Annotated in this window: 101 protein-coding genes and 4 pseudogenes (1 of these 105 only partly in view); 35 read left to right on the top strand and 70 right to left on the bottom strand. The window is 68.0% G+C overall.

The window, feature by feature from the left end:
• The 18 genes from AC0Z36_RS00525 to AC0Z36_RS00440 all read right to left on the bottom strand — a co-directional run.
• Window positions 1-780, bottom strand: the 5' portion of a protein-coding gene (locus tag AC0Z36_RS00525; RefSeq protein ID WP_485460575.1) for a LolA family protein. It extends 372 nt beyond the left edge of the window; the window shows 780 of its 1,152 coding nt (coding positions 1-780); its start codon is at window positions 778-780; its stop codon lies off the left edge, out of view.
• 274 nt (window positions 781-1,054) lie between these two features.
• Complete coding sequence (locus tag AC0Z36_RS00520; protein WP_485460574.1) at window positions 1,055-2,062, bottom strand: polyprenyl synthetase family protein; 1,008 nt, start codon at window positions 2,060-2,062, stop codon at window positions 1,055-1,057.
• Window positions 2,063-2,111: 49 nt separating this feature from the next.
• Complete coding sequence (gene nuoN / locus AC0Z36_RS00515) at window positions 2,112-3,665, bottom strand: NADH-quinone oxidoreductase subunit NuoN (protein WP_485460573.1); 1,554 nt, start codon at window positions 3,663-3,665, stop codon at window positions 2,112-2,114.
• Window positions 3,662-5,281, bottom strand: a complete 1,620-nt coding sequence (locus AC0Z36_RS00510) for an NADH-quinone oxidoreductase subunit M (protein WP_485460572.1) — start codon at window positions 5,279-5,281, stop codon at window positions 3,662-3,664. Before AC0Z36_RS00510 ends, nuoN begins: the two co-directional genes overlap by 4 nt.
• Before the next feature lie 2 nt (window positions 5,282-5,283).
• Window positions 5,284-7,209: an NADH-quinone oxidoreductase subunit L gene (nuoL, locus tag AC0Z36_RS00505; protein ID WP_485460667.1), complete on the bottom strand. Its 1,926-nt coding sequence runs from the start codon at window positions 7,207-7,209 to the stop codon at window positions 5,284-5,286.
• A 61-nt stretch (window positions 7,210-7,270) separates the two neighbouring features.
• Entirely contained in the window at window positions 7,271-7,570 is a 300-nt protein-coding gene (nuoK, locus tag AC0Z36_RS00500) for an NADH-quinone oxidoreductase subunit NuoK (RefSeq protein ID WP_485460571.1), read from the bottom strand.
• Window positions 7,567-8,496: an NADH-quinone oxidoreductase subunit J gene (locus tag AC0Z36_RS00495; protein ID WP_485460570.1), complete on the bottom strand. Its 930-nt coding sequence runs from the start codon at window positions 8,494-8,496 to the stop codon at window positions 7,567-7,569. The genes nuoK and AC0Z36_RS00495 overlap by 4 nt, the downstream gene beginning before the upstream one ends.
• The gene (nuoI, locus tag AC0Z36_RS00490; RefSeq protein ID WP_485460666.1) at window positions 8,493-9,083 is read right to left on the bottom strand and encodes an NADH-quinone oxidoreductase subunit NuoI; all 591 of its coding nucleotides are present in this window, start codon (window positions 9,081-9,083) and stop codon (window positions 8,493-8,495) included. Before nuoI ends, AC0Z36_RS00495 begins: the two co-directional genes overlap by 4 nt.
• 53 nt (window positions 9,084-9,136) lie before the next feature.
• Window positions 9,137-10,468, bottom strand: coding sequence for an NADH-quinone oxidoreductase subunit NuoH (nuoH, locus tag AC0Z36_RS00485; RefSeq protein ID WP_485460569.1), 1,332 nt, complete (start codon window positions 10,466-10,468; stop codon window positions 9,137-9,139).
• On the bottom strand, window positions 10,465-13,140 hold the full coding sequence (locus AC0Z36_RS00480) for an NADH-quinone oxidoreductase subunit G (RefSeq protein ID WP_485460568.1): 2,676 nt from the start codon (window positions 13,138-13,140) through the stop codon (window positions 10,465-10,467). The genes nuoH and AC0Z36_RS00480 overlap by 4 nt, the downstream gene beginning before the upstream one ends.
• Window positions 13,137-14,450 carry an NADH-quinone oxidoreductase subunit NuoF gene (nuoF, locus tag AC0Z36_RS00475; RefSeq protein WP_485460567.1) on the bottom strand — a complete coding sequence of 438 codons (1,314 nt, stop codon included), beginning with the start codon at window positions 14,448-14,450 and terminating at the stop codon, window positions 13,137-13,139. Before nuoF ends, AC0Z36_RS00480 begins: the two co-directional genes overlap by 4 nt.
• Window positions 14,447-15,154 carry an NADH-quinone oxidoreductase subunit NuoE gene (nuoE, locus tag AC0Z36_RS00470; RefSeq protein ID WP_485460566.1) on the bottom strand — a complete coding sequence of 236 codons (708 nt, stop codon included), beginning with the start codon at window positions 15,152-15,154 and terminating at the stop codon, window positions 14,447-14,449. The genes nuoF and nuoE overlap by 4 nt, the downstream gene beginning before the upstream one ends.
• A 23-nt stretch (window positions 15,155-15,177) precedes the next feature.
• On the bottom strand, window positions 15,178-16,500 hold the full coding sequence (locus AC0Z36_RS00465; protein ID WP_485460565.1) for an NADH-quinone oxidoreductase subunit D: 1,323 nt from the start codon (window positions 16,498-16,500) through the stop codon (window positions 15,178-15,180).
• Window positions 16,500-17,219: an NADH-quinone oxidoreductase subunit C gene (locus tag AC0Z36_RS00460; protein ID WP_485460665.1), complete on the bottom strand. Its 720-nt coding sequence runs from the start codon at window positions 17,217-17,219 to the stop codon at window positions 16,500-16,502. The genes AC0Z36_RS00465 and AC0Z36_RS00460 overlap by 1 nt, the downstream gene beginning before the upstream one ends.
• Window positions 17,220-17,233: 14 nt before the next feature.
• The gene (locus AC0Z36_RS00455; protein ID WP_485460564.1) at window positions 17,234-17,812 is read right to left on the bottom strand and encodes a NuoB/complex I 20 kDa subunit family protein; all 579 of its coding nucleotides are present in this window, start codon (window positions 17,810-17,812) and stop codon (window positions 17,234-17,236) included.
• Between the two features lie 55 nt (window positions 17,813-17,867).
• Entirely contained in the window at window positions 17,868-18,227 is a 360-nt protein-coding gene (locus AC0Z36_RS00450) for an NADH-quinone oxidoreductase subunit A (RefSeq protein WP_485460563.1), read from the bottom strand.
• A gap of 500 nt (window positions 18,228-18,727) precedes the next feature.
• Window positions 18,728-20,095, bottom strand: coding sequence for an HAAS signaling domain-containing protein (locus tag AC0Z36_RS00445; protein ID WP_485460562.1), 1,368 nt, complete (start codon window positions 20,093-20,095; stop codon window positions 18,728-18,730).
• Window positions 20,092-20,415 carry a PadR family transcriptional regulator gene (locus AC0Z36_RS00440; RefSeq protein ID WP_485460561.1) on the bottom strand — a complete coding sequence of 108 codons (324 nt, stop codon included), beginning with the start codon at window positions 20,413-20,415 and terminating at the stop codon, window positions 20,092-20,094. The genes AC0Z36_RS00445 and AC0Z36_RS00440 overlap by 4 nt, the downstream gene beginning before the upstream one ends.
• Before the next feature lie 140 nt (window positions 20,416-20,555).
• Between AC0Z36_RS00440 and AC0Z36_RS00435 the strand changes: the two genes are divergently transcribed.
• A complete protein-coding gene (locus AC0Z36_RS00435) occupies window positions 20,556-21,959 on the top strand; it encodes a TerD family protein (protein ID WP_485460560.1) in 1,404 nt (467 codons plus the stop codon).
• 58 nt (window positions 21,960-22,017) lie between these two features.
• Here the strand turns inward: AC0Z36_RS00435 and AC0Z36_RS00430 are convergent, their stop codons facing one another.
• The 7 genes and pseudogenes from AC0Z36_RS00430 to AC0Z36_RS00400 form a co-directional block, all read right to left on the bottom strand.
• The gene (locus AC0Z36_RS00430) at window positions 22,018-22,308 is read right to left on the bottom strand and encodes a hypothetical protein (RefSeq protein WP_485460559.1); all 291 of its coding nucleotides are present in this window, start codon (window positions 22,306-22,308) and stop codon (window positions 22,018-22,020) included.
• A gap of 9 nt (window positions 22,309-22,317) precedes the next feature.
• A complete protein-coding gene (locus AC0Z36_RS00425) occupies window positions 22,318-22,914 on the bottom strand; it encodes an adenosine deaminase family protein (protein WP_485460558.1) in 597 nt (198 codons plus the stop codon).
• Window positions 22,911-23,279: pseudogene (locus AC0Z36_RS00420) on the bottom strand (macro domain-containing protein); the annotation flags it as partial. The pseudogene AC0Z36_RS00420 and the gene AC0Z36_RS00425, both read right to left, overlap by 4 nt.
• A 74-nt stretch (window positions 23,280-23,353) precedes the next feature.
• Window positions 23,354-23,767: a DUF4143 domain-containing protein gene (locus tag AC0Z36_RS00415; protein WP_485460557.1), complete on the bottom strand. Its 414-nt coding sequence runs from the start codon at window positions 23,765-23,767 to the stop codon at window positions 23,354-23,356.
• A 211-nt stretch (window positions 23,768-23,978) separates the two neighbouring features.
• Window positions 23,979-25,277 carry a geranylgeranyl reductase family protein gene (locus tag AC0Z36_RS00410; protein WP_485460556.1) on the bottom strand — a complete coding sequence of 433 codons (1,299 nt, stop codon included), beginning with the start codon at window positions 25,275-25,277 and terminating at the stop codon, window positions 23,979-23,981.
• A 146-nt stretch (window positions 25,278-25,423) separates the two neighbouring features.
• Window positions 25,424-26,098 (bottom strand): MOSC domain-containing protein, encoded by a 675-nt coding sequence (locus AC0Z36_RS00405; RefSeq protein WP_485460555.1) that lies wholly within the window; start codon window positions 26,096-26,098, stop codon window positions 25,424-25,426.
• Window positions 26,099-26,209: 111 nt separating this feature from the next.
• Window positions 26,210-26,905, bottom strand: coding sequence for a demethylmenaquinone methyltransferase (locus tag AC0Z36_RS00400; RefSeq protein ID WP_485460554.1), 696 nt, complete (start codon window positions 26,903-26,905; stop codon window positions 26,210-26,212).
• A gap of 201 nt (window positions 26,906-27,106) precedes the next feature.
• On the opposite strand from AC0Z36_RS00400, the gene AC0Z36_RS00395 reads away from it, so the two are divergent.
• Window positions 27,107-27,682 (top strand): hypothetical protein, encoded by a 576-nt coding sequence (locus tag AC0Z36_RS00395; protein ID WP_485460553.1) that lies wholly within the window; start codon window positions 27,107-27,109, stop codon window positions 27,680-27,682.
• A gap of 262 nt (window positions 27,683-27,944) precedes the next feature.
• Here the strand turns inward: AC0Z36_RS00395 and AC0Z36_RS00390 are convergent, their stop codons facing one another.
• From AC0Z36_RS00390 to AC0Z36_RS00380, 3 genes are all read right to left on the bottom strand, one after another.
• Complete coding sequence (locus AC0Z36_RS00390) at window positions 27,945-29,186, bottom strand: amidohydrolase family protein (RefSeq protein WP_485460552.1); 1,242 nt, start codon at window positions 29,184-29,186, stop codon at window positions 27,945-27,947.
• 378 nt (window positions 29,187-29,564) lie between these two features.
• Entirely contained in the window at window positions 29,565-30,770 is a 1,206-nt protein-coding gene (mqnC, locus tag AC0Z36_RS00385) for a cyclic dehypoxanthinyl futalosine synthase (RefSeq protein WP_485460551.1), read from the bottom strand.
• 54 nt (window positions 30,771-30,824) lie between these two features.
• Complete coding sequence (locus AC0Z36_RS00380) at window positions 30,825-31,643, bottom strand: menaquinone biosynthetic enzyme MqnA/MqnD family protein (RefSeq protein WP_485460664.1); 819 nt, start codon at window positions 31,641-31,643, stop codon at window positions 30,825-30,827.
• 349 nt (window positions 31,644-31,992) lie between these two features.
• On the opposite strand from AC0Z36_RS00380, the gene AC0Z36_RS00375 reads away from it, so the two are divergent.
• Window positions 31,993-33,057, top strand: a complete 1,065-nt coding sequence (locus AC0Z36_RS00375; RefSeq protein ID WP_485460550.1) for a hypothetical protein — start codon at window positions 31,993-31,995, stop codon at window positions 33,055-33,057.
• A 148-nt stretch (window positions 33,058-33,205) separates the two neighbouring features.
• Here the strand turns inward: AC0Z36_RS00375 and AC0Z36_RS00370 are convergent, their stop codons facing one another.
• The 6 genes from AC0Z36_RS00370 to AC0Z36_RS00345 form a co-directional block, all read right to left on the bottom strand.
• A complete protein-coding gene (locus AC0Z36_RS00370) occupies window positions 33,206-34,555 on the bottom strand; it encodes a dicarboxylate/amino acid:cation symporter (protein ID WP_485460663.1) in 1,350 nt (449 codons plus the stop codon).
• A 230-nt stretch (window positions 34,556-34,785) separates the two neighbouring features.
• On the bottom strand, window positions 34,786-34,914 hold the full coding sequence (locus tag AC0Z36_RS00365; RefSeq protein WP_485460549.1) for a hypothetical protein: 129 nt from the start codon (window positions 34,912-34,914) through the stop codon (window positions 34,786-34,788).
• Window positions 34,915-35,092: 178 nt separating this feature from the next.
• Window positions 35,093-35,482, bottom strand: a complete 390-nt coding sequence (locus AC0Z36_RS00360) for a DUF4229 domain-containing protein (RefSeq protein WP_485460548.1) — start codon at window positions 35,480-35,482, stop codon at window positions 35,093-35,095.
• A gap of 258 nt (window positions 35,483-35,740) precedes the next feature.
• Entirely contained in the window at window positions 35,741-36,904 is a 1,164-nt protein-coding gene (mqnE, locus tag AC0Z36_RS00355; protein ID WP_485460547.1) for an aminofutalosine synthase MqnE, read from the bottom strand.
• 103 nt (window positions 36,905-37,007) lie between these two features.
• Window positions 37,008-37,469, bottom strand: a complete 462-nt coding sequence (locus AC0Z36_RS00350; RefSeq protein WP_485460546.1) for an Lrp/AsnC family transcriptional regulator — start codon at window positions 37,467-37,469, stop codon at window positions 37,008-37,010.
• A gap of 95 nt (window positions 37,470-37,564) precedes the next feature.
• Window positions 37,565-38,296, bottom strand: a complete 732-nt coding sequence (locus AC0Z36_RS00345; protein WP_485460545.1) for a UbiX family flavin prenyltransferase — start codon at window positions 38,294-38,296, stop codon at window positions 37,565-37,567.
• A gap of 160 nt (window positions 38,297-38,456) precedes the next feature.
• Between AC0Z36_RS00345 and AC0Z36_RS00340 the strand changes: the two genes are divergently transcribed.
• Together AC0Z36_RS00340 and AC0Z36_RS00335 are read left to right on the top strand one after the other, a co-directional pair.
• Window positions 38,457-38,906: a hypothetical protein gene (locus AC0Z36_RS00340; protein WP_485460544.1), complete on the top strand. Its 450-nt coding sequence runs from the start codon at window positions 38,457-38,459 to the stop codon at window positions 38,904-38,906.
• Between the two features lie 87 nt (window positions 38,907-38,993).
• Window positions 38,994-39,875, top strand: coding sequence for a hypothetical protein (locus AC0Z36_RS00335; RefSeq protein WP_485460543.1), 882 nt, complete (start codon window positions 38,994-38,996; stop codon window positions 39,873-39,875).
• Between the two features lie 121 nt (window positions 39,876-39,996).
• On the opposite strand, the gene mqnP is transcribed toward AC0Z36_RS00335, so the two are convergent.
• Both mqnP and AC0Z36_RS00325 read right to left on the bottom strand, forming a co-directional pair.
• Window positions 39,997-40,914, bottom strand: coding sequence for a menaquinone biosynthesis prenyltransferase MqnP (gene mqnP / locus AC0Z36_RS00330; RefSeq protein ID WP_485460662.1), 918 nt, complete (start codon window positions 40,912-40,914; stop codon window positions 39,997-39,999).
• A 14-nt stretch (window positions 40,915-40,928) separates the two neighbouring features.
• Window positions 40,929-42,380: a menaquinone biosynthesis decarboxylase gene (locus AC0Z36_RS00325; protein WP_485460542.1), complete on the bottom strand. Its 1,452-nt coding sequence runs from the start codon at window positions 42,378-42,380 to the stop codon at window positions 40,929-40,931.
• 141 nt (window positions 42,381-42,521) lie between these two features.
• Between AC0Z36_RS00325 and AC0Z36_RS00320 the strand changes: the two genes are divergently transcribed.
• Window positions 42,522-44,537, top strand: coding sequence for a DUF4139 domain-containing protein (locus AC0Z36_RS00320; protein WP_485460541.1), 2,016 nt, complete (start codon window positions 42,522-42,524; stop codon window positions 44,535-44,537).
• A 63-nt stretch (window positions 44,538-44,600) separates the two neighbouring features.
• Window positions 44,601-46,130: a mucoidy inhibitor MuiA family protein gene (locus AC0Z36_RS00315; protein WP_485460540.1), complete on the top strand. Its 1,530-nt coding sequence runs from the start codon at window positions 44,601-44,603 to the stop codon at window positions 46,128-46,130.
• Window positions 46,131-46,282: 152 nt separating this feature from the next.
• Here the strand turns inward: AC0Z36_RS00315 and AC0Z36_RS00310 are convergent, their stop codons facing one another.
• Both AC0Z36_RS00310 and AC0Z36_RS00305 read right to left on the bottom strand, forming a co-directional pair.
• Window positions 46,283-46,699, bottom strand: coding sequence for a DNA-binding protein (locus tag AC0Z36_RS00310; protein ID WP_485460539.1), 417 nt, complete (start codon window positions 46,697-46,699; stop codon window positions 46,283-46,285).
• Entirely contained in the window at window positions 46,675-46,914 is a 240-nt protein-coding gene (locus tag AC0Z36_RS00305) for a CopG family transcriptional regulator (RefSeq protein ID WP_485460538.1), read from the bottom strand. Before AC0Z36_RS00305 ends, AC0Z36_RS00310 begins: the two co-directional genes overlap by 25 nt.
• A 267-nt stretch (window positions 46,915-47,181) precedes the next feature.
• Between AC0Z36_RS00305 and AC0Z36_RS00300 the strand changes: the two genes are divergently transcribed.
• Together AC0Z36_RS00300 and AC0Z36_RS00295 are read left to right on the top strand one after the other, a co-directional pair.
• Complete coding sequence (locus AC0Z36_RS00300; RefSeq protein WP_485460537.1) at window positions 47,182-47,574, top strand: PLDc N-terminal domain-containing protein; 393 nt, start codon at window positions 47,182-47,184, stop codon at window positions 47,572-47,574.
• 171 nt (window positions 47,575-47,745) lie between these two features.
• Window positions 47,746-47,949 (top strand): annotated as a pseudogene (locus AC0Z36_RS00295) (MerR family transcriptional regulator); the annotation flags it as partial.
• Here AC0Z36_RS00295 and AC0Z36_RS00290 read toward each other — a convergent pair.
• On the bottom strand, window positions 47,948-48,835 hold the full coding sequence (locus AC0Z36_RS00290) for an IclR family transcriptional regulator (RefSeq protein WP_485460536.1): 888 nt from the start codon (window positions 48,833-48,835) through the stop codon (window positions 47,948-47,950). The pseudogene AC0Z36_RS00295 and the gene AC0Z36_RS00290 overlap by 2 nt on opposite strands.
• Window positions 48,836-49,090: 255 nt before the next feature.
• On the opposite strand from AC0Z36_RS00290, the gene AC0Z36_RS00285 reads away from it, so the two are divergent.
• Window positions 49,091-50,854 carry an N-acyl-D-amino-acid deacylase family protein gene (locus AC0Z36_RS00285; RefSeq protein ID WP_485460535.1) on the top strand — a complete coding sequence of 588 codons (1,764 nt, stop codon included), beginning with the start codon at window positions 49,091-49,093 and terminating at the stop codon, window positions 50,852-50,854.
• Window positions 50,855-50,952: 98 nt separating this feature from the next.
• Here AC0Z36_RS00285 and ccsB read toward each other — a convergent pair whose 3' ends face one another.
• The 6 genes from ccsB to hemL form a co-directional block, all read right to left on the bottom strand.
• On the bottom strand, window positions 50,953-52,005 hold the full coding sequence (gene ccsB / locus AC0Z36_RS00280) for a c-type cytochrome biogenesis protein CcsB (protein WP_485460534.1): 1,053 nt from the start codon (window positions 52,003-52,005) through the stop codon (window positions 50,953-50,955).
• Between the two features lie 3 nt (window positions 52,006-52,008).
• On the bottom strand, window positions 52,009-53,691 hold the full coding sequence (gene resB / locus AC0Z36_RS00275; RefSeq protein WP_485460533.1) for a cytochrome c biogenesis protein ResB: 1,683 nt from the start codon (window positions 53,689-53,691) through the stop codon (window positions 52,009-52,011).
• Window positions 53,692-53,696: 5 nt separating this feature from the next.
• Entirely contained in the window at window positions 53,697-54,458 is a 762-nt protein-coding gene (locus AC0Z36_RS00270) for a cytochrome c biogenesis CcdA family protein (protein ID WP_485460532.1), read from the bottom strand.
• The gene (locus AC0Z36_RS00265) at window positions 54,458-55,054 is read right to left on the bottom strand and encodes a TlpA family protein disulfide reductase (RefSeq protein ID WP_485460531.1); all 597 of its coding nucleotides are present in this window, start codon (window positions 55,052-55,054) and stop codon (window positions 54,458-54,460) included. Before AC0Z36_RS00265 ends, AC0Z36_RS00270 begins: the two co-directional genes overlap by 1 nt.
• 76 nt (window positions 55,055-55,130) lie before the next feature.
• Window positions 55,131-55,775: a histidine phosphatase family protein gene (locus AC0Z36_RS00260; protein ID WP_485460530.1), complete on the bottom strand. Its 645-nt coding sequence runs from the start codon at window positions 55,773-55,775 to the stop codon at window positions 55,131-55,133.
• Window positions 55,776-55,778: 3 nt separating this feature from the next.
• Window positions 55,779-57,116 (bottom strand): glutamate-1-semialdehyde 2,1-aminomutase, encoded by a 1,338-nt coding sequence (gene hemL / locus AC0Z36_RS00255; protein ID WP_485460529.1) that lies wholly within the window; start codon window positions 57,114-57,116, stop codon window positions 55,779-55,781.
• Window positions 57,117-57,730: 614 nt separating this feature from the next.
• Between hemL and AC0Z36_RS00250 the strand changes: the two genes are divergently transcribed.
• From AC0Z36_RS00250 to AC0Z36_RS00240, 3 genes are all read left to right on the top strand, one after another.
• The gene (locus AC0Z36_RS00250; RefSeq protein ID WP_485460528.1) at window positions 57,731-58,228 is read left to right on the top strand and encodes a hypothetical protein; all 498 of its coding nucleotides are present in this window, start codon (window positions 57,731-57,733) and stop codon (window positions 58,226-58,228) included.
• A 135-nt stretch (window positions 58,229-58,363) separates the two neighbouring features.
• The gene (locus tag AC0Z36_RS00245) at window positions 58,364-59,005 is read left to right on the top strand and encodes a TetR/AcrR family transcriptional regulator (RefSeq protein WP_485460527.1); all 642 of its coding nucleotides are present in this window, start codon (window positions 58,364-58,366) and stop codon (window positions 59,003-59,005) included.
• Between the two features lie 80 nt (window positions 59,006-59,085).
• On the top strand, window positions 59,086-60,009 hold the full coding sequence (locus AC0Z36_RS00240; RefSeq protein WP_485460526.1) for a TauD/TfdA dioxygenase family protein: 924 nt from the start codon (window positions 59,086-59,088) through the stop codon (window positions 60,007-60,009).
• Window positions 60,010-60,271: 262 nt separating this feature from the next.
• Here AC0Z36_RS00240 and AC0Z36_RS00235 read toward each other — a convergent pair whose 3' ends face one another.
• The 3 genes from AC0Z36_RS00235 to AC0Z36_RS00225 are packed head-to-tail and all read right to left on the bottom strand — an operon-like array spanning window position 60,272 to window position 63,027.
• A complete protein-coding gene (locus tag AC0Z36_RS00235; protein WP_485460525.1) occupies window positions 60,272-61,123 on the bottom strand; it encodes an SDR family oxidoreductase in 852 nt (283 codons plus the stop codon).
• The gene (locus AC0Z36_RS00230; protein WP_485460524.1) at window positions 61,120-61,815 is read right to left on the bottom strand and encodes a nitroreductase family protein; all 696 of its coding nucleotides are present in this window, start codon (window positions 61,813-61,815) and stop codon (window positions 61,120-61,122) included. Before AC0Z36_RS00230 ends, AC0Z36_RS00235 begins: the two co-directional genes overlap by 4 nt.
• Before the next feature lie 45 nt (window positions 61,816-61,860).
• Entirely contained in the window at window positions 61,861-63,027 is a 1,167-nt protein-coding gene (locus tag AC0Z36_RS00225) for a CaiB/BaiF CoA transferase family protein (protein WP_485460523.1), read from the bottom strand.
• 78 nt (window positions 63,028-63,105) lie between these two features.
• On the opposite strand from AC0Z36_RS00225, the gene AC0Z36_RS00220 reads away from it, so the two are divergent.
• From AC0Z36_RS00220 to AC0Z36_RS00200, 5 genes are all read left to right on the top strand, one after another.
• Entirely contained in the window at window positions 63,106-63,708 is a 603-nt protein-coding gene (locus AC0Z36_RS00220; protein ID WP_485460522.1) for a TetR/AcrR family transcriptional regulator, read from the top strand.
• Window positions 63,709-63,822: 114 nt separating this feature from the next.
• Entirely contained in the window at window positions 63,823-64,995 is a 1,173-nt protein-coding gene (locus AC0Z36_RS00215) for a cytochrome P450 (RefSeq protein ID WP_485460521.1), read from the top strand.
• Window positions 64,996-65,136: 141 nt separating this feature from the next.
• The gene (locus tag AC0Z36_RS00210; RefSeq protein ID WP_485460520.1) at window positions 65,137-66,825 is read left to right on the top strand and encodes a serine/threonine-protein kinase; all 1,689 of its coding nucleotides are present in this window, start codon (window positions 65,137-65,139) and stop codon (window positions 66,823-66,825) included.
• Between the two features lie 148 nt (window positions 66,826-66,973).
• Window positions 66,974-67,294, top strand: a complete 321-nt coding sequence (locus AC0Z36_RS00205) for a hypothetical protein (RefSeq protein WP_485460519.1) — start codon at window positions 66,974-66,976, stop codon at window positions 67,292-67,294.
• Window positions 67,291-67,440 (top strand): hypothetical protein, encoded by a 150-nt coding sequence (locus AC0Z36_RS00200; protein ID WP_485460518.1) that lies wholly within the window; start codon window positions 67,291-67,293, stop codon window positions 67,438-67,440. Before AC0Z36_RS00205 ends, AC0Z36_RS00200 begins: the two co-directional genes overlap by 4 nt.
• 301 nt (window positions 67,441-67,741) lie before the next feature.
• Here AC0Z36_RS00200 and AC0Z36_RS00195 read toward each other — a convergent pair whose 3' ends face one another.
• The 6 genes and pseudogenes from AC0Z36_RS00195 to AC0Z36_RS00170 form a co-directional block, all read right to left on the bottom strand.
• Complete coding sequence (locus tag AC0Z36_RS00195) at window positions 67,742-68,935, bottom strand: RtcB family protein (protein WP_485460517.1); 1,194 nt, start codon at window positions 68,933-68,935, stop codon at window positions 67,742-67,744.
• 723 nt (window positions 68,936-69,658) lie between these two features.
• On the bottom strand, window positions 69,659-70,546 hold the full coding sequence (gene purU, locus AC0Z36_RS00190; protein WP_485460516.1) for a formyltetrahydrofolate deformylase: 888 nt from the start codon (window positions 70,544-70,546) through the stop codon (window positions 69,659-69,661).
• A 62-nt stretch (window positions 70,547-70,608) separates the two neighbouring features.
• On the bottom strand, window positions 70,609-71,055 hold the full coding sequence (locus tag AC0Z36_RS00185) for an SCO4402 family protein (RefSeq protein WP_485460515.1): 447 nt from the start codon (window positions 71,053-71,055) through the stop codon (window positions 70,609-70,611).
• A gap of 157 nt (window positions 71,056-71,212) precedes the next feature.
• Window positions 71,213-71,602 (bottom strand): annotated as a pseudogene (locus AC0Z36_RS00180) (winged helix-turn-helix domain-containing protein); the annotation flags it as partial.
• Window positions 71,603-71,786: 184 nt separating this feature from the next.
• Complete coding sequence (locus tag AC0Z36_RS00175) at window positions 71,787-73,442, bottom strand: hypothetical protein (protein ID WP_485460514.1); 1,656 nt, start codon at window positions 73,440-73,442, stop codon at window positions 71,787-71,789.
• Window positions 73,443-73,681: 239 nt separating this feature from the next.
• Entirely contained in the window at window positions 73,682-75,088 is a 1,407-nt protein-coding gene (locus AC0Z36_RS00170; protein ID WP_485460513.1) for an NsdA family TPR-like regulatory protein, read from the bottom strand.
• Window positions 75,089-75,388: 300 nt separating this feature from the next.
• Here AC0Z36_RS00170 and AC0Z36_RS00165 point away from each other — a divergent pair, with 300 nt between their 5' ends.
• On the top strand, window positions 75,389-76,033 hold the full coding sequence (locus AC0Z36_RS00165) for a bifunctional DNA primase/polymerase (RefSeq protein WP_485460512.1): 645 nt from the start codon (window positions 75,389-75,391) through the stop codon (window positions 76,031-76,033).
• A 102-nt stretch (window positions 76,034-76,135) separates the two neighbouring features.
• Here AC0Z36_RS00165 and AC0Z36_RS00160 read toward each other — a convergent pair whose 3' ends face one another.
• Window positions 76,136-76,825, bottom strand: a complete 690-nt coding sequence (locus tag AC0Z36_RS00160) for an iron-dependent transcriptional repressor DtxR (protein ID WP_485460511.1) — start codon at window positions 76,823-76,825, stop codon at window positions 76,136-76,138.
• Between the two features lie 278 nt (window positions 76,826-77,103).
• Between AC0Z36_RS00160 and AC0Z36_RS00155 the strand changes: the two genes are divergently transcribed.
• The 5 genes from AC0Z36_RS00155 (at window position 77,104) to AC0Z36_RS00135 (ending at window position 81,305) form a co-directional block, all read left to right on the top strand.
• Window positions 77,104-78,474 (top strand): cryptochrome/photolyase family protein, encoded by a 1,371-nt coding sequence (locus AC0Z36_RS00155; RefSeq protein WP_485460510.1) that lies wholly within the window; start codon window positions 77,104-77,106, stop codon window positions 78,472-78,474.
• A 192-nt stretch (window positions 78,475-78,666) separates the two neighbouring features.
• Window positions 78,667-79,416, top strand: coding sequence for a sugar isomerase domain-containing protein (locus AC0Z36_RS00150; RefSeq protein WP_485460509.1), 750 nt, complete (start codon window positions 78,667-78,669; stop codon window positions 79,414-79,416).
• A gap of 121 nt (window positions 79,417-79,537) precedes the next feature.
• Window positions 79,538-79,867 (top strand): putative quinol monooxygenase, encoded by a 330-nt coding sequence (locus AC0Z36_RS00145; protein WP_485460508.1) that lies wholly within the window; start codon window positions 79,538-79,540, stop codon window positions 79,865-79,867.
• A 19-nt stretch (window positions 79,868-79,886) separates the two neighbouring features.
• The gene (locus tag AC0Z36_RS00140) at window positions 79,887-80,543 is read left to right on the top strand and encodes a UdgX family uracil-DNA binding protein (protein ID WP_485460507.1); all 657 of its coding nucleotides are present in this window, start codon (window positions 79,887-79,889) and stop codon (window positions 80,541-80,543) included.
• Between the two features lie 24 nt (window positions 80,544-80,567).
• Complete coding sequence (locus AC0Z36_RS00135; protein ID WP_485460506.1) at window positions 80,568-81,305, top strand: hypothetical protein; 738 nt, start codon at window positions 80,568-80,570, stop codon at window positions 81,303-81,305.
• Between the two features lie 105 nt (window positions 81,306-81,410).
• On the opposite strand, the gene AC0Z36_RS00130 is transcribed toward AC0Z36_RS00135, so the two are convergent.
• Complete coding sequence (locus tag AC0Z36_RS00130; RefSeq protein ID WP_485460661.1) at window positions 81,411-82,658, bottom strand: MFS transporter; 1,248 nt, start codon at window positions 82,656-82,658, stop codon at window positions 81,411-81,413.
• A 479-nt stretch (window positions 82,659-83,137) separates the two neighbouring features.
• On the bottom strand, window positions 83,138-83,764 hold the full coding sequence (gene pdxH, locus AC0Z36_RS00125) for a pyridoxamine 5'-phosphate oxidase (RefSeq protein ID WP_485460660.1): 627 nt from the start codon (window positions 83,762-83,764) through the stop codon (window positions 83,138-83,140).
• 270 nt (window positions 83,765-84,034) lie between these two features.
• Here pdxH and AC0Z36_RS00120 point away from each other — a divergent pair, with 270 nt between their 5' ends.
• Complete coding sequence (locus AC0Z36_RS00120; protein ID WP_485460505.1) at window positions 84,035-85,144, top strand: citrate synthase 2; 1,110 nt, start codon at window positions 84,035-84,037, stop codon at window positions 85,142-85,144.
• 90 nt (window positions 85,145-85,234) lie between these two features.
• On the opposite strand, the gene AC0Z36_RS00115 is transcribed toward AC0Z36_RS00120, so the two are convergent.
• The 6 genes and pseudogenes from AC0Z36_RS00115 to AC0Z36_RS00090 form a co-directional block, all read right to left on the bottom strand.
• Entirely contained in the window at window positions 85,235-86,212 is a 978-nt protein-coding gene (locus AC0Z36_RS00115; protein WP_485460504.1) for a flavin monoamine oxidase family protein, read from the bottom strand.
• Between the two features lie 371 nt (window positions 86,213-86,583).
• Window positions 86,584-88,275, bottom strand: coding sequence for a flavin monoamine oxidase family protein (locus AC0Z36_RS00110; RefSeq protein ID WP_485460503.1), 1,692 nt, complete (start codon window positions 88,273-88,275; stop codon window positions 86,584-86,586).
• A gap of 161 nt (window positions 88,276-88,436) precedes the next feature.
• On the bottom strand, window positions 88,437-90,002 hold the full coding sequence (locus AC0Z36_RS00105) for an APC family permease (protein WP_485460502.1): 1,566 nt from the start codon (window positions 90,000-90,002) through the stop codon (window positions 88,437-88,439).
• Window positions 90,003-90,385: 383 nt separating this feature from the next.
• A complete protein-coding gene (locus tag AC0Z36_RS00100) occupies window positions 90,386-90,790 on the bottom strand; it encodes a PIN domain-containing protein (RefSeq protein ID WP_485460501.1) in 405 nt (134 codons plus the stop codon).
• Window positions 90,787-91,065, bottom strand: coding sequence for a type II toxin-antitoxin system Phd/YefM family antitoxin (locus tag AC0Z36_RS00095; protein ID WP_485460500.1), 279 nt, complete (start codon window positions 91,063-91,065; stop codon window positions 90,787-90,789). Before AC0Z36_RS00095 ends, AC0Z36_RS00100 begins: the two co-directional genes overlap by 4 nt.
• Window positions 91,013-91,369, bottom strand: a pseudogene (locus tag AC0Z36_RS00090) (hypothetical protein); the annotation flags it as partial. The gene AC0Z36_RS00095 and the pseudogene AC0Z36_RS00090, both read right to left, overlap by 53 nt.
• A 260-nt stretch (window positions 91,370-91,629) precedes the next feature.
• Between AC0Z36_RS00090 and AC0Z36_RS00085 the strand changes: the two are divergent.
• The 5 genes from AC0Z36_RS00085 to AC0Z36_RS00065 are packed head-to-tail and all read left to right on the top strand — an operon-like array spanning window position 91,630 to window position 96,959.
• Window positions 91,630-92,292 (top strand): WXG100-like domain-containing protein, encoded by a 663-nt coding sequence (locus AC0Z36_RS00085; RefSeq protein ID WP_485460499.1) that lies wholly within the window; start codon window positions 91,630-91,632, stop codon window positions 92,290-92,292.
• Entirely contained in the window at window positions 92,292-93,668 is a 1,377-nt protein-coding gene (locus AC0Z36_RS00080; protein ID WP_485460498.1) for a nucleic acid/nucleotide deaminase domain-containing protein, read from the top strand. The genes AC0Z36_RS00085 and AC0Z36_RS00080 overlap by 1 nt, the downstream gene beginning before the upstream one ends.
• Before the next feature lie 27 nt (window positions 93,669-93,695).
• Window positions 93,696-94,328 (top strand): SUKH-4 family immunity protein, encoded by a 633-nt coding sequence (locus AC0Z36_RS00075; RefSeq protein WP_485460497.1) that lies wholly within the window; start codon window positions 93,696-93,698, stop codon window positions 94,326-94,328.
• A 12-nt stretch (window positions 94,329-94,340) separates the two neighbouring features.
• Complete coding sequence (locus AC0Z36_RS00070) at window positions 94,341-95,186, top strand: nucleic acid/nucleotide deaminase domain-containing protein (protein ID WP_485460496.1); 846 nt, start codon at window positions 94,341-94,343, stop codon at window positions 95,184-95,186.
• A gap of 18 nt (window positions 95,187-95,204) precedes the next feature.
• Window positions 95,205-96,959 (top strand): hypothetical protein, encoded by a 1,755-nt coding sequence (locus AC0Z36_RS00065; RefSeq protein WP_485460495.1) that lies wholly within the window; start codon window positions 95,205-95,207, stop codon window positions 96,957-96,959.
• Here AC0Z36_RS00065 and AC0Z36_RS00060 read toward each other — a convergent pair.
• Window positions 96,926-99,658, bottom strand: coding sequence for an FAD-binding and (Fe-S)-binding domain-containing protein (locus tag AC0Z36_RS00060; RefSeq protein ID WP_485460659.1), 2,733 nt, complete (start codon window positions 99,656-99,658; stop codon window positions 96,926-96,928). The two genes, AC0Z36_RS00065 and AC0Z36_RS00060, sit on opposite strands and share 34 nt — an antisense overlap.
• A 360-nt stretch (window positions 99,659-100,018) precedes the next feature.
• Here AC0Z36_RS00060 and AC0Z36_RS00055 point away from each other — a divergent pair, with 360 nt between their 5' ends.
• Window positions 100,019-100,408 (top strand): hypothetical protein, encoded by a 390-nt coding sequence (locus AC0Z36_RS00055; RefSeq protein WP_485460494.1) that lies wholly within the window; start codon window positions 100,019-100,021, stop codon window positions 100,406-100,408.
• 213 nt (window positions 100,409-100,621) lie between these two features.
• Window positions 100,622-101,749: a phosphoserine transaminase gene (serC, locus tag AC0Z36_RS00050; RefSeq protein WP_485460658.1), complete on the top strand. Its 1,128-nt coding sequence runs from the start codon at window positions 100,622-100,624 to the stop codon at window positions 101,747-101,749.
• 181 nt (window positions 101,750-101,930) lie between these two features.
• Here serC and AC0Z36_RS00045 read toward each other — a convergent pair whose 3' ends face one another.
• Window positions 101,931-102,824 (bottom strand): NAD(P)H-binding protein, encoded by an 894-nt coding sequence (locus AC0Z36_RS00045; protein ID WP_485460493.1) that lies wholly within the window; start codon window positions 102,822-102,824, stop codon window positions 101,931-101,933.
• 140 nt (window positions 102,825-102,964) lie between these two features.
• Complete coding sequence (locus tag AC0Z36_RS00040; protein ID WP_485460492.1) at window positions 102,965-104,008, bottom strand: hypothetical protein; 1,044 nt, start codon at window positions 104,006-104,008, stop codon at window positions 102,965-102,967.
• Between the two features lie 165 nt (window positions 104,009-104,173).
• Between AC0Z36_RS00040 and AC0Z36_RS00035 the strand changes: the two genes are divergently transcribed.
• Window positions 104,174-104,905 (top strand): 3-keto-5-aminohexanoate cleavage protein, encoded by a 732-nt coding sequence (locus AC0Z36_RS00035; RefSeq protein ID WP_485460491.1) that lies wholly within the window; start codon window positions 104,174-104,176, stop codon window positions 104,903-104,905.
• Between the two features lie 331 nt (window positions 104,906-105,236).
• On the opposite strand, the gene AC0Z36_RS00030 is transcribed toward AC0Z36_RS00035, so the two are convergent.
• From AC0Z36_RS00030 to AC0Z36_RS00020, 3 genes are all read right to left on the bottom strand, one after another.
• Window positions 105,237-105,968: a maleylpyruvate isomerase family mycothiol-dependent enzyme gene (locus AC0Z36_RS00030; RefSeq protein WP_485460490.1), complete on the bottom strand. Its 732-nt coding sequence runs from the start codon at window positions 105,966-105,968 to the stop codon at window positions 105,237-105,239.
• A 210-nt stretch (window positions 105,969-106,178) separates the two neighbouring features.
• Entirely contained in the window at window positions 106,179-106,625 is a 447-nt protein-coding gene (locus tag AC0Z36_RS00025; RefSeq protein ID WP_485460489.1) for a MarR family winged helix-turn-helix transcriptional regulator, read from the bottom strand.
• A gap of 58 nt (window positions 106,626-106,683) precedes the next feature.
• Window positions 106,684-108,162, bottom strand: a complete 1,479-nt coding sequence (locus tag AC0Z36_RS00020) for an NCS2 family permease (protein ID WP_485460488.1) — start codon at window positions 108,160-108,162, stop codon at window positions 106,684-106,686.
• 177 nt (window positions 108,163-108,339) lie between these two features.
• Here AC0Z36_RS00020 and AC0Z36_RS00015 point away from each other — a divergent pair, with 177 nt between their 5' ends.
• Both AC0Z36_RS00015 and AC0Z36_RS00010 read left to right on the top strand, forming a co-directional pair.
• The gene (locus AC0Z36_RS00015) at window positions 108,340-108,777 is read left to right on the top strand and encodes a hypothetical protein (protein ID WP_485460487.1); all 438 of its coding nucleotides are present in this window, start codon (window positions 108,340-108,342) and stop codon (window positions 108,775-108,777) included.
• Window positions 108,778-108,867: 90 nt separating this feature from the next.
• Window positions 108,868-111,231, top strand: a complete 2,364-nt coding sequence (locus AC0Z36_RS00010) for a cation-translocating P-type ATPase (RefSeq protein ID WP_485460486.1) — start codon at window positions 108,868-108,870, stop codon at window positions 111,229-111,231.
• 193 nt (window positions 111,232-111,424) lie between these two features.
• On the opposite strand, the gene AC0Z36_RS00005 is transcribed toward AC0Z36_RS00010, so the two are convergent.
• Window positions 111,425-114,415: a sacsin N-terminal ATP-binding-like domain-containing protein gene (locus AC0Z36_RS00005; protein ID WP_485460485.1), complete on the bottom strand. Its 2,991-nt coding sequence runs from the start codon at window positions 114,413-114,415 to the stop codon at window positions 111,425-111,427.
• Window positions 114,416-114,747 lie beyond the last annotated feature (332 nt).

Here is a 114,747-nt window from a genome sequence, read left to right as displayed (position 1 = left end):
CTTCGCGCCCGGCGGCGGGGTGAAGGTGAACCGGTCGGCGGCCGGCTTGTCGAAGGACACCTTGGTGAAACCGATGTCCACAGCGGGCTTTCCGCCCTTTGCAGTGTTGACCGTGACCTTGAGCGGCACGCCCGTCGTCGCGTCGACGTTGATCGTCGCGCTGCCGATCAGCGAACCGGCCTGCTTGGGCTTGACCGTCAGGTTGTACGTGTCACGCCCGGCGACCTTGGACGTTCCGGACACCGACACGTCGCTGCTCGGTCCGGCCAGGTCGAGGAGCTTCTTCGCGGCGTCCTGGGGAACCTTCGGGATCTCCGGCAGGACACCGGCCTTCTCCGCGACCCCGGTCGTACTCCTGTGGGAGTACGTGTGGTTCCTGCTGTCGTACGTCCACACCTCGTTGCCGTTGTGGATGAGGGTGAACTCGGCGAGGTCGCCGGTGATTCCGACACGCTGCCGGTCGGGCCCGTCGACCGCGACGTGCAGCTCGTGGGTGCCGCTGATCAGCGCGGACGGGTCGACCCCGCCACGGCCGGGCATGGCGGGCAGGCCCAGATCAGTGCTGACCTGCACATCACCGCTCAGCGCCTGCGTGTTCGAACCCACCACCTTGGCGATGACCTGCTCCGCGGTGAGCTGGGGAAGCGCCGGATCGGCGCCGTTGTCGTCGGCGAAGGCGCTCGGCCCGTACGCGATCCCCGCGACGCACACCGCGGCGACCCCGACGGGCACCGCGAGCCGCCAGGCGGTTCGGCGGTGTCGTACCTGCTGCTCGGACATGGGATTGGTCCCTCCCTGGCTACTCCTGCGCGGAGACCGTCCTGCGGGGTTCGTCCGGTTCTCACGAACCCTTCGGCCGTCGCCTCCGCCCGGGTGTGATCCGTCACGACCCGGTCGGGCCGTGTGTGACCAGCAGATCACCAGGAGCAGGGGCAGCACGTCCCCCAGTCGGAGTCACCGGGGGTAAGCCTGCGGGAGTACCTCCGGCCCCGGACCGGGCCTTGATGACGACGCGGGAAGTACTTCGTACAACGTCACGCGCACACGAACGCGCTCACGCGCTGCGCTCGACCACCAGTTCGCACAGCATCGACAGCGCGGACTTCGCCGGGCCGTCGGGCAGCGGGGCGAGCAGGTCGCGGGCCTCTTCGGCGTAACGGCGGGTGTCCTGCCTGGCCCTGGCCAGCGCGGGGTGGGCGCGCAGCAGCCTGAGTGCCTCGGCGTGCAGGGCGTCGTCGGTGATGGGGCCGCCGCACAGTTCGAGGAGCCGCTGGTCGGCCGCGTCGGCGGGGTCCGCGGTCGCCATCAGGTAGAGGAGCGGCAGCGTGGGCACGCCTTCACGCAGGTCCGTGCCAGCTGTCTTGCCCGACTCGGTGGAGTCGCTGGCGATGTCGAGCACGTCGTCGGCCAACTGGAAGGCCACGCCGATCCGCTCGCCGTAGTGGGTGAGGATGTCGACCGTGGCCTCGTCGGCGCCGGCGAACATCGCGCCGAACTGGACCGAGGTGCCGATCAGCGAGCCGGTCTTGTCGGCGATCACCGACAGGTAGTGCTGCACCGGATCCTCGCCGTCCTGCGGGCCGACCGTCTCCCGGATCTGACCGGTGACAAGGCGGGAGAAGGCGCGGGCCTGGATGCGTACGGCCTCGGCGCCGAGGTCGGAGACGATCTCGGAGGCCTTGGCGAAGAGGAAGTCGCCGGTGAGGATGGCCACCGAGTTGTCCCAGCGGGAGTTCGCGCTGGGTGCGCCGCGCCGCAGCGGGGCCTCGTCCATCACGTCGTCGTGGTAGAGCGTCGCCAGGTGGGTCAGTTCGCACACCACCGCGGAGGGGACCACGCCGGGCGCCTGCGGGTCGCCGAACTGTGCGGCGAGCAGGGTCAGCAGTGGGCGGAAGCGCTTGCCACCGGCCTCGGCGAGGTGCCGCGAGGTCTGGGTGAGGAAGGGGAACTCGCTCTTCATGGACGCGAGGAGCTCCTGCTCCACATCGGCCATCCCCACCCGGACCTCGGCATCGAGGGCCTCGTCGGCGACGTTCAGCCCGAAGGGCCCGACGATCGTCATGACGAGTGTCTCCTGTCGACTACGCAGATCTTGTCTGCGTCTGAAGTGCCTAGTAAGCGAACACGGCCGCCTTGTCCGCAAGGTCGAGGACCGGCTGCGGCATGACGCCCAGGACCACAGTAACGGCCACACCCAGGGCGATGGCTGCGGTGGTCATCACAGACGGCACGACAACACTCGGGCCGTCTGCCCGCGGCTCGGAGAAGAACATCAGAACGATGACCCGGACGTAGAAGAACGCGGCCACCGCCGAGCACAGCACACCCACCACCACCAAGGGTCCCGCACCACCTTCGGCCGCCGCCTGGAACACGGCGAACTTTCCGGCGAAACCACTGGTCAGCGGGATTCCGGCAAAGGCGAGCAGGAAGATGGCGAACACTCCTGCGACAAGAGGCGAGCGACGCCCGAGACCGGCCCAGCTGGACAGGTGGGTGGCTTCGCCGTCGGCGTCCCGCACCAGGGTGACCACGGCGAACGCGCCGAGCGTCACAAATCCGTACGACACCAGATAGAACAACGTGGACGACACACCGGCCCGGTCAGCCGCGACCACGCCGGTGAGCAGGAAGCCCGCGTGGGCGATCGACGAGTAGGCCAGGAGCCGCTTCACGTCGGTCTGGGTGATCGCGATGACCGCGCCGGCGACCATGGTGAGGATCGCGATGCCCCACATCACCGGCCGCCAGTCCCACTTCATGCCGGGCATGGCCACGTAGAAGAACCGCAGGATCGCGCCGAAGGCCGAGACCTTCGTCGCGGCGGCCATGAACGCGGTGATCGGGGTGGGCGCGCCCTGGTAGACGTCCGGGGTCCAGGAGTGGAACGGCACCGCGCCGACCTTGAACAGCAGGCCGACCGCGACCATAGCCATGCCGATGAGCAGCAGTGCGTCGTCGTCCATCGCGCCGCCGCTGGCTACAGCGATCTTCGCCAGGTCCACGCTTCCCGAGTAGCCGTACAGCAGGGCTGTGCCGAACAGGAAGAACGCCGAGGAGAACGCGCCGAGCAGGAAGTACTTGAGCGCGGCTTCCTGGGACAGCAGGCGCTTGCGCCGGGCCAGGCCGCACAGCAGGTACAGCGGGAGGGACAACACCTCAAGGGCGATGAACATCGTCAGCAGGTCGTTGGCCGCCGGGAAGAGCAGCAGGCCGCCGAGCGCGAACATCGTCAGCGGGTAGACCTCGGTCAGCTGCCAGCCGGCCGCGGCCGCCTGCCTCTCCTGCTCACTGCCGGGGGCCGCGGCTGCCTGCGGCGCAAAAGCATCGCCACCGCCTTCCAGCTTGCGTTCGGCGATCAACAGCACCGACGCGATCCCGATCAGCAGGATCGTGCCCTGGAGGAACAGCGTCGGGCCGTCGATGGCGACCGCGCCGACGGCGGCGATCTCATGTTTGCCCGCCAGGAGGCAGACGGCGACAAAGGCCGCCGCCATGCCGAGCAGGGCGGTGCCGAGTTGGGCCCAGTAGCGGGCCTTGCGCGGCAGGAACGCCTCGATGAGTACGCCGATGACGGCCACCCCGAAGATGATGAGCATCGGCGAGAGTTCGCCGTACTCGATCTTCGGCGCGTCGATCACCGTGACGGCGAGCACGGAACTCACTTGTGGCCTCCAACAGGAGCTTCGGGCTCAGCGATCGGCTTGGTGGGCGGCGGGTCCTTCTGGTCGACCTGCACCAGCGTCCGGTCCACCGACGGGTTGACGATGTCGAGCACCGGCTTGGGGTAGACGCCCAGGACCAGGAGCAGGGCGATCAGCGGTGTGACGACGACCAGCTCACGGATGTTCAGGTCGGGGAGCTTCTCGTTGCCGGGCTTGACCGGGCCGGTCATCGTGCGTTGGTAGAGCACCAGCACGTACAGCGCGGCGAGCACGATGCCAGTGGTGGCGAACACTGCCGCCACCTTGTACTTGGCGAACGCGCCGACGAGGACCAGGAACTCGCTGACGAACGGTGCGAGTCCGGGCATCGACAAGGTGGCCAGTCCGGCCACCAGGAAGGTTCCGGCCAGGACCGGGGCGACCTTCTGGACACCGCCGAAGTCGGCGATCATCTTCGAGCCGCGCCGGGTGATCAGGAATCCGGCGATGAGCAGCAGCGCGGCGGTGGAGAAGCCGTGGTTGACCATGTACAGCGTCGCGCCGCTCTGGCCCTGACTGGTCATCACGAAGATGCCCAGGATGATGAACCCGAAGTGCGAGATCGAGGTGTACGCGATCAGCCGCTTGATGTCGGTCTGGCCGACGGCGAGCAGCGCTCCGTAGATGATCCCGATGACCGCCAGCGTGATGATCACCGGCGCGAAGGTCTTGGACGCGTCGGGGAACAGTTCGAGGCAGAACCGCAGCATCGCGAAAGTGCCGACCTTGTCGACCACCGCGGTGATGAGTACGGCCGTACCCGGGGTGGCCTCGGTCATCGCGTCCGGCAGCCAGGTGTGGAACGGGAACAGCGGGGCCTTGACCGCGAACGCGAACATGAAGCCGAGGAAGATCGCGTTCTGGGTGTTGGACGACATGCTGAGGCTGCCGTTGTGGACCGCCTCGGTCACGACCGCGAGGTCGAAGGTGCCCCGGCCGTCCGCGCCGATGCTGTCCCGCGCGGTGGCCACGTAGAGCGCCACCACGGCGGCCAGCATGACCAGCCCGCCCAGGAGGTTGTAGAGCAGGAACTTGACCGCAGCGTACGACCGTTGCTTCTCCCCCTCGGGCTGCGATGGCCCGTAGCCGCCGATGAGGAAGTACATCGGGATGAGCATGGCTTCGAAGAAGATGTAGAAGAGGAAGATGTCGGTGGCCGCGAAGGACACGATCACCATCGACTCGACCATCAGCATCAGGGCGAAGAACGCGTGGGTCTTGCGGAGCGAAGCCTTCGAGCCCTCGGGCTCATCCGCGTCGTTCCACGAGGCGAGCACCAGGATCGGCATGAGCGCCGCGGTCAGCAGGATCAGCACGACCCCGATGCCGTCGACGCCGAGCGACCAGTGCACCCCGAAGTTCTTGATCCAGGTGTACGACTCGGTGAGCTGGTACTTCTCACCGCTGTTCTTGTCGAACTTCGCGATGACCGCGATGGCCAGGGCCAGTTCGAGCAGCGAGACCACCAGCGCGATGGACTTCGCGAGTTGCCGCTTGGTGCCCGGGGTCAACGCGACCGCAACACCGCCGGCGAACGGCAGCACCGCCAGGGTGGTCAGCCAGGGATAGCCACTCATTCTCAAACCGCCCTTGCCATCAGCGTCGCCAGGACCACCACTGCCGTGCCACCGAACATCGACAGGGCGTAGGACCGGGCGAAGCCGGTCTGGACCTTGCGCACCCGCGCCGACGTTCCGCCGACCGCGGCGGCGAGCCCGCCGACGAACCCGTCGATGCCGCGACTGTCAGCCCAGACGAGCAGTCGGGTCAGGTACTGGCCCGGCCGCATGACCAGGCCTTCGTTGATCGTGTCCTGGTAGAGGTCCTTGCGGGCCGCCACCGTGGCCAGCGAACCGGCCGGTGCGATCACCGGCACGTCGCGGCGTGCGTACTGGAAGTACGCGACGAGCACACCGGCCAGGACCATCACCATCGCCGCGCCGGTGATCGACCAGACGGGAACCGGCAGGTCGCCCTCCGCGTGCCCGGTGACCGGGGTCAGCCAGTGCACGAAGTTGCTGTTGAGCGCGAACAGGCCACCGGCGAAGACCGATCCGAAGGCCAGCACGATCATCGGGATCGTCATGACCGCCGGCGACTCGTGCGGGTGCGGCGAGTGCCAGTCGGAGGAGGCCCCGACCGGGGCGTCCTTCCAGCGTTCCTTGCCGAAGAAGGTCATGAGCATCACGCGCGTCATGTAGAACGCGGTCAGTCCGGCCGCGAGCAGAGTCACACCGCCCAGCACCCAGCCGCCCGTACCGCCCTTGGCGAAGGCCGCCTCGATGATCTTGTCCTTGGAGAAGAACCCGGAGAGCAGCGGGAAGCCGATGATCGCCAGGTAGCCGAGGCCGAAGGTGACGAAGGTGATCGGCATGTACTTGCGCAGTCCGCCGTACCGCCGCATGTCTACTTCATCGTCCATCGCGTGCATGACACTGCCCGCGCCGAGGAACAGCCCGGCTTTGAAGAAGCCGTGCGTCACCAGGTGCATGATCGCGAACGCGTAGCCGACCGGGCCGAGGCCCGCCGCCAGGATCATGTAGCCGATCTGCGACATCGTCGACGCCGCGAGCGCCTTCTTGATGTCGTCCTTCGCGCAGCCGACGATCGCGCCGAAGAGCACCGTGATCGCCCCGACGACCAGGACGACCGTCTGCGCGTCGGGCGCCGCGTTGAAGATGTACGCGGAACGCGTGATCAGGTACACGCCGGCGGTGACCATGGTCGCCGCGTGGATCAGGGCCGAGACCGGGGTCGGGCCCTCCATCGCGTCGCCCAGCCAGGCCTGCAGCGGGAACTGCGCCGACTTTCCGCAGGCCGCGAGCAGCAGCATCAGGCCGATGACAGTGAACGTCTTCTCCGACGCCTGCGCGTTGCCGCCCAGGACCGCGTCGAAGGAGAACGTCCCGAAGGTGGTGAACATCAGGAAGATCGCGACGGCCAGACCGAAGTCGCCGACGCGGTTCATGATGAACGCCTTCTTGGCCGCGGTGGCCGCCGAGGGCTTGTGCTGCCAGAAGCCGATGAGCAGGTACGAGGCCAGGCCCACACCCTCCCAGCCGACGTAGAGCAGCAGGTAGTTGTTCGCCAGGACCAGCAGCAGCATGGCCGCCAGGAAGAGGTTGAGGTAGGCGAAGAACTTCCGCTTGTTCGGGTCTTCCTTCATGTACCCGAGCGAGTACGTGTGGATCAGCGACCCGACGCCGGTGATCAGCAGGACGAACACGATGGACAGCTGGTCCAGGTGCATGCCGATGTCGGCCTGGAAGCCGTCCACCGGAGCCCACGTCCACAGGTGCTGGTTGACCGACCGCTCAGCGCCGGACTTGTCGAGCATCGCGCTGAACAGTGCGACCCCGACGCCGAAGGACGCCCAGGCCAGACCGAGGCCGAGGCCGGCGCCGTACTTGTTCGTGCGTTTCCCGCCGAGCAGCAGTACCGCCGCGCCGAGCAGTGGGAGCGCGACTACCAGCCAGATCAGGTCGAAGGTGCCGGTGGCGTTCACCGCGTGCAGCCCGCCTCCTCCTTCGGAGGCCAGGAAAGATGGTTCGATCACCGTACGTCCCCTACCACTTCATCAGGTTGGCGTCGTCGACCGAGGCCGTACGGCGGCTGCGGAACATGGCGATGATGATCGACAGGCCGACCACGACCTCCGCGGCGGCGACGACCATCGTGAAGAACGCGATGATCTGGCCGTCGAGGTTGCCGTGCAGCCGGGCGAAGGTGACGAACGCCAGGTTGCAGGCGTTCAGCATCAACTCCACGCACATGAAGACCACGATCGCGTTACGCCTCAGGAGCACCCCGGACGCGCCAATGGTGAACAGGAGCGCCGACAGGTACAGGTAGTTGGCTGGATTCACCTGGCATCTCCTACTGGCGAGGCACCGACGTGGTCGTCGCCGTTGTCCGGCTCGTCGTCAGGCCCAGGTGTGGGCGCCCCGCCGGACTGCTGCCGGGCCGGCGGCACCTCGGGGCGGACGTCCGACCACTCTTCGGCGTCGCCGCCGATCTGGCCGACCGGACGGATCCGTTCGGCGCTGATGTCCCGGACCTGACCGCGGGCCCGCAGCGTCGCGTTGACCGAAAGCTCGGCCGGTGTGCCGTCGGGCAGCAGCGCGGGGGTGTCCACCGAGTTGTGCCGGGCGAACACACCGGGCGCGGGGAGCGGCGCGACGTACTTGTTGTCCTTGATGCGCTCTTCGGACTGCTCCCGCTGCGACTTGCGCGGGATGAGGCGCTCGCGGTGGGCGAGCACCATCGTGCCGACCGCCGCGGTGATCAGCAGTGCGCTGGTGACCTCGAACGCCCAGACGTAGCGGGTGAAGATGAGGTGGGCGAGCGACTGGACGTTGCCGCCGTACTGCGCGTCGGCCGTCCCCGTGCCGACGAACGTCTTCAGGGACGCGTTGCCGATCCCGGCGATGAGCAGCAGGCCGAAACCGACACCGATGCCGGCCGCCGCCCAGCGCTGGCCGCGCAGTTGCTCCTTGAGTGAATCGGCCGAGGAGACGCCGACCAGCATCAGGACGAACAGGAAGAGCATCATGATCGCGCCGGTGTAGACGACGATCTGTACGACGCCGAGGAAAACCGCGCCCTGCGCCATGTAGAACAGCGCGAGGCAGATCATGGTGGACGCGAGGGCGAGTGCGCTGTGCACCGCTTTCTTCATCAGCACCGTGCCCAGTGCCCCGGCGGTCGCGATGATCGCGAGCACCCAGAACTGGAAGGCTTCACCGGTTGACGTTCTGGTGACCTCGGCTGCGAGGTCGACGTACGGACTCACTGTCGGCCTCCCGCCGCCTGTGCGCGGGCCGCGTCAGCGTCGGCACCTTCGGGAACGGTCTCCTCGGGGAAGTCTCCGAACTCGTCTTCCTTGAGCCCGGCGCCCACCGTCTGCCGCTCCGTCCCCGGAGCCGCCGTGGTGATCTTCCCGAGGTAGTAGTCGCGTTCGTCCGTACCGGGGTACATGTCGTGCGGCGCCTCGACCATGCCCTCGTGCAGCGGCGCGAGCAGCTGCTCCTTGGTGAAGATCAGGCTGGCCCGCGACGTGTCGGCCAACTCGTACTCGTTGGTCATCGTCAGCGCCCGGGTCGGGCAGGCTTCGATGCACAGGCCGCAGAAGATGCAGCGCAGATAGTTGATCTGGTAGACGGCGCCGAACCGTTCACCGGGCGAGTAGCGCTCGGTGTCGGTGTTGGTGCCGCCCTCCACGTAGATCGCGTCAGCCGGGCAGGCCCACGCGCACAGTTCACAGCCGATGCACTTCTCCAGCCCGTCCGGATACCGGTTGAGCTGGTGGCGTCCGTGGAACCGGGGTGCGGTCGGCTTCTTCTCAAACGGGTAGAACTCGGTGTTCGCCTTCTTGAACATGGTCGCGAAGGTGACGCCGAACCCTGCGGCCGGTCCGAGGATGTTGGCCACGGTCAGGCCTCCGTATCGGTGGTTGAAGCAGGTGCGCCGACCGTCTCGGCCTGACGCCGCACGTTCCTGCGCGGCACCGGCGGCGCTTGCTGCCCGGGCAGCGGAGGCACCGGGAAGGACCCGCCCATGGGATCGAACTCCCTTGTCTTCTCGTCGGGTTCGTCTTCCTTGTCCGGCGTTCCGCGCATCAGGTCCCAGGCGAAGGACAGGAGTACGAGGACCAGGACGGGGCCGGCGATCCACATGACCGTCGTCCGGTAGTCGTAGCCTTCGTTCTTCATGGCCCGGACTGTGGCGACGAGCATCAGCCAGACCAGCGAGGTCGGGATGAGCACCTTCCAGCCGAACTTCATGAACTGGTCGTAGCGCAGACGTGGGAGCGTGCCACGCAACCAGATGAACATGAAGAGGAAGATCTGCACCTTGGCGAAGTACCAAAGGAGCGGCCACCAGCCGGAGTTCGCGCCCTCCCACACTGCCGTGACCGGCCACGGCGCGCGGTAGCCGCCGAGGAACAGGGTGGTCGCCAGCGAGGAGACGACCACCATGTTCACGTACTCGGCGAGGAAGAACAGGGCGAACTTCAGCGACGAGTACTCGGTGTGGAACCCACCGACCAGTTCGCCTTCGGCCTCGGGGAGGTCGAAGGGGGCGCGGTTGGTCTCGCCGATCATCGCGATGACGTAGATGATGAACGAGACCGGGAGCAGTACGGCGTACCAGGTGTCCTGCTGGGCGCCGACGATCTCACTCGTGGACATCGAGCCCGAGTAGAGGAACACCGCCGCGAAGCTCAGTCCCATCGCGACCTCGTACGAGATCATCTGAGCGGTGGACCGCAGGGCGCCGAGCAGCGGGTAGGTCGATCCCGACGACCAGCCGGCGAGCACGATGCCGTAGATGCCCACCGACGCGGTGGCCAGGACGTACAGCACGGCGACCGGCAGGTCGGTCATCTGCAGGTGCGTCCGGTGCCCGAAGATCGAGACCTCGGGGCCGAACGGGATCACCGCGAAGGCCATGAACGCCGGGACCATCGCCACCAGCGGCGCGAGGATGAACACCGCCTTGTCGGCGGCTGTGACGGTGATGTCCTCCTTGAACGCCAGCTTCACACCGTCCGCGAGGGACTGGAGCAGACCCTGCGGTCCGGTGTGCTTGGGCCCGACGCGCATCTGCATCCACGCGACGACCTTGCGCTCCCAGTAGATCGCGAAGAGCGTCATGACCACGCAGAAGGCGAAGACGATGACAGCCTTGGCGAGCACCAGCCACCACGGGTCGTTGCCGAACCCGACGGGGTTCCCAGCCAAGTAGGTCGGAGAAGCGTTCATCGGGCCTCCTCCTGCGCGTCAGCGGACTGTGTTCCGGCAGCCTGCACTCCGGCAGCCTGCACTCCAACAGGCCGTGCTCCAACAGGCCGTGCTCCAACAGGCCGTGCTCCAGCTGGCTGTGCTTCAACAGGAGTGTGCGCGCCGGTGCCGTTCAATCCGTGGCCGTCCGCGTCGGGTTCGTCCACCCTGGCCGCGACCTTGATCTTCACGACTGTGCCCGAAGCGACGCCGAGATCGGTCCCGAGGTGTGAGCCGGGCGAGTTGCCCGGCAGCCAGACCACCCGGTCGACCATGTCCGTGACTTTGAGCAAAAGCGTCACTTCGCCGCCGTCGGCGGTCACCGTGACGTCTCCGCCGTCGACCGCGCCGATCTCCGCCGCGGTGGCGGCGGCGAGCCGGACGACGGGGAGCCGACGGGTTCCGGCCAGCGCCGGTTCACCGTCCTGGGCCCGGCCGTCGTCGAGCAGCATCCGCCAGGAGGCGAGCACTGCCTCGCCGCTTGCGGGGCGCGGCAGTTCGACTGCCTGGCTGGTCGGCCTGGCGGCTCGCTCGCCGTCCCAGCTCCCCAGTCGGCGGATCTCCCGGCGGGCCGCCGAAACGTCCGGCAGCCCCAGCGGCACACCCATCGCGTCCGCGATCGAGTGCAGAACCCGCAGGTCCGGCATCCGCGCCGTGGTGTCCGGGGTCAGCTGGTCACGGTCGAGGACCGCCTGGAACGGCCGTTCGCGACCCTCCCAGTTGAGGAACGTCCCGGCTTTCTCCACGGGCGCGGCCACCGGCAGGACCACATCGGCCCGTTCAGTGACCTCACTGTGCCGCAGCTCCAGGCTGACGGTGAACCGGCAGGCCTCCAGGGCCGCCCGCGCACCGGCCGGGTCCGGCAGGTCGGCGAGTTCGACGCCGCCGACCACCAGTGCGCCCAGCTTGCCCTCGCGGGCTGCCTCCAGGATCGACCCGGTGTCCAGGCCGAAGCCGGACGGCACCTCGGCGACGCCCCAGGCCGCAGCCATCGCGTCGCGTGCGTCGGGGTCACTGACCGGTCGGCCGCCGGGCAGCAGCCCGGCCACCGCACCGGCCTCGACAGCCCCGCGCTCACCGGCCCGCCGCGGCACCCAGGCCAGTCGCGCGCCTGTCTCAGCCGCCAGCCGGACGGCCGCCGAGAGTGCGCCGGGGACGCCCGCCAGCCGCTCCCCGACCAGCACCACCGCTCCCGGCTCCCGCAGTCCCTCGGCGGCCGTCCGGCCGGTCAGGTCGAACTCTGTTCGCCTAGGCGCAGTCAGACCCGCGGGCGCTCCGAGCGCGTCCAGCCACTCGGTTTCAGTGCCAGGAGCGGACTTCAGCAGTACGCCGGACATCCGGCGCAGCGCGCCGGTGGCGAAGGGCGCCAGCGAGAAGACCTTCACGCCCTTCGTCTTGGCCGCTTTGCGGAGGCGCAGGAAAATAATCGGCGACTCCTCCTCCGGCTCGAAGCCGACGAGCAGCACCACGGGCGCTTTTTCGAGCTGGGCGTACGTGACGCCCAGTCCCGTACCGGCGACGGCGGCGGCCAGGAACCCGGCCTCCTCCGCGGAGTGCGCCCGCGCCCGGAAGTCGATGTCGTTGGTCGCGAGCACGATCCGCGCGAACTTCGCGTACGCGTAGGCGTCTTCGTACGTCGACCGGCCGCCGACCAGGACCCCGGCCCGGCCGCGCGCCGCGCTCAACCCCTTGGCCGCGACCGCCAGGGCCTCCGGCCAGGAGGTCTCTTCCAGCTCACCGGTCTCAGTGTTCCGGACCAGCGGCTGGGTGATGCGGTCGCCGCGCGTTGCGTACCGGAACGCGAAGCGGCCCTTGTCGCAGTTCCACTCCTCGTTCACCTCCGGGTCGTCTCCGGCCAGTCGGCGCATGACCTTGCCGCGCCGGTGGTCGGTCCGGATCGCGCAGCCCGACGCGCAGTGCTCGCACGCCGTGGGCGAGGAGACCAGGTCGAACGGCCGGGACCGGAACCGGTAGGCGGCCGAAGTCAGCGCGCCCACGGGGCAGATCTGGATGGTGTTGCCGGAGAAGTACGACTCGAAGGGCTGGTTCTCGTAGATGCCGACCTGCTGGAGCGCGCCGCGTTCGATCATCTCGATGAACGGGTCGCCCGCGATCTGCTCGGAGAACCGGGTGCACCGCGCGCACAGCACGCAGCGCTCGCGGTCGAGCAGTACCTGCGTCGAGATCGGCAGTGGCTTCGCGTACGTCCGCTTGACCTCGCCGAACCGGGAGACCGACCGCTTCGAACCCATCGCCTGGTTCTGCAGGGGGCATTCGCCGCCCTTGTCGCAGACCGGGCAGTCCAGCGGGTGGTTGATCAGCAGCAACTCCATGACCCCGTCCTGCGCCTTGCGGGCGACCGGGGAGGTGAGCTGCGTCTTGACGACCATGCCGTCGGTGACCGTGGTCGTGCACGAGGCGAGCGGCTTGCGCTGCCCTTCGACGTCCACCAGGCACTGCCGGCAGGCGCCGACCGGGTCGAGCAGCGGGTGGTCGCAGAACCGCGGGATCTGCACACCGATCATTTCGGCGGCCCGGATCACCAGCGTGCCCTTGGGCACGGTGATCTCAACGCCGTCGACGGTGATGGTGACGAGGTCCACGGGCTTCTCGGCCGGCGGTCCGCCTGTTGGCGCGTTGGTTGTAACGGTCACTGGACACCCACCAGCTCAGAGGCCCACACGGTCGAAGCCGCCGGGTCGAAGGGACAGCCACCGTGTTCGAAGTGCGCGAGGTATTCCGCGCGGAAGTACTTCAGCGAGGACTGGATCGGGCTCGCCGCGCCGTCGCCCAGCGCGCAGAAGGACTTGCCGAGGATGTTGTCGGCGACGTCGAGCAACGTCTCCAGGTCCTCCTCGGTGCCGTCGCCCTGCTCCAGACGTTCGAGCAACTGCACCATCCAGTACGTGCCTTCGCGGCACGGTGTGCACTTGCCGCACGACTCGTGCGCGTAGAACTCGGTCCACCGCAGGACGGCCCGGACGACGCACACCGTCTCGTCGAAGATCTGGAGCGCCTTGGTGCCGAGCATCGAACCCGCCGCGCCCACGCCTTCGTAGTCCAGCGGGACGTCGAGGTGCTCGTCGGTGAACATCGGTGTCGAGGACCCGCCGGGGGTCCAGAACTTGAGCCGGTGCCCGTCCCGTACGCCGCCGGAAAGGTCGAGAAGCTGACGCAGCGTCACACCGAGTGGCGCTTCGTACTGCCCCGGGTTATTCACATGCCCGCTGAGCGAATACAGGGTGAAACCGGGGGACTTCTCGCTTCCCATGGTCCGGAACCACTCGACGCCCTTGTGCAGGATCGCGGGCACCGAGGCGATCGACTCAACGTTGTTGACCACCGTCGGCGAGGCGTACAGACCGGCGATGGCGGGGAACGGTGGCCGCAGCCGGGGCTGACCCCGCCGCCCCTCCAGGGAGTCGAGCAGCGCGGTCTCCTCACCGCAGATGTAAGCGCCGGCACCCGCGTGGACGATCAGGTCCAGGCTGAATCCGGAACCGAGGATGTCCGCGCCGAGGAACCCGGCTTCGTACGCCTCGGCGACCGCTGCGTTGAGCCTCCGCAGCACCGGGACGACCTCGCCGCGCAGATAGATGAACGCGTGCTTGGACCGGATCGCGTACGCCGCGATGATCACGCCCTCGATGAGGGAGTGCGGATTGGCGTACATCAACGGAATGTCTTTGCAGGTGCCCGGCTCGGACTCGTCCGCGTTGACCACCAGGTAGTGCGGCTTGCCGTCGCCCTGCGGGATGAAGCCCCACTTCATGCCGGTGGGGAACCCCGCGCCGCCGCGGCCGCGCAGACCCGAGTCCTTCACGGTCTGGATGACCGCGTCCGGCTCGACCTGCAGGGCCTTGCGCAGGCCCAGGTAACCGCCGTAGCGCTTGTACACGTCCAGCGTGTACGACTTCGGGTCGTCCCAGAACTCGGAGAGGACCGGGGTGAGGATCTCAGTCACGCCTCGTCACCTTCCTTGCGCTGTGCGACGACCTGAGGTGCGGTAACGCCCGTCTTCAGCCCCTTGGCGATCCGCAGACCCACCAGGGTCGGCGCGCCACCCGTGCCACCCGCGTCGTTGGCGCCGGGGCGCTCGTCCGGGAACCCGGCGAGGATCCGCGAGGTGTCCTGGAACGGCATCAACGGCGCACCCCGGGTCGGCGAAACCGTCTTGCCCGCCCGGAGTTCGTCCACCAGGCGCTTCGCGCTCTCCGGCGTCACATCGTCGAAGAACTCCCAGTTGACCATCATCACCGGCGCGTAGTCGCAGGCCGCGTTGCACTCGATGTGTTCCAGGGTGACCGCGCCGTCCGGCGTCGTCTCCCCGTGGCCGACGCCGAGGTGCTCCTTCAGCTCGGCGAAGATCTGGTCGCCGCCCAGCACCGCGCACAGCGTGTTGGTGCACACGCCGACCTGGTAGGTGCCGCCCGGCTTGCGCCGGTACATCGAGTAGAAGGTCGCGACCCCGGTCACGTCGGCGGCGCTGAGTTCCAGGATCTCCGCGCAGAACTCGATGCCGGTCCCGCTGACATACCCTTCCTCCGCCTGCACGAGGTGGAGGAGCGGCAGAAGTGCCGAACGCGAGCCGGGATAACGGGAGATGATCTCCTTCGCGTCCCGTTCGAGCCGGATTTTAACGTCAGGGTCGTACGGTTTGGCCGGCATCCTCGGCATTCCCATCAAGGCGCTCACCGGTCCACACCCCCCATCACCGGGTCGATGCTCGCCACGGCCACGATCACGTCCGCCACCTGTCCGCCTTCGCACATTGCGGCCATCGACTGCAGGTTGGTGAAGGACGGGTCCCGGAAGTGCACCCGGTACGGCCGCGTCCCACCGTCGCTCACGATGTGCACGCCCAGTTCGCCCTTAGGCGATTCGATCGCTGAGTACACCTGGCCCGGCGGGACCCGGAAGCCCTCGGTCACCAGCTTGAAGTGGTGGATCAGGGACTCCATCGAGGTGCCCATGATGTTCCGGATGTGGTCGAGCGACTGGCCCAACCCGTCCGGCCCCAGGGCCAGTTGCGCCGGCCAGGCGATCTTCTTGTCCTCCACCATCACCGGGCCCGGCTTCAACCGGTCCAGGCACTGCTCGACGATCTTCAGGGATTCCTTCATCTCCGCGATGCGGATCAGGTAACGCCCGTACGCGTCACAGGTGTCGACCGTCGGAACGTCGAACTCGTAGTTCTCGTAACCGCTGTACGGCTGCGTCTTGCGCAGGTCGTGCGGCAGACCGGCGCTGCGCAGGACCGGCCCGGTGACGCCGAGTGCCATGCACCCGGCCAGGTCCAGGTAGCCGATGCCGACCGTACGGCCCTTGAAGATCGGGTTGTCGTTGAGCAGCAGTTCGTACTCGCGGATCCGGCCCGGCAGGATCTCCACCAGCTCGCGGATCTTGTCCACCGTCCCCGGCGGGAAGTCCTGGGCGAGGCCGCCGGGCCTGATGTACGCGTGGTTCATCCGCAGCCCGGTGACCATCTCGAAGACGTCCAGGATCAGTTCGCGGTCCCGGAAGCCGAAGGTCATGACCGTCAGCGCGCCGATCTCCATGCCGCCCGTGGCCAGGCAGACCATGTGCGAGGAGATGCGGTTGAGCTCCATCAGCAGCACCCGGATGACCTGCGCCCGGTCGGGGATCTGCTCGGTGATCCCGAGCATCTTCTCCACCCCCAGGCAGTAGGCCGCCTCGTTGTAGAGGGGGGTCAGGTAGTCCATGCGCGTGACGAACGTGACCCCTTGGGTCCACGTACGGAATTCGAGGTTCTTCTCAATGCCGGTGTGCAGGTAACCGATGCCGCACCGGGATTCGGTGACCGTCTCGCCGTCGAGCTCCAGGATCAGTCGGAGCACGCCGTGCGTCGACGGGTGCTGCGGACCCATGTTGACGACGATGCGTTCTTCGGCGTCCGCGGCGGCCTGGACCACCTCGTCCCAGTCGGAACCGGTGACGGTGTAGACGCGGCCCTCGGTCGTGTCGCGTGCGTTCGCGGTTGTCTGATCAGTCATCAGGAGTACGACCTCCGCTGGTCCGGCGGCGGGATCTGGGCGCCCTTGTACTCGACGGGGATGCCGCCGAGCGGATAGTCCTTGCGCTGCGGGTGGCCGGGCCAGTCGTCCGGCATGAGGATCCGGGTCAGCGCCGGGTGGCCGTCGAAGATGAGACCGAAGAAGTCGTACGTCTCACGCTCGTGCCAGTCGAGCGTCGGGTAGACGCTCACCAGCGACGGCAGGTGCCGGTCCGCGTCGGGGACACAAACCTCAACCCTGACCAGCCTGTTGTGGGTGATCGACCGCAGGTGGTAGACGGCCCGCAGTTCGCGGCCGGCTTCCTCCGGGTAGTGCACCCCGCTGACACCCGTGCACAGTTCGAAGCGCAGGGCGGGGTCGTTGCGCATCGTCAGCGCGACCCGCTCCAGCGCGTCCCGCCTTACATGGAAAGTGATTTCGCCGTGGTCGACGACAACCTTCTCGACTGCTTCACCGAACTGGAGCCCGCCCTCTTCGAGCGCCCCCTGGAGTTCGTCCGCGACGAGGTCGAACTCGCCTTCACCGTCGGCCGTGCCGTTCGGTCCGCCGTACGGCCTGACCGCCGCGCCGGGCAACGACACCGTACGGACGAGGTTTCCGTATCCCGAGGTGTCTCCGGTGCCACGGGCGCCGAACATGCCCTGGCGGGTCTCGATGACCTCGCGTTCGGCGGCGCCCCGCTGGGTGGGCAGGCCCATGCTCTGTTCTTCGCTCACAGCAGGACACCGCCCCGGGACTGCGTCGCGGTGAGGGACATCTCGATGGTCGGCTTCGCGTTCAGCGCGGCGAGTTCCGCGGCCTTGACCGCCTTCTCGCGGTTCACGCCCAAGGGCATGGCCTGGATCTCCTCGCGGAGTTTGAGGATCGCGTCCATCAGCATCTCCGGACGGGGCGGACAGCCGGGCAGGTAGATGTCCACCGGCACGATGTGGTCCACGCCCTGCACGATCGCGTAGTTGTTGAACATGCCGCCCGACGAGGCGCACACGCCCATCGCCAGGACCCACTTCGGTCCGGCCATCTGGTCGTAGATCTGGCGGAGGACCGGCGCCATCTTCTGGCTGACCCGGCCCGCGACGATCATGAGGTCGGCCTGCCGCGGCGAGGCCCGGAACACTTCCATACCGAAGCGGGCGAGGTCGTAGCGACCGGCGCCCGTCGACATCATCTCGATCGCGCAGCAGGCGAGCCCGAAGGTCGCCGGCCAGAACGAGCTCTTGCGGAAGTAGCCCGCGAGCCCCTCCACCGTGGTCAGCAGGAAGCCGCTGGGCAGCTTCTCCTCGATACCCATCGGAATACCTCTCAGCTCGTCGGTAGTGACGTGTGCGCGGTGGACCGACGGCGGGTCAGTCCCACTCCAGGCCCCCACGCCGCCACAGGTACGCGTAGGCGACGAAGACGGAGAGGACAAAAAGCAGCATTTCGACGAGCCCGAAAATCCCCAGGGAGTCGAAGTAGACCGCCCACGGGTAGAGGAAGACGATCTCGATGTCGAAGATGATGAAGAGCATCGCCGTCAGGTAGTACTTGACCGGGAACCGGCCGCCGCCCGTCGCCTGCGGGGTCGGTTCGATACCGCATTCGTACGCTTCGAGCTTGGCGCGGTTGTAGCGCTTGGGCCCGGTCAGCGTGCCCGCGACCAGCGAGACGATCCCGAACGCGAGGGCCACGCCCGCGAGCACGAGGATCGGCGCGTAAAGGTTCACCGCTCTCCCCTTTTCTCCCATCGGTGCGGTCTGCGCTGAGGCACGGCCACCGGAACACGATCAGTCCATGTGACCCGCTTCACAAGCGCCCTGTGCGGTGGCGATCCTACGCCTCAAGCGATGTGATCTGCGACACGACCCCATAGTGATCTTGATGTGATCTTCGCCACCTAACGATCGATCAGAACCGGTTGCAGGTGCGCAAAAGTCGACTACGGGCTATTAGATGATCACCGAACGCCCGAGGTCCGCAGTCCCCAGGAGACGGATCGAGCGCATGTCTATAACACCTGACCTGGCGGTTCATCAAATTTGATGATCGTTCGATCAACTGGTAGCCGCTGCGGGGTTTATGGCTGGAAACGCAGCAGGCCCGGAGCGCCGCTGGGGCGGCCCGGGCCTGTTCGTCAAAGATCGTTATGCGGAACACCGTGAACAACAGCCGACGTACGGAGGGCAGGGGCGCGGAGATCAACTCCGCAGCCTCCGGAAGATCCCCTTCAGGGGGAGGGCACTGTGCCCGGCGACGCGGGCGAAACGGACGAAGGGGTCGACGGCTGCGGGGCGGGGCCACCGGACTGCGGGCCCTGGCTGAAATTCGGGCCCGGGGTCACGCCCGCTCCGGGGGCCGTGCTGGAGGCCGGCCCGGGGACGGTCCCCGGCGTCGTTCCAGGATTGGGCCCGGGAACCGTCCCGGGAGTACTCCCGCCCTTCGGGATCGCCACCGCGAACGGTGCTCCAGTCACCTCGTGGCACTGGCCGTCCGCAGCCACTTCGCCCCGCGGCTGCGGGAACCGGGTGCCGAACTCGCTGCCGCCACCGGGCCCCTGCGGCCCATAGCCGGAGGCGGGGTAGTAGCCGGGCGTTGAAGACATCGGCACTCGACCGACCCGGCAGTCGTCCACATTTCCGGTCCGGACACCCAGCGGCTGACCCGTCTCATCGAACAGGTAGATGTCCGTTAGCGGCTTGCCGTCGGCGGTGAACGGATACACGTTCTGTACGGGCAGGACGCTCTGCCCGGACGAGCTGTACACCGGAGCTCGGTTCCCGGTGGGGGAACTGACCGAGCTGTAGTCGTCCGACCCCGACGAGGTCTCGATACTGAACAACGCGGCGAACGCCAGGCCGGCCGCCATCGCGCTGACGGGCAGTCCGATCCAAAGCCACCGCCGGTCCTGGTGCGCCAGGCGGCCGAGGAGCACCGACGGGACGGCCGCCACCAGCGTGACCAGCACACCCGCCACGACACTGTCCGTCAGGAGCCCCACCGCCAGACCCACCGCCCCGGCCCGGATCAGCCACCAGGCCGGTTGCAAAGTCCGGCCGTACTCGAACACCGGCTGCGCCGGGCCGACGGCCGCCGAGTCCCACAGGTCGCGCGCCCGGCCCGCCAGTCCCAGCTGGGCGATCTCCGTCAGCGCCGGATCGCGCTGTCGTAGGCATGCCCGCGAAGCAAGCCCGAACAGGACTGCGGCGACAGCCGGAACCGCCCACACCGGCCCGTCAGCCCTGATCATCCAGAACCCGCTGAGCAAGGAGAACAGCACAGTCGTCCCCAGACCCAGGGCCGCCAGCGCGGGCAGGAACCGGGCCGGGACGCCGCCGCTCTTCGCCGGGGCCGGCGGATAGCCCGCGGCGCCGCGCAACTCCGCTGCGTACTCGCCCGGTTCCCCCAGGCGGGCCCGGAGCGTCTCCGCCGAGGTCTCCAGACCCAGTTCCCCCACCACGTCGGCGAGGTTGAGGGTGACGTCGTCGAGGATCTCCTCGACCTCCGGATCCGGGAGGTCGGAAAGCGCGCGGCGCACCGCGTTCCTGTACGACTCCGCTGCCGGGTGCAGGCCCGCGGACCCACCGTTGTCGTTCATGCTGTCTCCCCGATGAGTTCGCTCATGGTCCCGGCGAAGGACCGCCAGACCCCGGCCGATTCACGCAGCCGCTGACGTCCTGGTTCGTTGAGCGAGTAGTACTTGCGGTTCGGACCCGCGTCGCTCGCCACGACGTACGAAGTAAGTAGCCCCGCGTTGTAAAGCCGCCGCAGTGTGCCGTAGACCGATGCGTCGCCGACGTCGTCTATGCCTGCCTTGCGCAGGCGCCGCAGCACGTCGTACCCGTACCCGTCCTCGTCGCGGAGCACCGCGAGCACGGCCAGGTCGAGCACGCCTTTGAGCAGTTGACTGGTGTCCATTGAGACCCTTCCACTCTTCCGCTTCGGACAGTACTACACAATGCGTAGTAGTGGATCGAAGAAACGTTTTGCTGCGTTGTGGCGCATCATCAGCGATGCTTGGGCGCACACCCGTACAGCAGGAGGAAGGGCCAACCCGCATGAACCTGAGTCCCGGACAGAACAGCGCGCTCCCCGACGGCCCCGTCTCCCTGGAGGTGCACTGCGGCCCAGGCGTCGGCGTCGATGTGACCGCGCTGCTCCTCGACTCAGCGGGCAAGGTGCGCCGGGATGAGGACATGGTCTTCTTCAACAACCCGGAGACGGAAGCCGGAGCCGTGCGCTTCAGCGCCGACGGCGGCGCCGGCCGGGTCGACGTACTGCCCGCGCGACTCCCCGCCGACGTCGAGCGCGTAGCGGTCATCGCCAGCGTTGATGTGGACCACCCCGACTCGACCTTCGCCCACGTGACAGGCCTCCGTACGGACATCTCCGCGGGCGCGTTCGCCGCCGACTGCGTGCTCCCGGACCTGATGCAGGGTGAGACCGCCGTCGTGCTGGCCGAGTTGTACCGCCGCGGCGACGCCTGGAAGGTACGCGCGGTCGGGCAGGGCTACGCCTCGGGGCTCATCGGCGTGGCGACGGACTTCGGCGTGGACGTGGGCGAGCCTGAACCTGAAACCGTCGCTGAGCCTGTGACAGTGCCGGTAGCCGTGCCCAAGCCGTCAGCTGAGCCCGCGCCCGCCCTCGTGCTTTCAGTGACCAAACCGGACGCGTCCCCCGCACCCCCGGAAGCGCCACGCATCTCCATGGCCAAGGAGCCGCTGGGCAAGGTCAACCTCGCCAAGGGCGGCCGGGCCACCATCTCGATGGAGAAGGGCGGTTCGGACATCACCGTCACCGCCACCCTCGAATGGGACGGCGGCGATCCGCAACGCCAGAAGCGCGGCGCGGACCTCGACCTGTACGCCATATTCATCCCCGCCGCCCAGGCGAAGGTCGCCGACCGCGCGCAGATCGGCATCAACCGGAACCCGGCCCCGCCCGCACCCGCGAAGATGGGGGCGCTCAAAGCCATCAAAGCGGCGATCAAAGAGGCGAAGGAAGCCCAGAAGCGCAACGTCGGCGTGGACCCGAAGACCGGCGCGGTGTACTGGAACAGCCTCGGCACGCTGAAGGCGGACCCGCACATCCAGCTCATGGGTGACGCCCGGGTGCCCGGCATCGAGACCATCAAGATCAGTCGGCCGCAGGACCAGGGTTTCGTGCTGATCTGCGCGTACAGCGCGGTGGCCAACGGCGCGGGCAGCTTCAAGAGTTACGGCGCGAAGGCTGTGGTGACCGACGGCCGGGGCAGTACGGTCACCGCGCCGCTGTTCGACGACAACAACACGTCGTACTGGGTCGCCATCGCACTGATCGACTTCACCGACCCGGACGGCGTGGCCATCCAGCACATCGAGGCGTACAGCCGGGCGATGAGCGAATCGCGCCCGGCGCTGAATCCGGACGGGAGTTTCGGGATGGACTTGGGTCCGGTGGAGTTCAAGAAGACGGCGGGCTGACGGGCCGTTCTCCAACCGGTTAGTCTGATAGTGCGGCAGGCTGCCGCACTATTCAGACTCATCCCGTCGGAGAGCCGCTCTGCTGTGCGTCCCGGACAGCTTCAGCCAGAGCATGAGTCAACTGCTCTGCGCTCGGCAAGGCGTCCCGAACGTCCGGCGGCAGTGAGCCGTAGCTCAGATCAGCGACGGCCAGCGGACTGTTCATCACCTGCAACGTCCGCTCGACGACCTTCGTCCCCCAACGCTCTTTCCCCATGCGCTCGATGATCGTCTTGCCGATCCGCCAGTACATCGCGACCATCTTTCCAGCAGGCTGCTGGAACATCAGCCACTCGCCAGTCACGGCCACCGAGCCGGACTACGAAGCGGCGTAGGCCTCCAGCTCCGCCAAGAACCCGTCCTTCACCGCGCACGGCAGCCAGGTGATCTCGAAGGCGTTGCGCTGGAGCTGGACGACCTCTTCCTTCGTCAGATCGAGGTCCGCCTGCGTGCGCTCGACGTTCTCCTGCACATAGCCGCCGAAGTAGGCCGGGTCGTCCGAGTTGAGCGTGACCCGCAGGCCCAGATCCAGCATCGCGCGGATCTCAGGAGCCCCGTTGTCGCCGCGCACAAAGCCGTTCGAGATCGGGCAGACGGTGAAGCCGATCCCCTTGGCCCGGCACTCCTCGGCCAGTTCCGGGTCCGCAAGCACCCGGATGCCGTGGTCGATCCGGTCCACGCCGATGTCGCGGACGGCAGCCGCGATGTTCGGTGCCCAGGCCGAGTTTTCGACGTCGCAGTGCATCGTGAGGCGGTAGCCCTCCGCGCGGGCCCGGGCGAACACGGCGGCGAACTTGGCCGGCGGGTTGCCTTCCTCGTTCGAGTCGAGACCGACGCCGACGATCCACTTCTTGTACGGCAGCGACTCCAGGAGCGTCGCCATCGCGTACTCGGCCTGGTCTCTGCGGCGACTCACCGTGTCCAGGTGGCCAGTTCACCCTCGAATACGTCGTACGCCTTCTGCTCAAAGAGGACAAATACGGCGTCAGTGACCTGGCTCGGAGTGTCGAGCACCGTCCGGATCGCGATCCGCGCGCCGTCGTCCATCGGCCAGCCGTAGATCCCGGTGGAGATCGCCGGGAACGCCACGGACCGCGCGTCGAGTTCGTCGGCCACCCGCAGGGACTCGCGGTAGCACGAGACGAGCAACTCGGACCGGTCCTCATCTTTCAACCAGACCGGACCGACGGTGTGGATCACATGCCGGGCCGGCAGGTTCCCCGCAGTCGTCGCCACCGCCCGCCCCGGCTCAGCACAGCGCCTTTTCTTCCGTCCGCGAAGATCGAGATCCCCAAAGTGGTGATCATCCGGCAGCGGATGACCACCACTTTGGGGATCTCGATCTTCAACAGCGGTTATGCCCACAAAGCGCTGAGCGGTAGCGCCGTCAGCCTGTCCCCGAAGGGAAGTACCCGGTCCTCCAGCACGATGTCGACCGCTGCGCCGTTACGGTCCCGGAAGTGGTAGAGCTTCGGGTCGGTCTCCGACCAGGTCGCCAGCTTGGCGATCTCGGTGAAGATGAACGTCTCGACCAGTCGCCCGCGTTCAGGTGCCACCGGTCTGGCCAACAGCCGCGGCGTCACCCCGAGAAGATGCGCGGCCAGACCGGTGTCGACCAAGTGCATCTTGGGGTTCTTCACCATCCGGGTGGTGAGATTGCGGGACCAGACCGGGAGCCGGTGAACGAGGAACACCGCTTCCAACATTGCCAGATATCGGTTGACGGTCTGCCGTGAGAGATCAGTCTTGAGCTGGATGTCCTGGGCCACAACCGCGTGGACCCGGCCAGGACGTAACGTCCCGGCCGGGGATCCTCATCGACAGCTGCCTTGATCTCCAGAAGACGGCGCTGGTCGCGGCTCTCCTCTGAAGCCTCGACACACCGTCAATACAGGGCGCGGTTAGGCTCGACTTTCGGTTTCGCTGTAACCATGCTTTCGGTTTCGCTGAGCTTCGGCTTTCGGTTTCGCTGAGCTTGGCTCAGGCCGCCGGAGCGATCTTCGCCATCCCGTTGATGATCCGGTCCATCGCGTCGCCGTCGCGCGGGTCGGTGAGGTTGGCGAGCATCTTCATCACGAACTTCATCAGCATCGGGTGCGGCAGTCCGTGCTTGGTCGCGAAGTTCATGACACGGGGCTCGCCGATGAGCTTCACGAACATCCGGCCGAGCGTGTAGTAGCCGCCGTACGTCTGCTTCAGAATCCGCGCGTAGTCGTGCAGCGCGCGCTCGCGGCCTTCCGCGGTCGTCCGGCCGAGCGCCTGCACGATCGTCTGTGCGGCGATCTCCCCGGACTCCATCGCGTACGCGATGCCCTCGCCGTTGAACGGGTTGACCATGCCGCCCGCGTCGCCGACGAGCAGCATGCCCCGGGTGTAGTGCGGCTGCCGGTTGAAGCCCATCGGCAGGGCCGCGCCGCGGATCGGGCCCGTCATCGTCTCTTCGGTGAAGTTGTAGTCGCCGGGCATGCTCGACGTCCACGCCTTCAGCAGCTCGCGGTAGTCGATGTCCTTGAACGCCTTGGTGGTGTTCAGCAGGCCCAGGCCGACGTTGGCGGTGCCGTCGCCCATGCCGAAGATCCAGCCGTAGCCGGGCAGCAGGTCTGCACGGCCGTCGCGGCGGTCCCACAGCTCCAGGTGCGATTCGAGGTACTCGTCCTTGTCGTTCGAGCTCTCGAAGTAGGTCCGGACGGCGACGCCCATCGGGCGGTCCTCACGGCGGTGCAGGCCCATGGCCAGGGACAGTCGGGTGGAGTTGCCGTCGGCGGCGACCACGATCGGCGCGCGGAAGGACGTCTCCTGCTTGGAGCCGCCGACGCGGGCCCGGACGCCGATGATGCGGCCCGTACGGTCGTCCAGGATCGGTCCTGTGACGTTGGTGCGTTCGTGGAGCTTGGCCCCGGCCACGACCGCGCGCTGGGCCAGGATCTCGTCGAAGTCGTCACGCTTGCGGACTAGACCGTTGGCCGGGAACGCGGCCAGGTCCGGCCAGTCGACCTCCAGGCGCAGTCCGCCGCCGATGATCCGCAGGCCCTTGTTGTGCAGCCAGCCGGCGTCCTCCGAGACGTCGACGCCCATGGCGATCAGTTGCTTGGTCGCGCGGGGGGTCAGGCCGTCGCCGCACACCTTCTCGCGCGGGAACGCCGTCTTCTCCAGGAGCAGCACGTCGATGCCGGACTTGGCCAGGTGGTAGGCCGTAGCCGAGCCGGCGGGGCCGGCCCCGACGATGATCACCTGGGCCTGCTGGGCTGAGTCCACGGCGCTCGGTGCAGTGTCGGTCACGGGTCGACTCCCCTGGTGTTGTCTCCGGTGCCGGTAGGCGTGCGGAAGCCCAGTCTAGGAGTTCGCAGTTGACCTTCGGGACGAGGTACGCCCGAACCGGGACCGGTTTCCACCGGGCCGGGGAAGCGTCCGCCGGGAGCGCACAGTCAGTCGGAGTCAGCCGGGTGTCCGTCCTGGGCGGCAGCTGTGCACTTGTGGGCCTTGGCGCGGACCTCCTTCGGCAACGCCTCGATGTCGACCAGGCGCGGGAGCAGGTCCGGCTGGACGGTCAGTGCCTTGAACACGGTGGCGATGTCCACACCGTGTGCCGGCCGGTGGACGACCTCCACGGTGTCCCCCGCCCGCACCTCGCCGGGTTCGATGACCCGGAGGTAAGCGCCGGGTTCGGCCTGCTGGGTGAAGCGCTTGATCCAGCCCTGCTCCGCCAGCCACCCGGCGAAGGTCCGGCACGGGATGCGTGGCACGGAGACTTCGAGCAGCGCCGTGCCGATCCGCCAGTGTTCGCCGATCAGCGCGCCGTTGACGTCGACGCCCTCGGTTGTGAGGTTCTCGCCGAAGACCCCCGGGTGGAAGTCGTCCCGGCCGAGCCGCTCGGCCCAGCCTGCGAGGTCCTCCCAGGCGTACGCGTACACCGCCTTGTCGACGCCGCCGTGGAACCGGTGGTCGCAGATTTCGTCGCCGGCGACGCCGCTGCCGGTCTCCGGTGCCGAGAGCACCACCGGGCCGTCCACGGAACGCTTGTCGATCGCTGTGGTCGGAACGCTGGAGTGTTCCGTCGGGGCGGCCTTGCCGATGTTCACCGAGCGCAGGAATGAGGTCATGCCACCACGGTAAAGCGGCGGAATGGCCTTGCCCAACGGGTTCTTCTCCAAGTCAAAATCGATCAAAGTCGGTCAAAATTAGTCGAGGGCGGTCGAAGTCGGCTGCCCCGGTCAGGCGGCCTTGTACGCGCGGTGCAGCGCCACGATGCCGCCGGTCAGGTTTCGCCACGCGGGGCGGTCCCAGCCGGCCTTGCGGACCAGTTCGGCCAGTCCGGCCTGGTCGGGCCACGCGCGGATGGAGTCGGCGAGGTAGACGTACGCGTCGGGGTTGCTGCTCACAGCCGTCGCCACCGGGGGAAGCGCCCGCATCAGGTACTCCACGTACACGGTCCGGAACGGCGACCAGACCGGGTGGCTGAACTCGCACACCAGCAGACGCCCCCCGGGTTTGGTCACCCGGAGCAACTCGCTGAGACCCCGTACAGGATCTTCGATGTTCCGCAGGCCGAAGGAGATCGTCACCGCGTCGAACGAGTTGTCGACGAACGGGAGGTTCATCCCGTCGCCCGCGGTGAACGGCAGGTGCGGGAGCCGCTTTTTGCCTTCGCTCAGCATGCCGAGCGAGAAGTCGCAGGGGATGACGAACGCCCCGGCTTCCCGGTAGGGCAGCGATGAGGTGCCGGTGCCGGCCGCCAGGTCGAGGATCGTCTCCCCGGGTTTCGGGTCGATCTCCCGGGTGACGGCTTTGCGCCACAGTCGGGTCTGGCCCAGGGAGAGCACATCGTTGGTCAGGTCGTAGCGCGCTGCGACGTCGTCGAACATGGCGGCGACTTCGTGCGGCTGCTTGTCCAGGGAAGCTCGGGTCACCCTCCCATCTTGCCCTCTGCCGTCCGTGGCGCCGCGCACGCCCCCGCCCGTCGTGTGGTGGAGTTGACCTGTCTCAGCATTCCGGACCGTGTCCACGACCGATTCCACGTCCGATTCCACGTCCGATTCCACGTCCGATTCCACAACCGTTTTTACGACTGTTTCTACGACAGACAAACCAGACAAGCACAGGGGAACTCGGTGAAGGCCCTCGCGACAGGTGTAGCCGCCACGCTGCTGGCGGTGGCGGCCCTGGCCGGCTGCGGTGACAGTGCGTCCGACAGCTCGCGGATGTCCCGGCAGAAGCCCGCCAAGGACGGCGCGACCATCCCGCCGGAGAGGCGCGGGTGGGACGTCACGATCACCGATGTCCAGGAGCCGTATTCGCCGCAGAGTCCGCTCGGTGCCGTCCCCGACGGCGGGTCGGGGGACGAGGAGGCGCCGCTGCCGTCCAGCCTCAGGCGGGACATCCTGGTGGAGTTCACGGCGGTCAACCGTTCGGACCACGCGCGGGCGTTCTCGCCGGTCGACAACGTGGTGCTCGCCAACCGGAAGCGCATCATCTACGGCCCGCACGCGCCAGGTTCCGCCTCCGGGATCTCCTTCCCGGTGGACGGGGCTGTGCCCGCGCAGGGTTCGGTCAAGGGTGGTGTCGTGTTCACCGTGCCGAACGAAGTGCCGACTCCGGAGCTGGTCCTGGCCGTCGGCACGGAGATGACACTGCGTGCGCAGCAGAGCCTGCCGGTGCGGACGGAGTACATCCTGAAGTTGGAGTGACGACGAGTCCGGCGGCACGGCGAGTTCGGAATCACGGCAAGTCCGGATTGGCGGCAAATGCTGGCAAATGACGAAACAGAAAGGCCGACGTCCCGGGCTGGGGACTTAAGTCTCCGGCCCGGGACGTCGGTGCTGAGCGCGGCCGTCGGCGGGTACCGCTGGTGCGGAGCGGTGTCCGTCGGCGTCAGCTTCGGCACCGGCTTCGGCTTCGGCTTCGGCTTCGGCTTCGGCTTCAGCTTCAGCTTCAGCTTCGGCTTCAGCTTCAGCGCCGGTGTACCATGCGCCCGCCGAGCACGGTCGCCACGCAGCTCCCGCCGCCGTGTTCGATAAGGGCGTCGTACGGGTCACCCCCGGTCGGTACCGCGAATACGGCCAGGTCCGCACGGGCCCCGGCGACCAGGGAACCGGCGTGGAGGTCCAGCGCCCGGGCGCCGCCGACAGTCGCGGCCTCCACCAGGCGGCGGTTGAGGTCGGGGGCACTGTATCCCTGACGCACCGCCAACTCCCGTGCCGCCGCCGCCTCTTCCCAGAGGTCGAGAGAGGGGGACGAGGCCAGCGAGTCGGTGCCGAGGGCGATCTGCGAGCCCTCCCGCAGGTAGGCGGCGATCGGTGGTTCCCCGGCCTGCAGGATCCGGTTGGACCGTACACACAGCGCGACCGCCGTACGGCGCTCGCGCAGCAGCGCGCGGTCCTCGTCGTCGCAGTGCACCCCGTGGGCGACGTGCACGTCCGGGCCCAGGCCCGCGAAGGAGTCGAGGTAGGCGGCGGGCCCGACTCCGCTGCCGTTGTCGAGCAGTTCCATCGCGAAGCCGAAGTTCCGGTTCAGTTCGGCGAACCTGCCCGTTCCGGTACGGATGAACTCGATTTCATGGTCCGTCTCGGCCAGGTGCGGGTGGAGCCGGAGCCCGCGGTCCCGGGCGATGGCGACACATTCCTTGAAGACCGCCGTGCCCACTGTGAACGGAGTGTGCGGCGACACTCCGACGGTCCTTCCCGCGGGCGCGGCGGCCAGCGCGTCGAGCAGCCGGGCGCGGCGCTCCTTGTCCCACAGTTTGTCGTCCGCGATGACTTCGAGGTAGGAGACACCGCCGATGCCGGAGCGGGCCGTCGGGGTGAGCACACATTCGTCGGTGACGATGTCGGCGACGGACGTCGTGCCGGAACGCAGCAGGTAGTGCACGCCGCGCCGGGCCGACTCCTGCCAGCGGGCCTCGGTGTAGTCGGCGCGTTGCGCGGTGAGAGTACGGATCCACTCGGGGAACGGCAGACCCGAGGAGGCCAGGTCGGCGAAGTCTGTGTACTGCAGGTGCGCGTGCGCGTTCACCAGACCCGGGGTGAGCACACCCGGCCACTGGCGGACCCGCGCCCGCGGGTGGGCGACGGTCAGGTCCTTGCGGGTCCCCACGGCCACGATCCGGTCCCCGTCGACGGCGACGGCGCCGTCCTGGATGGGGACGCTGGTGATCGGAAGGACGACATCAGCTGCGTGAACGGTCAACGACATGCGGCCCATCATCGCCGGTGCCAGAGTCTCCGACCTGCTGAGGGCCCTTGGTCGGCGTCGGCGTCACGACTGCGGGGGCCGTCGTCGATGGTGGGAGCGGCGATGCGGGTTGTGGATCGCCTAGTGCGGACAGAACGCATGGGTAACTTCCCCACGATTCAGCGGGAGAGAGCGGTGGATCGCGCACAAAAAAGTGGGCGCCGCCGGAGCGACGCCCACTCTGCAAAGAATTCCCTGCCACTGAGCGATCTTCAGCTCACCGCTCCACTACTCACCGCTCCACTACTCGACGGTCCGTGACTCAAGCGGTCCGTGACTCAAGCGGTCCGTGACTCAGCGGTCCGTGACTCGACGGTCCGTGACCCAGCGAACCGTGACTCAGCGAGCCTCGACGATCTTCAGTTCGACCCGCGGCTTCGGCGCGTCGAGCGCGGTCGAGGACAGGTGCGAGACCACACCGTCGTCCACCGGGTCGTCCGCCGGGTCGTCGTGCACGACGATGTGCTCGTACGTCGTCGCCCGCTGCGCCGGGGTACGGCCCGACGCGCGGATCAGCTCGATCAGCTCGATCCGGTTGGACCGGTGCCGCGCGCCCGCCGAGGAGACGACGTTCTCCTCCAGCATCACCGAACCGAGGTCGTCCGCGCCGTAGTGCAGCGTCAGCTGGCCGACCTCCTTGCCGACGGTCAACCAGGAACCCTGCAGGTGCGTCACGTTGTCGAAGAACAGCCGGCCGACCGCGATGATCCGCAGGTACTCCAGGAGCGTGGCCTGCGTCTGGCCGCGCAGTTTGTTGTTCAGCGGCTGGTAGGTGTACGGGATGAAGGCCCGGAAGCCGCCCGTGCGGTCCTGCACGTCGCGGATCATCCGCAGGTGCTCGATCCGCTCGGCGTTGGTCTCGCCGGTGCCCATCAGCATGGTGGACGTCGACTCCAGGCCGAGGCCGTGCGCCGTCTCCATGATCTCCAGCCAGCGCTCGCCGCTCTCTTTGAGCGGGGCGATGACCGTCCGCGGCCGTTCCGGGAGCATTTCCGCCCCGGCACCCGCGAAGGAGTCCAGGCCCGCCTGCTTGATCCGGACGATCGCGTCTTCGATCGTCGTGCCGGACACCTTAGCCATGTGCTCGACCTCGGACGCGCCCAGCGAGTGGATCACCAGCTGCGGGAAACGCTCCTTGATCGCGGAGAACGCCGTCTCGTAGTACTCGACGCCGTAGTCCGGGTGGTGCCCGCCCTGGAACATGATCTGCGTGCCGCCGAGGGTGACGGTCTCCTCGCAGCGGCGCAGGATGTCGTCGAGCTCCCGCGACCAGCCCTTCTCGGACTTCGGCGGGGCGTAGAACGCACAGAACTTGCACGCCGTGACACACACGTTCGTGTAGTTGATGTTGCGCTCGATGATGTACGTCGCGATGTGCTCGATCCCCGCGAACCGCCTGCGCCGGACCGCGTCCGCGGCCTGGCCCAACGCGTGCAGGGGCGCGTGGACGTACAGCGCCAGGGCTTCCTCGGGGGTGATCCGTTCCCCGGCGGCAGCCCGGTCCAGGATCGGCTGCAGTTCGTTACGTACGGCCGTCTCGCTCACAGGGCCCTCCACCAGGCTTGTTGTTGAATCCTCTACGAGGTTAGCCGTCACTGCTCACACCTCCGGCAGCAGCCGCACCCGGACGTCCGGGGCGTAGCCGGTGTCGTGTGCGGTGCGTCGGGCGAACTCGGCCATTCCGGCCAGGTGCCGCTCGCCGAGGGAGTAGTCCAGCGCCTCGGTGTAGTACTTCTCCAGCGTGGCCGCGTCGAAGGCCTCCCACCGGGCGACCTGGTCGCAGACCTTGGTGATGTTCTCCATGCAGAGGTCCCTGGACTCCAGGAACGCCCGGTGCACGTCCCGGACCTGCCCGGGGTGCGCAGCGAGGAAGTCCTTCCTGACCGCCCACACCGCGAAGACGAACGGCAGGCCGGTCCACTCCTTCCACTCCTGCGCCAGGTCGTAGACGTACAGACCCAGCCGGGGTGCGTCGTACAGCGTCGCGCGCAGCGCCACATCGCCGATGATCACGGCGGCGTCGGCGTCCTGCATCATCAGCGCGAGGTCCGGCAGGCTGGTGACATAGGTCGGCCGTACGCCGTAACGCTCTTCGAGGAGGAGCCGGCCGAGGCGGACCCCTGTCCGGCTGGTCGAGCCGAGCGCCACCCTGGCCCCGTCGAGTTCCTCGATCGGGACCTGCGAGATCAGCATCACCGACATCACCGGGCCGTCGGCGGCCACCGCGATGTCGGGCAGGACCACCAGGTCGTCGGCGTTGCGCAGGAACTCCACAACGCTGATCGGCCCTATGTCCAGGTCGCCGCGGACCAGGGCGTTGTTGAGGTTGTCCGGGTTGTCGCGGGTCAGCTCGACGTCCAGGAGCGCGCCGGTTCTGGCCAGGCCCCAGTAGATCGGCAGGCAGTTCAGAAACTGGATGTGCCCGACCCGCGGGCGCCGGAACGGGGTCTCCGCCCCCGCCGTGGTCGTGGCCGGATGTGTGGTCCCAGAGGTGTCGGTTGTGTCCACTGGTGAAGGCTACGCCTGCGCACTGTGGCCACTGGGTAGCGGTCTCCCGCGGAGCCGGGCACGCCGGCCGCCCCGAGCGTCACAGGCCCGCTACAGACCGGGTACAGACCGTCGGGAACGGCCGGATCCGAGCGAGGTTTCGAACAAGCTGGCATTCTCATCCCACAAATGCCGGGCGTCACACCCCGGCATCCAGGCTGTTTTTTCCCCCGCCCCGGGGGCCGACCCTCATATTCCGAGCCGTCAGAAAGGTACCGGTATGCATTCCGGCTCCCCCTCGTATCCGGCCGGCCCCGGTGGTGGTCCGTACGATGCCCAGCCCTATGTCCAGCCGCCCGCGACGCCCGAGTACGCGCCCGCGCCCACCCCTGGCTACGAACCGCCGCCCCCGCGCCGGGACGTCCCCGGCGCTCCCCGGCCCAGCCACCACCGGTCCGGACGCCCCACCCCCAAGCCGCCGCTCGCGGGTCTGCGCGGCTTCGTCGCGTTCGTGTGCCTGCTGTTCGCCGTACTGCTCACGGTCCCGGCGATGTCCTCCGTCTGGCTGCGCGGCGAAATCCTCGACGCCCAGGGCTTCAGCTCCAACGCGGACACCCTGATCGACGAACCGGAGATCCGCGCGGAGATTGCCAAGAGCATCACCGCCGTCGTGGGCGACCGGATCGAGAAGCAAGCCCCCGGCGTCGAGGGCAAAGCCATGGTCAACGGCGCGGTCCAGGTCATGATGGCCACTCCTGAATTCCACAAGGTGTGGAATGACGGCGTACGGACGGCTCACAGCGCCGTGACCGGCTCGCTTCTCGGCAAGGACAACGAAGCCGTGCAGGCCAGCGGCTCGCAGATCAAGGTGAACCTCAAGACGCCACTGACACCGCTGGTGAACGAGCTGAAGAGCCGTGGCCTCACGGTGTCACCGGACATGCTGCCGACGAGCATCCCGATCGATCTCGCCCAGGTGCCGCAGTCGAAGTCCGCGCAGGACGCCGCCCGTACGCTCGACGACCTCGGTTGGCAACTGCCCCTGGGCGCGGCCGTGCTCCTGCTCATCGGCCTCCTGGTGGCCGTCAACCGGGCCCGCGCGCTCGCGGTCACCTCGCTGGGTGTGCTGTTGATGAGCGCCCTCGTGCTGTTCATCGTCTCCGTCGCGCGCAGCCAGGTGGTCGACGAACTGGCCACCAAGACGACGATGAGCAGCGGTGCCACCGGTGTGGTCTACGACGTGTTCACCGACTCGCTGACCTCGATGTCGTGGATCGTGATCACGGTCTCCGGCGTGCTGGCGCTGGCCGGCACCGCGCTGGCAGGGATGCGGATGCGGCGGTAGGACTGGTTTCCCGGCTTGCCGGCGGCGGTCGCCTGACCACGGCGGCAGTCGTACCGTCTGATGAAAAAAATGGCTGTGACCCCGCACTCGGTGCGGGGCCACGGCCTCTGCCGGAACCTCAGCGCTTCAAGGCATCAGCAAAGCAGCGTCAGACAGTCGCCGGCTCGCGCAGTTCCTGCTTCTTCCGCAGCGGGACGACCGGCGCGTCCTGCGGCTCGTCCAGGTCACCGCTCGGGTTGTTGTACTTCTCCAGGTCGAGTGTGCCCTCGCGGGCCGCCACCAGGATCGGTACGGCGACTTGCCCGGCCACATTGGTAGCCGTCCTCACCATGTCCAGAATCGCGTCGATCGCGATCAGCAGGCCGACGCCCTCAAGCGGCAGACCCAGCGTGCTCAGGGTCAGGGTGAGCATCACGATCGCGCCGGTCAGACCGGCTGTGGCGGCCGAACCGACCACCGAGACGAAGGCGATCAGCAGGTAGTCGCCGATGCTCAGCGGGATGTCGAAGACCTGCGCCACGAAGATCGCGGAGATCGCCGGGTAGATCGAGGCGCAACCGTCCATCTTGGTCGTCGCGCCGAACGGCACCGCGAAGGACGCGTAGTCCTTCGGGACACCCAGACGCTCGGTGACGCGCAGGGTGACCGGCATGGTGCCGACCGAGGAGCGCGAGACGAACGCCAGCTGGATGGCCGGCCAGGCGCCCTTGAAGTAGTTGAGCGGGTTGACCTTGGCGACCGTGTAGAGCAGCACCGGGTAGACCACGAACATCACCAGGGCGCAACCGACGTAGATGTCGATGGTGAAGGTCGCGAGGGGCTTGAGCAGGTCCCAGCCGTACTGCGAGACGGACTTGCCGATCAGGCCGAGGGTGCCCAGCGGTGCGAGGCGGATGATCCACCACAGCGCCTTCTGCACGATCTCAAGGATCAGCTCGGCACCGCGGGCGACCGGCAGGGCCTTCTCGCCGATGGCGAGGATGGCCGCGCCGAGGACCACACCGAGGAACACGATCTGCAGGACGTTGCCCTCAGTGAACGCCGCGAAGACGTTCTTGGGGACGATGCCGGTGATGAAGTCCAGCCACGAGCCGCTGTCCTTCGGGGCCTTGGCCTGCGACAGGTCGAGCTTGACGCCCTTGCCCGGGTCGGTGAGCAGGCCGATGACCAGGCCGATCGTCACCGCGATCAGCGACGTGGCGAGGAACCAGAGCAGCGTACGGGTCGCCAGTCGCGCAGCGTTGTTCACGTTGCGGAGGTTGACGACACTGACCAGGATCGCGGTGAAGACGAGCGGCGGGACGGCCAACTTGAGCAGCTGGACGAACATGCTGCCGACGCGGGTCAGGGTCTCGTCGAGCCAGGCGACGTCCCACTGACGGGCGACAAAGCCGAGCACGACACCGAGTATCAGGCCGGAGATGACCTGAACCCAGAATGGGATCTTCTTGAATGAAGCAAGCACGAGGGGACTCCTGGGGCGGCCGGGCACGGCCAGGCGGGTTTGCTGCGGGGAGGGGCGCGCTTCGGGAGACGGCTCCGAAAAGCGCGGGCAAGCCGGGACGGCCGCAGGATCCTGTGTACGGGTGCGACTGGACGTGTCGGATCCGTAGAGCTGAAACAGGAGAGAGGTGGGGAAGCATTCCCACCGGCGCGGCCGCAGCGGGCTCACGCGAGGGGACCGGTTAGTCCGGGCCTGGGAAAAGGCAGGTCAGGCGGTGCGGCCGGTCAGATCGCGGAGCGGAGACCGCTGCGACACAGGTCGCCGGAGCAACGGCACAGGTCGACGTGCCGACGTGCCACGAGGAGGAGCTCCCCGTGCGCCTGCTGCGCGTCGTGTGTCTGTGCACTAAACATGTTTCGGAGCATAACCCGTTAGTTGAAGATATGACAAAACACTTTTTGGTCACGGATGTGACACCGGCATGACGATCAGCGACGACCTGCGACAACCAGGCCGGATACGCCGACGGGTGCCGGAGGTCACGGTTGAACGCGACCTCCGGCACCCCGGAAGCAGAAGCCGACCGGTTGGTCAGCGCGGAGACCTCTCGGCGGGCCGCAGCTCAGCGGGACGGGTCTCAGCAGGAAGCGTCCCGGCAGACCGCGCGTCCGCGGGCTGGGCGTCCACAGACTGCGCGTTTGCCGGTTGCGCGCCCGCGTCCTCCGCGTCCGACTCGTCCGCGATCTTCGCCTTGGCCCGCTCGACCCGCTCCACCAGCGCGGCGGACATCGCGTCACGCTCACTGTTGAGCGTGAAATAGCTGACCAGGCCGGAGAGCGCCAGCGCGATGCCGACGGCCAGGATGCCCACGCCGTTGCCACTGAAGTCCATGGCGTAGAAGATCCCCCACACCGCGGCGAGGATCACTGCGAACAGACCGAGACGCATCAGCGTGTAACGCAGGGCGGGGTGTGACTTCATGGCCTCAGACTTCCATCTCGGCGGTTTTCTCCTCAGGACCAGTACAACACCTCACCCGCAACCGCACGCATCCGGCACTGTGCGCGCTCTGACGCACGTCTCCGGCGCACGATCCGGCGCCGTGCGTCCGGTCAGGTCCGGTCGGTCAGGTCCGGTCGGTCAGGTCCGGTCGGTCAGGTCCGGTCGGTCAGGTCAGGCCAGCGGCAGGTACATCGCGCTGTCGTCCGGGTCGTCGCCGTCCGCGTTGCGGTCAAGTCGTCAAAGCCTCATCGGCTGCGGCGTGTCACGGCGGGCCGGGTCCGGGCCTTCGTACTCGCGGATGATCTCGTAGCGCGTGTTGCGCTCGACCGGGCGGAAGCCCGCGTCGCGGATCAGGTCGAGGAGGTCGTCGCGGGTCATCTTGTTCGGCGTGCCGAAGTCGTCCGCGTCGTGCGTGATCTTGTACTCGACGACCGAGCCGTCCATGTCGTCCGCGCCGAAGTTCAGCGAAAGCTGAGCGGTGGTCAGGCCGTGCATGACCCAGAAGCACTTCACGTGCGGGACGTTGTCGAACATCAGGCGGGAGACGGCGAAGGTCTTCAGCGCCTCGGCGCCGGAGGCCATCGTGGTCTTCGCCTGGATCCGGTTGCGGACCTTGCCGTCGCGCGCGTCGTGGAAGTCGTGCTGGTAGCGCAGCGGGATGAAGACCTGGAACCCGCCGGTCTCGTCCTGCAGTTCACGCAGGCGCATGACGTGGTCGACGCGGTGCTTCGGCTCTTCGATGTGGCCGTACAGCATCGTCGCCGGCGTCTTGAGACCCTTGGCGTGGGCGAGGCGGTGGATCCGCGACCAGTCCTCCCAGTGGGTGTCGTGGTCGACGATCTGCTTGCGGATCTCCCAGTCGAAGATCTCCGCGCCGCCGCCGGTGAGCGACTCCAGGCCGGCTTCGATCAGCTCGTCGAGGATGTCCGAGGCCGACAGGCCGGAGATCTTCTCGAAGTGGTGGATCTCCGTCGCGGTGAACGCCTTCAGTGAGACGTTCGGCAGCACCTTCTTCAACTCGCTGAGCGAGCGCGGGTAGTAGCGCCACGGCAGCGACGGGTGGAGGCCGTTGACGATGTGCAGCTCGGTGATGCCGTCGGGCTCCATCTCCTTGGCGAGCCGGACCGCCTCCTCGATGCGCATCGTGTACGCGTCCTTCTCGCCCGGCTTGCGCTGGAACGAGCAGTACGCGCACGAGGCCGTGCACACGTTGGTCATGTTGAGGTGACGGTTGACGTTGAAGTGGACGACGTCGCCGTTCTTCTGTGTCCGCACGTGGTGGGCGAGCCCACCGAGCCATGCCAGGTCGTCGCTCTCGTACAGGGCGACGCCGTCCTCGCGGGACAACCGCTCCCCGGCGAAGACCTTCGCTTCGATCTCCTGCTGCCAGCCGCGGTCCATGCCCGCCTCCTCATTACCTGCTTTTGTTCGCTGCCGGAACCGAGGTTACGCCCAAGCCGGACGTGTCTTCGGAGCCGGTGGGGTCAAGTCCGGCAGCGGGCGGTCAGACCTGGTCCTCGTCGGGCATGTCGGCGACCCGGTGCTCCCACTTGGTGGACAGCACCACGGTGGTGCGGGTCCTGGCGACACCGCGGATGCTGGTGAAACGCCGGACGACGTGTTCGAGACCGGCCACGTCGGACACCCGGACCTTGAGCATGAAGGAGTCGTCGCCGGCGATGAACCAGCAGTCCTCGATCTCGCTGACGTCGCGCAGCCGGTGCGACACGTCGTCGTGGTCGGCGGCGTCGGACAGTTGGAGGCCGATGAGCGCGGTGACGCCCAGCCCGATGCTGGTGGGGTCGACGGTCGCCCGGTAGCCGGTGATGACTCCACCGGTTTCAAGCCGGTTGAGGCGTTCGGTCACGCTCGGCCCGGACAGGCCGACCAGCCGGCCGAGGTCGGCGTACGACGTTCGTCCGTTGACCCGCAGCGCCTGGATGAGTCGGCGGTCCACCGCGTCCATGGTCTGTCTCCCGTTATGATGACGGGCCACCGGACCGGCGCAGAGTCTGCCGGGAGAACAGTAACCAGTCTTTAGTTTCCTTAGTATCGAGCAGTCTATAGCTTCGATTCGAAGGAAACAGGACCGGACTCCTCGCGGGCTCCCCCGAGGACGCCGTCCCAGCGCCGGAACAGCGTGTGCGGGACGCCCAGCGCGTCGAGCACCTTCCCGGCGACGAAGTCCACCAGTTGCTGGACGTCCCGGGTGCCGGCGTAGAAGCCGGGCGACGCCGGGAGGACGACCGCACCGGCCTCGTCGAGCCGCACGAGATGACGCAGTGTCGTCCCCGTCAGGGGGGTCTCCCGCGGCACGACCACCAGCGGGCGGCGTTCCTTGAGGTTCACATCCGCCGCGCGCTGGAGCAGGTCTTTGGACAGCCCGAGCGCGATCCCGGAGACCGAGGCGGTGGAGGCCGGGACGACGACCATGCCCTTGACCGGGTACGAACCGCTCGACGGGCCGGCGGCGAGGTCCCCGGCCGGCCAGTAGCGGACGGCGTCGGCGATGAGCTTCGGATCGACGCCGGTCCAGGTGGCGAGGTCGTCCTGCCAGTGCGAGTCGCGGAAGCGGATGCCGGTCTCGTCGAGGATCGTCAGCCGGGCCGCCCGGGAGATCACCAGGTCGACGGTCTCCCCCGCGTCGAGCAGGCCGCGGATCACCGCTGCGGGATACGGAGTGCCCGAAGCTCCGGAGACTCCGACGACCCAGGGCCGACGGGGCTCAAGGGAGGACTCGGCTTGAGCGGACGCGGTCTGAGAAGAACCGGCCTGGACGAACGCAGCGTGCATGCGGTCCATTGTGGCCGGACTCCGGCGCGGTCCCGAGACCGGGCCGAGAGGGAACGAGTATCCGTACTCAGGTTTTTTCCCCAAGTCCGTCGCCGCTGTCAGGTAATCAGTACGTTGCCGACGTTCGATTCGAACGCACACAGCACAACCTTGGGGGCCCGTGTTCCGTTCATCCCGATTTGCCGTTGCCGCGATAGCGACCGTACTGCCGCTCGCGTTTCTGACCGCGTGCGGATCAACCCCGCAGGCCGCGGCGGTGTCGCCGGTGGGCAACAGCGGCGAGGACAACACCAAGCTCAGTGACAAGCAGCTTGCCGAAAAGCTGGAGATGTCGGTGGACCTGGCCTATGCGAAGTCGTCCGTGGATGTCACGCCCAAGATTCCGGGCGCGGCCGAGACGGTCGACCTGGACAAACTGATGGAACTGGTCGACAAGATCTACGAACCGGTCGTCGTCGGCATGGACACGCCCGACCACCCCGGTTTCAGGGAGGGCTTCCCGGGTTTCCCGGGCTCCCCCGCGCCGGGCCCCGGCGCAGATGTGCGGGACCCGGGCGGCAGCACCCCGGCGAGTGGGGTCCCGCCCACTCCCCCGGCCCCCGGCGGATAACTCGCTTATCGTGGAACTGCGGAACGGAAAGAGTCATTTGCGCGTCTTGACCCTTACATGCAGTTTCCCGAGCCCCTGGAGTACCCCGTGCGTCGCTTCCCGCGTACCGCCGCTGTCGCCGTCGTAGTCCCGCTCGCGCTGCTGGCCGCGGCCTGCGACTCCGACGGCGGTGCCCCAGCCAAGACCAGCGGCGTGGCCGCGCTGGTCGGCAACAGCGGTGACGACAACACCAAGCTCACCGACGAGCAGCTGACCAAGAAGGCGACGGACGCCCTGCTCGCGATGAAGGGCGTGGAGGTCACCGCCAAGGGTGCGAGTGGCGACGCTCCGATCGACGTCGGCCTCAAGGTCAACGACAAGCAGCAGGCCGAGGGCAAGGCGACGGTCAAGGGCAAGACCGCGGACCTCGTCCTGGTCGACGACACGGCGTACGTGCGACTCGCACCCGGCACCGTGCAGTTGTTCCTGGACGAGCTGAAGGCCCAGGATCAGAAGAAGGGCGTAGCCCCCGAGGGGGACCAGGCGTTCGGTACGCCCCTGTTCACCGCGGGCGCGAAGCTGATCGAGGGCAAGTACGTGAAGCTCTCCGGTGCCAAGGCGAAGCTGGCCAGTGCTCCCACCAGCGCGGGCGGGGCCAAGGACCTGTTCGGCGGCATCCTGGGGACCGCGGCCGACGGCGCGAAGAAGCCGGTTGTCACCCGCGGCGCGGTCACCGAGATCAACAACGTGAAGGTGATCCCGCTGATCACCACCGCGGAGGACCGCAGCGTCGCCACGGCCTACATCCCGGCGCAGGGCAACCCCTTCCCCGTCCGGTTCACGGCCGACGTGAAGGGCGACGGTTCGGTCGAGACGTCCGTCGACCTGACGTACGACAAGCTGAAGGCCGACTTCACACCGAAGGCCCCGGCGGCCGGTGACACGGTGGACCTGGACGCGCTGTTCGCGTCCTTCGGCGCGAAGAGCTAGAAGGCCACTGAAAATCACAGCACGCACCACACGTCAGGCCCCGGCGGATTCCTCCGCCGGGGCCTGATGTTTTTCGAAAAGCTCTGGTACGGGGTTCTCTACGGCTCTTGTACGGCACGCCCTACGGGCGCAGTCCCCGCACGACCAGGTCGAGCAGTGCGAAGCAGAACAACGAGATCCCGATGAACCCGTTTGTCGTGAAGAACGCCCGGTTCAGCTTCGACAGGTCGTCAGGCTTGAGGAGTGAGTGCTGGTAGACGAACGCGGCGGCGGCGACCACCAAGCCGAGCCACCAGAACACCCCGGCGCCGGAGACCGCGCCGAACCAGATGAACAGCAGCATCGTGACGACGTGTGCGGCACTGGAGGCGTACAGCGCGTTGGAAATGCCCCAGCGGGCCGGCACCGACCGGACACCGTGTGCGCGGTCGGCGGCGACGTCCTGGATTCCGAAGATCAGGTCGAACCCGCCGATCCACGTGCCGACGGCCAGGCCGAGCAGCATTCCCTGCCAGGACCAGTCGCCGGTGATGGCGATCCAGGCGCCCAGCGGACCGATGGCCTGCGCCAGGCCCAGGATCGCGTGCGGGACGTCAGTGAACCGTTTGCCGTACGGATAGACCACCATCGGGATGACCGCGATCGGGGCGAGCAGCAAACACAGCTTGTTGAGCAGCCCGGCGGAGACCAGGTAGATCACCAGTGCGACCAGCGCGCCGGTCCAGGCCGTACGGACGGACAGCGCGCCGGTGACCAGCTCCCGGGTGGCCGTGCGCGGGTTCTGCGCGTCGATCTCCCGGTCGATGATGCGGTTGCAGGCCATGGCGAACGTCCGCAGGCCGACCATGCAGATGGTGACCAGGAGCAGCTTCCACCAGTGGACGCGCTCGTCGGTCTGGTACATCGCGGTGAAGGCGGCGATGTACGCGAAGGGCAGCGCGAAGACCGAGTGCTCGATGAGCACGAGGTTCAGGAACGAGCGGACCGGGCCAACCCCGCCTGGGCGGGGACTGTCGGCCTTCGCCCTGCCGTCGGGCAAACTACTGGATTCGCTCACAGTCCGTATTCCTTCCAACGCCTCGTCACCTGTTCGGCCGTCTCCGGGTCCGAACTCACCATCTCCGGCCAGCCGCCGTCCCGCGTGTACCCCTCCTCGGGGAGTTTGCGCGTGGCGTCGACGCCGGCCTTCCCGCCCCAGAACTGCTGGTACGAGGCGTGGTCCAGGTGGTCCACCGGACCTTCGGTGACCACCAGGTCGCGGGCGTAGTCGACGTTGCCGAAGGCTCGCCAGGCGACCTCGTGGTAGTTGTGCACGTCGCAGTCGGAGTCGACCACGATGATCAGCTTGGTCAACGACATCATGTGCGCGCCCCAGATCGCGGACATCACCTTCTGCGCGTGCTTGGGGTACTTCTTGTCGATCGACACGATCGCGCAGTTGTGGAAGCCGCCGGCCTCAGGCAGGTCGTAGTCCACGATGTCCGGCACGATGATCTTCAGCAGCGGCAGGAAGAAGCGCTCCGTCGCCTTGCCGAGCGGGCCGTCCTCCATCGGGGGGCGGCCGACCACGGTCGACTGGAGGATCGGCTTCTTCCGCATCGTCACGGTCGTGATCGTCAGCGCGGGGAACGGCTCCTGCGGTGTGTAGAAACCGGTGTGGTCGCCGAATGGGCCCTCGGGCAGCATCTCGCCGGGTTCCAGCCACCCTTCGAGGATCACCTCGGCCTCGGCCGGGACCTGGAGCGGCACGGACACGCAGTCGACCATGTCGATGCGCTTGCCCGCGATGAACCCGGCGAAGAGGTATTCGTCGATGTCACCGGGCAGTGGCGCGGTCGCCGCGTACGTCACGACCGGCGGTGCGCCGAAGGCGATCGCGACCGGCAGCTTCTCACCGCGCTTGGCCGCCACCTGGTAGTGGTTCCGCGAGTCCTTGTGGATCTGCCAGTGCATCCCGATGGTGCGCTTGTCGTGCCGCTGGAGCCGGTAGAGGCCCAGGTTGCGGACGCCCGTCTCAGGGTCCTTCGTGTGCGTCAGGCCCAGGTTGAAGAACGACCCGCCGTCCTGCGGCCAGGTGTGCAGCGCGGGGAGCCGGTCGAGGTCGACGTCGTCACCGGTGAGCACGATCTCCTGGCAGGGCGCGTCCTTGACCTTCCGCGGCGGGATGTGCGACACCGCGCTGAGCTTTCCGAAGGCCTCGCGGATGCCCGTGAACCCCTGGGGAAGCTCCGGCTTGAGCAGCCCGCCGATCTTGTCGGAGATGTCCGCGTAGGACTTCAGGCCCAGTGACTTCAGCAGCCGGCGGTCCGTACCGAAGACGTTCATCGCGATCGGCGTGTCACAGCCGCGCACGTTCTCGAAGAGCAGCGCGGGGCCGCCCGCTTTGTTCACCCGGTCGGTGATCTCACCGATCTCAAGGTGCGGGTCCACCTCGGCGCGGATGCGCTTGAGGTCGCCGTCCTTCTCAAGTGCCTTCAGGAAGGCGCGCAGCGTGGGGTATGCCATGGGAGCCAGTATCCGATACGGGCGGTTTTCCGGTTGCGCCGGTGCCTACGGTGGGTTGTGTCGCGCGGGAGGAGCAGAGTGCCTAAAACAACGGTGTCTGAAACAGCGGGGTCCGGAACAGCGGGGTCCGGAACAACGGTAGTGCGGTCGGTTCTGGAATCAGTAGTGGTGCACGCGGCCGGGGCGGTGTGCCGGCGCCGGGCGCGGTTCACGCTCACCGGCGAGGAGACCCGGGTCCGCATCACGGATCTGCCGGTCACGATGTTCGAACACGCACTGCGCGGGACGGTGGTCGAGGGCCCGGAGGGGCTGCGGGTGACCGACGTGCGGGCGGCGTTCGAGGTGGAGGTGCGGGAGGCGCCCGAGTTGCCGCGACTGCGCCAGGACTACGCCGCGGCGCAGGCCCGGGTGGAGGCCGTCCGAGCCGTACGCGACCGGTTGACCGCCGAGATTGAGGAGACTGCCGGGTTCCGGGCCGTCCCGCCGCAGACCGTCCGCGGGGCTCCGCCCCGTACGGCATCGGTTGATTCCGTGCTCGCGCTGGCCGGGTTCGTGGACGACCGGTTGGCTGGTCTCCAGGAGCGGCGCACAGCAGTCCAGACCGAGCTGGACGCGCTCCAGCACGAAGTGGAAGTGCTCAGCCGGCGGTTCGGCGTGCTCGACGCGGAAGCACCCGAGTACGCGCGGACAACCTGCTCGGCGGTGGTCACCCTGGACAGCTTCGCCCGCAATGGCACAGTGGCCGGCGAAGTCGTAGTAGAGCTGGAGTATCAAGTGCCCGGGGCCCGCTGGGTCCCCGTCTACCAACTGCGACTCGACTCCGGCATGACCGGGGGTTCGCTGGTCATGCGTGCCTCCGTCGCGCAGCGCACCGGCGAGGACTGGTCCGGGGTGCGCCTGGGCCTGTCGACCGCGGATCTCGACCGTCGTACGGATCTTCCCGACCTGCTGTCCCTGCGGATCGGGCGGCGGCAGGCCGCCCCGGCGGCCGCCGGGTGGCGGGAACCGCCGGCCGGCCTCGACGAGTTGTTCGGCGGTTACGACACGGCGGTGGAGGCTCGCCGCGCCACCGGGATGTTCGCCGTCGCGGCGGGCGCGTGTGGTGGGACGACGGCTCTTCCGGTTGTGGAGGCGAGGAGGGGACCGGCGGGGGACGCCTCCGCTTACGGTGCGTCGCCCGCAGCCCCGGGTGCCCCGTCCCCGGCCGCCCCGCGCATGCGGGCCGCCCCCGTGGCCCCGATGCTGGCGATGGCCCCGCAACAGGGCGGTACGGCGGTCTTCGACGCTGTCCCCCCGCCCGCCGATCCTGGGCCGGTCGCCCCGTCCGACGATCTGCTCGACTACGCCGCGCTGCGGCTGGCCGGTCCTGGCGAACCGGAGTCCGTACGGGGCCGGTTGCGGCCCGGCGCGGGTCCGGGGTCGGACGCGGTGGTCACCGAGTTCCACCGGCGGGCGCATTCGGTCACCCGGCTCTCCTTGCCCGCGCACGCGCGTCCGGTGCGGGAGTCCTCAGGCTCCTTCGACTACCGGTTCGACGCGGCGACCGATGTGGACATCGAGGCGGACGGCGGCTGGCACACGGTTCCGGTGTGTGAGGTGTCCGTAGGTCTGGCACCGGAGTTCGTCACCGTCCCGGCGGTGGACGCGTCGGTGTACGGCACGGTCAGGCTCGCCAACACTTCCCCGCACGCGCTGCTCGCCGGACCGGCCGACGTGACGGTCGGCGGGGAGTTCCTCACCAGCGTGCCGCTGCCGACGCTCGCCCCCGGTGACAATGCCGCCGTCGGTGTCGGTGTCGTGGAGAGCGTGCAGGTCGCCCGTCGTACGTCGATGAGCGAATCGACGGCGGGACTCGGCAACCGTACGACGGTCCTCGACCACAAGGTCGAGGTGGACGTGGTGAACCTGCTCGGCCGACCGATCGTCGTTGAGGTCCTGGAGCGGATCCCGACCTCGTACGACAAGGATGTGCGGATCGAGGAGCGGCCGACCGACGCGTGGGAGACGCCCGCCGAACCCCGGGACGGCTCGTACGTGCACGGCACGCGGGTGTGGCGCATTGACCTGACGGCCGGTCAGACGCGCACGCTGACCGGCGGATACGAAATCCGGATCCCGTCCGGGAAGACCATCGTCGGCGGAAACCGGAGGGCGTGAACCATGAACCCTGCTTCGTTGCACTCTGCTTCATTGAAGGCTGATTCGCTGAAGGCTGATTCGTTGAACACGGCGACCCTGCCGATCACTTCGGTGACGGTGCTTGAGGACCGCGCCCAGATCACCCGCAGCGGAACGGTCGAACTGGCAGCCGGTGCGCAGCGGTTGCGGATCGGCCCGGTGACCCCGCTGGCCGTGGACCGGTCACTGCGCGCGGAGGTCTCCGCGGGTTCCGTGGTCGACGCGCGGATCGTGCGGGTCTCCGAACCCGCACTGCCGTCGGAGGACGACTCCCCCGCCCGCCGGCTCGTCGGCGAGCTCAGGCAGCGGATCGCGGCGGCCGAGCTGCGGCAGCAACGGGCCGAAGCCCGACTTGAGTTGGTCCGTCAGGCCAAAGCGGACGTACGGCGGGACATCTGCGAAAGCGCCGGGGCCGGTGCGGCCGACCCGGATCGCTGGGTCGGGCAGACGGAGGCCGTCGCGACCGCTGAGGAGTCGGCCGGTACGAACTTGACTTCCGTACGCGCGGATCTTGGTTCGTTGCGCGAACGGCTGCGGGAGGCGCAGGCCGCGGTGCACCGCACTGAATCGGAGCCGGAGGAGGTCACCGCCACGGTTGAGATCGTGGTGGAGGCGGCCGGTGCCGGGCCGGTCGAGTTGACGGTCACTCATCTGGTGCCGTGCGCGCTGTGGCGTCCGGCGTACCGGGCGCGGCTCGGCTCTGACGTGTTGCGCCTCGAATCGGACGCTGTGGTGTGGCAGGAGACCGGTGAGCAGTGGACGGATGTGCGATTGTCCTTCTCCACCGCGCGTCCGACCCTCGCGGCCCGGCCGCCGCAGCTGGTCGACGACGTGCTGGCCCTCCGGGACCGTACCGACCTGGAGAAGAAGACCGTCGATGTGGACTTGCGGGAGGAGGAGATCTCCTGCGTGGGCACGTCGGTCGCGCATGAGCTGCCCGGTGTCGACGACGGCGGGGAAGTCAGGGTGCTGCATGCGCCTTCCCCCGTCACCGTGCCGTCGGACGGCCGTCCGCACCGTATCCGACTGAGCGGATTCGACGCGAAGTGCCGGATCGAGCACGCGTGCGTTCCGGAGCTGTCCCCGTTGGTGACCCAGGTCGCCTACGCGGCGAACGAGTCCGATCATGTGCTGCTGGCGGGCCCGGTCGACCTGATCCGCGACAGCGGTTTCATCGGGCGCGGGCAGCTGAAGTTCACCGCGGCGGGCGAGGAGATCCGGCTGCCGTTCGGCAGCGAGGACGTCTTCCGGGTGGTCCGCGACGTGACCGAGACCCGGGACAGCGGGACGTTCACCGGCCGTACGGTGATCACCCGGACGGTCACGCTGTTCCTGTCCCACCTGGGGAGCCCCGGCGGCGAGCCGCTGCCGGTCACCCTGCGCGAGCGCGTCCCCGTCTCGGAGGTCTCCGCCGTCGGTGTCGCGGTGAAGCGCGACGTGTGCTCCCCGCCGCCGTCCGAGGTGGACGAGCAGGGCATCGCGCGGTACGACCTGCGGCTTGAGTCCGGGTCGCGGCAGCGGGTGGTGCTGACCTACGAGATCACGGCTTCGGGGAAGGTGAGTGGGCTCTGAGAGGCTCCACGATCAGTGGCGCGCGGCCCGTTCCTTGATGTGCGCGTAGACGGAGTCGTCCATTTCCTCAACGCTTCGCGACTTACCGCTGTTAAACACCGGTAAGTCGCGACGTGGGTCCGTCTTCACGGCGGCCCTCTCAGCTGAATCGGTCACGTGGATACGACCTTGACGCGGTCACCACAGAGGCGCTCCATGTCGTCGGCATCCGAAGTGACAACGATCAACGGCCCCGGCATACTCAACGCCGTTGCGGCGACGACTGAGTCAATCGCGTACTTGTGCCCGTGCAATCCAGCTGCCGCCAACAGATCGAGAGCGAGCCAGCTGATCTCCTGGGTCACTGGCTCGATGCGCAAGCGCGACACCGCCCACCGGAAACGATCCGACTTCGTCCGCTGGTCATAAGCCTCAAGCAGAGTGAGGCAGCTGACCGCCACTGCCACATCCCCCTCTTGCGCACGACGAACAATTTGGTTGACGCGTCGGTCGCAGGCGACCAGTTTGGACAAACCGTCGCAGTCGAGGATCAGCGTGCCGCGGCTCAGCCGACCGTGTGCCCGGACCACTCCCCGCCCCCCTCTCGTTTCTGACCGGGCTGCACCCAGCGCTGTTCGGCCTGGCGGAAGATTCCGTCAACCTCGCCCAGTTCCTCCGGGGTCGCCGGCTCCAGTTCGGCCTCGTTGGCTTGGAGCAGTTCCTCCAGGAGATCCCGTTCGAGCTGTCGCTCGACGGCGCTGTTGACGTACGCGGACACACCCCGACTGCCCACACGATCCTTCACAGCTTCCAGGCTGCCTGACCGCAAGGACACACTCACCTTTACGGCGGCCCCCGAGCCAAGGCCGGATACAGCTTTACCTCTAGTCATGGATTCACGCTAACACAAGAAGTAGCAATTGAAGTAGCAAATATTCCCTGGACCGCCTATCGCGCCCGTCCGACAGCGGCGACCCGGAAGTCCCCGCCCGCGCAGCCGGCCTGGGCCTGTCAGCGCCCGGGAGGTCGTAGGCTGGGCGGTGTCCCCGGTCACTTTTTAGGAGTCCCCGTCATGCTCAGGGTTTTGCCACTTCTTTTGGCCCTCGCTGCGGGCATCTACGCGTTCATCGACTGTGCGACCACCGAGGAAGAAAAGGTCCGCAACCTGCCGAAGCTCGCATGGGTGTTCATCATCCTGCTCTTCTCGGTGCCGTTCCCGCTCGGTTCGATCGGCTGGTTCGTCGCCGGCCGGGCGCGGGGGGAGCGGGTCGGCGGCTACGGCCCGGCGGCCGGTGGACGGCGCGGTGGCGCACAGACCGCCCCGGACGACGACCCTGAGTTCCTTGCCTCGCTGCGGAAGAGCAACGAAGCCGACGCGGACCTGTTGAAGCAGTGGGAAGAAGACTTGCGCCGCCGTGAGGGCGAGCAGCAGGACGAGGACGGCAAGGACCAGCCGAAGGGCTGACTGGTCTCTACACGGACGCGTTCGGCGCCGGGCGCTTCCACTGTCATCCCACGCTCGACGGCAGCATCAGCCAGTCTTTTGTCGCGGGTTGCCCCTGCCGCAGCGTCAACTCCTACCGTGACTGTCATCGCCGGAACACTCCGGCGGAAAGTGACACATCAGGAGTAAGCGATGTCCTGGTCGATCACCGAAGTGGCCCGACTCTCCGCGGTGACCTCGCGGACGCTGCGGCACTACGACGAGGTCGGGTTGCTGAAGCCCGCGTTCATCGCGGCCAACGGCAACCGGGACTACGGCGAGCCCGAACTGCTGCGGTTGCGGCGCGTCCTGCTGCTCCGGGAGCTGGGCCTGGGACTGGCCGAGGCCGGCGCGGTCACCCGGATGACCGGCTGACGCCCGCCGAAGCCGCCGCGAGGCTCCGGCCGATCTCCGCGACCCGCGTCCCTGAAGTCTGCGCGCCGAAGCCGCGCAGGCTGAGGATGAGCAGCAGTTCGCCGTCGGATGTCTGTACGGGTGCGCTGACCGCCCCGACCCGGTAGTTCACGTCCGGGTCGAGTTCCGTCACCTGCCCGATGGAGGCGTGGCCGCCGCCCAGTTCGGCGGCCAGGGTCTCGACGATCCGGCGCAGCCTGGCGGCGGACGGGCCTTCGAGTTCGCGGTCGAGCAGGTCGAGGGTTTCGCTCAGCCCGCTTTCGACGTCGGTGACCAGTTCGACCGCATAGCCGCGGTCCCGTGCGCCGGCGACCGCGCGGGTCAGTTTTGTCCGGGATTCCTCATCGTCGGCGGCGTCCAGCCAGCGTTTCAGCGTCTGTTCGTCGGCCCACGGGACGTAGCCGATGCCGAGCGGCGGGGCGATGGGGGCCTGGTCGCCGATGCGCAGCTGGGATTCGCGCGCGCGGGGCGACCGTACGACCTGCGCGATCGTCACGTGGGCCTCGCCGGGGGTGAGCGCGAAGCAGGTGAGGGCGTAGTTGTCGCGCAGGCGTTCCATGGCGGGGCGGGCGAGGTCGAGGATGTCCAGACCGCGGGCCGCCGCCCGGCCGACGCTCAGCAGCGCGGGGCCGAGCCGGTAGGTCTTGCGGACGGGGTGGCGGATCAGCCACCCCGTCTCCAGGAGCGCGGCGAGCATCGGGTGGCAGGTGGCCGGGGTGACCGCGAGGTGGCGGGAGATCTCGGAGAGTGTCAGCCCCTCGTCGGGGCGGTCCGCGATGGCTTCCACGATCGAGACGAGCCGGTCGGTCTGTGGCGAGGGTCTGGGCACTGGGGGGTCCTTGGTGGAAACAGCCTTGGCGGGAACAGCCCCGTGGGGAACAGCCCTGTGGGGAACAGCCCCGTGGGGAACAGCCCCATGGGGAACAGCCCCATGGGGAACAGCCTTGCGGGCGAAGGCTTTGGGCCGCACCGTACTCAATCTCGATCTTTTTGCATAGTGCGCATATTGACGCGCACAGTGCGCAGCCGTACGGTCCGGTCCAGCAAGCCTGACGGCTAATCAGCTCACCTCTGGAGGGCCACGATGTACGACCTGAAGATCACCGGCGGCACCATCGTGGACGGCACCGGCCAGGACCGGTTCGTCGGCGACATCGCGGTCAGGGACGGAAAGATCGTCGCGATCAGCCGGGACGGTGCGCTGGACGGCGAGGCCGCCGCGACCATCGACGCCACCGGCCAGATCGTCACTCCGGGCTTCGTCGACGTGCACAGCCACTACGACGGCCAGGCGACCTGGGACGAGGTGCTCGACCCGTCCGCCTCGCACGGTGTGACCACGGTCGTCGCCGGGAACTGCGGCGTCGGCTTCGCCCCGGTGCGGCCCGGTAAGGAGGACTGGCTGATCAGCCTCATGGAGGGCGTCGAAGACATCCCCGGCACGGCCCTGGCCGAGGGCATGACGTGGGGCTGGGAGACCTTCCCGGAGTACCTCGACGTGCTGGAGCGGCGGCGGCTCTCGATGGACATCGGCGTGCAGATCGCGCACGGTTCAGTGCGCGCGTACGTCATGGGTGACCGCGGTGCGAACAACGAGACGGCTGAGCCCGCGGACATCGAGGCGATGGCCGTGATCGTCCAGGAGGGCGTTGAAGCGGGGGCGCTGGGCTTCTCCACCTCGCGTACGGTCACCCACAAGGCGATGGGCGGCGAGCCGGTGCCCGGCACTTTCGCCACTGAGGACGAGTTGTTCGCGCTCGGCCGGGCGATGGCCCGCGGCGGGCGCTCGGTGTTCGAGCTGGCGCCGACCGGCGTCGCCGGTGAGGACCTGGTCGCCCCGGCCAAGGAGGTCGACTGGATGCGTCGTCTCGCCGAGGAGATCGGCATGCCGGTGTCCTTCGGTCTGATGCAGGTCAACGCCGCGCCGGACCTGTGGCGCGACCTGATGGCCGAGTCACTGCGCGCGCACGACGCGGGGATTCCGCTCTACCCGCAGGTGACCGCACGCCCGTTCGGCATGCTGACCGGCTTCGACACCCGCAACGCGTTCAGCAAGCGGCCGGCGTTCCAGGCTCTGTACGCCAGGCGCGCTTCGGGTGAGCTCACGTACGGCGAATTCATCGCGGAACTCGCGAAGCCCGGCGTCAAGGTGGCCATCCTCGACGGGACGGACCTGCCGTCCGACCCGACGATCCCCGGCGACCAGGTCAACGTCGCACTCCAGCACATGACCGACCGGATGTACCCGATGGCCACCGTGCCGGACTACGAGCCGCTGGCCGACGAGACCGTGGCGAAGGTCGCCGAGGCCCGGGGCGCCGGTGTGCTGGAGACGCTGTACGACCTGATGCTCGACGACGAGGGCATGGCCATCCTCATGGTCCCGTTCTTCAACTACTCCGACGGCGACCACAACGCCGTACGGGAGATGCTGACGCACCCCGCAAGTGTCTTCGGCCTGGCCGACGGCGGCGCGCACTGTGCGATGATCTGCGACGCGTCGCAGCCGACGTACATGCTGACCCACTGGGCCCGGGACCGGACGCGCGGCGCGCAGCTGCCGCTGGAGTTCGTCGTCCGCAAGCAGACGATGGACACCGCCGGGCTGTTCGGGCTCACCGACCGGGGTGTGCTGACCGAGGGCAAGCGGGCCGACATCAACGTGATCGACCTGGACACGCTGACCCTGCACCGCCCGCGCATGGTCCACGACCTGCCGGCCGGCGGCGGGCGGATGCTCCAGCCGGCCAGCGGCTACACGGCGACGATCGTCGCGGGCGAGATCACCCGCCGCAACGACAAGGACACCGGGGCGCGGCCGGGACGGCTGATCCGCGGGGCCCGCTAGCGGACGGAACCGGCACGTCGATCAGGTGGTGCGAGAACCCCAGGAATCCGCCCTCCAGAGGGGCCTTCCGTACCTGATCGACGCGGCACGGTCCGCGGTCACACCCCGCTGTACGAGTGCAGCCCGTTCACGAAGATGTTCACGATGTAGTAGTTGATGATGAAGCAGGAGAAGGCGACCAGTGAGATGTACGCTGCCCGCCGGCCCTTCCAGCCACCCGTCGCGCGGGCGTGCAGGTAGACCGCGTACGCCACCCACGTGATGAAGGACCAGGTCTCCTTCGGGTCCCAGCCCCAGTAGCGGCCCCAGGCGTTCTCCGCCCAGATCGCGCCGCAGACGATCGCGAAGGTCCACAGCGGGAAGATCACCGCGTTGACCCGGTAGGCGAACTTGTCCAGCGCCGCGGCGGCGGGCAGCCGCTCGAAGAAGTCGTCGACCCGGACGCTGGTCCGGCCGGCCGCCTTGCGCTTGTCGTACGAGTCGCGGAACAGGAACAGCACCGAAGCGAACGCGCCCAGGTGGAGCACGCCGAAGGACATGATCGCCGACGAGACGTGGATCCACAGCCAGTACGAGTGCAGCGCCGGGACCAGCTGCTCGGAGTCGGTGTACAGGACCGTGACGGCCACTCCGAGGCCCATGAGCACCAGGAGTGTGACGAAGACGCCGAGCCAGCGGACCGGCTTCTTCAGCGCGAGCAGTACCAGGTACGCGCCCGCCACGATGAGCGCCACCGCGACCGAGAACTCGTACATGTTGCCCCACGGGGCACGCTTCACCGCGAAGCCGCGGGTCAGCAGTCCGGCCGCGTGCAGCACGAAGCCGAGCACGGTCATCGAGACCGCGACGCGGCCGACCATGTCGGCCTTGTCGCTGTCACCGGCGATGTCGCCGAAGTCGTCCGAGTCGCCGGCGTCGTGGCCGGAGCCCTGGACGATGACCTTCGGGCGCTCGGCGAGCGCGACGCCCCCGCCGCCCGCGGTCACGGCCTCAGCGGGGACCTCAGTCAGCGCCGCCGCGGTGCGGCCGACCCTGCTGCGGCTGCCGAAAGCCCATTCAGCGGCATAGGCGAAGAAGGCCAGCATGTAGACGGCGATGGCCGAATAGATGAAGACGTTGCTCCACTGGGCCAGTGATTCGTTGACGGCCACGCCCTACTCCTTGTTTCCGACAGTGTCGGGCTGTACGGATTTCTGCTCCGCGGGGATCCGCGTCTGCAGTTCGTCCACGAACGACTGGACCTCATCGGCCAGCCCGCCGCCTTCCGTGCGGGCCAGACCGGCGACCTCGATGACCGTACGCCCGTCTTCGCCCGGCGTCGCACGCACCCACATCCGGCGGCGCCGGATGAACAGGGACAGCACCAGACCGGCGATGGCCGCGATGATCGAGTAGAGCGCCAGGCCCTTGCCCGGCTCCTGCGAGACCTGGAAGTTGCCCCAGGTGGCGACGCCGTTGAAGGTGATCGAGCCCTGGTTGTCCGGCAACTGGATCGTGTCGCCGGGGCGCAGCATCATGCGGACGGGGTCGCTGCCCTTCTTGAACTGCGTCATCTTCTTCGGGTCGAGCCGGAACACCGACTGCGGGATCCCGGAGTCGACACCCAGGTCGCCGTGGTAGCCGGTGAGGAACAACGCGGGGTCGTCCAGCGACGGGAAGACCGAATGCGGTCCGCGGTCGCCGGTGATCCGCGCCGTCGGGGCGAACAGGCCTTCGAAGCCCAGTTGCTCCAGGCCCTTGGTGACGTCGGCGACCTTGATGACACCGGTCGACGTACGGTTTCCGTCCTGGGGGAGGAACGCCGTGGGGCCGTTGTAGGCGACGTTGCCCTGAGCGTCGCGCACAGTCACGTCCGGCGCGTACCCGGTGGCGATCAGGAACACTTTGGTGTCGCCGACCTCCAGCGGGTGGTTGACCTTGATCGTTCCCTGCTTCTCCGGGCCGTCCGGGGTCTCGCGGTACTTGATGTGCGCGGTGAAGGCCCGGGGCGCGCCGGTCTGCGCGCCGGTGCGCTCGAAGCGCTGGTCGATCTTCGTCAGCGTGAAGCTGAAGGGCTCCATGTCCTTGGTGTCGAACAGGCTGCCCGGCTGGAAGTCGTCGTACTGGGTGAGCGTGTTCGCGAAACCCTGCGGCGAACCCTCCACGACGATCTTGCCGCCTTTGCCGCTGTACAGGCTGCCGAGCGCGACCGCGATCAACACACCGAACAGCGCGAGGTGGAAGACCAGGTTCCCGGTCTCCCGGGTGTAGCCCTTCTCCGCGCCGATCGAGTCGGAACCGACGTTCGTACGGAAACGGCGCTTCTTCAGCGCGGCACCCGCTGCGGTGAGCGCGTCGGCCGGTGACGTGGCCGTCTCCCACCGCGCGTACACCGGCATCCGCTTCAGGTTGCGCGGTGCCGTCGGCGGGGTGCTGCGCAGCGCCTTGAGGTGGTGCCAGGTGCGCGGAATGATGCAGCCGGCCAGCGACACGAACAGCAGGATGTAGACCGCCGCGAACCACCAGGACGAGAAGACCTCGAACAGTTGGGCCTTGTCCATGATCTTGGCGCGGGTGGGGTGGTTCGTGAAGTACTGCGCGACCTTGATCGGGCTGATCGACCGCTGCGGGATCAGCGATCCCGGGATCGCCGCGAGCGACAGCATGAACAGCAGGACCAGGGCGACCCGCATCGACGTGAGTTGCCGCCACAGCCAGCGCAGCCAGCCGGTCACGTTGAGCGTGGGCTGGATTATGTCGTCGCTGCCGCGCCGTTCGTTGGGCGTGGTGCCCATGCCCGCCGCGGAGGCCGCGTCGGTGGTCGGTTCGGCCGGGGTTTCCGTACGTCCGGTGCTCAAGGTTCTCAGAATCCGATCGAGTAGCCGCTGACCCAGCTCTGCATCTGGCGCATCCAGGTGTCCCAGAGGCCGGTGACCATGAACAGGCCGAGCAGTACCAGCATGCCGCCGCCCAGGCGCATCACCCACACGTAGTGGCGTTTGACCCACGCGAATGCGCCGAGTGCCTTGCGGAAGGCGAGTGCGGTGAGGATGAACGGGACGCCGAGGCCGAGGCAGTAGATGACGCTGAGGAGCGCGCCGCGGCCTGCGGTGCCTTCCTGGAGCGACAGGGTCTGGACCGCGCTCAGGGTGGGGCCGATGCACGGGGTCCAGCCGAGGCCGAAAAGCACGCCGAGCATCGGCGCGCCGAGCAGTCCGAGGGTGGGCCTTTTGTGGAACCGGAACTCGCGCTGCATTCCGGGCAGGACGCCCATGAAGGACAGGCCGAGCACGACGGTGATCGCGCCGAAGATCTTGGTGAGTGTCTTCTGGTGCTCCAGCATGGTGCTGCCGAAGAAGCCGAAGGCCGCGCCCATCGAGGTGAACACCGCGGTGAAGCCGAGGACGAAGAGGAAGGCACCGAGGAGCAGCCGGCCGCGTTTGGCGTCCTTGATGTCGGCACCGGAGATTCCGGTGACGTAGGAGAGGTAGCCGGGGACCAGCGGCAGCACGCAGGGCGAGAAGAACGACACGAGTCCCGCCAGCAGCGCGATGGGCGCGGCGACGATGAAGGATCCGGTGAGGACGGTGTTGTTCACCCCGGTGTCCGCGACGAGAGTGAGCATCAGGCCGGCTCGTTCATGACCGGTTCGAGCATCGCCCGCAGCTTGCCCTCTTCCAGACCGCCCGCGTACCGCGCGGCGACCCGCCCCTGCCGGTCGATGACCAGCGTGGTGGGGATGCTGTTGGGGATGATGTCGCCCTTGAACTTCAGGATCTGCCGGCCTTCGGGGTCCCACATGCTCGGGTAGGTGATCCCGAACCGCTTCTCGAAGGCGATGGCGTTGTCCTGGCCGGAGTCGCGGGTGTTGATCCCGACGAACTCCACGCCCTTGGCCCGGGTGTCGGCGTACACCTTCTGCAGGTTCGGCGCTTCGCCCCGGCACGGGCCGCACCACGATCCCCACACGTTGAGGACGACGACCTTGCCCTTGAAGTCAGCGAGGCTGATCGGCTTGCCGGTGAGATCCTCGCCGGAGACCTGGGGGGCCGTCTTACGGTCGGCCGCGTTGACTTGGGTGACACCCGCGTCGGCGGCGTCGACGTAACCCTGCTCGCCGCCCGACGACCCGCCGGAACTCCCGCCGCAAGCGGTGAGTGCGAGCAAACCGACCGTGACCAGCGCGGCGGCACGGCTGAGCGAGTGACCCCTTGTACGCATGTGAAAAGTTTCGCATGGGCCCCGGACGCCACTGCGGCGGGTGGCGTCCGGAACACACCGCACCTTTAACTAATTCTTACGCTCCGAAGGACTTCACCAGGTGGGCGGGCAGGAGGTCCCGCGCCGGTTCGCTGTAGCCGACGCTGACGATGCGGTCGCCCTCATACGTGAAGCTCGTCAGCGAGGCCAGCGAGCACTGCCGCTTGCGCGGGTCGTGCCACAGCTTGCGGCGCTCGACGAACAGCCGGGTCACCCAGACCGGCAGCTGATGCGACACGCACACGGCCTCATGGCCGCGGGCTGCGTCGCGGGCCGCGTTCAGCGCGCCGAGCATCCGCACGACCTGCTCGATGTACGGCTCCCCCCACGACGGGCGGAAGGGGTTGCGCAGGTGCTTCCAGTACTCCGGCTTGCGCAACGACCCGTCGCCCACCCCGAAGGTCTTGCCTTCGAAGATGTTCTCCGCCTCAAGCAGGCGCGGGTCGGTGGCCAGCGACAGACCGTGCCGCCCGGCGATCGGCGTGGCGGTCTCCTGGGCACGCTCCAGCGGCGAGGCCACCACGTGGGTGATGTCCCGCGACGCGAGGTGGTCGGCGACCCGCTCAGCCATCTTCACGCCGAGTTCGGACAGGTTGTAGCCCGGGAGCCGTCCGTACAGCACGCCTTCGGGGTTGTGCACCTCGCCGTGTCGCATGAGGTGGACGACGGTGACGTCACTCATGGATCAGTTCTCCTGAGCTGTAGCTGCGGCGCGGGCCGCGGCGGGGAGGGCATCGATGATCTTGTTGACCGCGATGTCGTCGTGCGCGGCCGAGACGAACCACGCCTCGAACGCACTCGGCGGAAGGTACACCCCAGCGTTGAGCATGGAGTGGAAGAAGGGCCCGTAGCGGAAGGATTCGGCCGCTTTGGCCTGCTCGTAGTCCCGTACGGCCGAATCGGTGAAGAAGATCGAGAACATCGTCCCGGCCGTGGAGACGGTGTGCGCGACGCCTTCCTTCGCCAACGCGGCGGACGCTTCCGTACGGATGGTCCGCGACACGTGGTCGAGCCGGGTGTAGACGTCGGGGGTGCAGTTGCGCAGCGTGGCCAGTCCGGCGGCGGTCGCCACCGGGTTACCGGACAGCGTGCCGGCCTGGTAGACGGGCCCGACGGGGGCGAGGTGCGCCATCACGTCGGCCCGGCCGCCGAAGGCCGCCGCCGGGAAGCCACCGCCCATGACCTTGCCGAACGTCATGAGGTCGGGGACGACACCGTCGATGCCGAACCAGCCGGTCTGCGACGCCCGGAAACCGGTCATCACCTCGTCGGAGACGAACAGCGCCCCGTTGGCGTGGCACAGGTCCTTCAGGCCCTGGTTGAAACCGGGCTCCGGGGTGACCACGCCCATGTTGCCGGACGCCGCCTCGGTGATCACACAGGCGATCTCGGAGCCGTGCGCGGCGAACGCGGCCCGGACCGCGGCCAGGTCGTTGTACGGGAGGACGATCGTGTCGGCCGCCGACGCGCCGGTGACACCGGGTGTGTCCGGCAACGCGAAGGTCGCCAGACCGGAACCGGCGGCGGCGAGCAGCGCGTCCACATGACCGTGGTAGCACCCGGCGAACTTGATGATCTTCGAACGTCCCGTGAAGCCCCGGGCCAGCCGGATCGCCGACATGGTCGCTTCCGTGCCGGACGACACCAGACGGACCTGCTCGACCGCGTCGATCCGCGAAACGATCTCCTCGGCCAGTTCCACCTCCCCGACCCCGGGCGTGCCGAACGATGTGCCGCGGGTCACAGCGGCCTGCACGGCCTCGATCACCGCCGGGTGCGCGTGCCCCAGGATCATCGGACCCCACGAGCACACCAGGTCCACATATTCACGCCCGTCGGCGTCGGTCAGGTACGGCCCGTTGCCGGACACCATGAAACGCGGCGTGCCGCCGACCGCGCGGAACGCACGGACCGGCGAGTTCACGCCACCGGGCGTGACTGCCTGGGCACGCTCGAACAAGGCCTCGGACGCCGGGGCCTCCGCCGGATACGGACGCTGGGGAAAACTGTTGTCGGAGCTCACCCCGCCATGCTCTCAGAGCCCGCCGGGGAACTCCCGCCGGACAGGTCGACGGCTCCGCGTGCTACGGCGGACGGCCGGCGCTCGGTATGATCTGGCGACCCGGAAATACGCCTATGGGACAGATGCGCGTGTCCCGCCGCTGCCGAAACGCGTGTTTCGGCGCTCCGGGTCCGGGACGATGACCGGAGCGGTCCGGACAGAACGGACGAACCGGCCAGGGCATGACCCGGGCCCTTGTATGCGGAGTCCGGGTGCGGCGGCGACGATTCGGGGTGTACGCGCGGTGGCGACGACACGACCTGAGCGCACACTGCGCACGGTCACCCGTAAGCCTGCGCACCGAAAACCCCAACTTTCCACGCCGGCCGTCCGATTCGCCGGAATAAGACCGGACCGCCGGTCTTGACCCGCCCGTAACCTGAGACGATCTGTACCGGACCGTCGGACTCCCCTTCCGGCATCCCTCCGACGTTCCTCCGACATACATCCGACACGGAGTCAGGTGCCCGCCCTCGGCCCCCGTTCCGGATCGGACAGCTCCGCCGAAAAGCTTGCCCACCACCGCGGACCGCAGTGCACTGCCCCGCCATCAGATCGCGAAGGGAGGTGGCCTCGTGGGTGTGACGTACGAGTACTTCGGCGCGCCGGACCGCGCGACCGCAGCACGCGTACCTACCCTGCTCGACCCGACTCCACTCGACCAGGGCGTATTCGATCAGGCCGGGTTCGATCAGGCCGGCTTCAGCCAAGACCTGCGCGAGAGCCCGGAGCGACCCTCCAACTCGTACATCTCCAAGGTCAAGCCGGAGACGGTCAGCATGATGATCCTGTCCCTGCTCGGGGACACTCCGAAGGAACAGCAGCCCCCGCTCGAACTGATCATTCTGCACCCCACGCACGCCGTGGTGCAGTTGCCGCCCAACCTCCTCAAGGTCCTGCGCGACGCGACCGAGGAGGAACTGGGCGCCGCCGCGTTCATCTGGTCCACGGTCCCCGACCGGCGGGTCCCCCGGGACGCCTACCTGCTCTACCGGATGCTGCACGACTGGACCCTCTTCGCCCGCGAACTGCACAACGCGGGGCACCAGCTGTTCTGCCTGATGCATTCCTGAAGCACGGAAACCAGGGAAGCACCGCCCTTCGCAGTTTTGACCACGCAGTTTTGACCACGCAGTTTTGACCACGCAGTTTTGACCACACGGTTTTGACTCTTGCAGTTTTAACCCATGCGGTTTAACGTCCCCGCCATGGGACGACCGCCGGGTGACGCCCGGCTGCGCATGATCGAGGCGGCGGAGCACCTGTTCGCCGAACGCGGCGTCCACGGCGTCTCGTTGCGCGAGATCGGCACACAGGCGGGCCAGCGCAACACCGCCGCCGCGCGCTACCACTTCGGCAGCAAGGAAGCCCTGGTGGACGCGGTGTTCGAGCACCGCATGACGCCCGTCAACGCGCACCGGACCCGATTGCTGGCCTGGTTCGACGAGGCCGGCCGGGGCCACGAACCCCGCGCGCTCGTCGAGGCGTTCCTCCTCCCCCTGGCCCAGACCCTGGGCACCCGCGACGAACCGTCGTGGTACCTGCGGTTCTGCGTGCACGCCGGCTTCCTGGCGGACACCGCGCCCACCGACCTCGCCCGCCAGGAGTGGACCCGCGGCCTCTACACCGTCCGCGAACGACTGACCGCGCAGCTGACGCATCTTCCGCCGCCGCTGCGGGCCGAGCGTTTCCTCCTGCTGTCCGGCTACCTCGGCCACGCGCTGGCCGACCGCGAGATGTTCCTGCAGTACGGCACCACTCCCGAACCCAGCGACCGCCGGTCGTTCCTGTCGACGCTGACGGACACCGCGGTCGCCCTCGTCCTGGCACCGGTGGGGCAACCGGTGTGATCCAGTGGCGGCTCATCGCGGTCAGGCCGGGATCAGCGGCCACTGGATCAAAATCCTCGTACACCCCTAGGAGGTCCACCGTGACCGGCACCACGCAACAGACCGCGACAGACCTCGATGTCCGCCCGATGGCCGGGCTCATCGGCGCCGAGATCCTCGGCGTGGACCTCAGCAAGCCGCTCGGCGACGACGTCGTGGCGGCGATCCGGGCCGCCTGGCTCACGTGGAAGGTCGTCTTCTTCCGCGACCAGGACATCACGCAGGCCCAGCACCAGGCGTTCGCGCGACAGTTCGGCGCGCCCGTCCCCGGACACCCCACGCTGCCCGCGCAGTTCCCGGACTTCCCGGAGATCCTGCTGCTCGACACAAAGCAGATGGGTGGTGACGGGATGGGCGGGATGGGCGGTGGGGCCCAGGTCGAGAGCCGCTGGCACACCGACGTCACGTTCATACCCGAACCGCCGGCCGGCTCGATCCTGCGCGGGGTGGTCGTCCCCGGGTACGGCGGCGACACGCAGTGGCTCAACCTGGCCGCCGCGTACGCGGAACTCTCCCAGCCGATCAGGGACATGATCGACGGGCTGACCGCCGTGCACCACAACGTCCTGCCGATGAAACGCGGCGAACTGCCCGGCGGGCTCGCGAAGATCTTCCTCGGCGACGGGCTGCGCGCGGTCCACCCGGTGGTGCGGGTGCACCCGGAGACCGGCGAGAAGGCCATCTTCGTGAACCCGCTGTTCACGAGCCACATCCTGGAGCTGACCCGCAACGAGGGCCGCCGGATCCTGGAGATGCTGTACGAGCACATGACGGATGAGAAGTTCACCGTACGGCTGCGCTGGCAGCCCGGCACGATCGCCTTCTGGGACAACCGCGCCACCGCGCACATCGTCCCCACGGACCTCCCCGCAGGCGTGCACCGCTCGATGCAGCGCATCACCATCACGGGCGACACGCCCGTGGGCGCGACGGGTTTCACCTCGCACGTGCTCACCAACAGCTGAGGCGACCGGCACGCGGTTGAAAGAGTTCCAGGGCCTCCCGGCCCTGGAACCCTCAAAATCGTTATGGCGTACGGGACTTCCCCTACACAATCAGGCGACAGCCCCGCGCGCCGTCAGCTGTTTCACCCACACATACGCAGGCACCCGCCACACCGGCACGATGCGCTGAGCAGGCGTGGGCTCCAGGCGGAACAAGTACCGAAGTCGCCAGCGGACAACCGTACTGTCGCGGGCTCTGCGGTGGAACTGAAGCTCCTGGTCGTCATTCCGCGGTCACTCCCCGCAACCCACCCGCGCCGAACACCGGTTCCAGGAACGCCCGGAAGTCCGGTCCGCGGCGCAGGCTGTGCCCACCGTCCGCGTTGACGACCTGGCCGGTGATCCAGGTGGACTCGGGGCCGAGCAGGAATGCCGCGAGCGCGGCGATGTCCTCGACCTCACCGGGGCGGCCGATCGGCGTGCAGGCCATGTAGTCGTCGAAGACCGGGCCCGGCTGGGTGATCGCGTCGACCAGTTCGGTCTTCACCAGGCCCGGCCGGATGCCGTTGACCCGCACCTGCGACGGGCCGAGCTCGTCGGCGGCCAGCTGAACAAGCTGGTCCACTGCGGCTTTTGACGGACCGTACGCCCCGAACCAGCGGTGTGTGTTGGACGCCGCGATCGACGAGATCGCCAGGAACGAACCGCCGCCGTTGCGCACCATGTGCCGCGCGGAGTGCTTGAGCGCCAGCATCGTGCCGGTGAGGTTCAGCTCGACGGTGTCCCGCCACTTCTGCGCGTCCATCTGCGTGATGGGGCCCATCGTGGAGTTGCCGCCGGCCGAGGCGACGACGGCCCGCAGCGGGGCGATGTCCTGTGCCTGCTGGACCGCGGCGGCCAACTGGTCCTCATCGGTGGTGTCACACGCGACGTAGGCGACACGTGTCCCCTGGGCCACCTTTTCAATCTCGGCGACGGCCTTCTTCAGCCGTTCCTCGCTACGCCCCGCGATGACGACATGCGCGCCTTCGGACGCCAGCCGTATCGCGCAGCCCAGGCCGATGCCACTGCCGCCGCCGGTGATGAACGCCGAGGCGTTGTCGAACTTCTTGATACGAGTCTGAATCCCGGTCACTTCTGCGCTCCTGAAGGGTTGTACACAGCGCCGTCGGCGGGCCACAGCGGCTGGTCGACGGTGAACCCGAGGTCCCCGTCCCAACTGTTGCGCGCGGCCACCTCGTGCGCGTTGATCCGCGGGGCGACGCCCCACTTGCCGGTCGGGTAGCCCATCGAGACGCAGCAGGACATGTTCCAGTGCTGGTCCTTCGGCACGCCGAGGATCTCCAGGACCTCTTCCTTGCCCCAGATGCCCAGGACCGCGGTGATCGCACTGCCGACGCCCTCAGCGCGGGCGGCGAGCTGCGCGGACCACACCGACGGGAAGATCGAGCCGCCGGACGGGTCACCTTGGATGAACCCGAACAGGAACAACGGCACCTGCTCGAAGTTGTCCGCCAGCCACTGCGACGACTTCTGCACGGCACGGAACTGCTTCGAGTCAGCCGACTCGGGATCGGCCTCGGCCGCCGCCACCTTCGGCGCGTACACCGTCTTCCAGAGCGTGTCGATCGCGGTCCGGTAGATCGGCCCGATCCGCGCCTTCACCTCGACCGAGTCGACCAGCAGGAAACGCCAGTTCTGCGCATTGCCACCGCTGGGCGCGCGAACCGCGGCATCCAGGATGCGGGCCTGGACATCGTACGGAACCGGATCCGGCTTGACCCTGCGCATGGCACGGGTGGTGTAGAGGGCCTCATTGATATCCATGCGGAACTCCTGGTGTTTCAGCGGATGTTCGGACTTGACCGAAATTCAGACGACCGCGCCGGATGCACGCAGCCCGGCGACGGTCGCCGCGGACAACCCCCACGCGGCCAGCGCCGCGTCCGTGTCCCCGCCGTCGCCGGCGGGGCCGGGGTTGACCGGGCGGCTCGGGACCGCTGCGGCGGTGCGGCTGAACCGCGGCCCCGGCGCCGGTTCCGGGATGCCGTCCACGACGTGGAACGTCCCGCGCTCGATGTGGTGCGGATGCTCGTGGGCTTCAACCGGCGTCAGCACCGGCGCGAAGCACGCGTCGTCACCTTCGAGCAGATCACACCATTCCCGGCGGGATTTCGTCCGGAAGATCCCGCCCAGCCTGGCCTTCATCCGCGGCCACCGGTCCTGGGTGTACTGCTTGGCGAAGTCCGGGTCGTCGGCCAGCCCCATCAGCTCCAGGAACCGTGCGAAGAAGTGCGGTTCGATCGCGCCGACGGCGACGTACTTCGCATCAGCCGTCTCGTACACGTCGTAGAACGGCGCACCGGAGTCGAGCATGTTGGTACCGCGCGGACCGAGCCCGCCGCCGGCCGCCATCGTGAACCAGACCGACCCGATGTTGGCCGCGCCGTCGATCATCGCGGCGTCCACGACCTGGCCCTCGCCGCTGCGCGCGGACTCCAGGAGCGCGCAGACGATCCCGTACGCGAGGAACATCCCACCGCCGCCGAAGTCGGCGACGAGGTTCAGCGGGACGGTCGGCGGCTGTCCGGCCCGGCCGATCGGCTCCAGCATCCCGGACAGCGCCAGGTAGTCGATGTCGTGCCCGACGGTCCTGGCGAGCGGGCCGGTCTGCCCCCACCCGGTGAGCCGCCCGAAGACGAGTTTCGGATTGCGCTCCAGACACACATCAGGACCCAACCCCAGCCGCTCCATCACACCGGGCCGGAACGGCTCGATCAACGCATCGGCCTTCCCGATGAGGTCGAGCGCGGCCGACACACCGTCAGGGTGCTTCAGATCCACGGCGATCGACCGCTTCCCCCGGTTCATCGGATTGCGCGGCGGCCCGTCGAACCCCTTGCGCGCGGCGTCCGCGCGGTCGATCCGCAGGACCTCCGCGCCCATGTCGGCGAGCAGCATCCCGCAGTACGGCCCGGGACCGAGGCCGACGAACTCGACGACCCGCACCCCGGTCAGTGGTCCGCCGGACTTCGCCATGCTGCCTCCAGAGCCGTACCCGATAACTGACGAGACGTCAGACTAGACTTCAGTCTCATCGGGAGACAAGATCTCTCCATGGCACAGTCCAACACCACCATCACCCTGACCCGAGCGCTCAGCCCCGACCAGCAGGCCAGGCGCGAGCGCCTGGTGCAGTCCGCCTGCGACCTGGCCATCGAGGGCGGTTACGCAGCGGTCACCATGCATGACGTGGCGGACCGCGCACAGGTGTCCCGGGCGACTGTCTACCGGTACTTCACCTCAAAAAACCACCTGCTCAGCGAGGTCTCGGCACTCTGGATCGGCCGCGCCCTGGCAGACCTGACGAGCCGTGAACTCCCGGAAGGACCGGCCGAGCGGCTCAGCACGATGCTGTGCCTGCTGGTCGAGCTGAGCGCGGAGTACCCCCTGCTCGCCGAAGCCGTAGTCCAGGCCGCGACCAGCGCGGACCCCTCGGCGGAGGTCTCCCACGGCACCTTCCAGAGCAGCATCAAACGGATCACCGCGCTCGCCTTCGAAGGCACCGACCTCACGGATGAATTCCGCACCGACGTCGACACCGTCCTCGGCCACGTTCTGCTGTCAGGCCTGGTCTCGTTGACCTGCCGGGGCCGCAGCAGCGCCGAGGTCCAGGAAGTGATGCGCACCGCTGTGCGGCTCATCGCGAATTTTTCCTGACGCGGCGGAGCTTTCCTGACCCAGCAGACTTTTCCTGACCCAGCAGACTTTTCCTGACCCAGCAGACTTTTCCTGACCTTCCATCAGACACGTGACACCCCACCAGGAGGCGCCATGGGCACCACGCCCGCACGTGAGATACACCTGCTCGACCGTGAGTGGTACGCGGGTGACCCGTACGCCGACTACGCCTGGCTGCGCGCCGAGGCCCCGGTGTACTACAGCGAGCAGGCCAAGGTCTGGGGCCTGACCACCCACGAGGACGTCTCGTGGGCCGAGCGGCACCCCGAACTGCTCTCCTCCGCCAAGGGCTCCCGCCCCTACGTCGGCCCGCAGCCGTCGATGATCGACGCCGACGACCCGGTGCACTACCGCCGCCGCAAGCTCGTCTCCAAGGGCTTCACCCCGCGCCGCATCTCCGGCATGGAGGACCACGTCCGCGGCATCGTGACCACGCTCATCGACAAGATGACCGACGGCAAGAACGAAGCCGACCTGGTCAAGGAGTTCTCCGCAGTACTCCCGATGACCCTCATCGGCGAACTCCTGGGCATCAAGCACGGCGACCACGGCAAGCTCCAGCACTGGGCCGACGTGATGGTCATGCTCTCCGACGGCGGCGAGTTCAGCCACCTGGCCGGAGAGGCGTTCAACGAATACCTCACCTACACCCTGAACGTCATCGAGGAACGCCGCGGCCAGGCACCCGAGGACCTCATCGGCACGCTGGTGAACGCCGAAGTCGACGGCGAGAAGCTCACCACCGAGGAACTCGTCGGCGAATCCCTGCTGTTGCTCGTCGGCGGCAACGAGACCACCCGCAACGTGATTTCGGGCGGCCTCAACGCGCTCCTGCGCAACCCCGACCAGCTCACCAGGTTGCGTGACGACCCGTCACTGATCCCGACGGCCGTCGAGGAGTGCCTGCGCTGGGTCTCCCCCGTGGTCAACATGGCCCGCCACACCACCGAGGACATCACGCTGCACGGCGTGACAATCCCCGCCGGCGAGACCGTGATGATGCTGTACGGAGCCGCGAACCGCGACGCCGACGTGTTCGAAGACCCGGAAACCTTCAACGCGTTCCGTACGGCGAACCCACACATCGCCTTCGGCTCGGGCCCGCACTTCTGCCTGGGGTCTTCACTGGCCCGGCTGGAGATCCGGGTGGCGCTTGAGGAGATCCTGGGCCGACTGCCCGCGCTGCGTCTCGCGTCCGACGAGCCGCTGGCGCACACTCCGTCGTCGTTCATCCGGGGGATCGCGTCGATGCCGGTGGCGTTCTGAGCGACCCCGCGCCCGTCGGTTGCTTCGGCAATCCCCCCATGGACGCACCAGGCTGCAACGTCTGACGGTTGATCTGCGTCGCCGGTCGGGTACCCCCGTATCCTCAGCCACGTCTGACCAGCCACCCGGAGGTACGGCACCATGAAACCGCTCGGAACGGACGACCCGCGTCAGATCGGCGCCTACCGGATCCTGCGGGTCCTGGGCGCCGGCGGGATGGGACGCGTCTATCTGGGCCGCTCACCCGGCGGCCGGGTGGTGGCGGTCAAGGTCGTCCGTCCCGAACTCGCCGACGACCCCGGCTTCCGGACGCGCTTCCGCCGCGAGGTCGACGCCGCGCGGCGGGTCGGCGGCGCGTGGACCGCACCCGTACTCGACGCCGACACCGAGGCGGAGACGCCGTGGCTGGTGACCGGTTACGTCCCTGGGCCTTCGCTGTACGAGGCGGTTGAATCGCGCGGCCCCCTGCCGGAGCTTTCCGTACGGACTCTCGGCGCCGGACTGGCCGAGGCCCTGACGGCCATTCACGCGGTGGATCTCATCCACCGCGACCTCAAGCCGTCGAACGTGCTGCTCTCCCTGGACGGCCCGAAGGTCATCGACTTCGGCATCTCCAAGGCCTTGGACGCGTCAGTCCTCACCCGTACGGGATTCACCGTCGGCTCCCCCGGCTTCATGTCGCCGGAGCAGATCGACGGGGCGCGGGTCACCGGGGCGTCGGACGTCTTCTCGCTCGGTTCCGTGCTGGTCTTCGCGTCAACCGGCATCGGCCCGTTCGGCGAAGGCAGCGGCCAGGCCCTGATGTTCCGGATCGTGGCACAGGAACCGCAACTCGGCGACGTACCGGCGTCGTTGCGCGATGTCGTGGCCGCGTGTCTGCGGAAGTCGGTGACCGACCGACCCACTCCCGCCGAAGTTCTGTCCGCGCTCGCTCCCGAAGGCACCCTCGGCGCGATCAGTACCGCCGACGCACTGTCCGGGAGCTGGCTGCCGCCGGACCTGAACAACTCGCTTTCACGGCGGGCGGTTTCGCTCCTGGAGATGGAGCACCCGCAGGAGCCGCAGCACGGGTCCGTGGAGCCGACCGAACAGGGGAACGCCGGCGGATACAACTACGGTTACGGCCCGGGGCGCGGTGCTGACGCGATGGAACTTGCGGCACTGCCACCGGTGCCCACCTTCCCGCCCGGCCCACCGCCGTCGGATTCGCCTTCTGAGCAGATCCGCCGCCGGGGCTGGCGGACTCCGTGGCCCTACGTCGCCGCAGTAGCTGTCGCGGCGGTGATCGCCGGGGTGATCGTGGTGCTCAATATGGGGGGCGACGACAAGAAGAAGAACTCCGCAGGCAGTGCCAGTGCCGCGTCCACCATCACGTCAGCTCCGGGTACGAGGCCGGCGACGAACACAGCCGCGCCGCCTGCCGCAGCGGGGATGCCGACCGGCAAGAGCCCGGTGCCGGACAACTACAAGGGCACCTGGACCGGCGAAAGCACTTCCGGAGCGGGCTTCAAAGCAGCTGTGACCGTCACCTTGAAGGTGGGTGGCAGTGGCACTGTCGTCGGGAAATCTTCTTCGACCACCGACGTCCTGGGCACAAAGGTGACCTGCTCCGGCGACATGAAACTGGCCGCCGCCGGCCCGGAAGGCGTCCTGGTCGACGACGTCCCGGGATCCGGCGAAGCCCCGACCATCCTCGGCATGCCGGCCTGTACTTCCGGCGGCCAGATCCTGTTGACCCTCCAGCCGAACGGCACGATGACCTACCAGGCCAAGGCGGCGGGGGCGGGCGACCCGAAGGCGACGCTGACGAAGTCGTCCAGCCAAGGTTGAGGTTCTGCGGCTTTTCGGCTCGTATTAGATCTCCAAGAAAATCATGGAGAAATACCCGTAACCACTCTTCCGGCGGTCTCGTTGAGCCATTCGAGGAGGTTGCGGCGGCCTGCCGACTCCCCTCACGAAAACGCCACGAGCAGGTAGTATGGCCGTAATACAGCTCTACGAGGAGGTCGACGTGGGAAAGCTTTCGATCAGCGTTCCGACTGGAGTCGAGCTTGACTTTCGCCGACGCGCTGAAGCCGAAGGAATCACCATCTCGGCCGTGATCGTCGAGATGCACGAGCGGGACCTAGGCCGCACGGAAGGCCTGCGCGCCGCTGCAGAGCTTGTCGCAGAGGCCGAAGAGCTACACGGTCCAATTAGTGACGCTGAGAAAGTCGCGATCGATGCGGAGATCGAAGCCGACATGGCGCGGATCCGGGCTTTCCACGCCTCTCGACGGGCTCGGGGGGAATGCACTTGACCGAGTCCATCGTCTACGACGCCGGCGCTCTGATCGCTGCCCAGCGTCGCGACTTCCGGTTCAGCCTCAAGCATGAGACGTTCCTGGCTGACAATTCCAAAATTCTCGTGCCGATCCCTGTCTACGTGCAGGTCTTTCGGGGGTGACGACCGTCAGCACGGGCTGCACAAGCTGATGAAGGGTGCGAAACTTCATCCCGCAGATGCTGTGATTGCCCGCCGCGCCGGTCGAGGGCTCAAGATCACAGGCACAAGCGATGCAGTAGACGCACTGGTTGCAGCGACTGCGGTCACCTTGGCGGCAACTGTCGTAACCAGCGACCCGAATGACATCAGCACACTGCTCGACGCGATCGCCGAGGAATTCAAGTTACCTCGGCCACCGCTTATCCGGGTTTGACAGCAGCAACGGAGAGTGGGCCTTGGTCAGGCCCACCCTCCGTACGTTTCAGCCCTTGACCGTGATCAATGGCCTGAGGTGCGTCACCACCTCGACCAGATCCTCCTGCTGGCGCATGACCTGCTTGATGTTCTTGTACGCGCCAGGGATCTCATCCACGACACCCCGGTCCTTGCGGCACTCGACGCCCTTGGTCTGCTCGATCAGGTCGTCCACTGTGAACTGCCGCTTCGCCGCGCCACGGCTCATCTTGCGGCCGGCACCGTGGGACGCGGAGTTGAAGGAGTCCAGGTTGCCGAGCCCCCGGACGATGAACGAACCGGCGGCCATGGAAGCGGGAATGATCCCCATCTCCCCGGAACCGGCCCGGATCGCGCCCTTACGGGTCACCAGTAGATCGACTCCGTCGTAGGTCTCTTCGCTGACGTAGTTATGGTGGCAGGAGATCCGCTGGTCGAAAGTGACCTTCTTCTTACGGAAGTTGGTCCGGATCACCTTCTCGTACAGGGCGAGCATGATGTCGCGGTTGAACCGCGCGTACTCCTGCGCCCAGTAGAGATCACGACGGTAGGCCTCCATCTGCGGAGTGTCCGCGATGAACACCGCCAGGTCGCGGTCTACCAAACCCCTGTTGTGCGACAGCGACTGGGCGACACCGATGTGGTGCTCAGCCAGTTCCTTGCCGATGTTCCGCGAGCCGGAGTGCAGCTCAAGCCAGATCCGGCCCTCGCTGTCACTGTCCAAAGCCAGGTAGTGATTTCCTCCGCCGAGGCTGCCCAGCTGAACCGCGGCCCGGTCCCGGCGCCAGTGAACCTCAGAAGCGAGAGTGTCGAACCGCTTCCACAGGTCATCCCACCCAGCCGTGGCAAAGCCATGGAAGTCGTGTGCGTCCACAGCCTCCTTGCGCGTCTGGAACCCGACCGGGATCGCCTCTTCGATCTTCGACCGCAGGTACGCTAGATCATCCGGCAAGTCGTTGACGGTCATCGAGGTACGGACCGCCGAAACGCCGCACCCGATGTCCACCCCCACCGCCGCCGGACACACCGCGTCCTTCATCGCGATGACCGAACCGACAGTCGCGCCACGGCCGAAATGCACATCCGGCATCACCGCCAGACCGTGCAGCCACGGCAGCGTGGTGATGTTGCGCAACTGGTCCATCGCCTGGCTTTCGACGGAGTTCGGGTCGGCCCACATCCGGATCGGGACGCGTGCGCCGGGTACCTCGGTGTAAGACATGGGTTTGATCAACCTCCGGAAGAATTCCAGCGCGCGCGGGAAATCCGTACGCCGGATAAATCAACGATGCAGGGGAAGGGCCGTCCCGGCCCGCGATCTTCAGCGGTGCCAGGCCGTGCGCCCGGAACTGCTTCCTATAGACGCGGCCGGGACGGCCCTCCGGCGCGGACACCCGGTCAGGAAACAAGGTGTGCCGCGCAAGAGAGGAGCGGACGGGGTTACTACACGCGAGTTGCCGCGCGACACCTGACGGGGCGTCGGGCATATCGGTGGAACCGCACGGTCCACTCCTCTCCGATTGGGAACGCCGGGGCCACTGTGCAGCCGCAGAGTGGGCCGGCAGGTGTAGGTGAACGTCTGATGTCCCTATGAAGCCACTTCGAGTGCCGTAGGCGCAAAGGATTTTCCACACTGAAGTCAGGAGTGATCAAGTCGGCAAGTCCAGGGGAATGCCTGATGACACCAGGTATCGATACGCGTAGATTTTCCTAGATGGTGGCTGTGGGGATGTCAGCGTCGTTTGTCTTCATCTGTGCTGTGATTCTGGGCAGACTGGTGCTCCGAGTCGGCTCCCGGTCGCGCCGGGCCCCCGACATACCGGCGCAGGAACGGCGCGGCAGTCTCAGCCGCACACACGTCCGGGACTTCGACGGGGACGGGCCGCTGCACCGGCGGGACCTGCGGGCGCGGCGGCGGTAGCCGGGAAGTCCCGGGCCGAAAGCCTCAGACGAAGACGACGGTACGGATTCCGTTGCGCAGCACGCGGTGCTCGCTATGCCATTTGACGGCCCGGGACAGTGCCTGGCACTCGACGTCGCGGCCGACTGCGACAAGCTGGGCGGGTGTCATGGAGTGGTCCACCCGTTCGACTTCCTGCTCGATGATCGGGCCTTCGTCGAGCACCGCGGTGACGTAGTGCGCGGTGGCGCCGATGAGCTTGACGCCGCGGATGTGCGCCTGGTGGTAGGGCTTGGCGCCCTTGAAGCTCGGCAGGAACGAGTGGTGGATGTTGATGGCCCGGCCTTCGAGCTGCTGGCAGAGGTTGTCGGAGAGCACCTGCATGTAGCGGGCGAGGACGACCAGTTCGACGTTGTAGTCGGCGACGAGTTCCAGCAGTTCGGCTTCGGCGGCGGGTTTGGTGTCCGCGGTGACCGGGATGTGGTGGAAGGGCACGTCGTAGGAGCCGGCGAGTTCTTCGAAGTCGCGGTGGTTCGAGACGACGGCGGAGATTTCGACGGGCAGTGCGCCGATACTGCTGCGGAACAGCAGGTCGTTGAGGCAGTGCCCGAATTTGCTGACCAGGATGATGACGCGCATGCGGGCGTCGGCGTCGTGGATGGCCCAGTCCATGCGGAACGACTGGCCGACTGCGGCGAAACCGGCGTTCAGGGCGTCGAGGCTGACCTGTTCTTCGGCGGAGAAGTGCACACGCATGAAGAACAGGCCGGTGTCGCGGTCACCGAACTGCTGGCTGTCGACGATGTTGCAGCCGGTCATCATGAGGAAGTTGGCGACCGCGTGGACGATGCCGCGCTTGTCCGGGCAGGACAGGGTGAGGACGTACTGGCCGTCTCCGACGGTGCCGGCGGCTGTTCCTGCGGGGGCGGTCATGGCACAACTCCTGGATCCGGTGGGTGCCAGGAATCGTACGGCTTTCCGCCCTGGTCTTGCGTTCAGCGTCCGCCGGTGCGTATGCGCAGCACGTCGAGGGAGTCGGGCATGCGGTCCGGTTCGTCGGCGTCGCCGTCGGCGAGGGCCAGGTGGGCGGCCCGGCCGGTGGCGAGGACCTGGGGCCAGCGGGGGTGGTTGACGTAGGCGGGGGCGGGTGCGTCCTCGCCGATTTCGTGGAGGACGGCGAGGACCTCGACGACGAGGGCGTCGACGGTGAGGGCTTCGGCTTCGTCGGCGAATACGCAGTCGATGTAGCGGGTGGCGGACCAGCGGTCGAGCCAGGTGTCGCCGACGAGGCGGTAGACGGCGTCGGTGACGGTGCCGTATTCGGCTCGGCCGGCCAGCCAGACTTCCTGCTGGAAGGTGGGGTCGCCGAACATGTGCACGGCGGAGCGGACGGTGGCCCGCCACCGCCACCACGGAACGGTGTGGACGCGCATTCGTGCCATGGTCCGGGCACCTCTGCCTTCGCTGCATCGTGCGGAGACGTCCCAGGCCACCGCGGTTTTCGACCTGGGGTCCGGGGGGTGGCCCCCCGGGCAGACACAGCATGCCTCAGCGGGGCGGCTGCGGGACAGGCGGGGGCTGGCGGTCCGGTGGAAAGGACTACGGCTCCACTGCCAGTCGGTAGCCGCGTTTGGTGACGGTTCGGATGAGTCCGGCGTACGGGCCGAGGGCTGTGCGGAGGCGGGCGACGGCGTGTTCGTCGGCTTGGGCTCCGGCCCAGACCTTTTTGAGGAGTTCCGCGCGGGAGAGGACCCAGCCGGGTTCTTCGGCGGTGTCCAGGAGGGCTGTGCTGGCCGGTGCGGTGGTGAAGGTCAGGGCGTGCAGGTCACGTCGTACGGTCTGCTCGACGAGTCTGCGGACCGCTGCCGGGTCCTGCGGAGGGCCCCAGCGGTAGACCGGGACCCCGATGACGTCCGCGCCGCGGTCGCGGCGGGTCTGGGTGAAGTCTTCGAGGGGGGCGCCGTGCTCCTGGACGGCGATGCGTCGGCCGCGCCGTTAGCCATGTCTGTGAGCGTGGCCGACGGGTGTTTCGGCCAGGTTGCGCACCGGTCACGCCGGAGTAAGCCCTGGAAGGCGCGGGCCCGGCCGGGGCGTCGGGGTGTCCGACGGCCCGGCCGGGCCCGCGCTCACGTGTGGGAAATCCGTACGCCGTCGGTAACAAGCCGGACCCGGGTCAGAGTTCGCTGACCGTCCGGCTCTTGAGGCCGTTGTCCTTGGCTACGGGGTTCCACAGGCCGACGGACTTCTGTTTGGCCGCGGTGGCCTGTCCGCTGGCTTTGTCGCCCTGCTTGCGGTTACCGGTGTTTTCGGCCTTCTTGTCCTTGCATTTTCCGCCCTGGACGTCGGCGCCCCAGGCCGCGTACTGGCGGTCGGCGTCGGCCGAGGCCGACCAGGCTTTGCGCAGAGAGTCGACCAGTTCGGTGCCGTTGGTCAGCTGGTCGACTTTGAGGGTCTTGAGCTGGGTGATCTTCTCGTCGCGGTGGGTGGCCGCTTCGTTGAGGTCCTGGATCGCGGCCGGTACGTTCTCGCACTTGCCGATCTGGGCGACGGCGTTGACGACCTTGTTGCGGGGTCCCGCGGCACTGTCCAGGATGCCGTCCAGTTCCTTGGCCTGCGGGCTGGCTTCGGGTGCGGCCGGGGCCGACGGTGTGCTCTCGGCGCTGCTCTTGGCGGGCGGCGTCGCCGGGGTGGACGGGCTGGTGGTTTTGCTGGTCTGGGCGGCCGGTGTGGTCTTGTCGTCGTCGCTGCCGAACGCGCCGCCGACGAACAGTGCCGCGACGACGCAGATGACCACGGCGACCGCGCCGCCGCCGATGAGCAGGCCCTTGCGGCGGCCGTAGCCGTCGTCACCGTAGTCGTCGTACCGGTCGTCACTGCGGTCGTTGCGGCCGTTATGGTCGCCGCCGTTGTTGCCGTAGCCGTTGTTCTGGCCGTTGTTCTGGCCGTCGTTGTAGCCGTCGTTGTAGCCGCCGCCGAACTGGGGCTGCTGGGGCTGGTTGCCGTACGGCTGCTGTCGCTGGGGTTGCTGCGGAGCGCCGAACTGCTGGGATGTCTGGGTCCTGGGCGCGGCTGCGTCGTCGCGGAACAGGCCTTCCGGGAAGGCCGAGGCGCCCGGCGCGGGCTGCGGGCCCGTGGTCTGCCACTGCGGCCCGGTGGGCGGCGGCGGTGCCGGGTGCGCGGCGGGGGGCTGCTGCCCGAACCCCTGCGGCGGGCCCGGGTGCGCGGCGGGCGGTCCGGCCGGGACCGGCCGGAAGACCTGGGTCGCGGCGTCCTGCATGGACGGCGGCGGACCGGCCTGTTGCGGACCTTGTTGTTGCGGACCGGCCTGTTGCGGACCGGCCTGCTGCGGCACGGGCGGCTGCCCGGGGTAGGGCCCCGCCTGTTGCGGCGGTCCCTGTGGTGCGCCCCACACCGGTCCGGTGCGGGGTATCGGCGGCAGCACCTGGGTGCGGTCGTCAGCCGGCGGCTGCGCTCCCAGAGTGCCGGGCGGCGGTGTCTGTCCGCCTCCGCCGGGTGGGGTGAACTGCGGGCGCGACGGGGCGCCGGGCGGGCCGGTGGGTGGTGGCGGCTGGTACGCGGGCGGGGGTGGGCCGCCGCGTCCGCCGCCGGGCGGGGGGCCGTACGCCTGAGGTGGCGCGTACGGGGGTGGCGCCAGGGGGCCGCGCGGGTCGCCGCCGGGCTGGGTGCCGTCTCCGTACTGCGGCATCAACTCGGTGTGGTCGCGCGGGAGTTCGAGCGGGCCGAAGGGCGATCCCGGCTGTGCGCCGTCCTGCCGTTCTTGGTCCCCCCGTCCCTCCGGTCCCTGCCCGGAGCCTTCGGAGCGGGCCATCGCGCCCACCGTCCTTTCTGCGCCCTTGCCTGCGATCCGGTTGACGCCGGACCACCGCGGCACTGTGGACCGCGGCGGTACGACGCTAACCCAGACGCATTTGGTGGGAACAGCGGTTCGGTTTACGACACGTGGGACGGTTCGGAAAGTTGCTTCAAAAGGGCTTATATACGGTTAAAACAACTTCCTGATTCGAGGCTGATCCGGGATCAGGCACGATCAAACAGGAACAGTCGGGGTCAGGCCGAGAGCGCCTGTTCCGTCCTGGTGTCCTCGTCGCCGCCCCGGACGCGCTCCAGGAAGGCCCGTGCCAGCGGCGAATCCCGGTAGGGGTCCAGCTGTCGCAGGAAGTCCCTGAGGTACTCCGCGCCGCGTGCCGAGTGGAGTCGGCCCACCAGGTCCAGAGCCGTGCCGCCGGCGTCGCACGCGCCGTCGACGTCCCCGGCCTGGAGCCGGGCCGCCGCGACGATCCAGGTGTCCACAGCCCGCCGCCGGACCTTGGTCTCCGGGAGGCCGTCCAGCGCCTGCCGGGCCGAGCGCTCCGCCGCGCGGGACCGGCCCAGATCCCGCCAGCAGTGCGCGAACTCGTCGGCCAGGTAAGCCTCGTCGAAGTGTGCGAGCCAGACGGGTTCCGCACCGGGGCGCACCCGGCCCAGCGCGGTCTCGGCCCGGGACAGTGACCCTTCGCAGGCCCGGGCGTCACCGAGCAGGGCGTGCCCGCGGGCTTCCGCGGCGTGGAAGAGGGCAGTCGCGGCCGGGGTGGCCACGGGCTTGGAGCCTTCGAGTGCGGCACGTGCCAACTGCGTTATCTCCCGCGGGTTGCCCAGGGTTCCGGCGAGGTGGCTCATGCTCGCGGCCAGGACGTAGCCGCCGTACGCACGGTCCCCGCCGGCCTGGGCGAGCCGCAGGGCCTGGATGTAGTAGCGCTGGGCCAGGCCGGCCTGCCCGGTGTCGACGGCCATGTACCCGGCCAGTTCGGTCAGCCGGGCCACCGCGGCGAACAGGGCCCGCCCGGTGGTTTCGGTGTAGGTGCCGCTGAGCAGGCCGGAGACCACACTGCCCAGGTAGTGCACCGCTACGGGGCGGATGTGTCCGGCCCCGAAGCGGTGGTCCAGTTCCGACAGCATGCCGGTCATCGCCAGGATTGCTTCGACGTCCGTCGCCCCGACGCGCGGTCCGCCGATCCGGGCGACTTCGGCGTCCGGCGGGGTGATCAGCCAGTCCCGGCTGGGGGCGACGAGCGCGGCCACCGCGACGGAGGAGTTCAGCAGGAAGTCACGCCGGTTGACGTCGCTGCGCCACAGCTCGGTGACAGTGTCCACGGTGCCGGTGACCGTCGGCGCGAACTGGAGCCCGACGTTGGTGGCCAGGGTGCGCCCGTCGGCCATGCCGATCTCGTCGACGGTCACCGGGCGGCCGAGTTTGCGGCCGATGGCCTCGGCCACCAGGTTCGGCACCGCGCCGCGCGGCTGCTGCCCGCGCAGCCAGCGGGCCACCGAGGTCTTGTCGTAGCGCAGGTCCATCCCCTGCTCGGCCCCGCACATGTTCACCCGACGGGCCAGCCCGGCGTTGGAACAGCCGGCCTCGGCTATCAGGGTGGCGAGCCTCTCGTTCGGTTGCCTGGTGACCAGCGGACGAGCAGCCATCGCAACTCCCTATGCTCGCCGGGGGTCCGGGGGCCCGCGGTGCAAGCCGCCGTGGGTACGTCCCCGGATAGACACAGCGGCACAATTCGGACGGTAGCGAGGCGGCTGGACCTACCGACAGAGGTGGCCGGCGCTGCGCCCCCGGAGCTGCATCCGTGCGCCCCCGGTGCGCCGTCCGGACAGACAGTTGCCCCGTCCCGGTGCGCACACCTGCCCGAGTGCGGGAGTCGGTTGGCAAAGCCGTCCCAACAGGACTGAGCCCGCCCGTAACCAACGACCCCCCAGGTAGTTGTGCAGCGCGTGGAAGAGATCCTCGTACCCCGGCAGACCGTTCGCGTCCCCCTAGCCGAAGCCGCTGTCCGGTATGTGGAGGACCGACACTGGGATGTCCTCCCGGGCACCTCGGTGCAGGACACCGGTGCGGGCAGACGGTGCAGTTGCGGCCATCCCGCCTGCCCCGCCCCCGGCTCGCACCCCGTACACCGTGACTGGCAGGTCCAGTCGGCGAGCACACCCGCCCTGGTCCAGCGTTGGTGGGCGGAGGATCCACACCGGTCGATCCTGCTGCCGACCGGGCGGGCGTTCGACATCATCGACGTGTCCGAGCACGCCGGCTGCCTGGCCCTGGCCCGGATGGAGCGCATGGGCCTGCCGCTCGGCCCGGTGATCGCCACCTCGACCCGGCGGCTGCAGTTCTTCGTGCTGCCCGGCTCCCGGGAGAAGCTGCCGGAGATGCTGCGCCGGACGGGCTGGGGCAACAGCAGCCTCGACCTGACCGTGCGCGGCGAGGGCGACTTCGTGGTCGCGCCGCCGTCCCACATGGGCCTGTTCGGCGCGGCCTCGTGGGCACGGGAGCCCACCGAGGTCAACCGGTGGCTGCCGGAGGCCCGTGAGCTGATCAACCCGATCGCCTACGCGTGCGGGCGGGCCACCGCGGACGTGTAACCGGCGCGGAACACCAGACGGGGCCGGGGAGATCGCGTCTCCCCGGCCCCGTCTGCGCTTCCGTACGCCGTCTTCGTTTCCGGTTTTCGCTTCCCAGGTCCTTCAGCGCGCCGCGACGAACACGTGCGACGCGACTTCGGGCGTCAGCTCGGCGGCTTCGCCGCCGCTGCCCGCCAGGACGCCGCCGGACGACTCGTGCACGCTGATCACCGCGCCCGGCCGGACACCGGCGCGGCGCAGGGTGTACATCAGCTGAGCGTCGACCTGCAGCGGCTCGCCGATGCGGCGGACGACGACGTTCTTGCTCTCGACCCCGGCGACGTCCAGGAGCGTGATCAGGCCGGCTGTTCCCGGGTCTTCGGCGTGGACCTCCTTGTCGAGGTCCGCCAGGCCCGGGATGGGGTTTCCGTACGGGGATTCCTTGGGCCAGTTCAGCAGCTCCAGGAGGCGCCGCTCGACCTGGTCGCTCATGACGTGCTCCCAGCGGCAGGCCTCCGCGTGGACGTCCTCCCAGGGCAGGCCGATGACGTCGACGAGCAGGCATTCGGCCAGGCGGTGCTTGCGCATGACGCGGGTGGCCAGGATGCGGCCCTCATGCGTCAGTTCGAGGTGGCGGTCGCCCTCGACTGTGAGCAGGCCGTCGCGCTCCATGCGGGCCACGGTCTGGCTCACGGTCGGGCCGCTCTGGCGCAGCCGCTCGGCGATCCGGGCGCGGAGAGGGACGACGCCCTCCTCCTCAAGCTCGAAGATCGTTCGCAGGTACATTTCGGTGGTGTCGATGAGCCCAGACACGACGCGCGGCTCCGTTTCCTTGTAAATCAGGTTTCGCCACGACATCGGGCGGACTGCCCTTCGCAGAGGGTGCTGAGCGAAGAGCGGACAGCGACCCGGCATCGCGGGGCAAGGCACAGTAGGCCCTGCTCCAATTCTGACGCACCCGGAGGACAAACGGGGACGACCACCCGATCGGGTGACCGCAATGTGCGTCTCCGTAGTCACGTCCGCCTCATGGTTAACGTTCGGGCATGGCTTCTGCTTCCCGTCCAGGCACAACCCTGCGACCGGGGCCCGTGGCGGGTCCCCGCGTCCTGTGGTTCCGGCGCGACCTGCGGTTGGCGGACCACCCCGCGCTGCACGCCGCAGCGGGCACGGCGGCGGCCGGCACCGGGGAGAGCGCGACGGGGCCGGTGCTGCCGCTCTTTGTCGTGGACCCGGCCCTGTGGGCTCCGGCGGGCCCGGCCAGGCGGGCCTACCTCGTCCGCTCGCTGCGTGCCCTCGACCACGAACTGCGGCAGCGCGGCGGACGTCTGGTCGTCCGGTACGGAGACCCCGTGCGTGAGGTGGCCCGGGTGGTCGGGGAGACCGGTGCGACGGCGGTGCACGTGTCCGCGGACTTCGGTCCCTACGGACGCCGCCGGGACAGCGCGGTGGAAGCGGCCCTGACCGTGCCGTTCGTCCGTACGGGATCGTCTTACGCGGTGGGCCCCGGACAGGTCACGAAGGCGGACGGAAGTCCGTACCAGGTGTTCACGCCGTTCCGGCGGGCGTGGGCGGAGCACGGGTGGCGACGGGCGCTGCCGGAGCCCGGGGACGTCGGCTGGGTCGCCGCTGACAGTGCGGAGCTGCCGGAGGTCTCCACAACCGCAGGTCTTCCCGAAGCCGGGGAACAGGCCGCCTACGCCGCCTGGACCCGGTTCCGCACGGACGGCCTGGCCACGTACGCCGACCGGCGCGACCGCCCCGACCTCGCCGGGACGTCCCGGCTGTCCGTGCATCTGAGGTTCGGCGAGATCCACCCCCGTACGCTCCTGGCCGAAGCGGGCCCCGGAGCCGAGGTCTTCCGCAGTGAGCTGGCGTGGCGGGAGTTCTACGCCGACGTGCTGTGGCACCACCCCGACAGCGCCCGCCGTTATCTGCGACCGCAGTTGGCGTCGATGGAATACGACGGCGGTCCGCGGGCCGACGCCCTCTTCGACGCCTGGGCGGGTGGGCGTACGGGCTTCCCGTTCGTCGACGCAGGCATGCGGCAGCTGCTGGCCGACGGCTGGATGCACAACCGGGTGCGCATGGTCGTGGCCTCGTTTCTGGTGAAGGACCTGCACCTGGAATGGATGCGGGGCGCGGCGCACTTCATGCGGCACCTGGCCGACGGGGACCTGGCGTCCAACAGTCACGGCTGGCAGTGGACGGCCGGGTGCGGCACCGACGCCGCGCCGTACTTCCGGATCTTCAACCCGGTGGAGCAGGGCCGCCGGTTCGATCCGGACGGCGACTACGTCCGGAAGTACGTGCCGGAGCTGCGTGGTGTCCCGGGGGCCGCGGTCCACCGGCCGTGGGAGCTGCCGGACGGCGTCCCCGACGACTACCCGGCGCCGGTCGTCGACCACGCCGAAGAGCGGCGGATCTCCCTGGCCCGCTACCAAACGGTCCGCGGGCGGTGACAGCCAGGTAATGTGCAGGGCCCGGTGCCGGGATCATCAAGGCGCGGCTTTTGCGGGTAGCGGCCCAGCCGGTGTGGGACCCAGCCGGTGTGGGACCCAGCCGGTGTGGGACCCAGTCAGTCATAAGCACAGTCAGTTCAGAGACACAGTCCGGCGCGGTCTCAGCCGGCCGGCGAAGAATCGGAGCAGGCCATGGGTGAGCTGGGCGCGCGCTACCTGGACGCGGCGATCGCACTGCTCGAACGGCTGCGCGACAAGGAGATGCCCAGCATCGACGTCGCGGCCGACCGCATCGTCGACTGCCTGTCCACCGGCGGCCGGCTGTTCGTCTTCGGCGGCGGCCACTCCGCGCTCGCCGCGCAGGAGGTCGTCTACCGGGCCGGCGGGCTGATCCTGGCCAATCCCCTGCTCGTGCCGGGCAACGACGGTCTGGGCGTCCGCCCTGTCACCCTCAGCAGCGCGCTCGAACGGCTCCCGGAGCTGGCCGCGCCCGTCCTGGACGCCGCAGCCGTACGCCCTGGCGACGCACTCGTGGTGATCTCGCTGTCGGGGCGCAACGGCCTCCCCGTCGAACTCGCCCGTATCGGCCGCGCGCGCGGCCTGTCGGTGATCGGCGTGACCTCCGTCGCGGCGTCCATGGCCGAGCCGCCCCGCCACCCGTCCGGCACCCGCCTGCTCGACAACTGCGATGTCGTCCTGGACACCGCGGTCGCCCCCGGTGACGCTGAGATCGAAGCCGCGGGTGTCCCGCAGAAGATCGGCCCGACCTCGGGGCCGGTCACTTCGGCGCTGATGCAGGCGCTGATGGTGGGCGTCATCGCCCATATGGTCGACCGTGGCATCGAACCGCCGGTCTTCATGTCCTCCAACGTGGAGGGCGGCACCGCGTGGAACGAGCGGCTGCTGGCGGAGAACGGCGACCGGATCTTCTACCTGCGCTGAGGCGGGTGAGCCCGCGGAACGCCGTCGGCGGAATCCACGGTCGCCGACTCAGGCGTAGCGTGTCGTGCAGCCACCCGTGCGCACCCGCCCCGGGTGGTCCCGACACCTCAGGACACCTTAAATGATCTTCATCGTCGTCAAGTTCACCGTCCGCCCCGAGCGGAGCGACGAGTGGCTCACCCTCGCCGAGGGTTTCACCCGGGCCACCCGCGAGGAGCCGGGCAACCTGTTCTTCGAGTGGTCAAAGAGCGTCGATGTCCCGCATCAGTACGTCCTCGTCGAAGCTTTCGCGTCCCCCGAAGCCGGCGAGGCGCACGTCAAGTCGGCCCACTTCCAGCAGGCGATGGTCGACCTGGCCGAGGCCGTCGCCACGACCCCGCAGATCGTCAGCCATGAGGTGCCGGGCGACGGGTGGGGGCTCATGGGAGAGCTCGCCCCGCGTCAGCCGTAGGGTCGGTACGGTTGTCGGCATGTCTGACAACACCCCCAGCGCCGCGCCGTTTGTGCCGCGTGGTGCCGGTATCGAGGAACTGCGGCAGGCCGCGCTCGCGTGTCAGGGCTGTGAGCTGCACGGTCCCGCCTCGCAGACGGTGTTCTCCAAGGGGTTGCCGAGCGCGCGGGTGGTGTTCGTCGGGGAGCAGCCCGGCGATCAGGAGGACCGGCAGGGGTTGCCGTTCGTCGGTCCGGCCGGGCAGTTGTTCGACCGGGCGTTGGCGGCGGCGGGCATCGACCGCCGGGATTCCTACGTCACCAACAGTGTCAAGCACTTCCGGTTCACCCAGAGCAACCCCACCGCGCGCCGCATCCACAAGACGCCGGAGATGGTGCACATCGACGCGTGCAAGCCGTGGCTGCGGGCTGAGTTGGCGGTGCTCGACCCGGAGGTTGTGGTGTGCCTCGGGGCGACGGCCGCGAAGGCGGTCATCGGGCCTGATTTCCGGGTGATGCGGGACCGTGGGCGGCTGATGCCGCGGTATTCGGGGCGGGAGTCTGAGCCCGCTGCGCGGAGTCTGAGCTATCTGATCGGGACCGTGCATCCGTCGGCGGTGCTGCGGGCCGACGATCCGGATGCGGCGTTCGCCGGGCTCGTCAGTGATCTCAAAGTGGTCGCGGGAGCGCTCGGTTAGCAGGGTCGTTTTAGAGTTGCCCCTATGACTGACCCGATAGTTGCCTCGAATCCGTACGCTGACGTCCCGCTGGTCGTCCCGGCCCGGTTCAACGGTCCGGACGGGTCGGCGAACGGCGGATATTTCTCCGGGGTCCTGGCAGCTCGGCTGCCCGGGAACCGGGCGTTCGACGGTGCGACGGTGTCGCTGCGGATGCCGCCGCCGTTGGAGAGCCCGATGAAGGTGCTCGGGACGGACCAGGGCGTTGAGCTTTACAGCGGTGGGCAGTTGGTGGCCGGGGCTGTTTCGGCTGAGCCTGCGGGCGTGCCGATCGAGCCGGTTTCGTACGAGGAAGCGGCCAGCGCCGAACGGCGGTTCCGTGGGCTTCAGGGGCATCCGTACCCGGGCTGTTTCGTCTGTGGGACGGAACACACCGAGGGACTGCGGCTCTTCGCGGGTGAGGTCGCGGAGAACACCACGGCTTGCGCGTGGACCCCGGACGCGTCGCTGAGTGAAACCGATGACGTCCCGGTCGAATTCGTCTGGGCGGCGCTCGACTGCCCCGGCGGGTGGACGGCGCTCGGCGAAGGACGGCCGTTCCTGCTCGCGCGTTTTACCGTACGGGTCGACTCGACGCCCAAGGTCGGCGAGCAGTGTGTCGTGATGGGCCGGCTGATGAAGCAGGAGGGCCGGAAGGCTTTCACGACGACGACGCTGTACGACTCGCGGCAGCGCGCGATCGCGCACGGCGAGGCACTGTGGATCTCACCTAAGCCGAGTTGATCCGTAGTGGCGCGTGGGCGGTCGAACGTGCGTCGGCACCGCGCGCTGTAAGCGGCGAGGAAGGAGAGTGGGCGAAGTGCGGTCGGCACTCCGCCCGTCCTGCGTTTACGGCGTCGGGTTCAGAGCGTCGTACTTCCAGAAACTCCGGTAGCAGAATGTCAGGATCAGCACCCCCACCACGCAGGCAATACCGCCGCTGATCACCGCGAAGCGCAGGCCGCCGAGGGCGGCGGCGCTGCCGGATTCGAAGTCGCCCAGGCGGGGGCCGCCCGCGACGACCACCAGGAAGACTCCGGACAGCCGGCCGCGCATGTGGTCCGGGGTGGAGACTTGCATGATCGTGTTGCGGAAGATCATCGAGATGGTGTCGGCGGCGCCGCCGATGGCCAGGCACAGCACGCCGATCCACAGTGAGTCCGACAGTCCGAAGCCGATGACGCAGACACCCCACGCGACGACGGCCACGGTGACGGCGCGACCCTGGTAGCGGACCGAGCCGAGGCGCCCGGAGAACAGCGCGCCGAACATCGCGCCCACGGCGATGGACGAAGTCAGCACACCGACGGTCGCGGCACCGCCCCCGTACATCCCGATCGCGATCGCCGGGAACAGGGCTCGCGGCATACCGAACACCATCGCGACGATGTCCGTCATGAAGGTCATCCGTACGTTCGGCATGTCCCGCAGGAAACGCAGGCCTTCGCGTACGGAGGCGCGCTTCTGCGGGTCGTCACCGTTGCGGTCCGGCGGCATCGACGGCAGCCGCCACATCGCGTACAGCGCGAAACCGAAAGTGGCCACGTCGACGAAGTAGGCCGCCTGGTAACCCCACAGTCCGATGAGCAGTCCGCCGAGCATCGGCCCGAGGGTCATCGCCAGGGTCATACTCAGCGCGTTCAACGCGTTGGCCGCGGGCAGCTGGCCGGCGGGGACAAGGCGCGGGATCATCGCGCTGCGGGCCGGGCTGTTCAGGGCGAAGAACGCCGACTGGAAAGCGACCGCGACGTAGAGCAGCCACACCTGGCGGAGGTCGAGGAGCGCCTGCGCGGCGAGCAGCACCGACATCGTGGCGAGTCCAGCCGCGGACATCAGGCCCAGCTTCCGCCGGTCCATGCTGTCCGCGATCGCCCCGCCGAGCAGGCCGAAGAAGACGAGAGGGATGAGGGAGCACAGGCCGATCGCGCCGACCGCGAAGCTGGAGTCGGTGAGTTTGTAGACCTGGATGGCGGTCGCGACCTGGGTTATCTGCGCACCGATGGACGACACCGTCTGCCCGGCCCACAGCCGGCGGAAGTCCGGGTGCTCGCGTAGGGGGGTGACGTCGGCGAGTACGGAACGGACTGCGCGGCTCATCCGCCCGGAGGTGGGGGCGGGGGCTTCTTCGGTGGGTATCGACACGGATAGATGTAAGCAGCAATGGGTGCTGGGGTCATCCCTGTTTCAGCTGGTGGATTGATCACAGGGGGCCTGCGGCCGGGCTCTGGTCCGGCTCTGGCCGGGCTTCGGTAAACCCCTTGCGGGCCCAGGAGACCCGACTTATGCTCCGTGTCACGCCGAAAGGAGGTGGTCTGAGACTTGAGTACACATCGGACGCGCGAGGTGCTTGTCAGCTAGCCGTCGCCCGGTTCTTCGACCGGGCCCGCACCGCCGTGCGTGCACCACTGCGGAGTGAGCAGGCGGTCGGCACTGTGTCTGATCAACACAGCCAGGCAGACACCCGACCCGCAGGTCTCCGGGACACGTCCTTCCGGTTCCTTCATCTGAAGGAAAAGGCCTGCGGGTCGCTGCATGTCCGGAACTGTCCGAATATTCGGAGCGGTTCAAAGAACGGTTCAGGGACTCAGCCGGTCGGTCCGCCAGCCCTCGTCCGTACGCAGGTAACGGAAGCGGTCGTGCAGCCGGTTCTCCCGGCCCTGCCAGAACTCGACGATGCGCGGCACCACCTGGAACCCGCCCCAGAAGTCGGGGACGGGGATCACGTTGTCCCCGGCGAACCGCTGTTCGACCTCGGCATACCTCTTGTCGAGGGATTCCCGGCCGCCGTCCACCACCGAGGACTGCTCGCTGGCCCACGCGCCCAGCTGCGAACCGCGCGGCCGACTGTGGAAGTAGACCGCCGTCCGCTCCCGCGAGACCCGGGACGCCTCCCCCAGGACGATCACCTGCCGGTCCACCGCGTGCCATGGGAACAGCAGGCTCACCGCCGGATTCGCAGTCAGCTCCCGGCCTTTGCGGGAGCCGTAGTTCGTGTAGAAGACGAACCCGGTGTCGTCGAACTCCTTCAGCAGCACCGTGCGCTGGCTCGGGCGGCCCTGGCTGTCGGCGGTGCCGACCACCATGGCGTTCGGCTCGGGCAGTTCCGCAGCGACCACGTCATCGAACCAACGGGCGAACTGGGCGTACGGCTCAGCGGGCAGGGCTGTTTCGTCGATGCCCACACAGCGGTACTGCCGGCGCATGGCGGCGAGATCCAAGAGGTCCACGGGTCAACTGTAAGAGGCAGCGCCAGTTGGCGACGTCGATCCGGCGCCGATCACACGTCGGTCCGACGCTGACCAGACGCCGGTCGGATGCCGGTCAAGGGGCCACGAAGAGCACTCCAACGGGGTCCGTCGGCATGTCGTTGGGAGACGTGCTGTGGTACAGCAGGATATAGAAGGACAGTCGGCCACCAACGCCGACGACTGATCCCACAAGGACCGCGCAAGTTTTATCGAAGGAGCCGCCAGATGTCCGAGTTCGTTCCCGGGCTCGAGGGAGTCATTGCGTTCGAGACGGAGATCGCCGAACCCGACAAGGAAGGCGGCGCACTCCGCTATCGCGGAGTGGACATCGAGGACCTCGTCGGGCACGTCTCCTTCGGCAACGTGTGGGGGCTGCTCGTCGACGGCGCGTTCAACCCGGGCCTGCCGCCGGCTGAGCCGTTCCCGATCCCGATCCACTCCGGCGACATCAGGGTGGACGTGCAGAGCGCCTTGGCGATGCTGGCCCCGGTATGGGGACTGAAGCCGCTGCACGACATCGACGAGGCCCAGGCCCGCGACGACCTCGCGCGCGCCGCGGTCATGGCGTTGTCGTACGTGGCGCAGTCGGCCCGCGGCCTGGACAAGCCGATGGTTCCGCAGCGGGAGATCGACAAGGCGGACACCGTCGTCGAGCGGTTCATGCGCCGCTGGCGCGGCGAGCCGGACCCCAAACACGTCAAAGCCGTTGACGCGTACTGGACTTCGGCCGCTGAGCACGGCATGAACGCGTCGACGTTCACCGCCCGGGTCATCGCCGGGACGGGCGCCGATGTGGCGGCCTGCCTGTCGGGCGCGGTGGGCGCCATGTCGGGCCCCCTGCACGGTGGGGCGCCCTCGCGGGTGCTGCACATGATCGAAGGCGTCGAGAAGACCGGCGACGCCGGTGCTTACGTACGCGGAGTGCTGGACCGCGGCGAACGCTTGATGGGCTTCGGGCACCGGGTCTACCGGGCCGAGGACCCGCGGGCGCGGGTGCTTCGGCGCACTGCCAAGGAACTCGGCGCACCGCGTTACGAAGTGGCCGCCGCGCTGGAGAAGGCCGCCCTCGACGAGTTGCACGCCCGTCGCCCGGACCGCATCCTGGCGACCAACGTGGAGTTCTGGGCCGCCGTCATGCTGGACTTCGCCGAGGTCCCGGCGAACATGTTCACCTCGATGTTCACGTGCGCCCGCACCGCCGGATGGTCCGCGCACATCCTGGAGCACAAGCGCACCTCGCGCCTGGTGCGCCCGTCGGCGAAGTACATCGGTCCGGGTTCGCGCCCGATCACCGAGGTCGCCGGCTACGACGGGACCGTGCGGATAAGCAATTAGGCAGAAGACGTCGTACGGATGACTGCTTGAGACTGCGGCGCCCTGTCGGAAGCAGGGCGCCGCAGTGCCGTTGTCAGGCCAGTGCCGTTGTCAGGCCAGGCCCAGGACCTCATTCGCGGCCCGCTCGCCCTCGGTCGCACCGCCGTTCATGTAGCCCTGGAAGTCGTACGACGTGTGCTCACCGGAGATGTGGATGTTGCCCTGCCTGGTGCCCTCGTAGCCCGCGAAACGGTGCAGATAGCCGACCGGCCAGTACGAATAGGCGCCGTACGAGTACGGGTTCTTGTGCCAGGCCGACAGCTGCGCCTTGCCCGTCCACTGGGCCTTGGTGCCGGGGAACACCGTATTGATCTGGGTGAGGTAGGTCGAAGCGATGTTCGCCACGTACGCGTCCTGCTGTGCGGTGTTGAACGGCCCGGCGGGATTGAGTCCGTACGCCAGCGAACCGCCGCCGTACTGGATGAGCACACCGGTCGAGCCGGGCTGGCCCTTGGTGGTGTCCCAGGTCTGCTGGTACGGCAGATCGCTGAAGGAGTCGCCGGATGCGACTCCCGGCCACGGTCCGGTTCCCGAACCCGATGTGCCCAGCCACGGGCGCGAGCTGAACTGCATGTTCAGCTTGGTGACGTAGCCCATCCGCGCGGCCTGCAGCAGGTTGACCATCATCGGGTCGAAGTTCGCCTGGGTCAGGTCGAGGTTTTTCAGGTTGGGCAGCGGGACGGCGATGATCGTCTGGTCCGCGGTGACCGTCTTTGTGGTGCCGTTGTTGTCGAAGGTGAGCGTCTGGGTACCGTCGCTGTTAGCCCGTACAGCGGTCAGCTTGAAGCCCATCTGCACGGTCCCGGCCGGCAGTGCGGCCTGGACGGCCAGTGGGACCTGGTCGTTGCCGCCGACCACGTGGTAGCGCTCGTTGGAGCCGCCCCAGATGTTGAAGTGACCCGGGTTGGTCTGCCAGCCGAGCAGGCTCACTGCACTGTAGGCGGACTGGTCCACGGTGTCCGCGCCGTATTCGACGGTGTAGGCCACATCGAGGAACTGGCCGAGTCTGGAGGTCGATCCGCCCGGCACCCGGGAGTTGATCCAGTGCCCAGCGCTCCGGCCCGCTTGATCATCGCGCGGCGGCTGGGACCGGCCGGTTCGGCGACGACTTCGCCCCGCATGCCGCGGTATTCATCGATCGGAAGGCGCAGGGCTGCGGCGGCCCGATGGTCGGCGGCCATTCTCTGGAGGGCGGCCATCGGACGGGTGCGGCTCATGGGCATGCTCCTGGGAGTTCGGGGGGATTACTCCTGGCCGGGAGGATTTCCGTACTGCGGAAGATCCCGGGACGGACGCGATCACTGAGGACAACTGCACGTGCCCTCAAGCTTCATGACGGTGAATCAGACTCCTGACCGCTGACGCGCCCCGCTGGCAGGCCGGGCGCCGCAGCGCACTTGTCAGGCCGTGCCGAGGACTTCCTGCGCGGCCCGCTCACCCGATTCCGCGCCGCCTTCCATAAAGCCCTGGAAGTCGACACTGGTGTGCTCCCCGGCGATGTGGATGTCGCCCTGCGCGACGCCCTCGTAGCCGGAGTAGCGATGCACGTAGCCGGTCGGCCAGTACGAATAGGCGCCGTACGAATAGGGGTTGAGGTGCCAGGCCGACAGCTGGGCTTTACCCGTCCACTGCGCCTTCGTCCCGGGGAAGACGTCGTCGATGCGGCCGAGGTAGTCGGCCGCGAGGTCGCGGACGTACGGGTCGGAGTCGGTGTTGAACGGCCCGGCCGGGCTGAGTCCGAACGCCTGCGAGCCGCCGCCGTACTGGATCAGCACGCCCTTGGTGCCGGTCTGCGCTTTGGTGGTGTCCCAGGTCTGCTGCCACGGGGCGTCGCTGAAGCTGTCGCCGCCGGAGATGCCGGGCCACGGGCCGGCGCCCGTCCCCGAAGTACCGAGCCAGGTCCGCTTCTTCATCTGCATGTTGAGCTTGGTGACATAACCCATCCGTGCGTCACGCAGCAGGTTCAGCATCAGCGGGTCGAACCCGGCCCGGGTGACGTCGATCGTCTTGAGCACGCCGAGCGGCACGGTGATGATGGTGTGGTCGGCGGTGACCGTCTTCGTTGCGCCGCAGTTGTCGAACGTGAGTGTCTGCGTGCCGCCGGGATTGACCCGGACCGCGACCAGCTGCCAGCCGAACTTCACGATGCCGTCCGGCAGGTGGTCCGCGATGGCGTGCGGGAGCTGGTCGTTGCCGCCGACGATGTGGAACCGCTCGTCGGATTCGCCCCACAGGTTGAAGTGCGCCGGGTCCGCCTGGCCGCTGAGCATGCCGACCAGGGCGTACGCGGACTGCTTGGTGGTGTCGGCGCCGTACTCGACGTTGTAACCGACGTCGAAGAACTTGCCGAGTTTCGACGCGGAACCGCCGGGCACCCGACTGTCGATCCACTGACGCAGCGTCATATTGTCGATGGCGACTCCGGCCGGGGTGCTGCCCGCCCAGCTCATGTCGCCGACGGCGGCGGCATCGGCCTGGATCAGCGGCCACACCGCGGCGAAATCCGTATCCGCCTGGGTGCGCGGGTAGTACGAACCGTTGAAGCGCAGCAGCTCGCGGGCCCCGGCCGGACCGGCGGCGGCGAAGTCGACGAGCGGCAGGTGGAACCGCTGGCACAGGGCCTGGATCTTCACGTGGGACGTGTCGATCAGCTCGCCGCCGATCTCCGAGGTCTGGCCATCCGCCCAATAGCTCTTCTGTGAGAACATCCGGCCGCCGACGCGGGTCGGATTCGCTTCGTACACCGTGGACTTCACCCCGGCGTCGGCCAGCGTGAGCGCGGCCGTGAGCCCGGCGATACCGGCGCCGACGATGACCACCCGGCCGAGGTCGGACTTGGGCTTCTTGTCCGCGGCCGGGTCGCCCACACCGGCGGCGAACGCCGGGGAGGTCAGGCCCTGACCGAGGATCGCGGCGCCGATACCAAGTGCGGCGCCGCGCTTGATGATCGACCGTCGGGTGGGCCCTTCGGGTTCGGCCACCGCCTCGGCGCGCATGCCCCGCCACTCCTCGACGGGGAGCCGGAGGAGTCTCGCCCCCTGGTGCTCGGAGGCCATCTTCTTGATCGCACGCATCGGTCCGGTACGGCTCATCGCTGTGCTCCTTCGGATTTCGGATTAAGGAAAACTCCTGGCCGGGAGGGTTTCCGCGCACAACAAAGCCCCGGGCCGCACGCAGTGCCGAATAATGCAGTGCCGAATAGCGCAGTGCCGAATAACAACGGGCGTACGGCCCGGGGCCGGTTGATCCAGGGTCAGACCGTGACGACCGGCACGTCGGCGGGGCGCTCGGCGGCTTCTTCAAGCACGATCCGGCCCATCTGCTCGTACCGTTCGGGACGGACCTTCTTCATGTACAGCGCCAGTCCGATGCCGCCGAAGAAGAACACCCCGACGATGTACGGAATGCACTTGAACAGCAGGGTGGTGGACGCGGCACCGGCGGCAGTATCCATGTTGTAGATGAGCAGGCCGACCACGGCCGCCATGGCCACACCACCGACCAGTGGTGCCGTGAACGTCCGGAACCAGTGCTTGGTCTCGGGGTGCTTGCCCTGCTTGTGGAAGTAGCCGATAACCGCGAACGAGCACAGCGTCTGCACGATCAGGATCGCCATCGTGCCGAGCAGCGCGAGCAGTCCGTAGAGGTGCACGTACGGATCCATCCCGGCGACGATGAACGCGCCGACCAGAAGGGTGGCGATCACCGACTGGACGACCGAGGCAATGTGCGGGGAACCGTACTTGCGGTGGGTGCGGCCAAGGGCCGGGTGGATGAAGCCTTCCCGGCCGATCGCGTAGAGGTAGCGCGAAGCGCACTGGTGGAAGGCCATCGCGCAGGCGAAGGAACCGGTGACCACCAGCCACTGGAAGACCTTCACCGCCCAGGCGCCGAAGTGCTCGCCCAACGGGTTGAAGAACAGCGCCATGCCGTCCTTGGCTGCGAGTTCGACCGCACCGGCCTTGCCGGCGGCGGAGATCATCATCCAGGAGACGAACACGTAGAAGAGACCGACACCGACAACTGAGATCATGGTCGCGCGGGGGACGACCTTCTTCGGGTCGCGGGACTCCTCGCCGTACATCGCGGTCGATTCGAAGCCGACCCAGGACCAGAAGGCGAAGAACAGCCCGAGCCCGGCCGCTCCGGCACCGGAGCCGTTGACGCCCTTGAAGGCGTTGAGCGGGTTGACCGCCTCGGTGACAAAACCGTCGGGGCCGCCGCCGGTGAACAGGACCGCGAAGGAGCCGGCCGCCAGGACCGCGATCTCCAGGACCAGCGCGACGCCGAGGACCTTCGCGGTGAGGTGGATGTCGAAGAAGCCCATGATCGCGATGACCGCGAGGCCGAACAGCGCGAACCAGCCCCAGTGCAGGTCGGTGTGGAGCTGGGTGGCGAACAAGCCCTTGAGCGAGTAGGCGAAGAAGCCGATGATCGACGCTTCGAAGACCACATAGGCGAGTACGGCGAGCAGTCCGGATGCCATACCCGCGACACGGCCGAGGCCGTGCGAGATGTAGCCGTAGAACGCACCGGCGGCGGTGATGTGCTTGGCCATCGCGACATAGCCGATGGAGAAGATCGTCAGGACGATCGTCGCGAAGATGTACGCGGCGGAGCCGCCGAGTCCGTTGCCGGATCCGACGATGATCGGCAGGTTGCCGGTCATCGCGGTGATCGGGGCGGCGGTGGCGACCGCCATGAACACGACACCGACCAGGCCGACTGAGTTCGCTTTGAGTCTGTTGGTGTGCTCAACAGGAGCTTCGGGGGCGTCGCCGACTTTGGCACTGTCGACGGGCTGCTGCTGGGTGGACATCCCACCTCCTTCAAGGGGTGCGGCCTGATATGCGGCATGAGCTCGCGGATGTCCAGGCTCTCCGTTGAGCGGGGCGCCATCCGACGGGCCGTCAGCTTCGCGGCATCCAGGGACCCTTGCAACCGACAATGAGTCAGGAGTTCGGTTAAGGGATCAACACTGTGTCCGTTGTCATAGGGGTCCAACGGAACCGGTGGCGCGAGTGGGGGCGAGGGTTTCGGCCAGGTGTGCGGCGCGCCGTCTGTCGGGTTGGGCGATCTGCGCACCAACGCTGAGGCCGTCGGCGAGGACGGCGGCCTCTGCCCCGGCGGCCTCAGGCGGTAACCGCATTGGTGCCACGAATCCCCAATGGAACTGGCAGCACTCACTGATAGCGCGGGCCGTCACACAGCGATGACCTCGACGCCCAGCTCAAGCCCCTTGAAGTCAGCCGCGTTCCGGGTGAACAGCGGAAGACCGTGTGCGGCAGCGGTGGCCGCGATCATCAGGTCCATCCGACGGGGACGCGGATCACGTTTCGCCTTGACGGTGAGTGCGACCAGGGTGCCGAACCTGCGGGCGGCCTCCCGGTCGAAGGCGATGGTCGCGAAGTCCGTTTCGACATCCGCCAGACGCTGGGCCCGCGCCATCATCTCCACTGGATCCCTGGTCATCGCCACCCCCTGGGCCAGCTCCGCCAGCACGATCGAGGAAACAGCAGCCTCCAAGGGCAGCGCACTGGAATCGATCACTGACAGGTCGATGACCACACAGGTATCGAGCATCCCGCGAAGCCGTCTGCCGGTCATGCGCGCTCCCACGGATTGTCGTCGTTGCCGATGCGGTCCTCGGTGCCGAAGAACTCGTCGGCCTCCGCGCGCATCTGATCAGCGTCGACGCGCGGCGCATGGCGCCATTTCCGCTGGAGCTCGTCCACTGGGACAAAACGGCGTCGGGCGCTGAGCGGACGCACCTCGGCGATCTCGGTGCCGTTACGGGTGATGTGGTATGTCTCGCCGGCTTCGACGTCGTCAAGCACCGCCTTGGAGCGCGCGGCGAGCTCTCTCTGCGTGATGGTCTTCATGAACCCAGCGTATCGCGGTGTAATGCATTGCGCTACACGCGTGCCGACAAGCCACTCTCAAGCGCCTGAACTTGGCAGAACCTCCTCGCCGCCCCGGCAAGCGGTGCGCGAGGAGCTCGGCCAGGTGGACGGCTTTCCGGCCGTCCACGTGGGCGATCTGCGTCCGGCAGCTGAACCCGTCGGCGAGCAGCAGAGCGTCCAGCGCCGCGGCCCGCAGCGCCGGCAGGAGCCGGTCCTCGGCGACCGCGAGCGACATCTCCCGGCGCCCGGCCTCGAAGCCGAAGTTTCCGGCCAACTCATGGCAAACTCAATGGAGTTCGCCACTCAAGCCGTACCGCGCGCACAGCCACTCGCACTTGATCGGCAATCAACTCCGCACTGTCGAGCCGCACCGTGACGCTACGTCAACCAACACAGCGACGCGCGTCACATTGCGGCGTATCCGACTAGACACCCTGCGTACTTGCGCATATGGTCGCAACTGATCAAGTTGCATCACGCAGATACGCGCAGTCACCGGAGCCGCTCAATATCAATCGCCGCTTTCTTGCGCTCGTGTAGCGCGTGCTGCCGAACCTCCTGATGACAACCCGGCCGCCCGCACCGCTCGCCGCGCTGCTGCACATCACCGGCGTTGAATGGCCCGCGATCGATGAGAATGCCCTGGCAGCCTCGGCGCACGCCATGGCCGCCTACGCCGAAGCTCTGGGCCAGGCCCGCAGCCAAGCCGACAGTGCTGCACGCGAGATCTTCAAGGCGAACAGGAGTGAGGACACGGACGCTTTCAGCGCCCATTGGTCACGTGTGTCCGAGGAGCATCTGCACGACACTGTGTCCGCCTTCGAAACAGCTGCCGAGCAGCTTCGCTCCATGGCTGAAGTCATCGCCAGCACCAAGGAGCAGGCGGTCGATCAGCTACACCTGCTCAGCGACGCGATCAGCAGCGCCGACCGGGAAGGGGTGGCCGCTTCAGGCCAACAGCCTTTGACTCCGGGTGAGATCGCATCCCTACCTCAGGTAACCCACGTAGGCGACTCCCTCCGGGCCGGCTTCGAGACGATGTCCACCAACGTCGCAGACTTCCTTCTTCACAGCGCCCGCAGCCTGGATACTGCCGTTGAACGAGGCTTACGGCTCCAGAACATCGGCATAGGGACTGGCAATTCCCCATCGAGCACTCCAGCTGCCCAGGGTTCTCCATCCTCCCGGATCCAGGGACTGCTCTGATGCCCGCAGCAGCGGGCGGTCGAGGCGGCGGCGGCAAAGGCGGCGGCAAGATTGATATCGATATCCATCTGCCGAAGATCAAGATCCCTAGCCTCGGGGGCAACTCGAAGAAGCCTTCCGCCTCGACAGGCAAAGTCAATCCGAAGGTCCTGCAGAACACCAAGGGTGGCAGGCAGCCCTGCACCGCCGATGTGCTGGACCCTTCCGCTCCGAACAACGCTCCCCCTTCGGCGTCCCCACCCGCGCCGATCCGTCCGTCTCCTCCCCGTTCAACACCCACGACCAGTACTTCCAGTCGCCGGATCGATTCCGGAGTGCTCCGGGAGCACGCCGACCGCATCGGCGACGTCGGCGTAACAACGGCAGTGGCCCAGCGCAACCTGGAAAAAGCACTTGATGAGGCCGGGTCCGGGCTGAAGGGTGGGGACCGGTACACAGAGGAGATCCGACGGTCCTTCGAACAACTGGGGTCAAGACAACGGACAGCGTCCCGTACCATCGCGCCCATCCTGCAATCGGTGCGTGTGGGCTTGGACTTGGTCTCCGCAGCCTGGGGCGCTGCCGAAGAGCTGAACGTCCAGCGCTTCGCCGAACTCAATCCGAACTCCGGAACGGGAACCAAAACCAAGCGGGATGATTCGAAAGAACCCGTATACCTGATAGATAAATCTGGAATCGTCTGGCGGATTGAGAATCAGACAAAGTTCACACTCAACACAAGCGACAGAAGCGGACCACTCAGTCAATTCCTAAAACCCGGAACATGCGAGATCATCAAACTCACAAAGACTCAGAAGAGTGAGTTTAATTTTTCTCGCGACAAGTGGGATAAAGCCGTGATGGACGACATGAGAGCAGGGCGACCACCTCGCCAGCCGGTCCAATCGAATCAGATATCGACCCCCACCCAACTCTCGCTTGCCGTCGAAGATTCCCGAAAAGCAGAATCTGATTACAGCAGAGGCAATAACTATGCATCACTACACTACGCCGCAGAGGACGGGAAATCATTCACCTTGGTCGGCGCCAGCAAATCAGATCCCAACTATGGGGATTCCGAACGAATTACCGGACTCCCAATTCTTGCGAAAGGTAAGCAACTTCACGTTGATGAACTGTACACCGAACGAACCCCTTGCCAGAAAGGGCAGAACTGTGCAAGTTGGATCTCTTTGCACATGCAGAATCCGGTAACCCATACCACCCCAATCGTCACCCATGGTGCCGATTACGACAGTCAACGGCCGGACACTGGAGACTCGGGCGCCAATCGAAATGACCCATTCAAGGAATACATGAGGGATCTCGAAAAGAATCACGGATCTGGAAATTATTCCGGAACCGCTGGAAGCAGAGCCTACGTGTATCCACGATAATCCGGCTGTACACTAGGAAACTTGCCGGTGGCTCCGAACCTCAGCAAAAGGAATCATGGTTACATGCTATTCAATTTGAACCGCAATCAACTGGTCGAAAATTTTGGTGACGATGGCGTTATTCGCCTCAACCATGAACTCCTTGACGAATATCTGGAAAATCAAGCGGCGAAGGATTTCCTCCGCGACATCGGCATCCCTTGCTATAAATGGTTCTTTGAACCTCTGTCCTTCCTGGTCAATCCACGTCCGATAGCGGGACGTGAAATTTTGGCGCACGCGGAGGAGTCCGAATTCGAAATCATCCCGGCATGTGAAGAGAACCTCCTCGGCATCGGGATCGTGGAGGATGTCGGGATTTATGTAGGGTCCAGAACCGGGGCAGTCTACGCCGATGCAAACTGGTGGGATTCGGCAGATGGAGCGGCGCAGGACAAAATCCACACTGACCTCACATCATTCTGCATGACGATCCTACTGTTGGCGCAAAACTGGCCCGACGGAAGTCTCATCGATCCGGATCTCATGTACGAGACATACCACCCGGTAGCCGAAATGATCCAGGAAACCGTCGGAGCAGTGGACCCTTACCCATTTTCAAATCCCGAAGGGCTCTGGGGCGAGTGCTTCGACAGATTCTCCAGCGGCGAACTCGGCTAAGGAAGGATCCACATGGCGGCCGACCTCACCCGTGCCCTCTCAGACCACTTCGGCAGCGACGGGCTGCGGCAGTACCCCGTAGCCATACCGCTATTGGCCGATACCGGGCTTCCCGTACAAGTCGGCCTGTACTTCACCGCACCTTCGACAAGCGGTCCGTGGACGGTCGGTGACCGGGCGGCAGACGAGGAACTCCCCGTCCCGGAAAGCCGCCTCGCCGACCGGCTCCGCCTCGGCGGGGACCGTGGGGCCGAGCTATACCTGGCCGAAGACGGTGCGGTCCGTGCCGCACTTCTCGGTCTGGACTTCCCCGAAATGCCGGTGAGTTCCAACCTTGCGACCTTCGCCGGCGGACTGCTCGCGCTCGATCTGACGCTCTCGCGCATCCACGGCGCGGAGAACCAGGAGCAGGGGCTGGAGGCTTTCCGCGATCTCCGCTCGTACCTCCTGGAAATCGATCCGACAGTCTTCGAAGTCCGTGAGAGCTGGTGGCCGCGCGTGCTCGACGACATCCGGCAGCCACTCAACATCGGTTCCTCCGCCGCCTTCGAGTTCACCGACCGCGACGGTTCGAAACAGATCATCACCGAGACCAGCCGTCCCGGACAACCACACCCCGAGGAACTGCTGTGGCATCGGCTCTCAGGTATGGGTGCCCCGCGCGGTGCGGTTACCGGGGTCTATACCGAGCTTGAACCCTGCATGCTGCCCGGTCACTATTGCGCACTCTGGCTCGGTCAGGAATTCCCCGGAGCCGAGTTCACCCACAGCTTCGAGTACGGAACCAATGCTGAGTCGCGGGAACGCGGTGTCCAGGCCCTGATGCTGCATGTGGCCGAACAGAAACAGCGCCGTTAGATACCCACGAGGACGTACATGCAACATGAACAGGCGTTTCGTGTAACGCCGTTGAGCGCAGGTCGTCAAGCCGCAGGCCAAGCACTGCTGGGGTGGCTGCACGACCAGCGCGCGCCCCGACTGTGCCGTGTCTCCGGTCCGCCCGGCGTCGGCAAGTCACATCTGCTCGCCTGGCTGATCTCCACGTGCTCCGCTCCGGAGACGCCTAAGCTTCTGCGGGTCCACGCACAGGCATCCGCCGCCGGCCTGACGGTTGATCACCTGACCTGGCTACTCGCGCAGCAGCTCAACATTTATGCCCGCACGCCTGGCCAGATCATCGCCGCGCTTTCCCAGGATCGCCGTCGGACCGTGCTGGTCATCGCTGAAACGGCGCGCGCGGGCGAGCCCGAGTTTCCCGGCGAGGCGCAGCAGATCGTCACCCGGCTGCTTGACCCGCTGCTTGCCCTGGAGCATGTCCGGCTGGTGGTCGAGGCCGCCGAGGGAACTCCCGAGGCTGAAGCCTTCACGTCGGTGGACAAGCCCGCCGTCCTAGATCTGGATCAAGATCGCTGGACGGGTCGTGACGGTTTCGACCGGTGGTATCGCCAAGTATCGGCTGACGTGCCGCAGGCAGACGACGTATACCCGCGGCCAGGATCTGTCCTCCGGAAAACCCCGCCCATCAAGAACACCCGTCAAAAGCTGACTGCCGCTCAACTGATCTGCGATCCACCGGCGATGGCCCTTGCAGACCCGGCGGACGTCACCCGCGTCCTCGGTGCCGCCAACGCGGTCGGTCCGCTGGCCGCTGCGTGGATCGCCGCCGGTCCGGCCTTGTGCGATGAAGCAGATCCTGCTGTACGAGCCGCCGTCCTGCGGTGCCGTCTGCTGGGTACCGACGATGAAGCAGCGCAACGACTGGCCGATCCAGCATCCTCCGTTCCGTGGGAGATCAACTGGACCCAGTGGTCGGCTGGAGGCGCTTCCTGGCCCGGTCCGGTACACGCCTCCACCCTTGGGAGCGGGCGCTACGCGAACATGCTCCTCCTCGCCGACCCCGTCGGGGCGCTGCGGATCATCAACGTCGCTTCTGGGCTCCCTGTCGGTCGTCTAGCCGTCCCCAACCCCGTCCAGCCGATCGCAATGGCCCAGACAGCGACCGAAACCGTGGTCCTCTCCTCATCCGGCACAGTCATCGTGGTTGAAGCAGAACCCGAGTTGATCTACAACCGCGACGAATCGACGGCGAGCGGTCTCGAGAACCTGCACCGTCTAAGCACCATCTCGGTGGCCTCCCCGACCGCGCTCACCGTTTCCTCAGACGGGATATGGGCTCTGGGAGACGCAAAAGGGGCTGTTTACACCCACCGTGCTGACCTGGATGGTGCAGTCGCCGTTCCTCTGCACCTTGGTCCGGTCAACGCCCTCGCCACCGTGCCGACCAACGGCATCCCGCTCCTGTTCAGCGGCAGCGCGGACGGTCGGATCCGGGTCTGGAGCCCCGGCACCTCTCCCCTCCTTGAGCGTCTCGACGCTCGCCCCTGTCCGGTGACCGCACTCGCCGCCCAAGCCACACCGGACGGCCTGATCCTCGCCGCCGCATGGTCCGACGGGCTGGTCAGGATCCGTGTCCTTGGCGCAGAGGTTGCGTTCGACCTGCGCCTCGGCTCCCCCATCCAGGCTGTCACCGTGACGGTGGAAGGCGACGTGATCCTCGGCATGCACGATGGCATCGTGTCTTTGCGCCTCCGGCCCCACTACAACGCAGTGGCCAACAACTCGGCCAGGTGAATTGCCGTGCGCCCGTCGAGCTGGGCGATCTGCGTCCGGCAGCTGAACCCGTCGGCAAGCAGCAAAGCGTCCGGTGCGGCGGCCCGCAGCGCCGGCAGGAGCCGGTCCTCGGCGACCGCGAGCGACATCTCCCGGTGCCCGGCCTCGAAGCCGAAGTTTCCGGCCAACCCGCAGCAGCCACCGGCCAGTTCACCGACGAGGCCCGATTTCGTACGGAGACGTTGCTCGGCGGCGTCGCCCAGGACGGCGTGCTGGTGGCAGTGGAGCTGACCGGTGAATTCCCCACCGGTATAAGGCGGTTCCCAATGGGGGGCGAACTCCTCCAGCGCCTGCGCGAAAGTCCGGACCGGCAGTGGCTCAATTCCGAGCAGTTCAGGGACGTCCGTACGGAGTGCCGCCGCACAGGAGGGCTCCAGTCCGACGATGGGAATTCCCGCGTCCAAGGCGGGTTTCAGCGTGCGCAGCGTCCGGCGCATGACGCGTTTTGCCGTATCCAGCTGCCCGGTGGACACCCACGTCAGCCCGCAGCACACGGGGCCCGTCGGGACCAGGACGGTGAGCCCGGCGGCCTCCAGGACTTCGACGGCGGCGATGCCGGCCGACGGCGTGAAGTAGTTGGTGAAGGTGTCCGGCCACAGGACGATTCTCGGCCCGGAGTTGCTCCGGGGCCGGTTCTTGAACCAGTGGGTGAAGGGCTGCGGTGCGAAGGTCGGCAGTTCGCGTTGCGCGTCGAGTCCAGCGCACCGCAGAAGAGGTGAACCAGCATATGGTGCAAGGGAGTTCACCGTACGGGCGAGTCCCGGAAAGCTGCCGATCGCACGCGCCCACAAGGGCAGGAACCCCAGCGTGTAGTGCGGCAGCGGGCGCAATCGGCCCTTGTAGTGGTGGTGCAGGAACTCGGCTTTGTAGGTGGCCATGTCCACGTCGACGGGGCAGTCGCTGCGACAGCTTTTGCAGGACAGGCACAGGTCGAGGGCGTCGCGTACTTCTTCGGACTGCCAGCCGTCGGTGATGGTGTCGCCGATGAGCATCTCGTGCAGCAGCCTGGCGCGGCCCCGGGTGGAGTCCTTCTCCTCACCGGTGGCGCGGAACGACGGGCACATGACACTGGTTGACGAAGTGTCACGGCATTTGCCGACACCGACGCAGCGGCGGACGGCCGCGGAGAGGTCGCCGCCGTCGTGCGGATAGGTGAATACGGTGGCTGGCTTTACCGGCATGCCGACGAAGCGGATGTTCTCGTCGATTCGCGCGGGTCGGACGAGGACTCCGGGATTCATCCGGTCGGCGGGGTCCCAGATTCCTTTGTACGTCGCGAAGAGCCCGGTCATTTCCGGCCCGTACATCTTCGGCAGGAATTCGGCCCGGGCCCGGCCGTCGCCGTGTTCGCCGGAGAGCGAGCCGTCGTAGGAGACGACCAGGTCGGCGAGTTCGGCGGAGAACTCCCGGAAGATCCCGACTCCCTGATGAGTGATCAGGTCGAAGTCGAGGCGTACGTGGATGCAGCCTTCGCCGAAGTGCCCGTACGGGAGGCCGCGCAGCCCGTACCGCTTCATCAGTTTCCGGAAGTCACGCAGGTAGGAGCCGAGGCGTTCGGGCGGCACCGCGGTGTCCTCCCAGCCCGGCCAGGCCTCGGAGCCGTCAGCCATGCGGGTGGCGGTGCCGGAGGCTTCCTCGCGGACGCGCCACAGCGCGCGCTGTGCGGCCCGGTCGGTGACAACAAGGGAGTCGGGGGCCGTCTTGGCTACCGCAAGCGCCTTGGCCTCAGCTTCCGCCAGGGTGTCGCCGCCGGTTTCGATGAACAGCCAGGCACCGCCCCGGGGCAGTCCCGTCGCCCCGCGGGCGAGTTCGGGCGAGAGGCTTTCGACGGTCAGCGGCCCGTACGGAAGGACTGCCGGGACGGCGTCGGCGGCAGCCGTTTCGTCCGCGAAGCCGAGCACCGCCAGCGCCCGGGCCTTGGGGAGTTCAACGAGTCGTACGGTCGCCTCGGAAAGCGTCGCGCAGGTGCCCTCTGTGCCGACCAGGGATCTGGTGATGTCCCGCCCGTGCTCGGGGAGCAGCCGGTCCAGGGCGTAGCCGGAGACCCGGCGCGGCAACTGCGGGAAGCCGGTGCGCAGGGCGGCGAGGTTGGCGTCGGTCAATCCGTACAGGCTCTTCCTGATCTGCTCGGCCCGCCCGGTGCCGGTCAGTCCGTGCGGCCCCGCGGTGACGACGCTGCCGTCATAGGTGAGGACGGTGAGCGCGTCGACGCTGGCGCTGGTGCGCCCCCAGGCCACTGAGTGGGAACCGCAGGCGTCGTTGCCGATCATGCCGCCGAGGGAGCAGCGGCTGTGGGTGGAGGGGTCGGGTCCGAAGGTGAGTCCGTGTTCTGCGGCGGCGCGGTTCAGGTCGTCGAGGACGACGCCCGGCTGCACGCGGGCCGTGCGGGTGTCGGGGTCGAGTTCCAGGACGCGGTTGAGGTGCCGGGAGGTGTCGACGACGAGTCCGGGGCCGACGGCCTGGCCGCCGATGCTGGTGCCGCCGCCGCGGACGGTCAGGGGGAGGTCTGCGACCCGGCACGCGGCGATGACGGCGTGGAGTTCGTCGGTGGTGCGTGGCAGGGCGACGGCGGCCGGGACGATGCGGTAGTTGGAGGCGTCCATGGAATAGAGGGCGCGGCTGCCGGGGTCGTGGCGGACGTCGATTCCGGCGGCGGTCAGTTCCCGGGCCGCCTGCCCGGCAGCCGCTGCGTATTCGGCGCGTTCCGCGTGGACTTCTACCCGGCGCGCCCCGTGGCGTTCTGTGCGGCGTTCTGTGCGGCGTTCTGTGCGGCGTTCTGTGCGGCGTTCTTCGTGGTCGGACGTATTCAAGATCGACTACCCACTTTCAGATAACCCAAAAGGCCCTAGACAGGCTTTTCCGTCTCTTCTCATACACGAATGGAGCATTAGCGACACGCCGGACATGCTGCACTAACTGGACATAAGCGGATTTAGCCTCCTTGTTTTGGCAATCTGGCCAGTGCCTTGACGGAGCTCGCTTGGCAGTGCACCACTCTCAACGGAGAAGGACTCAAACTCATGCGCAAGCTCACCTCCCGCGTGGTCATCACGGCCGCCGCGGCAGCCCTCGCCACCGTCCCGCTCGCCCTGGTCACCGCCTCCTCGGCGCACGCCGACTCGGGTACGGGCCTCGGCGGCGTCTCCGGCACCCTCGCCGGCAACCACTACGCGCAGGCTGCCGACGGTTCCACGACCATGGGCACGAACACGGGCCTCGACGTGCAGCTCCCGTACGCGATGGCCAGCGACGGCCACGGCCCGGGCCACCACAGCGTCGGCAGCAGCCTGGGCAGCCTGGGCATCAGCCTCGGCGGCGCCTGGTACTCCTCCAAGGCCGACGGGTCCAAGGACATGGGCTCCAGCCTGCTCGGCCTCGACGCCACGCTCCCGCACTCCTGGGCCAAGTAGTACTGAGTAGGACCCAGTAACCGCGCGGGCCGATTGCGGCGGCCCGGACGGTCCCCTGTACGCCGGACGGCCGGATCGGACGAATCGATTCGGCCGTCCGGCATTTGTAAAAGTTCTCTCCAACTCCCGCCTCCAGGCCGCCTGCGGGCATCTCAGCACACGGACCTGGCATCGCAGGCCAATCGCGCGGGCTAGGCTCAACGCGTGGCCGAGATCAAAGCGCAGATCCAGATTCCTGACAGCCTGAAGCCCGCCGACGGCAGATTCGGTGCGGGCCCGTCCAAGGTGCGGACCGAAGCGCTCGACGCGCTCGCCGCTACCGGCACTTCCCTGCTGGGCACGTCCCACCGTCAGGCGCCTGTAAAGGACCTGGTCGGACGGGTGCGCCAGGGCGTAAGCGACCTGTTCTCCCTCCCCGCGGGCTACGAAGTGGTGCTCGGCAACGGCGGGTCCACCGCGTTCTGGGACATCGCCGCGTTCGGCCTGGTCGAACGCAAGTCGCAGCACCTGCACTTCGGCGAGTTCTCCTCGAAGTTCGCCGCCGCCACCAAGGCCGCGCCGTGGCTCGACGACCCGACGGTCGTCAAGTCCGAGCCGGGCACGCACCCGCTGCCGGTCGCCGAGGCCGGTGTGGACGTGTACGCACTCACCCACAACGAGACCTCCACCGGCGTCGCGATGCCGATTGTCCGTCCCGTCGGCGGTGACGAGGGCTCGCTGGTCCTGGTCGACGCCACCAGCGGCGCCGGCGGCCTGCCGGTCGACATCACCGAGTCGGACGTCTACTACTTCGCCCCGCAGAAGTGCTTCGCGGCCGACGGCGGCCTGTGGATCGCCGCCTTCTCCCCCGCCGCGCTCGAACGCGCCGCGCGGATCGGCGCGTCGGACCGCTACATCCCGACGTTCTTCGACCTGCCGACGGCGATCGACAACTCGTCGAAGAACCAGACGTACAACACCCCGGCGCTGTCCACCCTCTTCCTGCTCAACGAGCAGTTGGAGTGGCTGAACGGCAACGGCGGCCTGGACTGGGCGGTCGCCCGTACGGCCGACTCGTCCTCACGCCTGTACGCCTGGGCCGAGAAGTCGCCGTACGCCTCGCCGTTCGTCGTCGACCCGGCGCAGCGCTCGCAGGTCATCGGCACCATCGACTTCGCCGACTCGGTGGACGCCGCAGCCGTGGCGAAGGTGCTGCGGGCCAACGGCATCGTGGACACCGAGCCCTACCGCAAGCTGGGCCGCAACCAGCTGCGGGTCGCGATGTTCCCGGCGATTCACCCGGCTGACGTTGAGGCGCTGACGGAGTGCGTCGACTACGTGGTGGGCGAGCTCGCCGGCTGAATTACCACGTTGCAGGGGGTCCGGGGGGTTGCCCCCCGGCGGACAGAGCCACCCGGCTGACGTTGAGGCGCTGACGGAGTGCGTCGACTACGTGGTGGGCGAGCTCGCCTGATCTGCCAGTCAGTTCACGTAGAACGCTCGGCCGGGGTTCCCCGGCCGAGCGTTCCGCGTAGGCGGCAGGTCAGGGTGTCCAAGCGCCGGAGGCCGCCGCGGACTTCACGAAGCCGGCGAAGTCGCGGGGTTCGCGGCCCAGCGCCCGCTGGACGCCGTCGGAGATCTTCTTCTCGAAGCCGTTCGCGATCGGCAGGAGCGCGGCGCCCCACAGGGCCGCCTCGACGGCTGACACGCCGTGGCCGGTGAGTTCGGCGATGAACTCTTCGGCGGACAGCGGTGTGTAGCGGGCCTCGTGGCCGGTCGCCGCGGCGATGAGGGTGAGGGCCTCGTCGATGGTGACCACCCCGGGCCCGGACATCTCGTAGGTCTGCCCGGCGTGGCCGTCCTCCGTGAGCGCGGCGACCGCCACCGCCGCGACGTCCTCGACGTCGATCCAGCTCGCCGTGCCGTCTCCGGCAGGGAGCCGCAACTCCCCTTGCAGGACGGGGTCGTGGAAGATTCCCTCACTGAAGTTCTGGGCGAACCAGCCGGGGCGGAGGATCGTCCACGTGAGGCCTGACCCGCGCACTGCGGCCTCGGCGTCCAGGACGGCCTTCATCGCGTCGGGGTCCTCCCCGTAGTAGCCAGGCGTGTCGACCCCGCGCGCCGAGAGCAGGACCAGCCGCTCGACGCCGTTCGCGACCGCGTGTCCGACGAAGGCGCGGGTCCTCAGGTCGCCGTCGTTCTGCACGATGTACACGCCGGACACTCCGTCGAGCGCGGGGCCCCAGGTCGTCTCGTCCAGCCAGTCGAAGCGCTGCCCGGCGGAGCGGGAGGCCGCCCGGACCGGCACGCCGCGTCCAGCCAGCTGGGCCGCGACCCGTCGGCCGGTCTTCCCGGTGCCGCCGAGCACGAGGACTGGCTTCTGAGTCGTGGGGAGGTCGGGCGCCAAAGAACCGGATTCGACCGATACATCACTCATGTCGTCCTCTTCAGGTAAAGATGGAGAAAACTCCGACAGGAGCAATATGCCACTGAGTGGCGTAAGCGCACAAGCGGCATTCGCTGTACGGAGCTGCGCGCGCCCAGGACCCACACACCCACAGGGTCCTTAGTCGGAAATCAGTCCTTTTTGCCCAACTTTCGGTAACCCACGACCACCAGGGCCACCGCCAGCGCCGCCAGGAACCACGGCCCCGCCTTCTTCGCCGTGCTTTCGCCCTTCTTCCCGGCCGCACCCGGCGTGGCCGGGTCCGCAGCGGCGTTGCTCCCCGCCGTCCGCACCGAATCGGGCCGCAGGTCACCGGTCAGCCCGACCCGCCAGACCTGGCTGTCCTTGCCCTCGCTGCCGAACATGACGGCCTTGCCGTCGGGTGCGAAGGCCGCTGACTCACCCTGCCGTTGCAGCGGCAGGCTGACCGGGCCGATCTCCTTCGGTGCGGAGTCCGGCTCCTTTGAGAACATCGTCGCGGAGAAGTAGCCGCGCAGGACGATCCGGCTGCCGTCCGGGGAGAACGAGCCGTCGGTGACTGTGCCGGGCGCCGGAGACACGCGCTTGAAGGTGTTGACCTTCTTCGGGTCGAGGACGTCGGGCTGGACGTACAGCCCGGCCTTGGCCGGTTCCTGCTTGCTGGCGATGTAGAGCTTGTTGGTGCGTGGGTCGACGAGCATCGCCTCAGCGTCCCGGGGGCCGTCCTCGTACTTCACCCGGTACTTGACCGCAGTGACCGTCTGGTCCTTCAGCTCCACCGGTTCGGGGATCCGGTAGATGTACACCTCAGGCCACTGGCCCTTGAGGTTGTCGCCGATGTCCCCGACGAAGACCGCGGGCCGCCCGCTGTCGTCCTTGCCGACCGACACGGCCTCCCAGTCGCGCGCGTCGACGCCCTGGAGGGTGACGGTCGCCCGCGTCTCGCCCGCGGAGTCGATCGCGTACAGCATCGCGCCGTCGTCGCTGTCGTTGTGCGTCCAGTAGACGCCGGGGTGCTGGGCGCTCGCGGCCAGCCCGCTCGATTCGGTGATCCTCGCATCCTTGATCTTGAACGCGACCTGCTCGCCGTCGTCGGACGCCGCTGCCGCGACGGCCGTGACCGTGGCCGTCGTGGTGGCGAGCGCGCTGAGCAGCAGTGCGGCTGCGATCGAAGTGAACGTACTTGTCCGTGCCATGGGGCCAAGACTGCCAGGCCGCCCGGAGACGCCGGTCCACATTGGTGTCGCGATCCGGCCACAGCCCATTGCGCGGGGAGGCACTTCGGCGTTCCCATAGGAAACCGCTCTTCACGACGAACCACTGGGCCCGGGTCCACGGGCCAAGGCCCCTCGGGAGCTGCCATGACCTTGATCCAGGCCTGTCTGAACGGTTCTCGCCGCCCGGACGAGCATCCCGCGCTGCCGCTGACCCCCGCCCAGCTGGCCGCCGACAGCAGGGCCGTGGTGGGCGCCGGGGCCCGGATAGTCCATGTGCACCCGCGGGACCGGCACGGCCACGAGACCCTGGACGGCGATGTCCTGCGGCTGGTGGTGCGGGCGATCCGCTCGGCGGTACCCGGCACTCCCGTCGGGGTGACCACCGGGGCGTGGGTGGAGACCGACCCGGAGCGGCGCCTTGACGCCATCCGGTCGTGGACGGTGTTACCCGACCTCGCCTCGGTGAACCTGCACGAGCCCGGCGCGGTGGACCTGGTCCGCACGCTGGTGTCACTCGGTGTCGGGGTGGAGGCGGGGATCTGGTCGACGGCGGGGGTGGACCTGCTGGTCGGCGAGGGCCTCGCGGACCTGTGTGTGCGGATCCTGGTCGAGGTGATGGAGCAGGACCCGGTGCGGGCGCTGGCGGACGCGGACCGGATCCAGGAGCTGCTCGACGAGCGCAAGGTGATCGCACCGCGGCTCCTGCACGGGATGGACGCCGCCGCCTGGCCGGTCCTCGACGCGGCCCTGGACGCGGGTCTGGAAGTGCGGACCGGCCTGGAGGACACGCTCTACGACCCGCAGGGAAAGCGGACGCTCAACAACGCGACGCTGGTGCGGGTCGCGACGGACCGGGTGCGGGCGCAGGCCCGGTGAAGCGCCGCCGGGTAGCACCTTCGTCCTGCGATCCGGTGCGCACAGGACAAGGGGGTCACCCGGCGGCGCCGGAGGGCCGACGCCACGTGGCCGACGGGGCGCGGTCAGCTCGCCGCGGTCAACTCGCCGCGGTCAACGCAGCAGCGAACCGACGATCCCCACGACCACGAGCATGATCAAGGCGATGCTGACGACACGGGTACGGGTGCGCGGGTTCATCCTTCGAGACTACCCACCGTCCTGAGGTCGTCCCGCGCGGTCGTCCCGCAGCCGCGCTGGGGCCGGTCAACCGCCGGTCAACCGCCGGTCAGCGGCCGGTGTCAGCAACCGGTCAGCGCATCGCGGCGGCCAGGCGGTGCCGGAACGCGGCCAGGACCAGGTGGTCCCCGGTGCGCGACACGACCGTCCCCGGACGCCGGCCCCACAGGTAGAGCAGCAGGTCGGTCGGGTCGCCGCTGACGCCCGCGTCGGCGAACCCCTGTTCGCGGTCGATGCTCGCCTCGCCTTCGTGCAGGGTGATCCGCCAGTAGTGGTGCAGGCAGTTGACGGCGACGGTGCGCCCGGAGGCCGGGTCGTCCGCGGCACCGTCGTAGCGGCGCGGCAGCAGCACCCGCAGGGCCTCGTCGATGCCCTCCAGGGCCAGGGCCTGGTCGATGGGCGCCGGGTCGCCGACCGCCTGTTCGACGTCGAACCGGTGGACGGCTGCTTCGAGTGCCATCCGCCGGAACCAGTACGAGCGCTGCTCGCCGGTCCGGGTGTCGGGTGCGTCGGGGTCCTCGGGTCCGCGGCGGCTCAGTTCCGCGTAGAGCAGCGCGTGGTGCTGGACGTACCGGTCGATCAACCGGTCGGAGGATTCGTCGGGAACGATGCCAGGTGGCCGCTCGACGGTTGTGGCGGAAAGCCTCCCGGCCGTGTCGTGGAAGACGGCTGACGAGTGACGTACCAGGTCGGCCACCGACCAGCCGGGGCAGGAGGGAACAGGCGCACGGAGATCTTCAGCAGCCGCCTCGGCCAGGCGGCGCCCCTCCGTACGGAAATGGTTCTGGAAGCGCACATGGTCCATCCGTCAAGGGTTTCAGCCCTCATGAACGGGTGTCGATGGCGAATATCACTCAGATAGCGTAATGAATCACAAGGATTGCCCTGCCGATGGGCGAATCTTGACCTTTTGACCGTACGCGAACAGTTCTGGTCGTTTTGCGCAGTCCGTACCGGTCGGGGCCCTTGCGATCACATCTGGGCGCCGACTTCGGCCAGGGCACGGGCCGGTCGATCACATCTGGGCGAGACGCTCCAGGACCGGGACGGCCGCGCGCAGGACCGTCAGCTCTTCGGCCGTCAGCTGTGCCACATGCTCGGTCAGCCAGGCGTTGCCCAACCGCTTGCTTTCAGCCACCACCGCGGCGGCGGTCTCCGTCGTGGAGACCACGATCTGCCGCCGGTCCTCAGTGTGCTGCTCCCGCAGGACCAGTCCGCGGTCCTCCAGGGAGGCGATCACCCGGGTCATCGACGGCGGCTGGACCTTCTCGAAACGCGCCAGGTCACCGGGGGTCATCGGCCCTCGCGCGACCAGCACGCCGAGCACCGAGAGCTGGGTCGGGCTGAGCGTTTCGTCGGGCCGCTGGCTGCGCAGCCGCCGGGCGAGCTTGAGCACGGACGCCCGCAGCGTGGCGATGGCGGGGGGGCTGACTTCGGCAGTGTCATGTGAGGTGGTGGACACGCCCGTCAACCTACCGGTCCGCCGCGGTGCCGCGGGGGACCAGTCCGGGCTGGGGCGGCTACTTGGCGTCCAACACCTGTTCGATCGGGTCAATGCCGAAGTGGACCACGAACAGCGCCCCCACGACCCACAGCAGCCACGGGAGCTCGCGGGCCTTGCCGACTGCGGCCTTGAGGACGACGTACGCGATGAAGCCCGCGCCGATGCCGGTGGTGATCGAGTACGTGAAGGGCATGAGCGCGATGGTCAGGAAGGCCGGGACTGCGACCGTGAAGTCGTCCCAGTCGATGTGCTTGACCTGCATCATCATCAGCGCGCCGACGACCACCAGGGCGGGGGTGGCGGCCTGGGCCGGGACGAGCGTGGCCAGTGGGGTGAACAGCAGTGCCAGCGCGAACAGTCCGCCGGTGATGAGGTTGGCGAAGCCCGTACGCGCGCCTTCGCCCACCCCGGCCGTCGACTCGACGAACACCGTGTTGGAGGACGCGGAGGTGCCGCCGCCGGCGATCGCGCCCAGCGACTCGACGGTGAGGATGCGGCCCAGGCCCGGCACTTCGCCGTTCTTACCGAGCAGCCCGGCCTCGCGGCTGACGCCGATGATCGTGCCCATGCCGTCGAAGAAGTTCGACAGGAGGAGCGTGAAGATCAACAGGGTGGCGGTGAGGAAGCCGACGTGGGAGAACGCGCCGAAGAGGCTGAAGTCGCCGAACAGCCCGAAGTCGGGGGTGTCGATGACGCCGGTGGCCTCAGGTGCGGTGAGGCCCCACTCCTTGGCGTCCATGCCCGCGGCATTGTGGATGACGACCGACAGGACGGTCGAGGAGACGATGCCGATCAGGATCGCGCCGGGGATCTTCCGGGCCATCAGGACGATGGTGAGCAGCAAGCCGAAGCAGAACACCAGCATCGGCCAGCCCTTGAGGTTGCCACCGGTGCCGAGGGTGACCGGGACGGTCGAGTGCGCGGCGTCCGGGATGCGGCTGACGACGCCCGCGCTGACCAGGCCGACGAGGGTGACGAACAGACCGATGCCGACGCTGATCGCCTGCTTCAGGGCCAGCGGGATGGCGTTCATGATGGCTTCGCGCAGCCCGGTGACGGCGAGCACGAGCAGGCCGATGCCCTCCAGGACCACCAGGCCCATGGCGTCGTCCCAGCCCATCTGCGGGGCGATCTGGAAGGCGACCATGGAGTTGATGCCCAGACCCGCGGCGAGCGCGAGCGGGATGTTGCCGACGACGCCCATGAGGACCGTCATGAGCGCGGCGACGAACACCGTCGAGGTGACGAGCTGCCCCTGCGACAGGTGCTGGCCGTACTTGTCCGTTGCGGACCCGAGGATGATCGGGTTCAGCACGATGATGTAGGCCATCGCAAAGAAGGTGGCCAGGCCGCCGCGGGTCTCCCGGCCGAGGGTCGAGCCCCGCTCGGAGATCTTGAAGAAGCGGTCCAGGCCGCTCTTCGGGGCGGCGGGTGAAGCGTCGGGCGAAGCGGGCGCGGTGCGCCGGCCGGTGGCCGGTGCGGCATCGGCGGACATGGAGTTCCTAGCTGCTGCGGAGTGGCGGCGGAGCTCGACCCTGCGATCGCCATTGATTCCAGAAAAGCTCCAGGTAGGGACCACATAAGGATCAACCACGGCCCTTCGCCGCCCCAAACCGGGTAGCCGGGAGACCACAGCCGGGCGCGTGGCCGCGCTGCGGCTAATCTGTGGCGCATGAGCAGCCACGGGAAGAGGCGCCGCACCGCACCGGACGGGCAGGCCAAGGCCGGCACCGGATCACACCCGGCCGTGAACGAGCCGGTGGCCCGGACACCCGCGGCGGACGCCGCCCCGGAGGAGATCCAGCCGCTCGAGTCCGACGAGGCGAAGCTCGTCGGCTGGGGCACCGTGTTGTGTCTGGTCGTCTTCGTCGCCCTGCTGCCCTTCCGCGAAACCCTGGACGAGGACGGCAGGGGCTGGTGGCCGTGGTGCGCGCTGGCCGCGACCGGGCTCGGTCTGCTCGGGCTCTGGTACGTCCGGCGCCGCCGTGAAGCGATCCGGCTCAGCCACGAAGAGCGCGAAGAGCACGCAGAAAGCGCAGAAAGCGCAGAGCACGAAGCCAACGAAGTCCGCGAAGCCAACGAAGTCCGCGAAGGAACAGGGTCGGCCTGACGGACAAACGCGGGTAGGAGCCGGCCAATCCGCTCACCCGTACAGACGCATCATCAGGAACTATCACGTTCCGTGACGTAGCGTCTCCTTATGACTGCCGCCACCCCCGCGCCCCCGGCTGCCTCCCCCGCCACCGGCCTGACTTCGGCTGAAGTCGCCGAACGGATCGCGCGGGGCAAGGTCAACGATGTGCCGACACGGTCCTCGCGCAGTCTCGGGGAGATCGTCAAAGCGAACGTCTTCACGCTGTTCAACGCGGTGATCGGCACACTCTTTGTGATCATGCTGATCATCGCGCCGCTGGCCGACACCCTGTTCGGCTTCATCATCTTCATCAACACCGGCATCGGGATCTTCCAGGAGCTGCGGGCCAAGAAGACCCTGGACAACCTCGCCGTCGTCGGGGAGACCAAGCCCCGGGTGCGGCGGGACGGTGGCACCGTCGAGATCCCCTCGAACCAGTTGGTGCTCGACGATGTGATCGAGCTCGGCTCGGGCGACAAGATCGTCGTGGACGGTGAGGTCGGTGAGGCCGAAGGGCTTGAGGTCGACGAGTCGCTGCTCACCGGTGAGGCCGACCCGGTGCACAAGAAGCCCGGCGACCCGATGATGTCCGGCAGCTTCGTGGTCTCCGGGCACGGCACGTTCACCGCGACCAAGGTCGGCCGTGAGGCGTACGCCGCCCAGCTCGCCGAGGAGGCCAGCCGGTTCACCCTCGTCGACTCCGAGCTGCGCAACGGCGTCAACACGATCCTCAAGTACGTCACCTGGCTGCTCGTGCCGGTGTCGATCGCCCTGGCCGCGTCGCAGATGCTGGCCAGTAAGCACGATTTCCTCGAAGCCGTACGGCAGACCATCAGCGGCATCGTGCCGATGATCCCCGAAGGCCTGGTGCTGATGACCTCGATCGCCTTCGCGGTCGGTGTCGTGCGGCTCGGCCGCCAGCAGTGCCTTGTGCAGGAACTCCCGGCGATTGAGGGCCTGGCCCGGGTGAGCGTGGTGTGCCTGGACAAGACCGGGACCCTCACCGAGGGCGGGATGGACGTGTCCGAGACGCGCATCCTCGACGACAGCGTCCCCGTCGCCGAGGCGCTGGGCGCTCTCGGCACGACCGACCCGCGGCCCAACGCGAGCCTGCAGGCGGTGGTCGACGCCTACCCGGTGCCCGACGGGTGGCAGACCACCGGCACGATGCCGTTCTCCTCCGCGCGCAAATGGAGCGGGGCGTCGTTCGAAGGACACGGGTCGTGGCTGATGGGCGCGCCGGACGTGCTGCTGCCCGCCGGGCACGAGGCGCTGGCCGAGATCGAGGAGCTGAACAAGCAGGGGCTGCGGGTCCTGCTCGTCGCGCACGCGGACAAGGCGATCGACGACCCCACGATCGACGATGCGATCACGCCCGCCGCGATCCTGATCCTGGAGCAGCGGCTGCGGCCCGACGCGGCGGAGACACTGCGCTACTTCGCCGGGCAGAACGTCCAGACGAAAATCATCTCCGGGGACAACGCGGTGTCGGTCGGGGCGGTCGCCACCAAGCTCGGCATCCCCGGCGCGGAACATCCAGTGGACGCCCGGACGCTCCCGAAGGACCAGAACGAGCTGGCCGACATCCTGGAGAAAAACACCGTCTTCGGCCGGGTGACGCCGCAGCAGAAGCGCGACATGGTCGGCGCGTTGCAGTCCCGCGGCCACACGGTGGCGATGACCGGCGACGGGGTCAACGACGTGCTCGCGCTCAAGGACGCGGACATCGGTGTGGCGATGGGCTCCGGCAGTGAGGCCACCCGGGCGGTGGCGCAGATCGTCCTGCTGAACAACAGTTTCGCCACCCTGCCCTCGGTGGTCGCTGAAGGGCGCCGGGTCATCGGCAACATCGAGCGCGTCTCGAACCTGTTCCTGACCAAAACGGTGTATGCGGTGCTGCTCGCGGTTCTGGTGGCCGCGACCCAGGTGGTCTACCCGTTCCTCCCCCGCCACATGACGCTGCTGAACGCGCTGACGATCGGCACTCCGGCGTTCTTCCTGGCCTTGGCGCCCAACCATGAGCGGGCCCGTACCGGATTTGTCAGCCGGGTCCTGCACTTCGCCGTCCCCGCCGGGCTGATCTGCGGTGGCGCGTCGTTCGCCGCGTACTTGATCGCCCGCGCGGACATGGGGAACGACAAGCAGGCCAACACCACCATCGCCACCCTGACGCTGTTCCTGTGCTCGATGTGGGTGCTCGCGATGATCGCCCGACCGTACACCTGGTGGCGGGTCGCGCTGGTCTCGGTGATGGGCCTGGCCTTCCTGCTCGTGCTCACCATCGGACCGCTGCGGAAGGCGTTCGACCTCTCGCTGGTCAGCTGGACCAGTTCCGGCGCGGCGCTCGGCCTGGTCGCGGTGTCGATCGTGCTCCTTGAGCTGGTGTGGCGGCGCTCGGAGCGGCGGAAGCCGGAGCAGGCTCCGGCGTAGTCCCGCCCGTACCCAGGAGTTCGTCCGTGTCATCGAGACTGGAGAGGTGGAGCAATGAGCCACAGCAGCTGGAAGACCCTGCGCGAGCGGAAACTCACCACGATCTTCAGCGAGCCGGCGGCCTGACATCCGACGTGCCACCGCTCCGGGCCGCAAGGCAGCCCGGAGCGGTGCGGAATCCGGCGCGATGAGCTCAGACCCCGTCGAAGTCCCGTTCCGCGTCGAGCAGTCCGGCCAGTGACGGGTCGGCGAGCAGCTGTGCCACCTCGAAGCGGCGGTGCCACTCCTGCGCCGCCCAGGCCAGTCCGCGGGCCAGGCCCTCGAAGGTCGTCGCGTGTACGACGCCGCCCACGTAGCGCCAGTCAGCTTCGACGGCTTCCCCGTCGGGTCCGGCGACGAGCAGCTCCTCATGCTCGACGTAGGTGGGCGGGGAACCGGGCAAAGCAGCCAACACCGCGTCGGGAACCGGGTGTTCCTCGCCTTCGGACAGCACCTCGCCGGTCAGCGCCTCGGACAACAGCGGAATGTCGAGTACGTCGGACAGGCGCGCGGCCTTGTCGGGGTGTACGGGGACCACTCCACTGTCGGGGTCGTCCACCAGCAGTGCCGCCAGGTCGGGGGCGTCGCCGATGTACGCGTCCGCCGAGCGTACGACCACGAGTTGGCCCTGCCGGACCGCGCGTACCGTCGCCGGGGCTTCGACGTGGTCCGGGTCGGTGTCGGCGAGTGCCGTGTAGAGCTTGCGGAGCTGGTCCCGGCCGACCGTAAGGGTGTGGTCGGCGAGGCGGTCGAGGAGTTCGTCCGCGCCGCCGGGTTCGGCGAGCAGCGTCTCCAGGGTCGTCCGGACGCCGAGGGCGGTCAGGAACACCCGGTCCAGGTGCGAATCGACCTGGTCGTACAGCCCCTGGAGCAACGAAGCGTCGTCGGAGACCAGCAGGCCGGCCGGCCTGCGCCCGTCGAGGACGGGGTGGTCCCGAAGCCACCAGGCGGCGTACGGAATGACATCCGTACGTGTGCCGTCCGGAAGCAGCACCCGCGCGGGGTCGACGATCGCGGTGCGCAGCGGCGGTCGGGACAGGATCTCCAGCGCCTCGCCCCAGGCGTCGTCGGCGATCAGGTCAAGGTCGCGTACGGCCGTCATCGTGGACAGGACCGGCGGGAAGTCCTGGTCACCGAGGCTGTCCAGGACGTCGTCCAGCCAGTCCTCTTCGCCTTCGAGGTCGTGGCTGACCTCGTCCGCGTCGAGTGGGACATCTTCGTCGGTGACGAGGGTGAAGGTGCCCAACACCCCGACAGCTTCCAGGACTTCGGCGCCCCAGCGGTCGGCGAACTCCGCGTCGAGCAGGGCGAGCGCATCCGGCTCAACCAGTGCGGCCAGCGGGCCGCCGGGCAGCAGGAGTTCTCCGGCCGGGGTCGGTTCGCCGTCCTCGTCGGGCAGCAACAGGCCGTTCAGCCAAGGTTCTTCACCGGGTGTCAGATGTGCGGCCCGGACGAGTTCCAGGACGGATTCAGCGAACGCGTGCAGGTCCTCCGGCTCCTCCATGCCCGCCCGGACCATCGGGTCGGCGAGGACCGCGCGCGGGACCGCCGGGACCGCGCCGAGGCGTTCGAGGAGGGGGTGCACCGCGTCGGGGTGAACGACGCGGAGGCCGAGGGCGTCCAGGTGCTTGGGGGTGTCCGGGCCTGGCAGCAGCAGGTGGCGCGGTCCGCGGACCTGGCGTCCGTCGGCCAGCGGCACCGGCAGGGCGCCGAGCGCTTCGGCGTCGGCCGGGTCGAAGGACGCGTACAGCTCCCGCCACCACGAAGGTTCCCGGTCCAGGCCGCCGAGCAGGTCCACGACTTCGGCCAGCGGCAGCCGCCGGACGTCGAGGATCCGCAACGCCGGCGAGCGGTCAAGGCCCGCCGGGAGGAGGCCCGGCAGCACGGGGGTCAGTGCGGTCACCAGTTCGGCGCGGGCCCGCTCCACAACGACGGCGTCGCGCGGGCGCAGCCGTACGACGTTGCCTTCGTCGGAAAGCGCGGCAGCCGCCAAAAACGGTGTCTCAACGAGCCTGGCCAGGACCGCCCGGCGCAGTTCGGCGTCCAGTTCGCCTTCGGCCACCGGCCCGGGGACCAGCGGGACCGCGTTTCCGGGCCAGTCGCGCAGGAGCGTCGCGTAGGCGTCCGCGGCCTGGCCGACCAGGAACGCCCGCAGCGGTCCCGGTGCGACGTGCCGCCGGGTGTGGTCCATCGGGAAGGTGGCGACGAGCAGCGCGGGGAGGCTGACGGGTTCGTCGCTCGGGGTGGGCGCGTGCAGGACCGGGGTCAGGTCCGGCCGTACGGGGTTTCCCGCGGCGTCGACCGGTACGGCCCAGAGAACCGACCACGCGGCCCGGCGGCGTTCCTCCACCGGCCGGTCGGCGACGAGGTCCGCGGTGAGCGGCCCGGCGGACTGTGCCACCCGCCAGCGGGTGGTGGTTCCGTCGTCCGTGACGACGACGGTGTCGCCGTCTTCCGCGCGACTCAGGACCCGTACGCCGTCATCCGTTTCGATGATGACTTCGGCGAGCCCCGGCAGGGTGAGGAGAAGTGCGTCGTCGACTTCGGTCAGCAGTCGGCGGACGAGCTGCACGGCGGTGTCGTCGCGCAGTGGCAGCACAGCTTCGGTGTCGTAACCGTCGGCGGGCTTCCCGTCGGCCGGGAACGGCAGGCGCAGTACGGGGACTCCGCCGTCGCGTCCCGCTGCTTCGGCGGCCAGTGCGGGGACCGCGCCGACGAGCTGCCGCGTCTCCGTCAGGGACCAGCGCGCCGCGCCGGACCGGGAGAGCATCCGCGGTTCGTCTGTGACGCTCAACACGGAGGCGAATCCGACGCCGAAGCGCCCGACGGCCTGTTCGTCCCGTTTTGCGGAGGCCCGGAGGGTGGAGAGCGCCGCAACGCCTTCGGCGGTGAGCGGGGCTCCGGTGTTCGCCGCGTGGAGGGTCGTGTCACGGAGGGTCAGCCGCAGTCGCCCCGGGGTACCCGCTCTAGCCGCCGCGTCGGCGGCGTTCTGGGCAAGTTCGACGATGAGCCGGTCCCGGTAGCCGCCGAGGACAAGCTCCTCCTCGGCGTTGGCGTCTTCGCGGAAGCGTGCGGGGGAGGCAGTCCACGCGTCCAGAACCGTGCGGCGCTGGGCCGCGGTGCCGAAGTGGTCATCGATGGTCATGGCGGCAAACCTGCCGAGGGACGCGCGGGTTGGCAAATCCGTGGGGCGGGCGGGGTGGTTGTGGCTGGTGCGCTCAGGTCGCGGGCGGTACGGAGAGTCGTGGGGCGTCGCAGCCGGTCTGGTCCATGATGCGGTTGGCCATCAGCACGGACAGGCGGATGAGACGGTGATCAACCGCCGGAGAGGGGTCAGTGATCCGCGCGATAAAATTCACGGACCGACGAGTACGCCCCCACTGGCCTCGCCTATTCAACGGAAGTTGACCAACCGTCAAGTTGAACTGAAAAGGTGCCCCTGACCTGCCAGGATGCGATTGTCGAGAAAGCATTCAG

The organism is Kitasatospora sp. UYEF31, from assembly GCF_057291755.1.
This window is presented reverse-complemented; position numbering and strand designations above follow the sequence as displayed.

Bases quoted from the DNA above. Each gene is read 5' to 3' on its own strand.
- AC0Z36_RS00130 (WP_485460661.1), bottom strand. From the start codon at position 82,658: ATGAGCCGCGCAGTCCGTTCCGTACTCGCCGACGTCACCCCCCTACGC.
- AC0Z36_RS00375 (WP_485460550.1), top strand. From the start codon at position 31,993: ATGCATTCCGGCTCCCCCTCGTATCCGGCCGGCCCCGGTGGTGGTCCG.
- AC0Z36_RS00150 (WP_485460509.1), top strand. From the start codon at position 78,667: ATGGGTGAGCTGGGCGCGCGCTACCTGGACGCGGCGATCGCACTGCTC.
- purU (WP_485460516.1), bottom strand. From the start codon at position 70,546: ATGACCGCCCCCGCAGGAACAGCCGCCGGCACCGTCGGAGACGGCCAG.
- AC0Z36_RS00045 (WP_485460493.1), bottom strand. From the start codon at position 102,824: ATGAGTGATGTATCGGTCGAATCCGGTTCTTTGGCGCCCGACCTCCCC.
- AC0Z36_RS00035 (WP_485460491.1), top strand. From the start codon at position 104,174: ATGACCTTGATCCAGGCCTGTCTGAACGGTTCTCGCCGCCCGGACGAG.
- AC0Z36_RS00325 (WP_485460542.1), bottom strand. From the start codon at position 42,380: ATGGCATACCCCACGCTGCGCGCCTTCCTGAAGGCACTTGAGAAGGAC.
- AC0Z36_RS00360 (WP_485460548.1), bottom strand. From the start codon at position 35,482: ATGAAGTCACACCCCGCCCTGCGTTACACGCTGATGCGTCTCGGTCTG.
- AC0Z36_RS00345 (WP_485460545.1), bottom strand. From the start codon at position 38,296: ATGCACGCTGCGTTCGTCCAGGCCGGTTCTTCTCAGACCGCGTCCGCT.
- AC0Z36_RS00510 (WP_485460572.1), bottom strand. From the start codon at position 5,281: ATGAGTGGCTATCCCTGGCTGACCACCCTGGCGGTGCTGCCGTTCGCC.
- AC0Z36_RS00365 (WP_485460549.1), bottom strand. From the start codon at position 34,914: ATGTTTAGTGCACAGACACACGACGCGCAGCAGGCGCACGGGGAGCTC.
- AC0Z36_RS00005 (WP_485460485.1), bottom strand. From the start codon at position 114,415: ATGACCATCGATGACCACTTCGGCACCGCGGCCCAGCGCCGCACGGTT.
- AC0Z36_RS00065 (WP_485460495.1), top strand. From the start codon at position 95,205: ATGCAACATGAACAGGCGTTTCGTGTAACGCCGTTGAGCGCAGGTCGT.
- AC0Z36_RS00455 (WP_485460564.1), bottom strand. From the start codon at position 17,812: ATGGGTATCGAGGAGAAGCTGCCCAGCGGCTTCCTGCTGACCACGGTG.
- AC0Z36_RS00195 (WP_485460517.1), bottom strand. From the start codon at position 68,935: ATGTCTTACACCGAGGTACCCGGCGCACGCGTCCCGATCCGGATGTGG.
- AC0Z36_RS00405 (WP_485460555.1), bottom strand. From the start codon at position 26,098: ATGACCTCATTCCTGCGCTCGGTGAACATCGGCAAGGCCGCCCCGACG.
- AC0Z36_RS00460 (WP_485460665.1), bottom strand. From the start codon at position 17,219: ATGGGCCTGCCCACCCAGCGGGGCGCCGCCGAACGCGAGGTCATCGAG.
- AC0Z36_RS00030 (WP_485460490.1), bottom strand. From the start codon at position 105,968: ATGGACCATGTGCGCTTCCAGAACCATTTCCGTACGGAGGGGCGCCGC.
- mqnE (WP_485460547.1), bottom strand. From the start codon at position 36,904: ATGGACCGCGGCTGGCAGCAGGAGATCGAAGCGAAGGTCTTCGCCGGG.
- AC0Z36_RS00265 (WP_485460531.1), bottom strand. From the start codon at position 55,054: ATGCGTACAAGGGGTCACTCGCTCAGCCGTGCCGCCGCGCTGGTCACG.
- AC0Z36_RS00070 (WP_485460496.1), top strand. From the start codon at position 94,341: ATGGCGGCCGACCTCACCCGTGCCCTCTCAGACCACTTCGGCAGCGAC.
- AC0Z36_RS00020 (WP_485460488.1), bottom strand. From the start codon at position 108,162: ATGTCCGCCGATGCCGCACCGGCCACCGGCCGGCGCACCGCGCCCGCT.
- nuoI (WP_485460666.1), bottom strand. From the start codon at position 9,083: ATGTTCAAGAAGGCGAACACCGAGTTCTACCCGTTTGAGAAGAAGCCG.
- AC0Z36_RS00285 (WP_485460535.1), top strand. From the start codon at position 49,091: ATGTACGACCTGAAGATCACCGGCGGCACCATCGTGGACGGCACCGGC.
- AC0Z36_RS00245 (WP_485460527.1), top strand. From the start codon at position 58,364: ATGGGACGACCGCCGGGTGACGCCCGGCTGCGCATGATCGAGGCGGCG.
- AC0Z36_RS00205 (WP_485460519.1), top strand. From the start codon at position 66,974: ATGGCCGTAATACAGCTCTACGAGGAGGTCGACGTGGGAAAGCTTTCG.
- AC0Z36_RS00120 (WP_485460505.1), top strand. From the start codon at position 84,035: ATGTCCGAGTTCGTTCCCGGGCTCGAGGGAGTCATTGCGTTCGAGACG.
- AC0Z36_RS00215 (WP_485460521.1), top strand. From the start codon at position 63,823: ATGGGCACCACGCCCGCACGTGAGATACACCTGCTCGACCGTGAGTGG.
- AC0Z36_RS00145 (WP_485460508.1), top strand. From the start codon at position 79,538: ATGATCTTCATCGTCGTCAAGTTCACCGTCCGCCCCGAGCGGAGCGAC.
- AC0Z36_RS00220 (WP_485460522.1), top strand. From the start codon at position 63,106: ATGGCACAGTCCAACACCACCATCACCCTGACCCGAGCGCTCAGCCCC.
- AC0Z36_RS00520 (WP_485460574.1), bottom strand. From the start codon at position 2,062: ATGACGATCGTCGGGCCCTTCGGGCTGAACGTCGCCGACGAGGCCCTC.
- AC0Z36_RS00040 (WP_485460492.1), bottom strand. From the start codon at position 104,008: ATGGCACGGACAAGTACGTTCACTTCGATCGCAGCCGCACTGCTGCTC.
- AC0Z36_RS00390 (WP_485460552.1), bottom strand. From the start codon at position 29,186: ATGTCGTTGACCGTTCACGCAGCTGATGTCGTCCTTCCGATCACCAGC.
- AC0Z36_RS00170 (WP_485460513.1), bottom strand. From the start codon at position 75,088: ATGGCTGCTCGTCCGCTGGTCACCAGGCAACCGAACGAGAGGCTCGCC.
- AC0Z36_RS00015 (WP_485460487.1), top strand. From the start codon at position 108,340: ATGAGCAGCCACGGGAAGAGGCGCCGCACCGCACCGGACGGGCAGGCC.
- AC0Z36_RS00105 (WP_485460502.1), bottom strand. From the start codon at position 90,002: ATGTCCACCCAGCAGCAGCCCGTCGACAGTGCCAAAGTCGGCGACGCC.
- AC0Z36_RS00055 (WP_485460494.1), top strand. From the start codon at position 100,019: ATGCGCAAGCTCACCTCCCGCGTGGTCATCACGGCCGCCGCGGCAGCC.
- AC0Z36_RS00300 (WP_485460537.1), top strand. From the start codon at position 47,182: ATGCTCAGGGTTTTGCCACTTCTTTTGGCCCTCGCTGCGGGCATCTAC.
- AC0Z36_RS00440 (WP_485460561.1), bottom strand. From the start codon at position 20,415: ATGGACACCAGTCAACTGCTCAAAGGCGTGCTCGACCTGGCCGTGCTC.
- AC0Z36_RS00185 (WP_485460515.1), bottom strand. From the start codon at position 71,055: ATGGCACGAATGCGCGTCCACACCGTTCCGTGGTGGCGGTGGCGGGCC.
- AC0Z36_RS00140 (WP_485460507.1), top strand. From the start codon at position 79,887: ATGTCTGACAACACCCCCAGCGCCGCGCCGTTTGTGCCGCGTGGTGCC.
- pdxH (WP_485460660.1), bottom strand. From the start codon at position 83,764: ATGCGCCGGCAGTACCGCTGTGTGGGCATCGACGAAACAGCCCTGCCC.
- AC0Z36_RS00135 (WP_485460506.1), top strand. From the start codon at position 80,568: ATGACTGACCCGATAGTTGCCTCGAATCCGTACGCTGACGTCCCGCTG.
- AC0Z36_RS00095 (WP_485460500.1), bottom strand. From the start codon at position 91,065: ATGAAGACCATCACGCAGAGAGAGCTCGCCGCGCGCTCCAAGGCGGTG.
- AC0Z36_RS00210 (WP_485460520.1), top strand. From the start codon at position 65,137: ATGAAACCGCTCGGAACGGACGACCCGCGTCAGATCGGCGCCTACCGG.
- AC0Z36_RS00435 (WP_485460560.1), top strand. From the start codon at position 20,556: ATGAACCTGAGTCCCGGACAGAACAGCGCGCTCCCCGACGGCCCCGTC.
- AC0Z36_RS00110 (WP_485460503.1), bottom strand. From the start codon at position 88,275: ATGAGCCGTACCGGACCGATGCGTGCGATCAAGAAGATGGCCTCCGAG.
- AC0Z36_RS00230 (WP_485460524.1), bottom strand. From the start codon at position 61,815: ATGGATATCAATGAGGCCCTCTACACCACCCGTGCCATGCGCAGGGTC.
- nuoE (WP_485460566.1), bottom strand. From the start codon at position 15,154: ATGCCGGCCAAACCGTACGACCCTGACGTTAAAATCCGGCTCGAACGG.
- AC0Z36_RS00175 (WP_485460514.1), bottom strand. From the start codon at position 73,442: ATGGCCCGCTCCGAAGGCTCCGGGCAGGGACCGGAGGGACGGGGGGAC.
- AC0Z36_RS00260 (WP_485460530.1), bottom strand. From the start codon at position 55,775: ATGAGTGACGTCACCGTCGTCCACCTCATGCGACACGGCGAGGTGCAC.
- AC0Z36_RS00350 (WP_485460546.1), bottom strand. From the start codon at position 37,469: ATGGACGCGGTGGACCGCCGACTCATCCAGGCGCTGCGGGTCAACGGA.
- AC0Z36_RS00080 (WP_485460498.1), top strand. From the start codon at position 92,292: ATGCCCGCAGCAGCGGGCGGTCGAGGCGGCGGCGGCAAAGGCGGCGGC.
- AC0Z36_RS00445 (WP_485460562.1), bottom strand. From the start codon at position 20,095: ATGAACGACAACGGTGGGTCCGCGGGCCTGCACCCGGCAGCGGAGTCG.
- AC0Z36_RS00270 (WP_485460532.1), bottom strand. From the start codon at position 54,458: ATGCTCACTCTCGTCGCGGACACCGGGGTGAACAACACCGTCCTCACC.
- AC0Z36_RS00010 (WP_485460486.1), top strand. From the start codon at position 108,868: ATGACTGCCGCCACCCCCGCGCCCCCGGCTGCCTCCCCCGCCACCGGC.
- AC0Z36_RS00100 (WP_485460501.1), bottom strand. From the start codon at position 90,790: ATGACCGGCAGACGGCTTCGCGGGATGCTCGATACCTGTGTGGTCATC.
- AC0Z36_RS00465 (WP_485460565.1), bottom strand. From the start codon at position 16,500: ATGACTGATCAGACAACCGCGAACGCACGCGACACGACCGAGGGCCGC.
- nuoH (WP_485460569.1), bottom strand. From the start codon at position 10,468: ATGAACGCTTCTCCGACCTACTTGGCTGGGAACCCCGTCGGGTTCGGC.
- AC0Z36_RS00225 (WP_485460523.1), bottom strand. From the start codon at position 63,027: ATGGCGAAGTCCGGCGGACCACTGACCGGGGTGCGGGTCGTCGAGTTC.